The sequence below is a fragment of the Variovorax sp. efr-133-TYG-130 genome (assembly GCF_030208835.1).
In the GTDB taxonomy this organism is placed as follows: domain Bacteria; phylum Pseudomonadota; class Gammaproteobacteria; order Burkholderiales; family Burkholderiaceae_C; genus Variovorax.
On the sequence record NZ_JARVTD010000010.1, the window covers coordinates 170064 to 282453 of the forward strand.

Annotated in this window: 102 protein-coding genes and 4 tRNA genes (2 of these 106 only partly in view); 39 read left to right on the forward strand and 67 right to left on the reverse strand. The window is 67.8% G+C overall.

What is annotated here, in order from left to right; all coding sequences use genetic code 11:
• The 5 genes from QRN67_RS12195 to QRN67_RS12215 form a co-directional block, all read right to left on the reverse strand.
• Positions 1–793, reverse strand: the 5' portion of a protein-coding gene (locus QRN67_RS12195) for a vWA domain-containing protein (protein ID WP_285411980.1). The gene continues 422 nt to the left of window position 1, outside the view; the window shows 793 of its 1215 coding nt (coding positions 1–793); the start codon lies at positions 791–793; the stop codon falls past the left edge of the window.
• A 15-nt stretch (positions 794–808) separates the two neighbouring features.
• Positions 809–1711: an AAA family ATPase gene (locus QRN67_RS12200; protein ID WP_106935185.1), complete on the reverse strand. Its 903-nt coding sequence runs from the start codon at positions 1709–1711 to the stop codon at positions 809–811.
• A 150-nt stretch (positions 1712–1861) separates the two neighbouring features.
• Entirely contained in the window at positions 1862–2656 is a 795-nt protein-coding gene (locus tag QRN67_RS12205; RefSeq protein WP_081266827.1) for an FAD binding domain-containing protein, read from the reverse strand.
• Between the two features lie 22 nt (positions 2657–2678).
• Complete coding sequence (locus QRN67_RS12210) at positions 2679–5129, reverse strand: xanthine dehydrogenase family protein molybdopterin-binding subunit (RefSeq protein ID WP_081266828.1); 2451 nt, start codon at positions 5127–5129, stop codon at positions 2679–2681.
• Positions 5130–5139: 10 nt separating this feature from the next.
• Positions 5140–5637, reverse strand: coding sequence for a (2Fe-2S)-binding protein (locus QRN67_RS12215; protein ID WP_081266829.1), 498 nt, complete (start codon positions 5635–5637; stop codon positions 5140–5142).
• A gap of 178 nt (positions 5638–5815) precedes the next feature.
• On the opposite strand from QRN67_RS12215, the gene QRN67_RS12220 reads away from it, so the two are divergent.
• Positions 5816–6961, forward strand: a complete 1146-nt coding sequence (locus QRN67_RS12220; RefSeq protein WP_285411982.1) for a helix-turn-helix domain-containing protein — start codon at positions 5816–5818, stop codon at positions 6959–6961.
• Between the two features lie 33 nt (positions 6962–6994).
• Here the strand turns inward: QRN67_RS12220 and QRN67_RS12225 are convergent, their stop codons facing one another.
• The 8 genes from QRN67_RS12225 to QRN67_RS12260 all read right to left on the reverse strand — a co-directional run bounded on the left by QRN67_RS12225 (position 6995) and on the right by QRN67_RS12260 (position 14893).
• Positions 6995–7372: a nuclear transport factor 2 family protein gene (locus QRN67_RS12225; protein ID WP_081266939.1), complete on the reverse strand. Its 378-nt coding sequence runs from the start codon at positions 7370–7372 to the stop codon at positions 6995–6997.
• Positions 7373–7464: 92 nt separating this feature from the next.
• Positions 7465–8958: a M81 family metallopeptidase gene (locus QRN67_RS12230; RefSeq protein WP_285411983.1), complete on the reverse strand. Its 1494-nt coding sequence runs from the start codon at positions 8956–8958 to the stop codon at positions 7465–7467.
• Positions 8955–10208 (reverse strand): Zn-dependent hydrolase, encoded by a 1254-nt coding sequence (locus QRN67_RS12235; protein ID WP_285411985.1) that lies wholly within the window; start codon positions 10206–10208, stop codon positions 8955–8957. Before QRN67_RS12235 ends, QRN67_RS12230 begins: the two co-directional genes overlap by 4 nt.
• A 34-nt stretch (positions 10209–10242) precedes the next feature.
• Positions 10243–10959 carry an ABC transporter ATP-binding protein gene (locus QRN67_RS12240; RefSeq protein ID WP_285411987.1) on the reverse strand — a complete coding sequence of 239 codons (717 nt, stop codon included), beginning with the start codon at positions 10957–10959 and terminating at the stop codon, positions 10243–10245.
• Entirely contained in the window at positions 10956–11723 is a 768-nt protein-coding gene (locus QRN67_RS12245; RefSeq protein WP_285411988.1) for an ABC transporter ATP-binding protein, read from the reverse strand. Before QRN67_RS12245 ends, QRN67_RS12240 begins: the two co-directional genes overlap by 4 nt.
• On the reverse strand, positions 11720–12682 hold the full coding sequence (locus QRN67_RS12250; protein ID WP_285411989.1) for a branched-chain amino acid ABC transporter permease: 963 nt from the start codon (positions 12680–12682) through the stop codon (positions 11720–11722). Before QRN67_RS12250 ends, QRN67_RS12245 begins: the two co-directional genes overlap by 4 nt.
• Before the next feature lie 11 nt (positions 12683–12693).
• Positions 12694–13554 (reverse strand): branched-chain amino acid ABC transporter permease, encoded by an 861-nt coding sequence (locus QRN67_RS12255; RefSeq protein WP_285411990.1) that lies wholly within the window; start codon positions 13552–13554, stop codon positions 12694–12696.
• A gap of 133 nt (positions 13555–13687) precedes the next feature.
• Positions 13688–14893 (reverse strand): ABC transporter substrate-binding protein, encoded by a 1206-nt coding sequence (locus tag QRN67_RS12260; RefSeq protein WP_081266836.1) that lies wholly within the window; start codon positions 14891–14893, stop codon positions 13688–13690.
• 209 nt (positions 14894–15102) lie between these two features.
• On the opposite strand from QRN67_RS12260, the gene QRN67_RS12265 reads away from it, so the two are divergent.
• Positions 15103–15867 carry a FadR/GntR family transcriptional regulator gene (locus tag QRN67_RS12265; protein WP_081266837.1) on the forward strand — a complete coding sequence of 255 codons (765 nt, stop codon included), beginning with the start codon at positions 15103–15105 and terminating at the stop codon, positions 15865–15867.
• 42 nt (positions 15868–15909) lie between these two features.
• Here QRN67_RS12265 and QRN67_RS12270 read toward each other — a convergent pair whose 3' ends face one another.
• Positions 15910–16869 (reverse strand): LysR family transcriptional regulator, encoded by a 960-nt coding sequence (locus QRN67_RS12270; RefSeq protein WP_285411991.1) that lies wholly within the window; start codon positions 16867–16869, stop codon positions 15910–15912.
• Between the two features lie 105 nt (positions 16870–16974).
• Between QRN67_RS12270 and aptA the strand changes: the two genes are divergently transcribed.
• Both aptA and QRN67_RS12280 read left to right on the forward strand, forming a co-directional pair.
• Positions 16975–18330 (forward strand): omega-aminotransferase AptA, encoded by a 1356-nt coding sequence (gene aptA, locus QRN67_RS12275; RefSeq protein WP_285411992.1) that lies wholly within the window; start codon positions 16975–16977, stop codon positions 18328–18330.
• Positions 18331–18407: 77 nt separating this feature from the next.
• Entirely contained in the window at positions 18408–19856 is a 1449-nt protein-coding gene (locus tag QRN67_RS12280; protein ID WP_285411993.1) for an MFS transporter, read from the forward strand.
• An 82-nt stretch (positions 19857–19938) separates the two neighbouring features.
• On the opposite strand, the gene QRN67_RS12285 is transcribed toward QRN67_RS12280, so the two are convergent.
• Positions 19939–21225: an SUMF1/EgtB/PvdO family nonheme iron enzyme gene (locus QRN67_RS12285; protein WP_285411994.1), complete on the reverse strand. Its 1287-nt coding sequence runs from the start codon at positions 21223–21225 to the stop codon at positions 19939–19941.
• 162 nt (positions 21226–21387) lie between these two features.
• Here QRN67_RS12285 and QRN67_RS12290 point away from each other — a divergent pair, with 162 nt between their 5' ends.
• Positions 21388–22014, forward strand: a complete 627-nt coding sequence (locus QRN67_RS12290; RefSeq protein ID WP_081266842.1) for a TRAP transporter small permease subunit — start codon at positions 21388–21390, stop codon at positions 22012–22014.
• 19 nt (positions 22015–22033) lie between these two features.
• A complete protein-coding gene (locus QRN67_RS12295; RefSeq protein ID WP_106935195.1) occupies positions 22034–23869 on the forward strand; it encodes a TRAP transporter large permease in 1836 nt (611 codons plus the stop codon).
• Between the two features lie 69 nt (positions 23870–23938).
• On the opposite strand, the gene QRN67_RS12300 is transcribed toward QRN67_RS12295, so the two are convergent.
• Positions 23939–25021, reverse strand: a complete 1083-nt coding sequence (locus QRN67_RS12300) for a TRAP transporter substrate-binding protein (protein ID WP_081266844.1) — start codon at positions 25019–25021, stop codon at positions 23939–23941.
• Between the two features lie 221 nt (positions 25022–25242).
• Between QRN67_RS12300 and QRN67_RS12305 the strand changes: the two genes are divergently transcribed.
• From QRN67_RS12305 to QRN67_RS12325, 5 genes are all read left to right on the forward strand, one after another.
• On the forward strand, positions 25243–26397 hold the full coding sequence (locus QRN67_RS12305; protein ID WP_106935196.1) for an ABC transporter substrate-binding protein: 1155 nt from the start codon (positions 25243–25245) through the stop codon (positions 26395–26397).
• Between the two features lie 129 nt (positions 26398–26526).
• Entirely contained in the window at positions 26527–27408 is an 882-nt protein-coding gene (locus tag QRN67_RS12310; protein ID WP_081266845.1) for a branched-chain amino acid ABC transporter permease, read from the forward strand.
• Positions 27408–28271: a branched-chain amino acid ABC transporter permease gene (locus tag QRN67_RS12315; protein ID WP_081266846.1), complete on the forward strand. Its 864-nt coding sequence runs from the start codon at positions 27408–27410 to the stop codon at positions 28269–28271. The genes QRN67_RS12310 and QRN67_RS12315 overlap by 1 nt, the downstream gene beginning before the upstream one ends.
• Positions 28268–29071 carry an ABC transporter ATP-binding protein gene (locus QRN67_RS12320; protein ID WP_081266847.1) on the forward strand — a complete coding sequence of 268 codons (804 nt, stop codon included), beginning with the start codon at positions 28268–28270 and terminating at the stop codon, positions 29069–29071. The genes QRN67_RS12315 and QRN67_RS12320 overlap by 4 nt, the downstream gene beginning before the upstream one ends.
• Positions 29068–29799 (forward strand): ABC transporter ATP-binding protein, encoded by a 732-nt coding sequence (locus QRN67_RS12325; RefSeq protein WP_285411995.1) that lies wholly within the window; start codon positions 29068–29070, stop codon positions 29797–29799. Before QRN67_RS12320 ends, QRN67_RS12325 begins: the two co-directional genes overlap by 4 nt.
• Before the next feature lie 142 nt (positions 29800–29941).
• Here QRN67_RS12325 and dxs read toward each other — a convergent pair whose 3' ends face one another.
• From dxs to xseB, 3 genes are read right to left on the reverse strand one after another with little or no spacing between them, the layout of a single operon-like run.
• A complete protein-coding gene (dxs, locus tag QRN67_RS12330) occupies positions 29942–31795 on the reverse strand; it encodes a 1-deoxy-D-xylulose-5-phosphate synthase (RefSeq protein WP_285411996.1) in 1854 nt (617 codons plus the stop codon).
• 22 nt (positions 31796–31817) lie between these two features.
• A complete protein-coding gene (locus QRN67_RS12335) occupies positions 31818–32741 on the reverse strand; it encodes a polyprenyl synthetase family protein (protein WP_285411997.1) in 924 nt (307 codons plus the stop codon).
• Positions 32738–33004, reverse strand: coding sequence for an exodeoxyribonuclease VII small subunit (gene xseB / locus QRN67_RS12340; RefSeq protein WP_081266851.1), 267 nt, complete (start codon positions 33002–33004; stop codon positions 32738–32740). The genes QRN67_RS12335 and xseB overlap by 4 nt, the downstream gene beginning before the upstream one ends.
• Before the next feature lie 230 nt (positions 33005–33234).
• Here xseB and QRN67_RS12345 point away from each other — a divergent pair, with 230 nt between their 5' ends.
• The 8 genes from QRN67_RS12345 to QRN67_RS12380 all read left to right on the forward strand — a co-directional run bounded on the left by QRN67_RS12345 (position 33235) and on the right by QRN67_RS12380 (position 41779).
• A complete protein-coding gene (locus tag QRN67_RS12345) occupies positions 33235–34374 on the forward strand; it encodes an aromatic ring-hydroxylating oxygenase subunit alpha (RefSeq protein ID WP_285411998.1) in 1140 nt (379 codons plus the stop codon).
• Positions 34375–34448: 74 nt separating this feature from the next.
• Positions 34449–35381, forward strand: a complete 933-nt coding sequence (locus tag QRN67_RS12350; RefSeq protein WP_234382721.1) for a DMT family transporter — start codon at positions 34449–34451, stop codon at positions 35379–35381.
• A gap of 54 nt (positions 35382–35435) precedes the next feature.
• Positions 35436–36344 (forward strand): sulfurtransferase, encoded by a 909-nt coding sequence (locus QRN67_RS12355; RefSeq protein ID WP_285411999.1) that lies wholly within the window; start codon positions 35436–35438, stop codon positions 36342–36344.
• Complete coding sequence (locus QRN67_RS12360) at positions 36341–36919, forward strand: DUF2796 domain-containing protein (RefSeq protein ID WP_285412000.1); 579 nt, start codon at positions 36341–36343, stop codon at positions 36917–36919. The genes QRN67_RS12355 and QRN67_RS12360 overlap by 4 nt, the downstream gene beginning before the upstream one ends.
• Positions 36920–36923: 4 nt before the next feature.
• Positions 36924–37670, forward strand: coding sequence for an ABC transporter ATP-binding protein (locus QRN67_RS12365; RefSeq protein WP_285412001.1), 747 nt, complete (start codon positions 36924–36926; stop codon positions 37668–37670).
• Complete coding sequence (locus QRN67_RS12370; protein WP_081266856.1) at positions 37667–38929, forward strand: ABC transporter permease; 1263 nt, start codon at positions 37667–37669, stop codon at positions 38927–38929. Before QRN67_RS12365 ends, QRN67_RS12370 begins: the two co-directional genes overlap by 4 nt.
• Positions 38930–38931: 2 nt before the next feature.
• Positions 38932–39573, forward strand: a complete 642-nt coding sequence (locus QRN67_RS12375; protein WP_081266943.1) for a DUF3299 domain-containing protein — start codon at positions 38932–38934, stop codon at positions 39571–39573.
• Positions 39574–39790: 217 nt separating this feature from the next.
• A complete protein-coding gene (locus tag QRN67_RS12380) occupies positions 39791–41779 on the forward strand; it encodes a DUF3300 domain-containing protein (RefSeq protein WP_285412003.1) in 1989 nt (662 codons plus the stop codon).
• A 66-nt stretch (positions 41780–41845) separates the two neighbouring features.
• On the opposite strand, the gene QRN67_RS12385 is transcribed toward QRN67_RS12380, so the two are convergent.
• Positions 41846–43114: a M20/M25/M40 family metallo-hydrolase gene (locus QRN67_RS12385; protein ID WP_081266858.1), complete on the reverse strand. Its 1269-nt coding sequence runs from the start codon at positions 43112–43114 to the stop codon at positions 41846–41848.
• A gap of 97 nt (positions 43115–43211) precedes the next feature.
• Entirely contained in the window at positions 43212–43940 is a 729-nt protein-coding gene (locus QRN67_RS12390; protein ID WP_106935205.1) for a helix-turn-helix domain-containing protein, read from the reverse strand.
• A gap of 203 nt (positions 43941–44143) precedes the next feature.
• Between QRN67_RS12390 and QRN67_RS12395 the strand changes: the two genes are divergently transcribed.
• The 8 genes from QRN67_RS12395 (at position 44144) to QRN67_RS12430 (ending at position 54177) form a co-directional block, all read left to right on the forward strand.
• On the forward strand, positions 44144–45307 hold the full coding sequence (locus QRN67_RS12395; RefSeq protein WP_285412004.1) for an NAD(P)/FAD-dependent oxidoreductase: 1164 nt from the start codon (positions 44144–44146) through the stop codon (positions 45305–45307).
• A 34-nt stretch (positions 45308–45341) separates the two neighbouring features.
• Positions 45342–46793, forward strand: a complete 1452-nt coding sequence (locus tag QRN67_RS12400; protein ID WP_285412005.1) for a M81 family metallopeptidase — start codon at positions 45342–45344, stop codon at positions 46791–46793.
• A 46-nt stretch (positions 46794–46839) separates the two neighbouring features.
• On the forward strand, positions 46840–48423 hold the full coding sequence (locus QRN67_RS12405) for an ABC transporter substrate-binding protein (protein ID WP_081266862.1): 1584 nt from the start codon (positions 46840–46842) through the stop codon (positions 48421–48423).
• 30 nt (positions 48424–48453) lie between these two features.
• Entirely contained in the window at positions 48454–49389 is a 936-nt protein-coding gene (locus QRN67_RS12410) for an ABC transporter permease (protein WP_081266863.1), read from the forward strand.
• A 19-nt stretch (positions 49390–49408) separates the two neighbouring features.
• Positions 49409–50329, forward strand: a complete 921-nt coding sequence (locus QRN67_RS12415) for an ABC transporter permease (RefSeq protein WP_285412006.1) — start codon at positions 49409–49411, stop codon at positions 50327–50329.
• Positions 50330–50339: 10 nt separating this feature from the next.
• On the forward strand, positions 50340–51371 hold the full coding sequence (locus QRN67_RS12420; RefSeq protein ID WP_285412007.1) for an ABC transporter ATP-binding protein: 1032 nt from the start codon (positions 50340–50342) through the stop codon (positions 51369–51371).
• A complete protein-coding gene (locus QRN67_RS12425) occupies positions 51368–52381 on the forward strand; it encodes an ABC transporter ATP-binding protein (protein WP_285412008.1) in 1014 nt (337 codons plus the stop codon). Before QRN67_RS12420 ends, QRN67_RS12425 begins: the two co-directional genes overlap by 4 nt.
• Positions 52382–52713: 332 nt before the next feature.
• Complete coding sequence (locus QRN67_RS12430) at positions 52714–54177, forward strand: N-acyl-D-amino-acid deacylase family protein (protein WP_285412009.1); 1464 nt, start codon at positions 52714–52716, stop codon at positions 54175–54177.
• Between the two features lie 18 nt (positions 54178–54195).
• On the opposite strand, the gene QRN67_RS12435 is transcribed toward QRN67_RS12430, so the two are convergent.
• The 5 genes from QRN67_RS12435 to QRN67_RS12455 form a co-directional block, all read right to left on the reverse strand.
• The gene (locus tag QRN67_RS12435; RefSeq protein WP_081266868.1) at positions 54196–54408 is read right to left on the reverse strand and encodes a hypothetical protein; all 213 of its coding nucleotides are present in this window, start codon (positions 54406–54408) and stop codon (positions 54196–54198) included.
• Positions 54409–54518: 110 nt separating this feature from the next.
• Entirely contained in the window at positions 54519–55421 is a 903-nt protein-coding gene (locus QRN67_RS12440; RefSeq protein WP_285412010.1) for a ZIP family metal transporter, read from the reverse strand.
• Between the two features lie 120 nt (positions 55422–55541).
• A complete protein-coding gene (locus QRN67_RS12445; RefSeq protein WP_081266870.1) occupies positions 55542–56438 on the reverse strand; it encodes a dienelactone hydrolase family protein in 897 nt (298 codons plus the stop codon).
• Between the two features lie 99 nt (positions 56439–56537).
• On the reverse strand, positions 56538–57287 hold the full coding sequence (locus QRN67_RS12450; protein WP_285412011.1) for an aspartate/glutamate racemase family protein: 750 nt from the start codon (positions 57285–57287) through the stop codon (positions 56538–56540).
• Between the two features lie 66 nt (positions 57288–57353).
• Positions 57354–58244: a transporter substrate-binding domain-containing protein gene (locus QRN67_RS12455; RefSeq protein ID WP_106935213.1), complete on the reverse strand. Its 891-nt coding sequence runs from the start codon at positions 58242–58244 to the stop codon at positions 57354–57356.
• A gap of 240 nt (positions 58245–58484) precedes the next feature.
• On the opposite strand from QRN67_RS12455, the gene QRN67_RS12460 reads away from it, so the two are divergent.
• Positions 58485–59696: a D-amino acid dehydrogenase gene (locus tag QRN67_RS12460; protein ID WP_285412012.1), complete on the forward strand. Its 1212-nt coding sequence runs from the start codon at positions 58485–58487 to the stop codon at positions 59694–59696.
• A gap of 22 nt (positions 59697–59718) precedes the next feature.
• On the opposite strand, the gene QRN67_RS12465 is transcribed toward QRN67_RS12460, so the two are convergent.
• The 3 genes from QRN67_RS12465 to polA are packed head-to-tail and all read right to left on the reverse strand — an operon-like array spanning position 59719 to position 64801.
• Positions 59719–60621, reverse strand: a complete 903-nt coding sequence (locus QRN67_RS12465) for a LysR family transcriptional regulator (RefSeq protein WP_081266874.1) — start codon at positions 60619–60621, stop codon at positions 59719–59721.
• Positions 60622–60641: 20 nt separating this feature from the next.
• Positions 60642–61940, reverse strand: a complete 1299-nt coding sequence (locus tag QRN67_RS12470; protein ID WP_285412013.1) for a M20/M25/M40 family metallo-hydrolase — start codon at positions 61938–61940, stop codon at positions 60642–60644.
• A 41-nt stretch (positions 61941–61981) separates the two neighbouring features.
• Complete coding sequence (gene polA / locus QRN67_RS12475) at positions 61982–64801, reverse strand: DNA polymerase I (RefSeq protein ID WP_285412014.1); 2820 nt, start codon at positions 64799–64801, stop codon at positions 61982–61984.
• Between the two features lie 96 nt (positions 64802–64897).
• Between polA and QRN67_RS12480 the strand changes: the two genes are divergently transcribed.
• The 3 genes from QRN67_RS12480 to QRN67_RS12490 are packed head-to-tail and all read left to right on the forward strand — an operon-like array spanning position 64898 to position 67235.
• Positions 64898–65272 carry a hypothetical protein gene (locus tag QRN67_RS12480; protein ID WP_106937515.1) on the forward strand — a complete coding sequence of 125 codons (375 nt, stop codon included), beginning with the start codon at positions 64898–64900 and terminating at the stop codon, positions 65270–65272.
• A 58-nt stretch (positions 65273–65330) separates the two neighbouring features.
• Complete coding sequence (locus tag QRN67_RS12485; RefSeq protein WP_285412015.1) at positions 65331–66395, forward strand: homoserine kinase; 1065 nt, start codon at positions 65331–65333, stop codon at positions 66393–66395.
• A 9-nt stretch (positions 66396–66404) separates the two neighbouring features.
• Positions 66405–67235, forward strand: a complete 831-nt coding sequence (locus QRN67_RS12490) for a BPSS1780 family membrane protein (protein ID WP_081266878.1) — start codon at positions 66405–66407, stop codon at positions 67233–67235.
• A 50-nt stretch (positions 67236–67285) separates the two neighbouring features.
• Here QRN67_RS12490 and QRN67_RS12495 read toward each other — a convergent pair whose 3' ends face one another.
• The 3 genes from QRN67_RS12495 to QRN67_RS12505 all read right to left on the reverse strand — a co-directional run bounded on the left by QRN67_RS12495 (position 67286) and on the right by QRN67_RS12505 (position 74963).
• Positions 67286–68737: a DUF3999 domain-containing protein gene (locus QRN67_RS12495; RefSeq protein ID WP_285412016.1), complete on the reverse strand. Its 1452-nt coding sequence runs from the start codon at positions 68735–68737 to the stop codon at positions 67286–67288.
• 17 nt (positions 68738–68754) lie between these two features.
• Positions 68755–72429, reverse strand: coding sequence for a DUF2339 domain-containing protein (locus QRN67_RS12500; protein ID WP_285412017.1), 3675 nt, complete (start codon positions 72427–72429; stop codon positions 68755–68757).
• A 107-nt stretch (positions 72430–72536) separates the two neighbouring features.
• The gene (locus QRN67_RS12505) at positions 72537–74963 is read right to left on the reverse strand and encodes a UvrD-helicase domain-containing protein (protein WP_285412019.1); all 2427 of its coding nucleotides are present in this window, start codon (positions 74961–74963) and stop codon (positions 72537–72539) included.
• A 206-nt stretch (positions 74964–75169) separates the two neighbouring features.
• On the opposite strand from QRN67_RS12505, the gene QRN67_RS12510 reads away from it, so the two are divergent.
• Complete coding sequence (locus QRN67_RS12510) at positions 75170–76147, forward strand: GMP reductase (RefSeq protein WP_081266881.1); 978 nt, start codon at positions 75170–75172, stop codon at positions 76145–76147.
• Between the two features lie 30 nt (positions 76148–76177).
• Here QRN67_RS12510 and QRN67_RS12515 read toward each other — a convergent pair whose 3' ends face one another.
• Positions 76178–77044, reverse strand: a complete 867-nt coding sequence (locus QRN67_RS12515) for an alpha/beta hydrolase (RefSeq protein WP_285412021.1) — start codon at positions 77042–77044, stop codon at positions 76178–76180.
• 91 nt (positions 77045–77135) lie between these two features.
• Between QRN67_RS12515 and QRN67_RS12520 the strand changes: the two genes are divergently transcribed.
• Positions 77136–77211: transfer RNA gene (locus QRN67_RS12520), tRNA-Ala, on the forward strand.
• 52 nt (positions 77212–77263) lie between these two features.
• Here QRN67_RS12520 and QRN67_RS12525 read toward each other — a convergent pair.
• Entirely contained in the window at positions 77264–77971 is a 708-nt protein-coding gene (locus tag QRN67_RS12525) for an SDR family NAD(P)-dependent oxidoreductase (protein WP_285412022.1), read from the reverse strand.
• 139 nt (positions 77972–78110) lie between these two features.
• Here QRN67_RS12525 and QRN67_RS12530 point away from each other — a divergent pair.
• From QRN67_RS12530 to QRN67_RS12540, 3 genes are all read left to right on the forward strand, one after another.
• Positions 78111–78186, forward strand: a tRNA-Lys gene (locus tag QRN67_RS12530).
• Between the two features lie 598 nt (positions 78187–78784).
• Positions 78785–79057 carry a hypothetical protein gene (locus QRN67_RS12535; RefSeq protein ID WP_155742437.1) on the forward strand — a complete coding sequence of 91 codons (273 nt, stop codon included), beginning with the start codon at positions 78785–78787 and terminating at the stop codon, positions 79055–79057.
• A gap of 314 nt (positions 79058–79371) precedes the next feature.
• Positions 79372–80181 carry a response regulator transcription factor gene (locus QRN67_RS12540; protein ID WP_285412024.1) on the forward strand — a complete coding sequence of 270 codons (810 nt, stop codon included), beginning with the start codon at positions 79372–79374 and terminating at the stop codon, positions 80179–80181.
• A gap of 44 nt (positions 80182–80225) precedes the next feature.
• Here the strand turns inward: QRN67_RS12540 and QRN67_RS12545 are convergent, their stop codons facing one another.
• Entirely contained in the window at positions 80226–80642 is a 417-nt protein-coding gene (locus QRN67_RS12545; RefSeq protein WP_285412025.1) for a hypothetical protein, read from the reverse strand.
• A 272-nt stretch (positions 80643–80914) separates the two neighbouring features.
• Here QRN67_RS12545 and QRN67_RS12550 point away from each other — a divergent pair, with 272 nt between their 5' ends.
• A complete protein-coding gene (locus QRN67_RS12550; protein ID WP_155742438.1) occupies positions 80915–81091 on the forward strand; it encodes a hypothetical protein in 177 nt (58 codons plus the stop codon).
• Between the two features lie 121 nt (positions 81092–81212).
• On the opposite strand, the gene QRN67_RS12555 is transcribed toward QRN67_RS12550, so the two are convergent.
• The 5 genes from QRN67_RS12555 to QRN67_RS12575 form a co-directional block, all read right to left on the reverse strand.
• Complete coding sequence (locus tag QRN67_RS12555) at positions 81213–81746, reverse strand: HNH endonuclease (RefSeq protein WP_285412026.1); 534 nt, start codon at positions 81744–81746, stop codon at positions 81213–81215.
• A 61-nt stretch (positions 81747–81807) separates the two neighbouring features.
• A tRNA-His gene (locus tag QRN67_RS12560) sits at positions 81808–81881 on the reverse strand.
• 34 nt (positions 81882–81915) lie between these two features.
• A complete protein-coding gene (locus QRN67_RS12565) occupies positions 81916–82122 on the reverse strand; it encodes a short-chain dehydrogenase (protein ID WP_285412027.1) in 207 nt (68 codons plus the stop codon).
• Positions 82123–82161: 39 nt separating this feature from the next.
• A tRNA-Arg gene (locus tag QRN67_RS12570) sits at positions 82162–82238 on the reverse strand.
• 271 nt (positions 82239–82509) lie between these two features.
• Positions 82510–82713: a hypothetical protein gene (locus QRN67_RS12575; RefSeq protein ID WP_155742439.1), complete on the reverse strand. Its 204-nt coding sequence runs from the start codon at positions 82711–82713 to the stop codon at positions 82510–82512.
• A 152-nt stretch (positions 82714–82865) separates the two neighbouring features.
• Here QRN67_RS12575 and QRN67_RS12580 point away from each other — a divergent pair, with 152 nt between their 5' ends.
• Complete coding sequence (locus QRN67_RS12580) at positions 82866–83261, forward strand: hypothetical protein (protein ID WP_285412028.1); 396 nt, start codon at positions 82866–82868, stop codon at positions 83259–83261.
• Positions 83262–83272: 11 nt separating this feature from the next.
• Here QRN67_RS12580 and QRN67_RS12585 read toward each other — a convergent pair whose 3' ends face one another.
• The 23 genes from QRN67_RS12585 to QRN67_RS12695 all read right to left on the reverse strand — a co-directional run bounded on the left by QRN67_RS12585 (position 83273) and on the right by QRN67_RS12695 (position 108621).
• Positions 83273–83707: an acyl-CoA thioesterase gene (locus QRN67_RS12585; RefSeq protein WP_081266890.1), complete on the reverse strand. Its 435-nt coding sequence runs from the start codon at positions 83705–83707 to the stop codon at positions 83273–83275.
• A gap of 2 nt (positions 83708–83709) precedes the next feature.
• Complete coding sequence (locus tag QRN67_RS12590; RefSeq protein ID WP_081266891.1) at positions 83710–84240, reverse strand: MarR family winged helix-turn-helix transcriptional regulator; 531 nt, start codon at positions 84238–84240, stop codon at positions 83710–83712.
• Positions 84237–85013, reverse strand: coding sequence for an SDR family NAD(P)-dependent oxidoreductase (locus QRN67_RS12595; protein ID WP_285412029.1), 777 nt, complete (start codon positions 85011–85013; stop codon positions 84237–84239). The genes QRN67_RS12590 and QRN67_RS12595 overlap by 4 nt, the downstream gene beginning before the upstream one ends.
• 53 nt (positions 85014–85066) lie before the next feature.
• Positions 85067–85813 (reverse strand): SDR family NAD(P)-dependent oxidoreductase, encoded by a 747-nt coding sequence (locus QRN67_RS12600; protein ID WP_285412030.1) that lies wholly within the window; start codon positions 85811–85813, stop codon positions 85067–85069.
• A gap of 4 nt (positions 85814–85817) precedes the next feature.
• Entirely contained in the window at positions 85818–87407 is a 1590-nt protein-coding gene (locus tag QRN67_RS12605) for an ATP-dependent acyl-CoA ligase (protein WP_285412031.1), read from the reverse strand.
• Complete coding sequence (locus QRN67_RS12610; protein WP_081266895.1) at positions 87397–88128, reverse strand: ABC transporter ATP-binding protein; 732 nt, start codon at positions 88126–88128, stop codon at positions 87397–87399. The genes QRN67_RS12605 and QRN67_RS12610 overlap by 11 nt, the downstream gene beginning before the upstream one ends.
• An 82-nt stretch (positions 88129–88210) precedes the next feature.
• Positions 88211–89998: a branched-chain amino acid ABC transporter ATP-binding protein/permease gene (locus tag QRN67_RS12615; protein ID WP_106935228.1), complete on the reverse strand. Its 1788-nt coding sequence runs from the start codon at positions 89996–89998 to the stop codon at positions 88211–88213.
• A complete protein-coding gene (locus QRN67_RS12620; protein WP_081266897.1) occupies positions 89995–91050 on the reverse strand; it encodes a branched-chain amino acid ABC transporter permease in 1056 nt (351 codons plus the stop codon). The genes QRN67_RS12615 and QRN67_RS12620 overlap by 4 nt, the downstream gene beginning before the upstream one ends.
• A gap of 34 nt (positions 91051–91084) precedes the next feature.
• Entirely contained in the window at positions 91085–92248 is a 1164-nt protein-coding gene (locus tag QRN67_RS12625) for an ABC transporter substrate-binding protein (protein ID WP_285412032.1), read from the reverse strand.
• A 42-nt stretch (positions 92249–92290) separates the two neighbouring features.
• A complete protein-coding gene (locus QRN67_RS12630) occupies positions 92291–92755 on the reverse strand; it encodes an aromatic-ring-hydroxylating dioxygenase subunit beta (RefSeq protein ID WP_081266899.1) in 465 nt (154 codons plus the stop codon).
• Positions 92752–94077: an aromatic ring-hydroxylating dioxygenase subunit alpha gene (locus QRN67_RS12635; RefSeq protein WP_285412033.1), complete on the reverse strand. Its 1326-nt coding sequence runs from the start codon at positions 94075–94077 to the stop codon at positions 92752–92754. The genes QRN67_RS12630 and QRN67_RS12635 overlap by 4 nt, the downstream gene beginning before the upstream one ends.
• Positions 94078–94102: 25 nt before the next feature.
• Entirely contained in the window at positions 94103–95248 is a 1146-nt protein-coding gene (locus QRN67_RS12640; protein WP_285412034.1) for an ABC transporter substrate-binding protein, read from the reverse strand.
• A 1-nt stretch (position 95249) separates the two neighbouring features.
• On the reverse strand, positions 95250–96416 hold the full coding sequence (locus tag QRN67_RS12645) for an ABC transporter substrate-binding protein (protein WP_285412036.1): 1167 nt from the start codon (positions 96414–96416) through the stop codon (positions 95250–95252).
• A gap of 49 nt (positions 96417–96465) precedes the next feature.
• Entirely contained in the window at positions 96466–97200 is a 735-nt protein-coding gene (locus QRN67_RS12650) for an SDR family oxidoreductase (protein ID WP_285412037.1), read from the reverse strand.
• Positions 97197–98009 carry a cyclase family protein gene (locus tag QRN67_RS12655; protein ID WP_106935234.1) on the reverse strand — a complete coding sequence of 271 codons (813 nt, stop codon included), beginning with the start codon at positions 98007–98009 and terminating at the stop codon, positions 97197–97199. The genes QRN67_RS12650 and QRN67_RS12655 overlap by 4 nt, the downstream gene beginning before the upstream one ends.
• Before the next feature lie 16 nt (positions 98010–98025).
• Entirely contained in the window at positions 98026–99279 is a 1254-nt protein-coding gene (locus tag QRN67_RS12660) for an SDR family NAD(P)-dependent oxidoreductase (RefSeq protein ID WP_285412038.1), read from the reverse strand.
• The gene (locus QRN67_RS12665) at positions 99276–100451 is read right to left on the reverse strand and encodes a thiolase family protein (protein WP_285412040.1); all 1176 of its coding nucleotides are present in this window, start codon (positions 100449–100451) and stop codon (positions 99276–99278) included. The genes QRN67_RS12660 and QRN67_RS12665 overlap by 4 nt, the downstream gene beginning before the upstream one ends.
• Positions 100448–102073 carry an AMP-binding protein gene (locus QRN67_RS12670; RefSeq protein ID WP_285412041.1) on the reverse strand — a complete coding sequence of 542 codons (1626 nt, stop codon included), beginning with the start codon at positions 102071–102073 and terminating at the stop codon, positions 100448–100450. Before QRN67_RS12670 ends, QRN67_RS12665 begins: the two co-directional genes overlap by 4 nt.
• 14 nt (positions 102074–102087) lie before the next feature.
• Complete coding sequence (locus tag QRN67_RS12675; RefSeq protein WP_285412043.1) at positions 102088–102576, reverse strand: aromatic-ring-hydroxylating dioxygenase subunit beta; 489 nt, start codon at positions 102574–102576, stop codon at positions 102088–102090.
• Entirely contained in the window at positions 102576–103889 is a 1314-nt protein-coding gene (locus QRN67_RS12680; protein WP_285412044.1) for an aromatic ring-hydroxylating dioxygenase subunit alpha, read from the reverse strand. Before QRN67_RS12680 ends, QRN67_RS12675 begins: the two co-directional genes overlap by 1 nt.
• A 20-nt stretch (positions 103890–103909) precedes the next feature.
• Positions 103910–104902: a PDR/VanB family oxidoreductase gene (locus QRN67_RS12685; protein WP_285412045.1), complete on the reverse strand. Its 993-nt coding sequence runs from the start codon at positions 104900–104902 to the stop codon at positions 103910–103912.
• A 13-nt stretch (positions 104903–104915) separates the two neighbouring features.
• Positions 104916–106424, reverse strand: coding sequence for an indolepyruvate oxidoreductase subunit beta family protein (locus QRN67_RS12690; RefSeq protein ID WP_285412047.1), 1509 nt, complete (start codon positions 106422–106424; stop codon positions 104916–104918).
• A 4-nt stretch (positions 106425–106428) separates the two neighbouring features.
• On the reverse strand, positions 106429–108621 hold the full coding sequence (locus QRN67_RS12695) for a thiamine pyrophosphate-dependent enzyme (RefSeq protein ID WP_285412048.1): 2193 nt from the start codon (positions 108619–108621) through the stop codon (positions 106429–106431).
• A 144-nt stretch (positions 108622–108765) separates the two neighbouring features.
• Here QRN67_RS12695 and QRN67_RS12700 point away from each other — a divergent pair, with 144 nt between their 5' ends.
• Positions 108766–109245: a MarR family winged helix-turn-helix transcriptional regulator gene (locus tag QRN67_RS12700; RefSeq protein ID WP_081266913.1), complete on the forward strand. Its 480-nt coding sequence runs from the start codon at positions 108766–108768 to the stop codon at positions 109243–109245.
• Positions 109246–109272: 27 nt separating this feature from the next.
• On the opposite strand, the gene QRN67_RS12705 is transcribed toward QRN67_RS12700, so the two are convergent.
• The 4 genes in view from QRN67_RS12705 to QRN67_RS12720 are tightly spaced (each overlapping or abutting the next) and all read right to left on the reverse strand, a layout consistent with a single transcriptional unit that may run on beyond the window.
• A complete protein-coding gene (locus tag QRN67_RS12705; RefSeq protein WP_285412049.1) occupies positions 109273–110157 on the reverse strand; it encodes a quinone oxidoreductase family protein in 885 nt (294 codons plus the stop codon).
• Positions 110154–110957 carry an alpha/beta fold hydrolase gene (locus tag QRN67_RS12710; RefSeq protein WP_285412050.1) on the reverse strand — a complete coding sequence of 268 codons (804 nt, stop codon included), beginning with the start codon at positions 110955–110957 and terminating at the stop codon, positions 110154–110156. The genes QRN67_RS12705 and QRN67_RS12710 overlap by 4 nt, the downstream gene beginning before the upstream one ends.
• Positions 110954–111958: a 3-hydroxybutyryl-CoA dehydrogenase gene (locus QRN67_RS12715; protein ID WP_285412053.1), complete on the reverse strand. Its 1005-nt coding sequence runs from the start codon at positions 111956–111958 to the stop codon at positions 110954–110956. The genes QRN67_RS12710 and QRN67_RS12715 overlap by 4 nt, the downstream gene beginning before the upstream one ends.
• On the reverse strand, positions 111948–112390 hold the end of the coding sequence (locus tag QRN67_RS12720; RefSeq protein WP_285412054.1) for an NAD/NADP-dependent octopine/nopaline dehydrogenase family protein. It continues 631 nt past the right edge of the window; only the last 443 of its 1074 coding nucleotides appear in the window; its start codon lies beyond the right edge, outside the window — the gene reads right to left on this strand; its stop codon occupies positions 111948–111950. Before QRN67_RS12720 ends, QRN67_RS12715 begins: the two co-directional genes overlap by 11 nt.

Below are 112390 nucleotides of genomic sequence, written 5' to 3' on the forward strand. Positions count from 1 at the left end.
CGAAGGCGAACACGTCGCGCCGGCCGGCACGGCGGGTTGCCGCATGGAGAAAGGCCAGCAGCAGTCGCGCATAGCGCTCCATCGAGCCCGAGACGTCGACCAGCACCAGCAGCGGCAAGGGCTGTTCGCGGCGCGCCAACCGGGGCAGCCGCAGGATCTCGCCGCCGGTGCGCGCAGCCTCGTGCAGCACGCCGGGCCAGTGCATGCGCGCATGCTGCCGGCCGGCATCGCCCGCCGCGCGCAGGCGGCGCGACGGCAGCGACGGAACCGGCAGCGAGATGTCGCGCGCGAGCCGCTCCACCAGCCGGTATTCGGAAGCGCCGAGCGCGTTGAAGTCGGCATGCTGCAGCCGCTGGCGGTCGCTCGACGTCATGGCGGCGTCGAACTCGATCTCGCGGTCGGGCTTGGCGGGCTCGGCAGGCCTGGCGGCCTTGCGCGGCGCGGTGAGCGCCTCTCGCACGCGCGGGCGGCGCTTCGACGGCTCCGCCTTGCCCTCGGCGGTGGGCAGCATCTGCGCGAGCAGCTTGTTGGCCAGTTCCGGGTCGCGAAACCAGGCGTCGAACAGCTCGCGGAACACCATGCGGTCCTGCTCGCGGCTGACCATCACGGCTTCCATCGCCGCGCCCAGGTCGAGCTTGTCTTCCACGCCCACCAGCGTGGCGGCCTCGGCGGCCAGCGCGATGCGCGCCGCGTCGGTGCGTACGCCGGCACGGCGCAGCGCCCGGCCGAAGGCGGTGATGTTGCCGGCGAGCTTGCCGCTGCGGACGTCGCCGAGTTGCTGGATGCCGGCCATGCGTGCCCAGCGCGCTCAGCGCGCGGCCGGCTCCTCGGGACGCAGCAGGTCGGACGCCAGCTCCTGCGTGAGCGCGGCCACGTCGTCGCGCTGCTTGAACAGGATGCCGGCGGTGTCGACCACCACTTCGGGATCGAGCTCGACGGTGTCTAGCGCGATCAGCGCGCGCGCCCACTCCACGCTCTCGGCAATGCCGGGCGCGCGCTGGAAAGCGTTGACGAACGGCGCCTCGCGCAGCCGCGCGACAAAGGCCGACACCTGCGCCGACAGCTTCTCGCTGGCCTGCGGCACCTGGGCCCGCACGATGGCCAGCTCGCGTTCGCGCTCGGGATAGTCGAGCCAGTGGTAGAGGCAGCGGCGCTTGACCGCGTCGTTGAGCTCGCGCGTGCGGTTGCTCGTGAGGATGGTGACGGGCGGCACCACGGCGCGCACCGTGCCCAGCTCCGGAATGCTCACCTGGTACTCGCCCAGGTACTCGAGCAGGAAGGCCTCGAAGGGCTCGTCGGCGCGGTCCACTTCGTCGATCAGCAGCACGGCCCCCGGCGCGGGGGTCTGCAGTGCCTGCAGAAGGGGGCGGCGGATCAGGTAGTGCGGCTGGTAGACCTCGGCTTCCACGTCGCGCGCGGCGCCCGTCGCTTCGGCCGCGCGCATGTGCAGCAGTTGCGCCGCGTAGTTCCATTCATAGAGCGCCTCGCGCTGCTCCAGCCCGTCGTAGCACTGCAGGCGCAGCAGCTCGCGGTTCAGAGCGGTCGACAACGCCTTGGCCAGCTCGGTCTTGCCCACGCCGGGTTCGCCCTCGAGCAGCAGCGGCCGCTGCAGCTTGAGCGCCAGGAACACGGCCGTCGCCAGGCGCCGGTCGGCGAAGTAGCCGGCCTGCATCAAACCGTCGGAGAGGGAGTCGATGGTCGGAAAGATCATGGCGAAGCGTAGCGGAGAGCCAGGGCAGGCCAGCGTGCGCCGCGCCTCCTCTTCGAGAACACCGCGGAACCGGGTCCGCCGGGCCGATGGTGTTGCCCCCTGCAAGGGGGCTGGAGAAGCGACACGAAGTGCGCGAAGCCTGGGGGGAGCCTAAGCCAGCGCCTTGGTCACGGCGCGCTGGGTGAGCACGCTGATCAGGTTCGCGCGGTAGGCGGCCGAGGCATGGAGGTCGCTGTTGAGGTCGCTCGCGTCGATCTTCACGGCGGAAGCGGCCGCGGCGGTGAAGTTCTGGCTCAGCGCGTCTTCCAGCCCGGCATGCCGGAACACGCCGTTGCCCGCGCCGGTGACGGCCACGCGCACCGCGCCGCTGGCGGCCTGGCTGAGGAAGATGCCGACGAGCGGAAAGTGCGAAGCCTTCTGGCGCAGCTTCTCGTAGGCGGCGCGCTTCGGAACGGGAAAGCGGATCGCGGTGATCAGCTCATCTTCTTCCAGCGCGGTGGTGAACAGGCCCAGGAAGAAGTCGTCGGCCGCGATCTCGCGCTTCGACGTGACGACGGTGGCGCCCGAGCCCAGCACCGCGCTCGGATAGCACGCCGCCGGGTCGTTGTTGGCCACCGAGCCGCCGATGGTGCCCATCGCGCGCACCTGCCGGTCACCGATGCGCGAGGCCAGGTCGGCCAGCGCCGGGAAGGCGGCCTTGACGTCGGCGTTGTTGGCCACGTCGAGGTGGCGCGACATGGCGCCGATGGTGAGGGCGTCGCCGTCTTTCCTGATGCCCGAGAGCTCGGCGATGCCGCTCAGGTCCACCAGCTGTTCGGGCGCCGACAGCCGCAGCTTCATCGACGCCAGCAGGGTCTGGCCGCCGGCCAGCGGCTTGGCGCCGGCGGCAACCAGCTTGGTGGCATCGGTCACGGAAGCGGGCCGTTCGAGGGTGAAGGCGTACATGGTGTGGTTCCTTCTTTGTTGTTCAGGGGGCCGGACGGCCTTGGGTGCTGGCGGCCAGCGCGGGCTCTTGCGGCAGGGTGTCGGCCGCGGCGCTGCCGCTGCCCTTTTGCATCGCTTCCCAGACGCGGCTGGACGATGCGGGCATGTCGAAATCCTTGACGCCCAATGGCGCCAGCGCGTCGAGCACGGCGTTGATCACTGCCGGCGGAGAACCGATGGCGCCCGCTTCGCCGCAGCCCTTGGTGCCCAGCGGATTGTGCGTGCACGGCGTGCACACGGTGTCCAGCTTGAACTGCGGGAACTCGGCGGCGCGCGGCATGGCGTAGTCCATGAAGCTGCCGGTGAGCAGCTGGCCGGTTTCCTTGTCGTACACGCAGTTCTCGAGCAGCGCCTGGCCGATGCCCTGCACCAGTCCGCCATGCACCTGGCCCTCGACGATCATCGGATTGATGATGGTGCCGAAGTCGTCCACCGCGGTGAAGCGGTCCACGCGCACCTCGGCGGTCTGCCGGTCGATCTCTACCTCGCAGATGTAGGTGCCGCCCGGGAAGGTGAAGTTGGTCGGGTCGTAGAAGGCGGTTTCGTTCAGGCCGGGCTCCAGCTTGTCGAGCGGGTAGTTGTGCGGCACGTAGGCCGTGAGCGCCACCTGGCCGAACGGGATCTTCTTGTCGGTGCCCTTGACCGTGAACTCGCCGTTGGCGAACTCGATGTCGGCGTCGCTGGCCTCCATCAGGTGCGCGGCGATCTTCTTGGCCTTGGTCTCGATCTTGTCGAGCGCCTTCATGATGGCCGCGCCGCCCACCGAGATGGAGCGCGAGCCGTAGGTGCCCATGCCGAAAGGCACGCGGCCGGTGTCCCCGTGCACCACGTCGACGTTCTCGACCGGAATGCCCAGCCGCGCCGCCACCACCTGCGCGAAGGTGGTCTCGTGGCCCTGGCCGTGGCTGTGCGAGCCGGTGAACACCGTCACGCTGCCGGTCGGATGCACGCGAATCTCGCCGCACTCGAAAAGGCCGGCCCGCGCACCGAGCGCGCCGGCAATGTTCGACGGCGCGATGCCGCAGGCCTCGATGTAGCTCGAGTAGCCGATGCCGCGCAGCTTGCCGCCGGCCTCGCTGGCCGCCTTGCGCGCCGCGTAGCCGTCGACCTCGGCCAGCACCCGGGCCTTGTCCATGCATGCATGGAAGTCGCCGGTGTCGTACTGCAGCGCCACCGGCGTCTGGTACGGGAAGGCGGTGATGAAGTTGCGCTTGCGGATCTCGTCCTGCCCCAGGTTCATTTCCCAGGCGCAGCGCGACACCAGTCGCTCCAGCAGGTAGGTGGCCTCGGGCCGGCCGGCGCCGCGGTAGGCATCGACCGGCGCGGTGTTGGTGAACCACGCATCGACCTCGACGTAGATCTGCGGCGTGGTGTACTGGCCCGCCAGCAGCGTGGCGTAGAGGATGGTGGGCACCGCCGTGGAGAAGGTCGACAGGTAGGCGCCCAGGTTGGCGTCGGTGTGCACGCGCATGGCCAGGAACTTGCCGTCCTTGTCCATCGCCATCTCGGCATGGCTCACGTGGTCGCGGCCGTGGGCGTCCGACAGGAAGCACTCGGAGCGCTCGGCGGTCCACTTGATGTTGCGGTTGAGCTGCTTGGCCGCCCAGGTCAGGCACACGTCTTCGGCATAAAGAAAGATCTTGGAACCGAAGCCGCCGCCCACGTCGGGCGCGATCACGCGCACCTTGTGCTCGGGCAGGCCCAGCACGAAGGCCGTCATCAGCAGGCGCTCGACGTGCGGGTTCTGGTTGGACACGTAGAGCGTGTAGTCGTCGGTGCCCCGGCTGTAGCTGCCGATGGCCACGCGCGGCTCGATCGGGTTGGGAATGAGGCGGTTGTTGACCAGGTCGAGCTTCGTCACGTGCGCGGCGTTCGCGAATGCCGCGTCGACCGCCGCCTTGTCGCCCAGCGCCCACTTGTAGCACTGGTTGTCGGGCGCCTCGTCGTGCAGGGTGACGCCGCCGGCCTTCCTGGCGGCGTCGGCCACGCTCACGAGCGCCGGCAGCACGTCGTAGTCGACCACCACCGCCTCGGCGGCGTTCTTGGCCTGCTCGACCGTCTCGGCCACCACCATGGCCACGTGGTCGCCCACGTAGCGCACCTTGTTGATCGCCAGGATCGGGTGCATCGGCTCCTTCATGGGGGTGCCGTCGGGGTTGTTGATGAGCCAGCCGCATGGCAGCCCGCCCATCTTTCCCTCGATGTCCTTGCCGCTGAAGATGCCGATCACGCCGGGCATCTTCATGGCCTCGGAAATGTCGACCGACTTGACGGTGGCGTGCGCGTGCGGAGAGCGCACGAAAACCGCATGGCTCTGGTTGGCCAGCGTGATGTCGTCGGTGTAGTTGCCCGCGCCGGTCAGGAACCGGTAGTCTTCCTTGCGCCGCAGCGCCTCGCCGATATGCGGCAGATTGGAAAAGTCGGATGCGCCCATGTCGCTCTCCTCAGGCGGTTGCCGTTGTCTTGACGGGCGTGCCCGAGGCCATGGCCTCGCCGCCCATCTTCACGGCCTTCACGATGTTCTGGTAGCCCGTGCAGCGGCACAGGTTGCCGTCGAGCAGTTCGCGGATCTCCGATTCGCTCGACTTGGGGTGGTGGGTGCACAGGTCGATGGCGCTCATCACCATGCCCGGGGTGCAGAAGCCGCACTGAAGGCCGTGGCACTCCTTGAAGGCCGCCTGCATGGGGTGCATGGCGCCGTCGGCATCGGCGATGCCCTCGATGGTGGTGATGTCGGCGCCGGCCGCCTGCGCGACCAGGATGTTGCAGGACTTGACGGCACGGCCGTTCACAAGGACGGTGCAGGCGCCGCACTGTGCCGTGTCGCAGCCGACGTGGGTACCGGTGAGATGGAGGTGCTCCCGGATTGCATGCACGAGAAAGGTGTTGGGAGGAGCGTCGACCGTGGCCTCACGGCCGTTGATCTTGAAAGCGACCTGCATTTGGCTGTCTCCGTGAAAGGTGATGGCTAATTCAGCGAAAGCATCTTGGATGCCGACCTCCCGCACTATCCTAGGCAAAACCCTTGACACTTGCACAGACGGCGCGAAATTCTCAAAATGAAACAGCTTGCCATCCTGCGAGCCGGCAAAAGCCCCCACACCGCGCGAACACCCCACGATGCCTGTCGCTTCAATCGTTTCGCCAGCCCCTGAGCGTTCGCTGGCCATCGCCCAGGCCCGCCGCGAGCTGATCCACGGCGAATCCCCCCGGGCGCGCGCAACGGCCCGCGTCGACTCCTGGATCAGCCGCTCCTGGCAGCGCTGCATCGAGGCCGGCCGGCGTCCCCAGCAGCGCATCAGTTTCGACCCGGTGAGCCAGTCCGCGCAGCGCGATGCCGCCGAGCGCAACCGCGTGCTGGTCGCCGCCGCGCGGCCGGTGATAGAGCGGCTCTCGCGCGCCATTGCCGACACCCGTTATTTCGCCATCCTGACCGACGCCGACGGCATCGTGGTCGATGTCGGCAACCTGCCCGACGGCACCGACGCCGCCAGCCGCTATGCGCGCGACATCGGCCGCATCGGCGTCGACCTGTCGGAGCGGGCGATCGGCACCAGCGCCATCGGCACCGCGCTGGCCGAGCAGGAATCGGTGTGGCTGCACCGCGGCGAGCACTTCTTCGACGACACCAGCGTCTACAGCTGCGCCGGCGCGCCGCTGTTCGGTCCCCGAGGCGACTGCATCGGCATGCTCGACCTCACCGGCGTGCAGGTGGTGGAACGCCCGGAGCTGCGGCATCTGGCCACCCTGTCCGCGCGCAGCATAGAGAACATGCTGGTGCTGCGCGAACCCTGCGAGCTGCTGCTGCGCCTGGCCTGGCCCGGCAGCGCGGCCAGCGAAGCCACCGAGGGGCTGTTGTGCATCGACGGCGAAGGCCGCGTCACCGGCGCCAACGCGGCCGCCCGCCAGATGCTGCACCAGCCGCTGGCGCGCGAGCAGCAGGCGCTGCATTTCAACGACCTGTTCGCCCTGCCCCTGCACATGATGTTCGACGCCGCCCGGCGCGGCGACGCCATGCTCGAAGTGCCGCTGTGGTCGGGCCTGCGGGTGCAGGTGCAACCCCAGCACGGCGGGCGCGGCGCACCGGGTGGGCTGCCGGCGGCGGACAGCCGGCCCCGGCTGCGCGACGTGGAGACCGCCCTGATACGCAAGGCGGTGGCCGACGCCCGTGGCAACGTGGCGGAGGCCGCCCGGGCGCTGGGCATCAGCCGTGCGACCGTGTACCGCAAGCTGTGGCGCGGCCGGCCGGCCGGCGCGCCGGACTGACCCTTCCCAAGCCCGCGGCTGTTCAGCTTTGGTTCAGGCGCCGACCGGGACCTTGTCGAGGAAGCCGGTCACCGAGCGCAGCTTGCCCGCCTCCACCTGCGCGAAGTCGGTGCCCTGGATCAGGTCCTCGGCGCCGCTCGGGCCCAGCGTCCAGGAAAAGCGCAGGTGGTCGCCGTGGGAGTCGGCCTTGCCCAGCAGGTTGAAGCGGAAGCCGGGAAAGCGCTGGTGCACCGCGCCGACCAGCGCGCTGATCTGCTCGCGGCCGCTGGCCTGCGCCATCGGGTCGACGTAGCGGGCATCGGCGGTCCAGCCGGCTTCGATCAGCGCGGCGCGGCGCGCGGCGTCGGTCTCGTTCCAGACGGCGATGTAGCGTTGGGCGATCGTGGCGGCGTCGTGTGCGGCGGTGTTCATGATGACCATTCCTTTCGGGAGTTTCGACCCGCAACATCGCGGGGTGAATGAATGGTCGCGCCGCACGCGCACAGCGTCGATGACCCGGGAGGTCATGCCGCCCGTGCCATCTCCGCATCCGCGTCGAGCGGAAACACCGGCCTGCGCACCTTGCTGAAAGGAAACAGGCTGTAGTCGGAACTCGTCACGCCGGGGCTGTCGCACTCCACCAGCGCGGCCGACAGCGGCTCGAACACCGGCCGGCAGTACATGCGCGACTTGAGCAGCAGGAAGCGCTCCTTGCGCGGATCGAGCCCCGCGCACTCGAAAACGCCGATGTCCCACGGCTCCTGCGTGCGCTCCGTCACCACGATGCGCGCCGCGCCGATGTCGAACAGCACCGTGCGGCCCATGCTGCTGCGCTGGCCGGTGTAGGTGGGGCCGGTGATCACGTATTCGCCGTCGCTCACGGCACGCACGGTGCCCGTCAGCCGCACCGGCGTCTTCTTCAGACCGATGCCTTCGAGCGACACTTTGTTGCCCAGCGCCACGGTCACCTCGGCGCCCTCGCCCGCCGCGACGAGCTGCGCCACCGCTTCGGGGTCGCACAGCGGCCCCACGCCGATGCCGTGCAGCCCTTGCGCCAGCGCTTCCTGCAGCACGTCCATGGTGTCGCAGCTGCCGCCCGACATGCAGTTGTCGCCGTGGTCCAGCAGCAGCACCGGGCGCGTGGCGCCTTCCGCGATGAGCTTCGCGCGCGCAATCGATTCGGCCATCGGCTCGCTGCGGTAGACGAAGGCCTCGCGCTCGTTCCACATCTGCGCGGCGATGCGGTCGGCCGTGGCCTGCGCGCGCTCCGGCGAATGTGCATCGACCACGATCACGCTCATGCACGGCGCCTCGATGTCCGACAGCGAGAAGCCCGCCAGGATCGACACCGCGAGCGACTCCGATTTCTCCGCCTCGCGCGCCGCCTCGATGGCCCGCTGCATCGCGCCGGTGAACGACGCACTGCGCAGCGTGTGCGCCATCAGCGGCAGACGGTGCCAGCGCATCGCGGGCTTGCCGCGTCCGGCGAGCATGTCGAACAGCAGGCGGCCGGCATGCGCGCCGGTTTCGTACATGTCGATGTGCGGATAGGTCTTGAAGCCGACGATCACGTCGGCGTTCCCAACCATCGCGGGCGTGACGTTGGCATGCAGGTCGAGCGCCACGCCGATGGGCACGCCCGGTGCCGCCGCGCGCAGCCGCACGAGCAGGTCGCCTTCGCCGTCCACGCTGTTCTGCGCGACCATCGCGCCGTGCAGGTCGAGCAGGATGGCGTCGCAGCCCGGCGCGGCATCGACGATGCATTGCGTCAGCAAGGTGTAGGCAGAGGCATCGACCGGCCCGCTCGGGTTGGCAGAGGCCGACACCGGCGTGACGAGCTCGGCACCCGCCGCCTCGGCCAGGTCGATGAAGGCCGACATCGCGGTGCGCATGCCCTTGTTGTCGCGGTAGGCCTGCTCGCCGAAAGTCGGCCCGTCGGGCCCGAAGGCCGAGAGCGGCGTGGGCACGGGCGAGAAGGTGTTGGTCTCGTGGTTGAGGCGCGCGATCAGCACTTTCATTGCGCGACTCCGGCGCTTTGCAGCATGGCCTGCAGCAGCACGTTGCAGCCGGCTTCCAGGTGGTCGGGCTGCGCATCCTCGATCTCGTTGTGGCTGATGCCGTCGAGGCAGGGCACGAAGATCATGGCCGCGGGGCACACGCGCGCGAGGTACACCGCATCGTGGCCCGCGCCGCTGATCACGTTCATCCAGGTCATGCCCTGCGCCTGCGCGGCTTCGCGCACCGCCGACACCAGCTTCGGCGTGAAGGGCTGCGGCTGGAAATACACGACCTGCTCCACCGACATCTCGACCTTGCCCTTCGTCGCGATGCGCTGCACTGCTTCTTTCAGTTCGGCGTCCATGGCCGACAGCACCACGTCGTCGGCCGCGCGCAGGTCGACACTGAGCTTGACGCGCCCCGGAATCACGTTGCGCGAATTGGGGTAGTTGTCGATCCAGCCGACGGTGCCGCGCCCATGCGGCGCATGGGCGAGCGCAATGCGGTTGACCTCGATCACGAGTTCGGCAGCGGCCAGCAGCGCGTCCTTGCGCAGCGCCATCGGCGTGGGGCCGGCATGGGCTTCCATGCCCTGCACCACCACGTCGTACCAGCGCTGGCCCAGCGCGCCTTCCACCACGCCGATCACGCGCTCGTTGGCTTCGAGCACCGGGCCCTGCTCGATGTGCGCCTCGAAGTACGCGCCCATCGGCGATGCCGTCGCCGACGCGGGCGTGCTGCCCGCGTAGCCGATGGCGGCGAGCGCGTCGGACACGCTGACGCCGTCGTTGTCGCACTGCGCCAGTGCGTGTTCGAGCGTGAACGCGCCGGCGAACACGCCGGAGCCCATCATCACGGGCACGAAGCGCGAGCCCTCTTCGTTGGTCCACACCGCGATCTCGAGCGGTGCCTCGGTCTCCACTTCGGCGTCGTTGAGGCAGCGGATCACCTCCAGACCCGCGAGCACGCCGTAGTTGCCGTCGAACTTGCCGCCGGTGGGCTGCGTGTCGATGTGGCTGCCGGTGGTGACGGGCGGCAGCGCGTTGTTGCGGCCCGCGCGGCGCGCGAAGATGTTGCCGATGGCGTCCACGCGGACTTCGCAGCCCGCCTCGCGCACCCAGCGCACGAACAGGTCGCGGCCCTGGCGGTCGAGGTCGGTCAGCGCGATGCGGCAGACACCGCCTTTCTCGGTGGCGCCGAACTGCGCCAGTTCCATCAGCGAATTCCAGAGCCGCTGGCCGTCGATGCGGAGTTCAGTGTGTGAGTTCATGGCTTTGCGGTAAGGATGAGTGTTGCGGCAGGCCTCAAGCAAGGCCCACGCCCAGGTAGCGGTCTTTCACTTCGTGGTCGGCCATGAAGGCGGCATTGCCGGCCTCGTGCACGATCACGCCCTGCTCCACGATGTAGTGGCGGTCGGCCAGCTGCACGCAGACTTCGAGGTTCTGCTCGACCAGCAGGATGGCCACGCCGGCCGCCTTGATGGTCCTCAGCTGCGCGACGATTTCCTCGACGATCACCGGCGCGAGTCCTTCGACCGGCTCGTCGAGGATCAGCAGGCGCGGGTGGTTCATGAGCGCGCGGCCGATGGCCAGCATCTGCTGCTCGCCGCCCGACAGCTGTCCGCCGCCGTTGCGCCGCCGCTCCTTGAGGCGCGGGAAGATGCGGTAGATGTCGGCCAGCTGCCAGGGCGACTCGCGCCGCAGGCCGAGCAGCAGGTTTTCTTCCACCGTCAGCAGCTTGAAGACGCCGCGGTGCTCGGGCACCAGGCACACGCCGCGCGTGGCGATGCGGTGCGGCGGCATGCCCGCGATGTCCGCTCCCTGGAAGCGCACGCTCCCGCTCGTGGGCGTGACCGCGCCGGCAATGCTCTTGAGCGTGGTCGACTTGCCCGCGCCGTTGCGCCCCAGCAGCGTGACGAGTTCGGCCTCGCCCACGCGCATCGAGATGCCCTGCAGCACGTGGCTCTTGCCGTAGTGCGCGTGCAGCGCCTCGACTTCGAGGATGTTCTTCCCGCCGCTCATGCCTTGCCTCCGGTGATCATGTTGCCAAGGTAGGCCGTGCGCACGCGCGCATCGGCGCGGATGTCGCCCGGCAGCCCTTCGGCGAGCACGCGGCCCAGCTGCATCACGGTCACGGTGTCGGAGATGTCCATCACGATGTTCATGTTGTGCTCGATCAGCACCACGGTGTGCCGGTCGCGCAGGCTGCGGATGAGCTGCTTCATGTCGTCGAGGTCGTCGATGCCCATGCCCGAGGTCGGCTCGTCGAGGAAGATGGCCTTCGGCCTGGCGGCCAGCGCCATGCCCACCTCGAGGCGGCGCTGCTGCCCGTGCGAAAGCTCGCTGGCCGGCGTGTTCGCAAACCGCTCGAGGCCGACGCGCTGCAGCACTTCGTCCACCGTCTGCTTGCAGGCCAGTTCACCGACCGGCGCGCGCCAGCAGTTCATGGCCTGGCGCGGCGAGACGCCCTGTGCCGCCACGCGCAGGTTCTCGCGCACCGACAGGCTCAGGAACAGCGCCGTGACCTGGAACGAACGCGCCATGCCGCGCTGCACGCGCCGGTGGTCGGGCTCGCGCGTCACGTCGTGGCCGTCGAACAGGATGCGCCCGCCCGTGGTGGTGCCGGTACCCGTGAGCATGTGGAAAAGCGTGGTCTTGCCCGCGCCGTTGGGGCCGATCACCGAGTGCACGGTGTTGCGCCTGATCTTCAGGTCGACCCCGCCGAGCGCGGCAAACTTGCCGTAGTGCTTGGTAACGCCGATGGCTTCGATGAGAACGTCGCTCATGCCTTTTCTCCTTGCGCGGCGGCAGCGTCCGGCGCCGCCGGTGGCGAGCGCCGGAAGACGCGCTTCCAGACGCCCTCGCCCAGCCCCCAGAGCCCGCGCTGCATGCCGATGCTCACGCCGATCAGCAGCAGGCCCAGCAGCAGCAGCCAGCGCGGCCACAGCGTGGAGAGCCAGTCGGCCAGCAGCACATAGAAGGCCGAGCCCAGCACCGACGCGAACAGGTTGCCGGTGCCGCCGATCACGGTGATGACCAGGATCATCTCGCTCGTGTGGTATTCGGCGTTCGACAGCGGCGCGATGCCGGTCATCATGGCGTGCAGCCCGCCCGCCAGGCCGGTGACGGCGCCGGAGATCATGAAGGCCAGCAGCTTGAAGCGCTTGAGGTCGTAGCCCACGGCGGCGGCCCGGTCCTCGTTGTCGCGGATGGCGAGCAGCGTGCGCCCGAAGATCGAATCGGTCACGCGCAGCAGCAGGCCGAAGGCGATGAGGAAAATCACCGCCACGAAAGCGTAGTACTTCCACGGCGTGTCCATGAAGCCGGGGCGCGGCACGTCGAGCAGGCCGTTGTCGCCACCCGTGAGATCGGTGGCGGTGTAGGCGGTGAAATAGAACATCTGCGCGAAGGCCAGCGTGAGCATCACGAAGTAGGTGCCGCGCTGGCGGATGGCGACCCAGCCGACCACCGCCGCGCCGATCGCGCCCATGGCCATGGCCGCGAGCAATGCAAGCGGCATGGGCAGGTGCAGGCGCGTGAGCAGGATCGCGATGGTGTAGCTGCCCAGTCCGAAGAAGATGCCTTGCCCGAAGGACAGCAGCCCCGTGTAGCCCAGCAGCAGGTTGCAGCCCAGTGCCGCCAGCGCGTAGATGAGTACCTCGCTCGCGAGCGAGCCAGAGCTCAGCACCAGCGGCAGGCCCAGCGCGGCGACGAGCGCCAGGAGGAATGTGATTTTTCTCGGCATGGCGTGTCCGTTCATGCTTTCCGGCCGAGCAGGCCATGCGGGCGCAGCAGCAGCACGGCCGCCATCGCGATGTAGATCATCAGGCTGGCTCCCGGCGGCCAGATGGTGCTCATGAGGCTCTGCAGGATGCCGATGACCAGCCCGCCCACGAGCGCGCCGCCGAAGCTGCCGAGCCCGCCGATCACCACCACCACGAAGGCCACGCTCAGCGCCTCGACGCCCATGAAGGGTTCGGCCCCGCGAATGGGCGCAGCCAGCACGCCGGCCAGCGCCGCCGTGGCCGCGCCCAGCGCGAACACCAGGCTGAACACGCGGAACACGTTGATGCCGAGCAGCGACACCATCTCGGTCGATTCGCTGCCCGCGCGCACCGCGCTGCCCAGCCGCGTGCCTTCGAGCACCCACCACAGCAGCACCGCGAGCACGGCGGTGAAGCCGATCACGAACAGCCGGTACTTCGGATAGACGAAGCTGCCCCACATCACCACGCCCTGGAGCAGGTCGGGCGTGGGCACGCTGTTGCCCAGCGGGCCCCAGAACACGATGACGATCTCCTGCACCGCGAGCGCGAGCCCCACCGTCACGAGGATGTGGAACTCGTGCGCCTTGGCATACACGCGGCGCAGCAGCAGCTTCTCGGCCAGCCAGCCGAGCGCGCCGACGAACAGCGGCACCAGCACCAGCGCGGCCCAGAAGTTCAGGCCCCACTGCATGGCCTGGTAGCACAGGTAGGCACCCAGCAGATAGAAAGCGCCGTGCGCGAAGTTCACGAAACGCAGCAGGCCGAACACGATGGACAAGCCAACGGCCAGCAGGAAATACAGCATGCCGATGCCGATTCCGTTGATGGTCTGGAGCAGGTAGACGGTCATATGTGTGAGTGATGACGGGCTCGGATGCGGCACCCCGACCTTTCGGGAACACCGCGGAACCGGCTTTGCCGGGCCGCAGGTGTTGCCCCCTGCAAGGGGGTTGGAGGCCACACGCAGTGGGCAAGCCTGGGGGTTAGCCCAATCTGCAGCCGGTCTTGTCGGCCGGCAGGAAGGACTTGCCGGAACTCACCACGTCGACGTAGTCGGCCGCGTTCTTCATCTTCGACTTGGCCTTGCCCTTGAGCAGGTAGTAGTCCTTGATGACCTGGTGGTCGGCCTTGCGGATTTCCTCGGTGCCGGTGAGGCCGTCGAACTTCATGCCCTCGAGCGCGGCGATCACCGCCTTCTGGTCGACCGTGCCCGCCTTGACGATGCCGTCGATCAGGATCTTGGTGCAGACGTACGAGCCCGCGAGGCTGTAGTTGGGCACGATCTTGAGCTTGTCGGCGGTGCGCTTCACCAGGTCCTTGTTGAGGGTGGTGTCGGCCGTGTGCCAGTACTGCGCGCCGAAGTACACGTCTTCGCAGAGGTCGGCGCCCAGTTCGTCGAACTGCTCCAGGCCCGAAGCCCAGGCCATGAGGATCGTCATGTTCTTGTGCATGCCGAAGCTCACGGCCTGGCGCAGCGCCGCGGAAGACTGCGCGCCGAAGTTCAGCAGCAGCAGCACGTCGGGCTTGGCCGCCATCGCGTTGGTGAGGTAGCCGCTGAACTCCTTCTCGTTGAGCGAGTGGTAGCTGTTGCCCACATGCTCGATGCCCTTCTCCTGGAAGATGTTCTTGGCCGCGCTCAGCAGGCCGTCGCCGAACACGTACTGCGGCGTGATGGTGTACCAGCGCTTGGCCTTCGGCATGGTGGCGATCAGGGGGCGCACCGTCTGCTCGATGGCACCGAAGGTGGGCACCGACCAGCGGAAGGTGGCGGGGTTGCAGTCCTTGCCGGTGATCTCGTCCGCGCCCGCGGTGGTGATGAACAGGCCGCCGGCCTTCTCCGCCTCCTTGCCCATGGCCAGCGCTTCCGACGACAGGATGCCGCCCGCGAAGAACTTCGCGCCCTGCTGCTGCGAGGCTTCCTGCACCTTGCGCACGGCGGTGGCCGGCTTGCCCTCGGTGTCGAGCACGGTGTAGGCCAGCGGGCGCTTGAGCACGCTGCCGTACTGCTCGATGGCCAGCTTCATGCCCAGGTCGGCGTACTTGCCGTTGGCCGCGAAGGCGCCCGACATCGGGACCGGGCAGCCGAAGCGGATCGCCTCGGCCGACTGGGCAAAGGCGGCGCGGCCAGCCAGCAGGGAAGCGGGGGCGGCCGACAGGGCGGCAAGCTGAAGGAGGTGTCTGCGATGCATGGGGATCTCCGGTCGTGGTGGGTGAAACAAGGAAAAGGTGGGGCCTGCGATTGCCGGCGAATTTAAGCGGATAAATAGGATTAATATGCTGGTAAAAACCCGCTAGCAATCCTTGTGCCCAACACCGACCGGAGCTCGCCGATGACGCCGTTTAAGATCGCGCGCTGTTGCGCATCCCGCGCATCTCCCGATGGGCATGGAGCGTTTCAATGAGAGTGGGGCAGAACCGTCCTAAGCGGCAAAAGCTCTCGGACGTCATCGTCGAAGACGTCAAGCGCTGGATCGTGGCGGAGCGCAAGCAGCCCGGCGACCGGCTACCGAACGAGAAAGAACTGATCGAGCTTTTCGGGTACTCGAAGAGCACGGTGCGCGAGGCGCTGAAGGCGCTGGAGGTGCGCGGGCTCGTCTCCATCCGCACTGGGCCCGGCGGCGGGGCCTACCTGCAGCAGGTGTCGGTCGACCATGCGTCGGAGCCGCTGCGCAACTTCCTGCATTTCCATCACCTGGACGGGCACCATATCTATCAGTTGCGCAAGGCACTGGAGCCTGAACTGGCCGTGAGCGTGGTCGGCAGGCTGACGCCGGAGCAGTTCGACAAGCTCGAGGAAAACATCCGCCTGTGCACCATCGAGCCGACCAACGAGGACGAACTGCGCACCCAGCGCGAGGCGGAACTCGCCTTCCACACCATGCTGGCGGAGAGCTGCCCCAATCCGGTGCTTTCGTTCATGTGCCGCTTTCTCAACGACCTGCTGCGCGACCTGGTGGTCTACAAGAAGGCGCTGGACCACCACCACTTCGGCGAGACGAATGTCGACTACCACACGCAGCTGCTCGCGGCCTACCGCAAGGAAGACGCTGAGGAAGTGCGCCGGCTGATGGCCGAGCACATGGTGGATGCAGAAGCGCACATGCACGAGATGGAGGCGCACATCGGGGCCAAGCATCTGTTGCTGCCCAGCGGGCAGCGATAGGCCGGTCCGTTCAGGGGGCGTGCCCCGGAGAAACGGCGAAGGTCAGGCGTGCGCCCGCTCCAGGCAATCCTGAAACGCCAGCACGGCCCGCGACGGCTTCGGCGAACGCCGCAGCAGGCTCACGAATTTGCATGCGTAGTTGAACCGCGCCGGCAGCACCGCCTTCATCAGCCCGCGCTCCTCGAACACCTGCGCATAGTGGTCGGGCAGAAAGCCCAGGAAGCGGCCCGACAGGATCAGCGTGGCGATGGCTTCCTGGTCGAAGCCCGTCGCCTTGCGCGACAACCGCGCCCTGTGGCTCAGCTCCATGTTGGGCGAGTGGTAGCCCAGCCCCGCGAAATGGTGTTCGCCCAGCTTCCCCCAGGTGAGCCTGGCATGGGGGCTGTCGAACAGCGGATGGCCCTTGCCGCAGTACAGCAGCATCATCTCGTCGAACAGGTCCGCGTACACCAGGCTCTGCGAGGCCCGGTGCGCCGGGATGATGCCGATCTGGAACTTGCCTTCCAGCACCCCCTGCTCTATGGCGTTGATGGAGCCCACGTGCACCGCCAGGCTCACCTCCGGCGCTATCTCGGTGAAACGCGCAATGGCCTCGCCGATGCGCGCCTTCGGGTTCGTCGCGGTCTTGTCGAACAGCGCCACCTCCAGCTGCCCGCCCATGCGGTTGTGGATGTCGTCGATGCTGCCGCGAAAGGCGTCGACCGAAGCCAGCAGGCGCAGGGTCTCGTCGTACACGCGCTGGCCCTCGGCGGTGAGCGCGAAACCCGCCCTGCCCCGGCGGCACAGCACCAGGCCCAGCCGCGTTTCCAGGTCTTTCACATGCCGGCTCACGGTGGAGGTGCCGATGTTCAGCTCCAGCTCGGCGGCCGCCATGCCGCCGCAGTCGACCACGCTCTTGAAAACCTTGAGCAACCGCAGGTCCATGTCGCTGAGCTGCCCCAGTACGGCGCGGTTACGAGCACTGTTCTGGGCACCGTTTTGGGCCTTGGCCTTTACTTGCATGAAGTGTCAAGTGAACATTGATATTGCGCCATTCTCCACACTGAAGGGTCTGCCAACAATCGGCGCATTCACAACCCCCTCCGGAGCCCGCCCGCGCGGAACGCCATGACCCTTGCAGCCCCCGCCCTCGAACCCACGCCCGCCATGCGGACCGACGCCGCCTGGCTCGACGCGCACTGGATGCCCTACACCGGTAACCGCAACTTCAAGGCCGATCCGCGGATCATCGTGGAAGCCAAGGGCGCCTACTTCACCGACATCGACGGCCGCAAGATCTTCGACGGCCTCTCGGGCCTGTGGTGTTCGGGCCTGGGCCACGGCCGCCCCGAGATCACCGAGGCAGTGAGCCGCCAGATCGCCAAGCTCGACTACTCGCCCGCGTTCCAGTTCGGCCACCCGCTGTCGTTCGAGCTGGCCAACAGGATCAAGGAGCTGACGCCCGCCGGGCTGGACTACGTGTTCTTCACCGGCTCGGGCTCCGAAGCCGCCGACACCTCGCTGAAGATGGCGCGCGCCTACTGGCGCACCAAGGGACAGGCCAGCAAGACTCGCCTGATCGGCCGCGAGAAGGGCTACCACGGCGTCAACTACGGCGGCATCTCGGTGGGCGGCATCGCGGCCAACCGCAAGCTGTTCGGCCAGGGCGTCGAGGCCGACCACCTGCCGCACACGCAACTCGCTTCCAACGCCTTCACGCGCGGCATGGCCGAGAACGGCGCCGAGCTGGCCGACCGCCTGCTCGACCTGATCGCGCTGCACGACGCATCGAACATCGCGGCCGTCATCGTGGAGCCTTTCGCGGGTTCGGCCGGCGTGGTGATTCCGCCCAAGGGCTACCTCAAGCGCCTGCGCGACATCTGCACCGCCAACAACATCCTGCTGATCTTCGACGAAGTGATCACCGGTTTCGGCCGCTGCGGCGCGCTCACGGGCTCGGAAGCCTTCGGCGTCACGCCCGACATCATGAACATCGCCAAGCAGGTGACCAACGGCGCGCAGCCGCTGGGCGCCGTGGTCGCCAGCAAGGAGATCTACGACACCTTCATGGCGGCCGGCGGCCCCGACTACATGCTCGAGTTCCCGCACGGCTACACCTACGGCGCGCATCCGGTGGCCTGCGCCGCCGGCATCGCCGCGCTCGACGTGCTGCAGAAGGAAGACATGATCGGCCGCGTGCAGGCGCTTGCGCCACACTTCGAGAACGCGGTGCACAGCCTGAAGGGCAGCAAGCACGTCAACGACATCCGCAACTTCGGCCTGGCCGCCGGCCTGACCATTGCCGCGGTGCCGGGCGAGCCCGCGCGCCGTCCGTACGAGATCGCCATGAACTGCTGGAAGAAGGGCTTCTACGTGCGCTACGGCGGCGACACCATCCAGTTGGCACCGCCCTTCGTCGCCGAGAAGGCCGAGATCGACCGCATGGTCAACGCGCTGGCCGACGCTTTGGCGGAGACGGCCTGAGTCCGTCGCGGCCTCCGGCCTGATCGGAGGCCAGGTCCTACAGGCGGCGCGCCGGCCGCCTTTCAATAATCGGCGGCATGACGGCTCTGCGCAGCGACATCCCCGCCCGCCTGGACCGCCTACCGTGGTCGCGCTGGCATTGGCGCGTGGTGATCGCGCTGGGCGTGGCCTGGGTGCTCGACGGCCTGGAGGTCACGCTGGTGGGCTCCATCGGGGCGGTGCTGGAGCGGCCCGACACGCTGGGCCTCACCGCCGGCGAGATCGGCCTGTCGGGCTCGGTGTACGTGGCGGGCGCGGTGCTGGGCGCCCTGCTCTTCGGGCGGCTCACCGACCGGCTCGGGCGCAAGAAGCTCTTTCTCGTCACGCTGGTGGTCTACACGGTGGGCACGCTGGCCACGGCTTTTTCTCCGGATTTCGCTTTCTTCGCGCTCTGCCGCTTCGTTACCGGACTGGGCATCGGCGGCGAGTACGCGGCCATCAACTCGGCCATCGACGAGTTGATTCCGGCGCGCGTGCGCGGGCGCGTCAACCTCGCGATCAACGGCAGCTTCTGGATTGGCGCGGCGCTCGGCGCGGGGCTGAGCCTGGTGCTGCTGGACCCTCATGTGATCGGCCCGGTATGGGGCTGGCGCGCGGGCTTCGCGCTGGGCGCGGTGCTGGCGGTGGCCATCCTGCTGGTGCGGCGCGACGTGCCGGAGAGCCCGCGCTGGCTCATTGCGCACGGGCGCGCGGACGAAGCCCGGCGCATCGTCGAGCAGATCGAAGCGGAGGTCTCGGCGCAGCACGGCCCGCTTCCCGCGCCGCAGGGCCATGTGGACTACACCGACGCTCGCCAGACCAGCCCCTCGATGCGCGAGGTGGCGCGCGTGCTGTTCAAGCACTATCGCCAGCGCAGCGTGGTCGCGCTTGCGCTGATGGTGTCGCAGGCTTTCTTCTACAACGCGATCTTCTTCACCTACGCGCTGGTCCTCACGCGCTTCTACGGCGTGCCTGAAGCCAGCGTGGCGCTGTACATCTTTCCGTTCGCGCTCGGCAACGTGCTCGGCCCGCTGCTGCTGGGCCCGCTGTTCGACAGCCTGGGCCGGCGCAAGATGATCGCGCTGACCTATGTGCTCGCGGGCGTGGGCCTGGCGCTCACCGGCTGGGCGTTCATGATGGGCTGGCTCGACGCGCGCAGCCAGGCGCTGTGCTGGTCGGCCGTGTTCTTCCTGGCCTCGGCGGCCGCCAGCTCGGCCTACCTCACCGTGAGCGAGGTGTTCCCGCTGGAAATGCGCGCGATGGCCATCGCCATCTTCTATGCCGTCGGCATGGGCGCGGGCGGCTTCGTGGCGCCGGTGCTGTTCGGCCTGCTGATAGAGACAGGCAGCCGTGGCGCGGTGATGGTGGGCTACGGCATCGGCGCGGCGCTGGTCATCGTGGCCGGGCTGCTGGCCCTGCGCTATGCGGCCGACGCGGAGCGCAAGCCGCTGGAAGAAGTGGCGCCGCCGCTGGCGGCCGACCCGGGCGTGGTTACTCGAAACGATTGAGACCACACCGCCGCGTCCCGCCGTGAGCGCCCCGGAAGGGGGTTGGCGAAGCGACACGAAGTGCGCGCAGCCTGGGGGCGAATCAAAGACTGCAGGTGCGGAAGCCGAAGAACCCGTCGTCGCGCTCCGGCAAGGCGAAGCCGCGGCGCTTGGGTGAACGAAGACGCGCGCGTGTCGCGAACGAGGCGCCGCGCAGCACGCGTGCACGCCCGAATGCAGCAGCGGGATCGAACTCCCCGCCCGCGCTCCACGGGTCGGCACGGTAGCCGGGCCAGGGGCTCAGCGTGCCGGCGGTCCACTCGTGCACGTCGGCCCAGCGGAAGCCGCGCCGCGCGGCGGTGTGCGCGGCGATCTCCCATTCGACCTCGGTCGCCACGCGGCGTCCCGCCCAGCGCGCCCAGGCATCGGCCTCCCACCAGCTCAGGTGCACCGCGCTGTGGTGGCCGGCGGCGCGCACCGTCGCGCCAAAGCGGTGCTGCAGCACCGAGCCCCCGGAGCCGTGCCGCGCGGCGCCGATCTGCTCCACATGGCGCGGCCCGCGCCGCCCTTCGATCTGGGCCGAGAGCCAGCGCCAGCCTTCGCCGCGCCACAGTTCCTCGCGGTCGTAGCCGCCGTCGTCGACGAACTCGACGTACTGGTTCCAGGTGACGGGCTGGGCGTCGATCTCGAACTCCGGCACGTCGACGCGATGCGTGGCACGTTCCTGCGCAAAGGCGAAGCCGCTCTCGGGCATGCCCAGTTCCCAGCGGGTGGCCGGCAGCAGCAGCGGCTCGCGCGTGACGGCGATGGGCGCCTGCTCGACGCCCAGAGGCAGCCCCAGCGTCTGCGCCATCACGACGAACTGTTCGCCGCGCAGGTCTTCATGCGCCAGCGCCAGCCTGTAGAAGTAGAGGCCGGCGTCGGTCTCGGCCGCATGCTCCAGCAGTTCGAGCGTGCTCTCCAGCGTCTCGAGCAGGTAGGCCTTGGTCTGGGCGAGGTCGGGCAGCCCCGGCGACCAGCGCTGGTCGGGCGTGGCCTGCGCCGGGTTCCACCAACTGTCGGCGCCGGGCTCGATGGCCGCCAGCCGCGTGGGCCGCACCGGGCAATCGGCACCGAAGGCGCGCTGGGTGTTGCGGCCGATCCACCATTCGGCGAACCAGCCGATGTGGCCGGCCAGCCAGACCGGCGGCACGACATCGGGCCCGCGCGGCGTCGGCATGCCTTCGCCCAGCGCCTGCTCGAAGAGCGACAGCAGGTGCAACGTGTGGTTGCGCGCGTCGATCAGCGCCAGGGAAAGCAGATCTCGGCCGGCCCGGCTCATGTCGGGGGAGTCGATCGATTGGGACGTCGCCACGGCCGGGGCCGGAGGGGGGCGCGGTGTCTGGGCCATGGAACATTATGGCCAAGCCACGCCTCCGGGTAGCCCCCAGAAGACACTTTCGATTACATCGATAGAATCCGCACCGCCTCACGCACCCGACCCGCTGGCACACAAGGCCAGTGCGTCGGGTGCGGTCGTATGTGGGGCATCCAATACAAAAATGGAGATGAAATGCAAGGCTTGCTCAAGCTTTCCCGGGCCATCGACTGGCTCAACGCCCAGGTGGGCAAATACGCGATCTGGCTGATCCTGGCCGCCACGGTGATCAGCGCCCTCAACGCGGTGGTGCGCAAGATATTCAACACCAGCTCCAACGCGTTTCTCGAAGTGCAGTGGTATCTGTTCGCCTGGTCGTTCCTGATCGCCGCCGGCTTCACGCTGCTGCACCGCGAGCACGTGCGCATCGACGTCATCAACAGCCGCCTGTCCAAGCGCAAGCAGGTGTGGATCGACATCATCGGCTTCGCATTCTTCCTGACGCCGCTGTGCCTGACGGTGCTCTACCTGTCGATGCCCGTGGTGATCCAGATGTACAAGTCGGGCGAGATGTCCGGCAACTCGGGCGGGCTGATCCGCTGGCCCGTGTGGGCGGCGCTGCCGGCCGGCTTCGTGCTGCTGATGCTGCAGGGCTGGTCCGAGCTGATCAAGCGCATCGCGTTCCTGCGCGGCCAAGGCCCCGACCCCATGGGCCGGCTGACCGACAAGACGGCCGAGGCCGAGCTGATCGAAGCCCTGCGCCTGCAGGCCGAGAAAGACGCAGCCAAGGCCGGCACGGCCGCTCCCGGCACGCAACACTGAACGGCCGAGCACAGACACCATGGAATTCATTGTTGCCAACTTCGCCCCGATCATGTTCGCGGGGCTGATCTGCTTCCTGCTGCTGGGCTATCCCGTCGCATTCAGCCTCGGGGCCTGCGGCCTGTTCTTCGGTCTCGTCGGCATCGAGCTCGGCGTGTTCCAGTCGTCGGTGATGGCCTGGCTGCCCCAGCGGCTGATCGGCATCATGGCCAACGACACACTGCTGGCGGTGCCCTTCTTCACGCTCATGGGGCTCATATTGGAGCGCAGCGGCATGGCCGAGGACCTGCTCGACACGGTCGGCCAGGTCTTCGGGCCGATGCGCGGCGGCCTGGCGCTGGCGGTGATCTTCGTCGGCGCGCTGCTGGCGGCCACCACCGGCGTGGTGGCGGCATCGGTCATCTCGATGGGCCTGATCTCGCTGCCGATCATGCTGCGCTACGGCTACGACCGGCGGCTGTCCAGCGGCGTGATTGCCGCATCGGGCACGCTGGCGCAGATCATCCCGCCCTCGCTGGTGCTGATCATCATGGCCGACCAGCTCGGCAAGAGCGTCGGCGACATGTACAAGGGCGCCTTCCTGCCCGGCTTCATGCTGATGGGCCTGTACGTGGTCTATGTCGTGTTCCTCGCGATCTTCCGGCCCGCGCAGGTGCCGGCGCTGCCGCCCGAGGCCCGCACCTTCCGCGAACCCAACGGCAGCGGCGGCTACACGTCGCTGGTGGCGCTCGCCGCGCTGTCGGCCGTGGTGGCGGTCTGGCTGGCGCGCAACATGGCGGCGGTGCACACCTGGTTCCAGGGCCAGGAAGTGACCTCGGTGGCCACCGACGAGAAGGTCGTGGTCGCCATGTGCGGCGGCGTGTTCGTGGCCCTGGTGATCGCGCTGATCAACAAGGGCCTGAAGCTCAACCTGCTGTCGCGGCTGGCCGAGCGCGTGACCTTCGTGCTCATTCCGCCGCTGCTGCTGATCTTCCTGGTGCTGGGCACCATCTTCCTGGGCGTGGCCACGCCCACCGAAGGCGGCGCAATGGGCGCCCTGGGCGCGCTGATCATGGCCTGGGTGCGCCGGCGCATGAGCCTCACGCTGCTGAAGCAGGCGCTGGCCTCCACCACCAAGCTGTCGAGCTTCGTGATGTTCATCCTGATCGGCGCCACGGTGTTCAGCCTGGTGTTCCAGGCCGCCGACGGCCCGATCTGGGTCGAGCACCTGCTGTCGTCGCTGCCCGGCGGCCCGGTGGGCTTCCTGATCGCGGTGAACGTGCTGGTGTTCTTCCTGGCGTTCTTCCTGGACTACTTCGAGCTGTCGTTCATCGTGGTGCCGCTGCTGGCGCCCGTGGCCCACAAGCTGGGCATCGACCTGATCTGGTTCGGCGTGCTGCTGGCTGTGAACATGCAGACCTCGTTCATGCACCCGCCCTTCGGCTTCGCGCTGTTCTTCCTGCGCTCCGTCGCACCCGACAAGCAATACGTTGACCGCGTGACCCAGAAGGTCATGGAGCCGGTGACGACGATGCAGATCTACAAGGGTGCGATCCCGTTCGTGCTGATTCAGCTCACCATGGTGGGCGTGCTGATCGCGTTCCCGCAGATCGTGACGGGCGCGCTCGACAAGGAGGTGAAGGTCAACCTCGACGACATCGGGGCGCAGATGCGCGACAGCCTGAAGCCCGAGGACGGCGGACCGGCCGCCGACCCCTACGGCGGCCCCGAGGAAGCCGCGCCGGGCGCCGAACCGCAGCCGGGCGCGGAAGGCGCCGCACCGGCACCGGCCCCCGAGGCCGCGCCGGCCGACAGCGGCGAGACCGATCCCATGAAGGCCATGCAGGACGCGCTCAAGCAGCAGCAGAAGCCCTGAACGGCCCCGCAAGCCAAAAGGCCGCCCCGTTTGCACGGGGCGGCCTTTTTCATGCGGGTCGCGTCGGTATCAGATCTTGACCGAGTTCATGTACTGGTTGAACGGGTACTCCGAGAAGCGGTTCCACAGGATCTGGTCGCGCTGGAAGGCGCGCATGTCCTGGTGGATCTTCTTGAACTCGGGCGACTTGGCTTCGTGCTCGGCGAAGACTTCCATCGAGGCCTTGAAGCCCGCGTCCATCACGGCCTTGGGGAACGGCTTGAGTTCGGTCTTGGCGGCAACCAGGCGCTTGAGCGCCACCGGGTTGTAGGCGTCGTACTTGGCGATCATGTCGCGCGCGGCGACCTTGGTGGCCGCGTCGAGGATGGCCTTGTTCTCGTCCGACAGCTTGGCGAAGGCCTTGTTGTTGATGAAGAACTCGAGGTCGGCGCCGCCTTCCCACCAGCCGGGGTAGTAGTAGTACGGGGCCACCTTGTTGAAGCCCAGCTTCTCGTCGTCGTAGGGACCGACGAACTCGGCGGCGTCCAGCGTGCCCTTTTCGAGCGCCTGGTACACGTCGCCGGCGGGCATGTTCTGCGACACCACGCCCAGCTTGGCCATGGCCTCGCCGAACACGCCGCCGCCCATGCGCATCTTCAGGCCCTTGAGGTCGGCGACCGTCTTGATCTCCTTGCGGTACCAGCCGCCCATCTGCGTGCCGGTGTTGCCGGCGCTGGCTGTGCGGAAGTTGTATTGCGCGAAGAAGGCGTCGAGCAGCTTGCGGCCGTTGCCGTACTCTTTCCACGAGTCGGTCTGGCGTGCGGTCAGGCCGAAGGGCACTGCGCAGCTGAACGCGAAGATCGGATCCTTGCCGGTGAAGTAATAGGCGGCGGTCTGCGCCATTTCGAGCGTGTCGCCCTGCAGTGCGTCGACCACGCCGAATGCGGGCATCAGCTCGCCGGCGGGGTGGACCGAGATTTCGAACTTGCCGCCGGACAGTGCCTTGACGGTCTTCGACAGCATTTCGGCGCTGCCGAAAATCGTGTCGAGCGAGCGCGGGAAGCTCGAGGCCAGGCGCCAGCGGACTGCGGTCTGCGCATGAACGGCAGGCGCAATGCCGGCAGCCAAAACGCCGGCGATGCCGGCGTTTTTGATTAGGGAACGACGATCCATTGATAGCTCTCCGAGTTCTTTGAAAAAACAAAACGCGGCTTGTGACCGCGTTGGGGACTTTTGTATAAGCCCGGGCGATTGTAAAAACGCGCTTACAGCCTCCGGCGGGGGTTTACCCTGCGCCCGGCGCCTCCCCCTGTCGCGCGCGAACTCGGTCTCGTGTAGACGAGGCATAAAATGTTATATCGCCTTACATACACCGCTGGAAACAGCATCAAGACATGAGACTCCCTAACTCCTTCAAGCCCGCACTGCTCGCGTTCGCCGCGGCCACCGCTTTCGGCGCGCAAGCCGCCGACATCAAGATCGGCGTCGCAGCCGCCCTGTCCGGCGGTGCCGCGCAGTACGGCGCCGCCATCCGCAACGGCTTCCAGCTGGCCGCGGACGAAATCAACGCCGCCGGCGGCATCAACGGCGACAAGATCGTGCTGGCCGTCGAGGACGAGCAAGGCAAGAAGGAGGACGCGATCAACGTCTTCAAGAAGCTGATCTTCCAGGACAAGGTCCTGATGACCTTCGGCCCCACGCTGTCGAACTCGGCCCAGGCGGCCGACCCGATCGCCCAGGCCGCCAAGACCGTGGCCTTCGGCACCTCGAACACGGCCGACGGCATCACCTCGATCGGCGACTACGTGTTCCGCAACTCCGTGACCGAAGCCGACGTGCTGCCCGAGACCCTGCGCGTGGCCATCAAGCACGGCAACGTGAAGAAGGTCGCCGTGCTGTACGGCAACGACGACGTGTTCACCAAGAGCGGCTACGACAACTTCAAGAAGGCCCTGGAAGACCTGAAGCTGCCCGTGACCACGACCGAGACCTTCGCCAAGGGCGACGTCGACTTCAAGGCCCAGCTCACCAAGATCAAGGCCACCAACCCCGACGCCATCGTGCTGTCGGCACTGCTGGCCGAAGGCGCGCCGATCATGGTGCAGGCCCGCCAGCTCGGCCTGAACGTGCCGGTCATCGGCGGCAACGGCATGAACTCGACCAAGATCTTCGACCTGGCCAAGGGCAGCTCGGACAACCTGTACGTCGGCAGCCCCTGGTCGGCCAGCAACGCCACACCCGAGAACACCAAGTTCCAGAAGGCCTACAACGACAAGTTCAAGATGGCGCCCGACCAGTTCGCCGCGCAGGCCTACGACGGCCTGTACGTGGTGGCCCAGGCGCTCAAGGGCGTGAAGCTGTCGGGCAACCTGGCGGCCGACCGCACCGCCCTGCGCGACGCGCTGCCCAACGTGAAGTGGACCGGCGCCACCGGCGCCTTCGCCTTCACACGCGCCAAGGACAAGGCCGGCAAGCCCGCCGGCTACGACGCGCAGCAGACGGCCATCGTGAGTGTCACGAAGGGCACCGCGTTCGTGATCGAGAAGTAAGCAAGCAGTCCCGGTGGCGGGCCGCGCGGCCCGCCATGCCCCCGCATATGGCGCAGGACAGTCACTGCGCCGTTTTCTTTTTTGATTTGCCGCAACACGCCTCGTGCCGCGGCCTGACGAAAGCCCATCGTGCTCGATCAGCAGCTTGTCAATGCCTTGTCGCTGGGGTGCGTCTACGCACTCTTCGCGCTCGGCTTCACACTCATCTTCGGCGTGCTCGGCGTCATCAACCTCTCGCACGGCGCGGTGTTCATGGTCGGCGCGTATGCCGCGGCCGAATTCATGCGCGTGTCGGGCATGCCGCTGTGGGTCGGCCTGCCATTCGCCTTTGCCTTCTGCGGCGTGCTGGGGTTCCTGGTCGACGTGCTGGTGCTCAAACCGCTGCGCAAGCGCAACGCACCCCACCTGATCCCGATGATCGCCACCATCGGCGTGGCCATCATCCTGAACAACGGCATCCAGGGCATCTTCGGCGCGGAGAACCTGCGCTTCCCGCCCGGCACCATTCCCGACGACGCGCTGGTGTTCGCCGGCATCCACGTCACCGTGCTCGAACTGGGCATCGTGCTCGCATCGTTCGTGCTGATGGGCGTGCTGATGCTGTCGCTGCAGCGCACCCAACTGGGCCGCGCGCTGCGCGCCATTGCCGAGTCGCCCAAGGCGGCGTACCTGGTGGGCGTGAACGTCGAGGGCCTGTTCTTCCTGACCTCGTTCGTGGCCGCCGGCCTGGGCGGCGTGGCGGGCGTGCTGATCGGGCTGTACTCGAACGCGCTCTTCCCGCTGATGGGCCAGCCGATGCTCGAGAAGGGCATCGCGGTGATCATCCTGGGCGGCATGGGCGACATCCGCGGCGCGCTGCTCGGCGGCCTGTTCCTCGGTTTCGCCGAGGTGCTGTCGGTGGCCTACGTGGGCTCCAACATGCGCGACGCGGTGGCCTTCGGCCTGCTGTTCCTCGTGCTGCTGGTGCGCCCGAAGGGCCTGTTCGGTTCGCTGAAGGAGCGCAAGGTCTGATGGAAGCCTTCGACAACTTCTGGTCGGTCTACAGCAACCTGGTGCTCTCGCTGGGCATCAACGGGCTGCTGGCGCTCTCGATCTGGCTCACCCTCGCCTGCGGCATGCTGGCGCTGGCCAACGCCGCATTCATGGGCATCGGCGCGTACACCGCGTCGATCCTCACGCTGAACTACGGCGCGCCGTTCCCGGTGGCCATTGCCGCGGGCATGGCCGCGCCGGCGCTGGTCGCCTTCATCATCGGCAAGCCGACGCTGCGGCTGTCGGGCGTGTACCTGGCCATGGCCACGCTGGCCTTCGGCGAGGTGGTGCGCATCGCCATCCTGAACGCCGAGTCGCTCACGGGCGGCGCGCTGGGCCTGAACGGCATTCCGCAATCCACCGAGTGGTGGCACGTGGCGCTGGCGCTGGTGCTCGTGCTGCTGGTGCTGTGGCGCATCCGCCGCTCCAAGGTCGGGCGCGCCTTCGAGGCCATCAAGGAAGACGAGACCGCCGCCGGCCTGATGGGCATCGACGTGGCGGGCCACAAGATGCTGGCCTTCGTACTGGGCGGCGCCATTGCCGGCCTGGCGGGCACGCTGAACGCGCACCTGACCTTCTTCATCGGCCCGGCCGAATACGGCTTCAACCGCGCGGTCGACATCCTGACGATGGCCATCCTCGGCGGCATCGGCAGCCTCACCGGCCCGGTGCTGGGCGGCACCATCCTCACGCTGCTGCCGGAAACGCTGCGCGGCCTGGGTGCCTTCCGCCTGGTGGTCAATGGCTTCATCCTGGTGCTGATCGTGCTGTTCCTGCCCAAGGGCATCTGGGACCCGGCGCGCATCCGCCAGTGGTTCGGACGCAAGGGGAGCGCGGCATGAGCGACAACACCCTTCTCACGTTGAAGAACGTGTCGCGCCACTTCGGCGGGCTCAAGGTCCTGCAGGACGTGAACCTGGACATTCCGAAGGGCGGGATCTTCGGGCTGATCGGCCCGAACGGCGCCGGCAAGACGACGGTGTTCAACCTGATCACCGGCCTGCTGCCCACCACCAGCGGCACCATCCACTTCCAGGGCCAGGACCTGGCGGGCCGCAAGCCCTTCCAGATCACCCGTGGCGGCATCGCGCGCACCTTCCAGAACATCCGCATCTTCAAGGAGATGTCGCTGCTGGAAAACGTGACCGTGGGCATGGACGCCAAGCTGCGCTACGGCCCGCTGGGCCTGCTCGCGAGCACGGGCCTGTTCCGCAGCGAGGAAAAGCGCGCCCGCGACCGCGCGCGCGAACTGCTGAGCTGGGTCAAGCTGGACCACAAGGCCAACGACGTGGCCGACAACCTCTCCTACGGCGACCAGCGCAAGCTGGAGCTGGCACGCGCGCTGGCCACCGAGCCCACCCTGCTGCTGCTCGACGAGCCGGTGGCCGGCATGAACAGCACCGAGAAGAGCGAGCTGATGGTCGAGATAGAGAACATCGCGGCGCGCGGCTTCACGGTCTTCATGATCGAGCACGACATGCGCTTCGTGATGGGGCTGTGCCAGCAGATCGCGGTGCTGAACTTCGGCCGCATCATCGCGCGCGGCGGCCCCGAGCAGATCCGCAACGACCCGCAGGTGATCGAGGCCTACCTCGGCCGCGAAGACGACGAAGCCACGAACGACCAGGAGACCGCGGCATGAGCGCCGGCACCACGACCCCATTGCTGCAGGTGCAGGACCTGAAGGTGAACTTCGGCCATGTGCAGGCGGTGAAGGGCATCGATTTCGAATTGCACGAAGGGCAGATCACCACGCTGGTGGGCGCCAACGGCGCGGGCAAGTCGACCACGCTGCTGGCGCTGTCGGGCCTCGTCAAGAAGACGAGCGGGCGCGTGCTGTTCGCGGGCCAGGACATCACCGCGCTGTCGCCCCACAAGATCGTGGCCGGCGGCGTGGTGCAGGTGGCCGAGGGCCGCGCCACGCTGACCACGCTCACGGTGCGCGACAACCTGGAGCTGGGCGGCTACACGCGCCGCGATGGCGCCGCGGCCCGCGCGGCCGACCTGGAACGCATCTACGCCCTCTTCCCGGTGCTGAAGGACCGGGCCGACGGCCTGGCCGGCAACCTCTCGGGCGGCGAGCAGCAGATGCTGGCCATCGGCCGCGCCCTGATGGCCAAGCCGCGCGTGCTGCTGCTGGACGAGCCCTCGATGGGCCTGGCGCCGATCATCGTGCAGGACATCTTCCGCACGCTGCGCGAGATCAACAAGCAGGGGCTGACGATCTTCCTGGTGGAGCAGAACGTGCGCCAGGCACTGAAGATCGCGGACCGGGCCTATGTGATCGAGACGGGCAGCATCGTGCTGTCGGGCACCGGGCGGGATCTGCTGGGCAACCCGAAGGTGCAGGACGCGTACCTGGGGAGCTGACGGGTCTTTGGTATTCCTCCCTCCCCCGCTGGGGGAGGGTCGGGGTGGGGGCTAGCGGCAGTTGCACCACGGCGGCATGTTTTAAAGCCGCTTGCCCCCATCCCAGCCTTCCCCCAGAGGGGGAAGGAGCAAGACCGAAACCTCAGTTGCGGCCGAAGCGGTCCGCGATGGATTTCTCGATACCCGCCGCATCGAGCCCGATGCCGGCCAGCAGCTTCGCCGGATCGCCATGCTCGATGAACTGGTCGGGCAAGCCCAGCTGCAGCACCGGCTTCTGCACGTTGGCAGCCTGCAGCGCCTCGAGCACCGCGCTGCCGGCGCCGCCCATGATGGCGCCCTCTTCCAGCGTCACGATGGCATCGTGCGTGCGCGCGACCTGCAGCAGCAGTTCGACGTCCAGCGGCTTGGCCCAGCGCATGTTGACCACCGTGGCGTCGAGCGACTCGGCCGCCGCGAGCGCCGGATACAGCAGCGTGCCGAAGGCGAGGATCGCAATGCGCTTGCCTTCGCGGCGGATCTCGCCCTTGCCCAGGGGCAGTGCGTCGAGCGTGAGGTGCGGCGCCACGCCGGCGCCCGAGCCGCGCGGATAGCGCACCGCCACCGGGTGGCTCTGCTCGTAGGCGCTGGACAGCAGCTGGCGGCACTCGCGCTCGTCGGCCGGGCACGCGATGCTCATGTTCGGAATGCAGCGCAGGAACGGAATGTCGTAGGCACCCGCGTGCGTGGCGCCGTCGGCACCCACGAGGCCCGCGCGGTCGAGCGCGAACACCACCGGCAGGTTCTGGATCGCCACGTCGTGGATCAGCTGGTCGTAGGCGCGCTGCAGGAAGGTCGAGTAGATGGCGACCACCGGCTTCAGCCCTTCGCAGGCCAGGCCGGCGGCGAAGGTGACGGCGTGCTGCTCGGCGATGCCGACGTCGTAGTAGCGGCCGAGGAAGCGCTTCTCGAACTCCACGAGCCCCGAGCCCTCGCGCATCGCGGGCGTGATGCCCACGAGGCGGCCGTCGGCGGCGGCCGTGTCGCACAGCCACTGGCCGAACACCTGCGTGAAGGTCTGCTTGGCCGGGGCGGTGGACTTGACCAGCCCCACCTGCGGATCGAACTTGCCGGGGCCGTGGTAGGCCACCGGGTCGGCCTCGGCCAGCTTGTAGCCCTGCCCCTTCTTGGTGACCACGTGCAGGAACTGCGGGCCTTCCAGGTGCTTGAGGTTCTCGAGCGTGGGCACCAGCGAATCGAGGTCGTGGCCGTCGATGGGGCCGACATAGTTGAAGCCGAACTGCTCGAACAGCGTGGCCGGCACCACCATGCCCTTGGCATGCTGCTCCAGCCGCTTGGCCAGCTCGAACAGCGGCGGCGCGTTGCGCAGCACGCTCTTGCCCACGCTCTTGGCGGCGGCGTAGAAATTGCCGCTCATCAGCTGCGCGAGGTAGCGGTTGAGCGCGCCCACCGGCGGGCTGATCGACATGTCGTTGTCGTTCAGGATCACGAGCAGCTTGCAGTCGCACACGCCCGCGTTGTTCAGCGCCTCGAAGGCCATGCCGGCGGTGAGCGCGCCGTCGCCGATGATGGCCACGGTGTGGCGGTCCTCGCCCTTCTGCTTGGCGGCCATGGCCATGCCCAGCGCGGCCGAGATGCTGGTCGACGAATGGGCGGTGCCGAAGGTGTCGTACTCGCTCTCGCTGCGCTGCGGAAAGCCCGAGATGCCGCCGATCTGCCGCAGCGTGGGCATGCGCTCGCGCCGGCCGGTGAGGATCTTGTGCGGGTACGTCTGGTGGCCCACGTCCCACACCAGCCGGTCGTGCGGCGTGTTGAACACGTGATGCAGCGCGACCGTCAGCTCGACCGTGCCGAGGTTCGAGCTCAGGTGGCCGCCGGTGCGCGAGACGTTGTCGAGCACGCAGGCGCGCACCTCGTCGGACAGCTGGCGCAGTTGCGCCCGGTCGTATTTGCGGATCGGCGCGGGGTCGTGGAGTGTGGGAAGCAGCGGAGCAGCCATGGGGGAGGTTTGTTCTTTTCTCTCAGCGATCGCGGTCGACCACCATGTGGGCCAGTGCGCGCAGGGCGGCGGTGTCGGCCAGGCCGCTGTTTTCCAGCGCGGCGAGCGCGTCGGCCAGCAGCTGGCGGGCCTGGGCGCGCGCCCCGTCGAGGCCGAGCAGCGATACGTAGGTGGGCTTGTCGGCCGCGGCATCCTTGCCGGCGGTCTTGCCCAGGGTTTGCGAGTCGGCCGTGACGTCGAGGATGTCGTCGACCACCTGGAACGCGAGGCCGATGGCCGCGCCGTAGTCGCGCAGCGCGGCCAGCGCGGCCGGCGACACGGCGCCGCAGGCGGCGCCCATCTCGACGCTGCCCTGCAGCAGCGCGCCGGTCTTCAGGCGGTGCATTTCGCGCAGCCGCGCTTCGTCGAGCGCGATGCCCACGCTGGCCAGGTCGATGGCCTGGCCGCCGGCCATGCCCTGGCTGCCCGCGGCGCGCGCGAGCAGGCGGCACAGCAGGGCCTGGGTGGCCGCGGGGATCTCATCGCCTTCAGGCGTGAGCAGCTCGAAGGCCAGCGCCTGCAGCGCGTCGCCGGCCAGCAGGGCGTCGGCCTCGCCGAACTTGACGTGCACCGTGGGTTTGCCGCGCCGCAGCACGTCGTTGTCCATGCAGGGCAGGTCGTCGTGCACCAGCGAATAGGCGTGGATCAGCTCGGTGGCGCAGGCGGCGCGCAGCGCGGCGGCCTTGTTGCCGCCGACGGCCTCGCTGGCGGCCAGCACCAGCAGGGGCCTCAGGCGCTTGCCGCCGTCGAGCACGGCATAGCGCATGGCGTCGCCCAGCAGCACGGGGGCGTCGACGCCGACCCAGCGCGAGAGCGCCGCCTCGACGTTCGCCAGATGGGGATCACACCAGCCGGCCAGGGTCTTTGCGTCCCACCGGGGGGGAGCCGTGGTCGCGGCCGCGCTCATTCGGAAGTCCAGACCTTCAGGCTGCCCGCATCGAGCACCTTGATCTGGTCTTCGACCGCCTGCAGCTTGTCGCGGCAGAAGGCGAGCAGCGCGGCGCCGCGCTGGTAGCTGACGAGCAACTGGTCGAGGGGCAGCTGGCCTGATTCGAGTTCCGCAACCAGTTTCTCCAGCTCCTGGAGCCCGGCTTCGTAACTGGCGGGCAGCGGGCCCGTATCAGGCGTTGCCGCCGGGCTGGACGAGGAAGGGGTTGGCACCTTGGGCATGCAAGCGAAACGTGGGTGAAACCGGGCATTTTAGGACTGGGACGGGAACAAGCGGCCACCGCCTGCGGGCCACCCCGGCACGGACCGAGCCAAAAGATGCCCCCCGGGTACAATGCGAACTTCTCTCGTTGGCAACGCCAGCACATTCTCCGGGCCGCCGAGCCATCCAGGCGGCGCCTTTCCGTTCTTTTTTCCTTTTTCTCCCTGTGGGGAGCTTGGTCAGGTCCTCCATGTCTGATTTAAGTCTTCAACTGCAGCAGGCCGCGAGCCAACTTCCAGTTTCCGCGTATTTCGACGAGGCGCTCTATGCCCGCGAAATGCAAAACCTTTTCGCGCGAGGGCCCCGCTATGTCGGCCATCGCCTGGCCGTGCCCGAACAGGGTGATTTCCACACCCTGCCGCAGGAGCACCAGGGCCGCGCGCTGGTCCACACGCCCAAGGGCGTGGAGCTGATCTCCAACGTCTGCCGCCACCGCCAGGCCCTGATCCTGCAGGGCCGGGGCCGGCTCGAGAGCCAGACCGGCGGCAACATCGTCTGCCCGCTGCACCGCTGGACCTACGCCGCGAGCGACCCGCGCACCACGGGCACCCTGATCGGCGCGCCGCACTTCGAGCAGGACCCCTGCCTGAACCTGCACAACTACCCGCTGACCGAATGGAACGGCCTTCTGTTCGAGAAGAACGCCGACGGCTCCGGCCCCGACGTGGCTGCCGACATGGCCGGCCTCGGCCCGCAGGCCGACCTCGATTTCTCGGGCTACGCGCTCGACCGCGTCGAGCTGCACGAGTGCAACTACAACTGGAAGACCTTCATCGAGGTCTACCTAGAGGACTACCACGTCGGCCCGTTCCACCCGGGGCTGGGCAGCTTCGTCACCTGCGACGACCTGCGCTGGGAGTTCAAGCCGCGCTATTCGGTGCAGACGGTGGGCGTGGCCAACCGCCTGGGCCGCGCGGGCAGCCCGATCTACCAGAAATGGCAGGAGCAGCTGCTCAAGTACCGCGACGGCAAGCCGCCGAAATACGGCGCCATCTGGCTCACCTACTACCCGCACGTGATGGTCGAGTGGTATCCGCACGTGCTCACCGTGTCCACGCTACACCCGGTGAGCCCGACCAGGACGCTCAACATGGTCGAGTTCTTCTACCCCGAGGAAATCGTCGCCTTCGAGCGCGAATTCGTCGAAGCCCAGCAGGCCGCCTACATGGAAACCTGCGCGGAAGACGACGAGATCGCCGAGCGCATGGACGCTGGCCGCCGCGCGCTGATGCTGCGCGGCGACAACGAGACCGGCCCTTACCAGAGCCCCATGGAAGACGGCATGCAGCAGTTCCACGAGTGGTACAAGGCTGCGATGCAGCAGCCCTGAGCCCCTGCCGCCCACGGCCCGATGAAACCATCGGGCTTTTTTTATTTCCTTCTAGTTTTCGAGACTGACTGACGATGCAAGCGCTCTGGATGGTGCTCGGCGCCTTTTTGTTCGCCACGATGAGCGTGGTCGTGAAAATCGCCTCGGAATGGTTCAACAGCGGCGAGATGGTGCTGGGCCGGGGCCTCATCGGCATCGTGTTCCTGTGGCTTTTGGCGCGCAACCGCGGCGTCTCGCTCGCCACCCGCTACCCCGGCATGCACGCCTGGCGCAGCACCATCGGCGTGATCTCGCTCGGCGCATGGTTCTATGCCATCGCCCACCTGCCGCTGGCCACCGCCGTCACGCTCAACTACATGAGCAGCGTGTGGGTCGCGGCTTTCCTGGTCGGCGGCGCGCTGCTGGCCTGGGTGCCGGTGCCCGGGCGCGACGGCCGGGTGGAGCGCCCGCCGCTGCAGGGCACGCTGGCCATGACGGTGCTCGCGGGCTTCGCGGGCGTCGTGCTCATGCTCAAGCCCACGGTCAGCGGCAACGAAGGCTTCGCCGGCATGCTGGGCCTGCTGTCGGGCCTGACGGCCGCCTTCGCCTACATGCAGGTGGTGGCGCTGTCGCGCATCGGGGAGCCCGAACTGCGCACGGTGTTCTATTTCGCGGTGGGCTCGGCCGTGGCCGGGGCCTTCGCCACGGCCGCCACGGGGTTTTCGGGCGGTGCTTCATGGACATGGCAGCATGCGCTGTGGCTGCTGCCGATCGGCCTGCTCGCCGCCCTCGGACAGCTCTGCATGACCCGCGCCTACGCCACCGCCAAGACCCAGGCAGGTACGCTGGTGGTGGCCAACCTGCAGTATTCGGGCATCGTGTTCGCGGCCTTCTACGGCGTGGTGCTGTTCAACGACCGCATCGACGCCGCAGGCTGGGGCGGCATGGCTCTTATCATCGCAAGCGGCATTGCCGCCACTGTGTTGCGGCAGCGGGCGGTGCCCAAGGCACCGGCCGAAGAACATTGAACTGAAACGCATCAAGCGGGCCTGTGCAGGCCCCGGCAACGAAGGACACACGCCATGTACACCACCCTCGTCACCTTCGACCAGCTGCGCCAACTGCAGGCCGGCGACAAGCCCTTCATGCTGTTCGACTGCAGCTTCGACCTCATGAAGCCCGAAGCCGGCGCGCAGCAGTACGCCGCCGCGCACATTCCGGGCGCGCTGTACGCCAACCTCGACACCGACCTCAGCGCGAAGCACGGCGTACCCGGCGCCCACGGCGAAGTCGTGACCGCGCAGGAAGACGGCGTGCCCGCATCCGGCGGGCGCCACCCGCTGCCGAGCCGCGAGAAGTTCGCGGCCTGGCTCTCGGGCATCGGCTTTGCGAACGACATGCAGGCCGTGGTGTACGACCGCAACGGCGCCAACTACTGCGGCCGTCTGTGGTGGATGCTCAAGTGGATGGGCCACGACGCAGTGGCCGTGCTCGACGGCGGGCTGCAGGCATGGCAGGCCGCGGGCGGCGAGGTGACCGACCGCGAGGAGCCCGCGCGCTTCCAGTCGAACTTCGTGACGGGCGAGCCCATTGCAAAGCTCGTGACCACCGACACCGTGCTGCGCCGGCTCGGCCAGCCTGACCAGAACCTGATCGACGCACGTGCCGGCGCACGTTACCGCGGAGAGGTGGAACCTCTGGACCCGATTGCCGGTCACATCCCCGGGGCCCTGAACCGGCCCTTCGCCGAGAACATCGGACCGGACGGCAAGTTCAAGCCGGCATCGCAATTGCGTGCCGAGTTCGAAACGCTGCTCGCGGGACGCGACCCGGCGACCGTCGTCCACCAATGCGGCAGTGGCGTGAGCGCCGTGCCCAACCTGCTCGCGATGCAGATCGCGGGGTTCGGGACGACCGCGCTCTATGCCGGCAGCTGGAGCGAATGGAGCAACACGCCGGGGCTGCCGACCCGGCAAGGCGCTGAACCATGAAGCACACCCGACTCCGACGCACCACCGGTCTCGCAATGGCAGCCGCGCTGTTCGCGGCCGCCCCGTTCCTTTCCGCGCAGGCACAGCAGCAGCATGCGCATGTGCACGGCCAGCTCAAGCTCGACGTGGCCGTCGACGGGCCCACGGTGGTGATCGACATGGAGTCCCCGCTGGACAACATCGTCGGCTTCGAACGCGCGCCCAAGACCGACGCCGAGAAAAAAGCCGTCGAAGACGCCGTGGCCGTGCTGCGCGCTGCCGACAAGCTCTTCGTGGTCGACCCGGCCGCCAACTGCAAGCTGGGCCCGGTCGACCTGCGCTCGGGCGCGCTGGGCCTGGGCAACCCCGACCCGGCAGAGCCCGTCGGCCATGCCGACCTCGACGCCACCTTCTCCTTCAACTGCACCAATGCGTCCGCCGCGAAGTTCATCGACGTGAATCTGTTCGGCGCGTTCAAGGGACTGCGCCAGATCGATTCGCAGATCGCCTCCGCGCAAGGCCAGTTCAAGCGCCAGCTCAAGCGCCCCGCCGGCGCTCAGGCGTCGCAGCCGGTCCGTCTGAGCTGGGGCAAGTGACGCTGTGAGCAACTTCCCGCAGGGCGAGACGACGCCATTGCGCGTCGTACTTGCCGCAGAAGCGCTGCGCTTCTCATGGCCCGGCGTGAAGACGCCGTGCATCGACATCGAGGCCTTTCGCATCACCGCCGGCGAATCGGTGTTCCTGCACGGCCCCAGCGGCTGCGGCAAGAGCACGCTGCTGTCGCTGCTGGCCGGCGTGCTGGTGGCCGACGAAGGCCGCGTCACGCTGCTGGGCCACGACTGGTCGAAGCTCTCGGGCACCCAGCGCGACCGCAGCCGCGTGGCGCACGTGGGCTACATCTTCCAGCAGTTCAACCTGCTGCCGTACCTGAGCGTGATCGACAACGTGCTGCTGCCCTGCCGCTTCTCCGCGCGGCGCGAGGCGCAGGCCTCGCGCAACGGCAGCGCGCGCGAAGAAGCCGAGCACCTGCTCGCGCAGATGGGCCTGGACCGCAACCTGTGGAAGCGGCAGGCGCTGCAGCTGTCGGTCGGGCAACAGCAGCGCGTAGCCGCGGCGCGCGCGCTCATCGGCCAGCCTGAAGTGGTGATCGCGGACGAGCCCACCTCGGCGCTGGACGAAGACCGCCGCGAAGCCTTCCTCGACGTGCTGCTGACGGCCTGCGCGCAGAACCACAGCGCGCTAGTGTTCGTGAGCCACGACCAGCGCATCGCACAGCGTTTCGTGCGGCACGTGCTGCTGCCCGAGATCAACCGCGCAGCGAGCAGCGCGATGGCGGTGGACGCATGAAGGCGCTGTTCTCGATTGCCTGGCGCAGTGCATGGAACCGCCGCTTCACGCTCGCGCTCACGGTGTTCTCGATCGCGCTGTCGACCTTCCTGCTGCTGGGCGTGGAGCGCATCCGCACCGAGCTGCGCGAGAACTTCGCGTCTTCCGTTTCCGGCACCGACCTGATCGTGGGCGCGCGCACCGGCTCCACGCAGCTTCTGCTGTATTCGGTGTTCCGCATCGGCGCGGCCACCAACAACATCTCGTGGAAGAGCGTGCAGGCGCTGCAGGCGCACCCCGGCGTCGACTGGGTGGTGCCGCTGTCGCTGGGCGATTCGCACCGCGGCTTCGCGGTGCTGGCCACCTCGCCCGAGTACTTCACGCGCTTTCGCTACGGCGACCGGCAACTGCTGAAGATGCGCGAAGGCAAGCCCTTCAGCGAGCTGTTCGACGCGGTGGTCGGCGCCGAGGTGGCCGACAAGCTCGGCTACCACGTGGGCCAGAAGATCACGCTCGCGCACGGCAGCGGCGAACTTAACGTGGCCGAACATGCAGACAAGCCCTTCACCGTGGTGGGCGTGCTCGCGCGCACCGGCACGCCGGTCGACCGCACGGTGCACATCGGCCTGCCGGCCATGGAAGCCATCCACCTCGAATGGGTGGGCGGCGCGCCGATGCCCGGCGTGCACATTCCGGCAGAGCAGGTGCGCAAGTTCGACCTCACGCCCAAGAACGTGACGGCCGCACTGGTGGGCCTGAAGAACCGCGCTGCCGTGTTCGGCGTGCAGCGCTGGATTTCCACCTACACCGGCGAACCGCTGATGGCCATCCTGCCCGGCGTGGCGCTCGACGAACTCTGGAGCGTGATCGGCATCGGCGAGAACGCGCTGCTGCTGATGTCGGCGCTGGTCGCGCTGGTGAGTCTCGCGGGGCTAGTGTCGGTGGTGATGGCGGGGCTCAACGAGCGCCGCCGCGAACTCGCCGTGCTGCGCGCCGTGGGCGCCGGGCTGCGCCATGTGCTGGCACTGCTCGCGCTCGAGGGCGCAATGGTCACCGTGCTGGGCGTGGCCTTCGGCGTGGTGATGGCGGTGCTGGGCATCGCCCTGCTCTCCCCATGGCTGCAGGCGCAGTTCGGGCTGACACTGAGCCTTTCCGAACCTACACTGAACGAATGGCTGCTGATGGCGAGCCTGCTGGTCGCGGGCTGGCTGGCAAGCCTCTTGCCTGGCATCCGCGCCTACCGCCTCTCGCTGGCGGACGGCCTTTCCCCGAGGATATGAACATGCGCATTGCAAAGAAGACACCCACGGTCCAGCCTTTCATGCGGCTTTCGATGCTGCTTGCCGGCGCCGGCCTTGCCGCCGCGGCCTGGGCCGCGGACCCCGCACCCAAGGACACCACCGCCGCCAACCCGCTGGGCGGCAAGGCGGCAGCGGCCCCTGCGGCCGCCAAGGCCACGCCGGGCCAGCCGCGGCAGATCACCTGGGAAGAACTGGTGCCCAAGGACTGGGACCCGGCCAAGGAGTTCAAGGGTATGGACCTGAGCGCCCTCGATGACGGCGACCCGCGCGCCAACGAGCTGCTCATGAAGATGCAGGAGGTGTCGAACAACGCACCGACCAATGCCGCGATGAACGGCGTGGAAGTCAAGATCCCGGGCTTCATCGTGCCACTCGAGGAAGCCAAGGGCGAGGTCACCGAATTCCTGCTGGTGCCCTACTTCGGCGCCTGCATCCACACGCCGCCGCCGCCGGCCAACCAGATCCTGCACGTGGTGCCGCAGAAGGGTGCCAAGTTCCGCGCCATGGACACCGTGTGGGTCACCGGCAAGCTGCAGACGCTGCGCAACGACTCCATGATGGGCGTGAGCGGCTACCACGTCAGCGCGGCCAACGTGACCAAGTACACGGGCGGCGCCAAGTAGGTCTTCAGGCCGGCAGCAGCGGCCTGTGGTCCCGCGCCGACAGTGTTGACGGCGCGCCGCCGACACACGCCGTTGCATCCGAGGCGCAGGCTCTGTCATCGCCTGTTGCCGCGCGCCGTTGAAAGAGTTCCGGGCACGACACCGGCGCAAAAAGGAACTCCAGATGACAAAAAACCATCGTCCAACAGTCCCGCGGCTCCTTACGATTTCGCTGTGCATGGGGGCCATTGCCCTGGCCGGCTGCGACAACAAGACACCCGGCACGCCGGCTGCCGCCGTCGACCCCGCCGCCTCGTCGATCCCGGCGCCCTCGGTCCCGCAGAACAATGCACCCGCCGCGGTGCCGGTGGCCTACACGCCGCCTTCGGCCGACAAGCTCTATGAAATGGTCGCGCCCATTGCGCTCTATCCGGACAAGCTGATCGCGCAGATTCTTGCCGGCGCCACCTACCCCGAACAGATCACCGCCGCGCACGACTGGCTTGCGCAGAACCCGAACCTCAAGGCCGGTCCGCTGGCCGACGCGGCCAACCAGCAACCCTGGGACCCGAGCGTGAAGTCGCTCACCGCTTTCCGCAGCGTGGTCAACCAGATGGCGGCCAACATTCCGTGGACCGAATCGCTGGGCAAGGCCTACTACAACGACCCGACCGACGTGATGAACGCCATCCAGGTCATGCGGCAGCGCGCGGCCAAGGCCGGCCGCCTCAAGAACAACGACAAGCTGCGCGTGGTCACCGCGGCGACCACGCCGCCGCGCAACTACGCACCCGCTGCGGATTCGCAGGCGGTGTACTACAGCGGCCCGCCCGTGATCGAGGCGCCGCCGCAGTACATCACCATCGAGCCCGTGCAGCCCGACGTTGTGTACGTGCCCGCCTATGACCCGCAAGTGATCTACGGCACGCCGCAGCCCGTGTACCCGGGCTATGCCTATGCACCGGCGGTCGAGGTGGCGCCTGGCTACAGCCAGGGGCAGGTGCTCGCGGCCGGCGCGCTGGCGTTCGGTGCGGGCGTGGTGGTCGGTGCCGCGCTGGAGCGCCACGACTGGGGCTGGCATTCGTGGAACATGAACTGGGGCGCACCGGGCTGGCGCGGCCGCGACACCGGCGCACCGCCGCCACCGGCCTACCGCCCCGCGGTGGTCTACAACAACAACACCTACGTCTCGCGCTCGACCACGGTGGTCAACAGCGTGACCAACGTGCGCAACGTCTACAACAACAATAACGGTGCGCCGCGCGGACTGCCGGCAGGCGCCACCGCACCCAACTTCGCTGCCGCTCCCGGCTTTGCGCCGCAGCAGCAACAGCAGATGCAGCAGCAAGCCGCGCTGGCCCAACAGCAGCAACAGCAGCAGGCACGCCAGCAGGAAGCCCTGCTGCGCCAGCAGCAGATGCAGCAACAGGGACAGCAGCGTGCACAGCAGCAGGCCCAGCAACAACAGGCCCAGCAGCTTCACGCGCAGCAACTGCAGCAACAGCAAGCGCGGCAGGCACAGGTCCAGCAACAGCAGCAACAAGACCAGCAGCGCCGCCAGCAACAAGCACAGCAGGCACAGCAACTGGCGCAACAGCAGGCGCAGCAACAGCACCAGCCGGCCCGCTTCGCGGGCCAGCCACCGGGCTCGCAGCAGCATGAGCAGCAACAGCGCGAACAGCAACGCCAGGAACGCCAGCAACAACAGGCGCAGCAGGCACAAGCACAGGCGCAGCAGGAACAGTCAAGGCGCCAGCAGATGCAGCAACAGCAGGCCCAGCAGCAGGCGCGTGCGCAGCAGCAGGCCCAGGCCCAGGCGCAGCAGCAACAACAGCAGCTCCAGCACCAGCGGGAACAGCAGCAGCAACAACAAGCGCAGAACCAGGCACGCCAGCAGCAGCAGGCACAGATGGAGCAGATGCGCCGCCAGCAGCAGCAAGCTCAGCAACAGGCAGCCCATCAACAACAGCAACAGCAGCAACAGGCGATGCAGATGCAGCAGCAACGCCAGCAGCAGCAAATGCAACAACAGCAGCAGCACATGCAGCAGGAGCAGGCGCGTCAGGCCCAGATGCGGCAGCAGCAACAACAACAGGCGCAGCAACAGCAGCAGCACGCCCAGCAACAGGCGCAACAGCAACAACAGCGCGTGGCCGCCGCTGCGGCCGCGGCCGCCCATCGCCCACCCCGCCCCGGCGAGCCGGGACAGCCGCCGCAGCATCCTTGATGATTCGCTGATGAACGAAGAGCCGGCTGCTTGCGCAGGCCGGCTCTTTTTTTCATCAAGGCTCGATCAGTTCTTGCCGATCTCGGTCAGCAGCCGCGTGACGAGGTAGATGCGCGGCACGATCGAATCGACTTCGATGTATTCGTCGCGTGCGTGGTAGCCGAAGCCCGCGAGGCCGAAGCTCTCCACCACCGTGGCCTTGCCCGAGCGGCCCGCGTAGCCCGCGTCTGTGCCGCCGCCGGTCATGGGCGTGAGCGCGAGGTCGCGGTCGATTTCCCTGTAGATGGCCTGCGCCTTCTCGGCCAGCGCGCGGCCCTTCTCGCCCGCAATGAAGGCCGGGCGGCCCACTTCCACCTTCACGGTGGTCTCGGTGTCGGGAATCAGCTTGCCGGCCGCAACCTTGGCCTGCAGCGCTTCGTTGAGCTTCTTCTCCGCGCCGGGCTGCGTGATGCGCACGTCGCCCTGTGCCTGCGCCTTCTCGGTGATCTGGTTGAGCGGGCCGGTGGCGCGCGCCACGGTCCAGTTGAGCGTCACGCCGGGGATGTCCTTGGCGAGGTCCTTGGTCTGCAGCATCTGGTACGACAGCTCGTACAGCGCATTGCGGCCCAGCTCCGGCGCGGCGCCGGCATGCGCAGCGCGGCCCTTCACCTCGAGCGTGGCGGTGGCGATGCCGGCCGCGCCCAGCAGCAGCGATTCGCCCTTGGCCACCGACTTGGCCGCCGTCGGCTCGAACGACAGCACGGTGTCGTGCTGGTCGGCCAGGGTCGCGATCAGTTCGCCGGAGCCGACCGAGCCCACTTCCTCGTCGGGGTTCATCACCACGGTGAGCGTGTCGTAGTCGCGCCAGCCGGCGTCGGCCAGGATCTTCAGCGAGGCCATGATGACCGCGAGGCCGCCCTTGTCATCCGCGATGCCGGGGCCGTAGATGCGGTTGCCGTCGACCTTGTAGGGCTGGCCGTTCAGGATGCCGGCCGGGTACACCGTGTCCATGTGGCCCTGCAACATGATCTTGCGCTTGCCCGTGCCCTTGAGCGTGGCGATCACGATGTCGGCGCCCGCGCCGGCCGTCGCCTTGCGTCGCTCGGTCTTGAAGCCGGCAGCCTTCAGGCGCCCTTCCACCACGTCGGCCATCTTGAGCAGGCCGTCGACGTTGAGGCTGCCCGACTCGATCAGCACCATTTCCTTGAGGTTGTCGATCACTGCCGGCTGCGCCTTCTCGGCGGCGGCCAGCAGCCTGGCGTCGGGTGCGGCGTGGGCGGCAACCATGGCGCCGAATGCAAGGCCGCAGGCAGCGGCAATGGAGCGGAGGACGAAGAAGGAAGAGTGCTGGGTCATGTGTGTTGTCGACTCTGGTTGATGAGCGGCGCACAGCATATCGGCCGCTTCGCCGGCGGCCAGCAAATCGGCGACACCCGCTGCCGCCTGCCGGTTCTCAGCCCTTGCCGCGGGCCGCCTGTTTCTTCGCGGGTTGCCCGGCCTTCGCCTTGGCGATGCGCGGCGGCTTCAGCGCGGGCGCCTCGCGTGCCGACTGCATGTGCCCGCTCTCGCCGATCGTCATGCCGACGATACGCGCGAGCTGCCGGCTCACGCTCACGTAGGCGTGGCCCAGGCGGCTGTCGAAGTACAGCGAGTCGCCGCGCGACAGGCGCACCACCTCGCCGTTGTCGAAGTGCACGTCGATCTCGCCCGACAGCACATAGGCGAATTCCTCGCCCGCATGGCGCACGAAATCTTCGGGCCCGTTGATGCGGCGCGCGTGCACCGTGCCGACGATGGGACTCATCTGCTTGCCTGCCGCCGTGGTGCCCAGGAACTCGTAGGCAATCGCAAGCCCCCGGTAAACCACGCCCTTGCCCGCGCGCGTGACCACCGGGCCGTCGAGCTGCGCGGGCTTGACGCCGGCGCCCGCGAACATCGCGTTCATGTCCATCTCGAGCGCGCGGCCCAGCGCGGTGAAGTTCTCGTAGCCCAGCGCGAGCTGGCCGCGCTCCGCGCGCGAAATGGTGGTGATCGACACGCCCGAGCGCTCGGCAAGCTGCGCCAGCGTCCAGCCGAAACGCTTGCGCGCGCTGCGCAGGCGATGACCGAAAGTGGTGCGGTCCAGCGTGGGCGGCTCGTCCTTCGGCCTGGTCGCAGGCTTGGTCCCTGTGTGTGGATTCACGCTTGGCTTTCTCTTGTGATGCAGGGAGATTCTGCCAGCCCGGTGCCGCCCCATCCATGCGGGGCGGCGCTCGCCGGGCCCGGAAGTTGCGTATCCGCAAATTGCGTGAACGCAAATTTCACCAGGACGGTGCACCATGGTTTCCCCTTGTTCGGCCTTTTTTAATTTGCGTATCCGCAAATTTGTTCCTACACTTTTCGCCGATGACTTCCAATACACCAGCGCCCCTCGTGGCCGACTACCTCGTGATTGGCGGCGGCATTGCCGGGGCTTCGGTGGCCCACTGGCTCGCGCCGCACGCCCGCGTGATCCTCCTGGAGCGGGAGTCCCAGCCGGGCTACCACTCCACCGGCCGCTCGGCCGCGCTCTTCATGGAGAGCTACGGCACGGCGCAGGTGCGCGCCCTCACCATGGCCAGCCGCGCCTTCCTCGAGCATCCGCCCGAAGGTTTCTCGGAGCACCCGCTGCTCACGCCGCGCGGCGCCATGATGGTCGCGGGCGCCGAGCACATGGCCGAGCTCGAGGCCCACTGGGAAGTGCTGCGCGCCATGGACACCGGCGCCTCGCGCCTGACCGGCGAGCAGGCCCGCGAACTGGTGCCCGCGCTGCGGCCCGAACAGGTGCAGGGCGCGGTGTACGAGCCCGACGCGGCCGACATGGACGTGCACGCCATCCACCAGGGCTACCTGCGCGGCATGCGGCAGGCCGGCGGCAAGCTGGTGTGCGATGCGGGCGTGACGGCCATCGAGCGCACCGGCGACGTCTGGCGCGTCACGGCCGGCGGCAACGTGTACGAAGCCCCCGTGGTGCTCAACGCGGCCGGCGCATGGGTCGACACCATCGCGCGCCTGGCCGGCGTGCCGCCGCTGGGCATCGAGCCGCGCCGGCGCTCGGCCTTCATCTTCGCGCCGCCCGAGGGCGAGAACGTGGCCCACTGGCCGATGGTGTTCGGCGCCGACGAGAGCTGGTACATCAAGCCCGACGCCGGCATGCTGCTCGGCTCGCCGGCCAACGCCGACCCCGTGGAGCCGCAGGACGTGCAGCCCGAAGAGCTGGACATCGCCTACGCCATCCACCACATCGAGGAAGCCACCACGCTCAGCATCCGCCGGCCCACGCGCACCTGGGCGGGCCTGCGCTCCTTCGTGGCCGACGGCGACCTGGTTGGCGGCTTCGAGCCCGCCGCGCCCGGCTTCTTCTGGGTGGCCGCGCAGGGCGGCTACGGCATCCAGACCTCCGCCGCCATGGGCGAGGCCTGCGCCGCGCTGGCGCGCGGCCTACCGCTGCCGCAGCGCATCGCGGACTTCGGGCTCACGGCCGAGATGCTGGGCCCGCAGCGGCTGCGCACCGCCGCCGTGGCCGCCTGAACAGAAAAACCCACAACCACAGAAGAGACCATCCATGCGTGTGTTCAGTGCCTCCCTCGCCACCGAGACCAACACCTTCGGCCCGATGCCGACCGGCCTCGCCTCCTTCAAGGACCGCGGCTACTTCCCCGCCGGCCAGCATCCCGATGCGCTGACGATCTACTCGGGCCCGCTGTGGGCGGCGCGCATCCGCGGCAAGGAAAAGGGCTGGACGCTGCTCGAAGGCATGGTGGCCGGCGCACAGCCCAGCGGCATCACCACCCGCCACGCCTACGAGACGCTGCGCGAGGAAATGCTCGCCGACCTGCGCGCCGCGCTGCCGGTGGACATGGTGCTGCTCGGCCTGCACGGCGCGATGGTGGCCGACGGCTACGACGACTGCGAAGGCGACATGCTGCAGCGCGTGCGGCAGATCGTCGGGCCCGGCGTGATCGTCGGTGCGGAGCTCGATCCGCACAACCACCTCACGCCCGCGATGGTCGACAACGCCGACGTGATGGTCTCCTTCAAGGAATATCCGCACACCGACGTGCTCGAGCGCGGGCTGGAGCTGGTGGACATCTGCGCCGCGGCGGTCGAGGGCAAGGTGAAGCCGGTGCATGCGATGGTCGACTGCGACATCATCGTCACCGTGCACACCTCGCGCGAGCCGGCGCGAAGCTTCGTCGAGCGCATGCAGGCGCTCGAAGGAAAGGACGGCGTGCTCTCTGTCTCGCTCACGCACGGCTTCTCGTGGGGCGACGTACCCGAGATGGGCACCAAGGTGCTGGTGTACACCGACGGCGACCAGGCCAAGGCCGATGCGCTGGCGCGCCAGCTGGCAGACGAAGTCATCGCCATGCGCGACGGCCTCACGGTCAACTACCCCAGCATCGACGCCTCGCTCGACGAAGCACTGGCCTTCGACGGCGGCCCGGTGGTGCTGGCCGACGGTGCCGACAACCCCGGCGGCGGCGCGGCGAGCGACTCCACCTTCATCCTGCGCCGCATGCTGGAGCGCGGCATCACCAACGCGGCTCTGGGCCCGATGTGGGATCCGATCGCGGTGCGCATCGCGTTCGACGCGGGCGTGGGCGCCAGGCTGCAGATGCGCATCGGCGGCAAGATCAGCCCGCTGTCGGGCGACCCGCTCGACCTTGACTGCACCGTGAAGGCGCTGATGCACGACCTGGTGATGACGGGCCTGTCGAACACGCCCACGGCCATGGGTGACTGCGCGCTGGTCGAGGCAGGCGGCATCGAGATCGTGCTGATCACGCGGCGCAACCAGGCCATGGGCACCGACCTGTTCACGCAACTGGGCTGCGACCTGGCCGCGAAGAAGATCGTGGTCGTGAAGTCTTCGCAGCATTTCTATGCGTCGTACGCCAAGGTGGCGAAGCACGTCATCTACGCGGGCGCGCCGGGCGCCGTGACGCTCGACCTCACGACGCTGCCTTACCGCAAGGCACGCCTGCCCAAGTGGCCGATCGGCGTCGCGGCCTGATTTTCTTCCTGCCTTTCTTTCGCCCCCACCGACCGGAGAACCGACGATGAAACGACGAACGCTTGCCGCCTTTGCAGCCCTGGGTCTTGCCGCTTGCGCGGCGAGCTTCCCGGCACTCGCCCAGACGCAGCCCAAGACCCTGAAGGTGGTGGCGCACGCCGACCTGAAGATCCTCGACCCGACCTTCACCACGGCCTACATCTCGCGCAACTTCGGCTACATGGTGTACGACACCCTGTTCGCGCAGGACTCCACCGGCAAGCCGCAGCCGCAGATGGTCGAGAAATACACCACCTCGAAGGACGGCAAGCAGTGGAGCTTCACCCTGCGCCCGGGCCTGAAGTTCTCCGACGGCAGCGCCGTGACCGCGGCCGACGCCGTGGCCTCGCTGCAGCGCTGGGCCGCGCGCGACAGCCTGGGCCGCGCCATGACGGCCGTCGGCGCCGAATGGAAGGCGACCGACGCGCGCACCCTCACGCTCACGCTGAACGAGCCCTTCGGCATGGTGCTCGACGCGCTGGCCAAGCCCTCGGGCTTTCCGCCGGTGATCCTGCCCGAGCGGCTGGCCAAGATGCCCGCCTCCGCGCCGCTGCCCGAAGTGCTGGGCTCCGGCCCCTTCATCTTCAAGCGCGACGAATGGGTGCCGGGCAACAAGACGGTGTTCGTGCGCAACCCCAACTACGTGCCGCGCAGCGAGCCATCCAACGGCCTGGCGGGCAGCAAGAAGAGCAACTTCGATCGCATCGAATGGCTCTACCTGCCCGACGCCAACAGCGCGGTGTCGGCGCTAAAGCGCGGCGAGGTCGATTTCATCGAGCAGCTGCCGCCCGACTACATCGCACCGCTGCGCACCGACTCCAACGTCAAGATCGGCTCCGGCGGCGCCTACCAGGCCTTCCTGGTGATGAACCAGCTGCACCCGCCCTTCGACAACCCGAAGGTGCGCCAGGCGCTGCTGCAGGGGGTGAGCCAGGAGCGCTTCATGGCGGGCATGGGCTTTCCGCTGGACATGCGCATGGCCTACTGCGCCACCTACTTCATCTGCGGCAGCCCCAACGAGACCTCCGCCGGCGCCGAGCCCTACCGCAAGGCCGACGTGGCCAAGGCCAAGAAGATGCTCGCCGACGCCGGCTACAAGGGCGAGAAGGTGGTGCTGATGGTGCCCAGCGACGTGCCCTACCTCAACGCAGAAGCGCTGATGGCCGCGCAGACCATGAAGAGCATCGGCCTGAACGTTGATGCCCAGACCATGGACTGGGCCTCCATCGGCGCGCGCCGCGCCAAGCGCGACGCGGGCGATGCCGGCGGCTGGAACATGTACGTCACGGTGGCCGGCGAGTTCGACGCCAACTCGCCCATCGCCAACGCCTACCTGGGCGCGGCCTGCGGCAACACCCTGCCCGGCTGGCCGTGCGACAAGCCGCTCGACGAGCTGCGCACCGCCTGGCTGAAAGAGACCGTGCCCGCCAAGCGCAAGGAACTGCTCGACGCCTTCCAGGCCCGCGCCTACCAGGCCGTGCCGTACATCAACGCGGGCCAGTACTCGGCCGCGTATGCCGCGCGCTCCAGCCTCAAGGGGCTGGACAAGCTCTGGGCCGGCATGCCGGTGTTCTGGGCGCTCGACAAGTAACGCGCCCGAACAGCGCACGCAGGTCATTCCATGGGCTACATCGTTCGACGTTTTCTCTCGACGCTTCCGGTCATGGCGGTGGTGGCCGTGGTGGTGTTCCTGCTGATCCACCTGTCGCCCGGCGACCCGGCCGCGCTCATCGCGGGCGACCTCGCCACCACCGAAGACATCGAGAAGCTGCGCGCCACGCTCGGGCTGAACCTGCCGCTGTGGCAGCAGTTCACGCTGTGGCTGGGCAAGCTGTTCACCGGCGACCTCGGCACATCGATCTTCACGCAGGTTCCGGTGGCGCAGCTGCTGGGCCAGCGGCTGGAGCCCACGGTGTCGATCGCCGCGCTGACCATGCTCATCACGCTGGTGGTGGCGGTGCCGCTGGGCACGCTCGCGGCCTACCGCGCGGGCAGCTGGATCGACCGGCTGGTGATGCTGTTCGCGGTGCTGGCTTTTTCGGTGCCGGTGTTCCTGGTGGGCTACCTGCTGGTGTACAGCTTCGCCATCCAGCTGCCGTGGTTTCCGGTGCAGGGCTATGTGCGCTTCGCGGACGGCGCGGGCGAATGGCTGCGCTCGCTGGTGCTGCCCTGCGTGAACCTGGCGCTGGTGTACATCGCGCTGGTGACGCGCATGACGCGCGCCACCGTGCTCGAGGTGCTGCATGAAGACTACATCCGCACCGCCCGCGCCAAGGGCCTGGGCGTGCTGCCGGTGCTGGGGCATGCGCTGCGCAACGCGGCCATTCCCATCGCCACCACCATCGGCGCGGGCATCGCGCTGCTGATCGGCGGCGTGGTGGTCACGGAGACGGTGTTCGCCATTCCCGGCGTCGGCCGGCTGGTGATCGACTCTGTGCAGCGGCACGACTACCCGGTGATCCAGAGCGTGCTGCTGCTGTCGGCGGGCGTGTACGTGCTGATCAACCTGCTGATCGACCTGAGCTACCGCCTGTTCGACCCGCGCATCCAGTACTGACGAAGAAGAACCCCACGCAATGTCCACGGTCCTTCCCTTGAACACCGCACAAGCCCCTGCCGACTCGGCTGCCTCGGCCGCCCCGGCCGATGACGAAGCGCCCTTCGTGCCGCCGCGCTTTCGCTGGGTGCGCAAGCACCCGACGCTGATCATCGGCGCGCTGCTGCTGATCGCGATTGCCGCCCTTTCCATTGCCGCGCCGTGGATCGCCACGCACGATCCGCAGGACATCGACCCGCTCGCGCGCATGCAGCCGCCCTCGGCCGAGCACTGGTTCGGCACCGACGCGCTGGGCCGCGACGTGTTCAGCCGCGCCGTATGGGGCGGCCAGGTGTCGATGATCGTGGGCGCCACGGTCGCTGTGCTGGCCACCTTCTTAGGCATCGCGCTGGGGCTGGTGGCGGGCTTCGTGCGCTGGGCCGACGGCCCCGTGATGCGGGTCATGGACGGGCTCATGGCCATCCCCGGCATCCTGCTGGCCATCGCGCTGATGGCGGTGACGCGCGCCAGCCTGACGACGGTGATCATCGCCATCACCGTGCCGGAGATCCCGCGCGTGGTGCGGCTGGTGCGCTCGCTGGCGCTCACGCTGCGCGAGCAGCTGTTCGTGGAGGCCGCGCACGCGGTGGGCACGCGGCTGCCGACCATCCTGGTGCGCCACGTGCTGCCGAACATCGTGGCGCCGCTGGTGGTGCAGGCCACCTTCGTGGCGGCGGCCGCGGTGCTGACGGAAGCGGCGCTGTCCTTCCTCGGCGTGGGCGTGCCTTCGCAGACGCCGAGCTGGGGAAACATGATGGCCGAGGGCCGCAACTTCGTGACCGTGGCCTTCCACATCATCCTGTACCCGGGGCTGCTGCTGGCGGCCACGGTGCTGGCCATCAACCTGCTCGGCGACGGCCTGCGCGACGCGCTCGACCCCCGCCTGGCGCGGCAACTGTGAAGGACATGCCATGACGATCAACATGTCCCACACCGCGCTCGCCCCGGGCGAGCCGCTGCTCGAGGTCGACAACCTGCGCACCCACTTCCACACGCTGGCGGGCGTGGTGCGCTCGGTCGACGGCGTCTCGTACACCGTTCGCGCCGGCCGCACGCTCGGCGTGGTCGGCGAATCGGGCTGCGGCAAGAGCGTGACGGCACTGTCCATCCTGCGGCTGGTGCCGACGCCGCCGGGCCGCCACATGGGCGTCGTGCGGCTGCGCGGCACCGACCTGATGCAGCTGAGCGAACGCGAGATGCGGCAGATCCGCGGCAACCGCATCTCGATGATCTTCCAGGAGCCGATGACGTCGCTGAACCCGGTGCTCACCGTGGGCCGGCAGATCGCCGAGACGGTGCAGCTGCACCAGAAGGCCAGCCGCGCCGATGCCCTGAAGCGCGCGGTAGAAATGCTGCGCGTGGTGCAGATCCCCGAGCCCGAGCGCCGAGTGAACGAGTACCCGCACCAGCTCTCCGGCGGCATGCGCCAGCGCGTGATGATCGCGCTGGCCCTGGCCTGCAACCCCGAGGTGCTGATCGCCGACGAGCCGACCACCGCGCTCGACGTGACTATCCAGGCGCAGATCCTCGACCTCATCAAGCGGCTGCAGAAGGAGCTGGGCATGGGCGTGGTGATGATCACGCACGACCTGGGCGTGGTGGCCGAGAGCTGCGACCGCGTCGTGGTGATGTATGCCGGCAAGAAGGTGGAGGAAGCCGACGTGGTCGACCTGTTCGACCGCCCGCTGCACCCCTACACCCGCGCGCTGATGGCCTCGATGCCCGCGATGAACACCGCGAGCACGCGTCTTACCGAGATACCGGGCCTGGTGCCCGCCGCGCACGAGCTGGGACGCGGCTGCGCCTTCGCGGCGCGCTGCAGCCATGCGCGCGCACGCTGCCGCGCCGAGGCGCCGCAACTCACCCTGCAAGGCGGCGACCACGTGGTGGCCTGCTTCGCGGTCGAAGAACAATGGGCCGGCGTGGAAGAGGTGACGGCATGACGACAACGACCACGGCCACGGCGAGCGCACCGCTGCTGCGGGTGCGCGACCTGCGCAAGCACTACACCGCGCCCAAGCGCTGGCTCAGCCCGCGCAAGCCGCCGATCCAGGCGGTCGACGGCGTGTCTTTTTCGGTGGCGCGCGGCGAGACGCTGTCGCTGGTCGGCGAGTCGGGCTGCGGCAAGACGACCACGGCCAAGTCGGTGCTGCGGCTGGTGGAGCCCAGCGGTGGCTCGGTGCAGCTCGAGGGCGAGGAGCTGCTGACGCTCTCGGCTGAAGACATGCGCATGCGCCGGCGCGACCTGCAGATCATTTTCCAGGACCCGTACGCCTCGCTGAACCCGCGCCTGACCGCCGGCGACATCGTGGCCGAGCCGATGCGCAATTTCAGCAACCTCGGCACGGGCGGCAGCGCGGCCGAGCGGCGCGAGCGCGTGCAGTGGCTGTTCTCGCGCGTGGGGCTGCGGCCGGAGGCGGCGAAGAAGTATCCGCACGAGTTCTCGGGCGGCCAGCGGCAGCGCCTGGGCATTGCACGCGCGCTGGCGTTGAACCCGAAGCTGATCGTGTGCGATGAGCCGGTGTCCGCGCTCGACGTGTCGGTGCAGGCGCAGGTAGTCAACCTGCTGATGGACCTGCAGGCCGAATTCGGCATCGCCTATCTGTTCGTGGCGCACGATCTTGCGGTGGTGCGGCACATCAGCCATCGCGTGGCGGTGATGTACCTCGGGCACATCGTCGAGATCGCGGACCGCGACACGCTGTTCTCGGCGCCGCTGCATCCATACACGGAGATCCTGCTGTCGGCCGTGCCCGTACCCAACCCGCGCACGCCCGCGCGGCGCATGTTGCTGCAGGGCGATCCGCCGAGCCCCGCCAACCCGCCTTCGGGATGCCGCTTTCACACGCGCTGCCCGATGGCGCAGGCGGTGTGCAAGGAGAAGGTGCCCGAGCTTGGTGAGCGCCCTTCTTCTTCCAATGGCGGGCATTGGGTTGCCTGCCATTTCCGCTGAGATGACTTTGCTTGTTCCTCAGGTCGGTTGTTCGGGGTGCGATCGTGCCGACGGGGTACCTTGCTCCGCGAATGTCCCCCGGCCTTCGGCCTCCTCCTTTATTTCGCTGCGCAAGGCACCCCGCCGGCACGATCGTTCAGAGCCCTGGTTGATTGGCTCGCACAAGCGCTGCGTCCATGTGCACAGGGCGCCGGGTATTCCCCGCAGCGAAATAAAGGAGGAGGCCGCAGGCCGGGGGACATTCGCTGCGGGGAATACCCGGCGGCCTGTGCACGCGCCCTGAACCACAGCACCAAGAAAAAAACGCCCAAAAAAACACGAAAGGACCCGCCATGACCGAACCCACACCCCACTACGACCTGCTGATCCGCGGCGGCACAGTCATCGACGGCACCAAGGCGCCGCGCTTCGACGCCGACGTAGGCATCACCGCCGGCCGCATCGCCGCCATCGGCAACCTCGCAGGCCACACCGCGGAACAGACCATCGACGCCACCGGCCGCATCGTCGCACCCGGCTTCATCGACTCGCACACCCACGACGACCAGGCCGTGCTGTCCCAGGCGCAGATGCCGTTCAAGGTTTCACAGGGCGTGACCACGGTGGTCGCCGGCAACTGCGGCATCAGCGCCGCGCCGCTGCGCATCGACATGGATTTGCCGATGCCGCTGAGCCTGCTCGAGTCGCCCGCCGAAGGCCGCTTCACCAGCTTTGCCGCCTACCTCGACGCACTGCGCGCCACGCCCTCCTCGGTCAACGTCGCCGCGATGGTCGGCCACTCGACCCTGCGCGCCGTCGTCATGGCGGACCTCGACCGCCCCGCCAACGACAGCGAGATCGCCGCCATGCAGGCCCTCGTCGAAGAAGCCATGCAGGCCGGCGCCATCGGCATGTCTACCGGCACCTTCTACCCGCCTGCGGTGAAGGCCACGACCGAGGAAATCATCGAGGTCGGCCGCCCGCTCAGCGCGCGCAAGGCGCTGTACGTGACCCACATGCGCGATGAGAGCGACCGCGTGATGGAATCGCTCGAAGAAACCTTCCAGATCGGCCGTGCGCTGAACATCCCCGTGGTGGTGTCGCACCACAAGGTGCAGAACACGCAGAACTTCGGCAAGACCAAGGTCACGCTGCCCTTCATCAAGGAGGCCATGCGGCACCAGTGCATCGGGCTCGACTGCTACCCCTACACCGCCGGCTCCACCATGATCCGCACCGACCGCGGAATGATGGAAGGCCGCGTGCTCATCGCGTCGAGCGTGCCGCACCCCGAGTGCGCCGGCCGCGACCTGAAGGACATCGCCGCCGAATGGGGCGTGTCGGGCGAAGAGGCCGCGCAGCGGCTGCAACCCGGCAGCGCGATCTATTTCATGATGGACGAGGACGACGTGCAGCGCATCCTCGCGTTCGACGACACCATGATCGGCTCCGACGGCATTCCGCTGGGCGACAAGCCGCACCCGCGCCTGTGGGGCACTTTCCCGCGCGTGCTGGGCCACTACAGCCGCGACATCGGCCTCTTCCCGCTCGAAACCGCGGTGTGGAAGATGACCGGCCTCACCGCCCGCAACTTCGGCCTGCACGAACGCGGCACCCTCAAGCCGGGCCACCACGCCGACGTGGTGATCTTCAACGCCGCGACGGTGCGCGACACCGCCAACTACGAAACGCCGATGCAGCCAGCCGAAGGCATCGACGCGGTGATCGTGAACGGGGCCGTGACCTGGCGCGACGGCGTGCACAGCGGTGCGCGCAATGGGCAGGTGATCACGCGGCGCGAGACGCAGGCGGCCTGACCCCCTTGAAGGACTCGTTCAGTCCGGGGCGTTCATCACGCGATCGAATTCCTCGTCCGCCGGCACGTTGTCGGCATCGAGCTCGCTCGCATCGGTGAGATCGATGCCGGTTTCATCTGACAGGTCGTCGGAGGCATCGCTCTCTATTTCCTCGAAGTCGTCGGCTGGCGTGTTGTCCTCATCGTCGTCTGAGGGCGAAGCGGAGCGCGCGGTGGCGTCGACGTTGTTCATGATCGGTTCCTAGGCTGATTGCTGACAGGCCCCCTATGGTGCGCCTGTTTCAGCCGTTCCGGTTCATCCGGCACGCAGCGTCGGTGTCGGAAAGTTTCCCGCCGGGCGCGTCAGTCCTTGTGCACGTGGCCGTGTTCGCCGTGCCCGGGGTCGCTGTGGCCGTGATCGTGGCCATGCTCGCCGTGGGCCAGCCGGCTCACGCCGGTGACCAGCACGATGCCCGCGGCCAGCCACAGGATCTGCGCCGCCGTCTGGCGGGCGGGCAGGCGCTTCTGCAACTGCGGAATCAGGTCGGCCAGCGCCACATAGACGAAGCTGCTGCCGGCCAGCACCAGGAAGTACGGCAGCCAGCCGTGCAACTGGTCGACCAGCCACCAGCCCACGATGCCGCCGAGCGTGGTCATGGTGCCGGCGAGCGACACCTTCACCAGCGCCGCGCGCTGGTTGGCCGAACTCTGGCGCAGCACCACGAGGTCGCCGATGTGGTGGGGAATCTCGTGCGCCAGCACGGCGATGGCTGCCACCAGGCCCAGGCGGATGTCGGCGGTGAAGGCCGAGGCGATCAGGATGCCGTCGCCGAAGCAGTGCACGCTGTCGCCGGTCAGCACGGCCCAGCCGCCGGTGCGCGGCGTGTTGTCGTGGCCGTGGGCATGGCCGTGAGAGTGCCCGTGATCGTGGCCATGGTCGTGCCCCGCATGCGCGTCGGCCCCGCCGCCGTGGTGGTGTTCATGGCCGTGGTGCCAAAGCTCGGCCTTGTCGAGCAGGAAGAAGAAGACCAGCCCGAACAGCAGCACTGCGAACAGCAGCGCGGGCTCGATGCCGCTCTCGAAGGCTTCGGGCAGGAGATGCATGAAGGCGGTGGCAAGCAGCGCGCCCGCCGCGAGGCTCAGCAGGTGCTGCGGGTTGACGCCGCCCGAACCAGTGCGCACGCCCACTTTCAGCAACAGGGCCGCGAGCCAGACGCTCCCGATACCGGCAACCAGGGTTGCCACGATGATGACTATCAAATTCATAGCTGCTTGCGCAAGAGGGGCGGCCACCGAGACGGTCTCGGGGCCGTTGCCCGATCATAAAAAAGAAAAAGGCCGTCACATCGGACGGCCTTCGGCGGGGGTGGCTACAGGGCGCCGTGTTCAGGCGACGCCATTGGCTTTGAACCAGGCCGTGGCGCGTTGCCAGCCGTCGTCCGCCGCGCTCTTGAGGTAGCTGGGGCGGTAGTCGGCATGGAACGCGTGGCCTGCTTCGGGGTACACGACGAAGCTCGAAGCCTTGGCCGCCGGAGTCCCATTGGCCAGAGCAGCTTTCATCTTATCAACCGTGTCAAGGGGGATCCCCTGATCTTTTCCGCCGTACAGGCCGAGCACCGGCGCCTGCAGGCTGGCGGCGATGTCGACGGGGTGTTTCGGGGTCAGTTCGCTGGCCTGGCCGACCAGCCGGCCGTACCACGCCACGCCCGCCTTGACCTTGCCGGTGGCGGCATAGAGCCAGGTGATGCGCCCGCCCCAGCAGAAGCCGGTGATGCCGGCCTTGCTGGTGTCGCCGCCGTGGGCCTTGGCATAGGCCAGCGCGCCGTCGAGGTCGGCCATGACCTGGGCGTCGGGCACCTTGGTGACGATGTCGGCCTGCAGCTTGGGAATGTCGGTGTAGCCGCGCGGATCGCCCTGGCGCGCGTAGAGCTCCGGCGCAATGGCCAGGTAGCCCAGCCTGGCGAAGCGGCGGCAGGTGTCGGCGATGTATTCGTGCACCCCGAAGATTTCCTGGATGACGAGGATCACCGGCAGACCGGTCTTGCCCTCGGGCGCCGCCGCATAGGCGGGCACCTCGAAGCCGTTGACGGTGTACTTGATCGGGCCGGCCTTCAGGCCCTCGGACGATGTGGCTACGGCTGTCTGCGCGGCAACCGGCAGCACGGCCGCCGCATAGCCCACGCCGATGGCGGCCTTGAGCGCGGTGCGGCGCGTGGCGCCCTGCCCTGTGCTCTCGCCGGGGCGAAGCGAGTCGAAGTCGGAACGGCTGTCGTCAAGGGACATGGGAAGGCTCCAGTGGAATCGTCGGACAAGGGGGATGCGCGAAAAACGCACCGCCGCAATGTAGGCGGTATTCGGCCGGCGGCCTCCATGCCCGGAATTTCAGTGGGGTTGGTCGATGCCGTAGGCGCGGCGCGCCAGCGCGGCCGCAAGCACCTGCGCCGGATCGATCAGGTCGAGCCCGGCCACGGCGGCCGAGCCCTGCAGGCCCAGCGGCACTTCGGTGCAGCCCATGACGATGGTCACCGGTCCGTGGCGCTCCGCCAGGCGCAGCGCAACTTCGGAGAAGCACTGCTCGGCCAGCGCCATGTTGCCGGCCTTCACGCCGTCGAAGATGCCGCGCGTGATGGTCCTGCGCTCTTCCGCCAGCGGGATGTGGCAGTGCAGCCCCACGTCGGCCAGCGCCTGCTCATAAAGGCGCACGCGGTACGTGCCCTCGGTGGCCATCAGCGCCACGCCGCTCGCGCCCTGCGCCGACAGCTGCCGCGCGGTCTCGCGCGCCATGTGCAGCAGCTCGACCTGCGGAAAGCGCTCCTGCAGGCTGGCATGCCAGGCGTGCGCGGTGTTGCAGGCGATGGCCACGGCCCGGCTGCCCAGCGCGGCCAGCCGGCCCAGCGCCTGCAGCATCGGCTCCAGCGGCTGGTGCGCGCCCTGCTCGGTGGAGGCCAGCGCGTCGGTGCGGTCGGGCACCGGCACCTGCGCGAGCCAGTGCTCGGGAAAGGACTGGTCGCGCACCGGCTCGCCACGCGCGCGCATCTGCTGCGCGCAGGCCTGCACGAAGAGCCGGACGAAATCGGCGCCCGCCGCGGGGCCCATGCCCCCAAGAATGCCGACAACGTTCGTCGAAACCATGATCTCTTTCTATTTCAGGAATGCCGCGGCGAAGCGACACGAAGTGCGCGCAGCCTGGGGGCGAGCTCAAATGGCCGGCTTGTCGCTCAAGGCTTTCAGGTTTTCCTTCAGCTGCGGGCTCATCGGCAGGTTCAGCGGCAGGTTCTTCGGCGGAATCGGCTGCATGAACCATTTGTCGTAGAGCTTCTCGAATTCGCCGCTCTTCATCATGGCGGCGAAGGTGTCGTCGACCACTTTCTTGAACGCCGGGTCGTCCTTGGGCAGCATGCAGGCATAGGGCTCGACCTGCAGCGACTCGCCCACCACCTCGAAGTCCGAAGGCGTCTTCGCGTTGGAGATCAGGCCGAAGAGCAGGACGTCGTCCATCGCGAAGGCCACGGCGCGGTCGCTCTCCAGCAGCAGGAACGAATCGGCGTGGTCCTTGCCCAGCACGATGTTCATGCCGAGGTTCTTCTCGATGTTGTACTTGCGCATGACCAGCACGTTGGTCGTGCCGGTGGTGCTGGCCACGGTCTTCTTTGCAAGGTCGGCGTAGTCCTTGATCTTCGAGGACTTCTTCACCAGCAGCCGCGTGCCCGTATAGAAATGATTGATGGCGAAGGCCACGTCCTTGCTGCGCGCGGTGTTGTTGGTGGTGGAGCCGCACTCCAGGTCGATGGTGCCATTGGTGATCAGCGGAATGCGGTTCTGCGAGGTGACGGGCATCAGCGCCACTTGCAGGTTGGGCTTGTTCAGTTTCTTCTTCACCGCCTCGACCACGGCATTCGAAAGCTCGACGGAAAACCCGATCGGCTTGCCGGGGCCGTCGAGGTAGCTGAAAGGCACCGAAGACTCGCGGTAGGCGAGCGTGATCTTGCCGGACTCGGCGATCTTGGCGAGCGTGTCGGCGGCTTGCGCGCCGGTGCCGGCAAAGAGCACCGCCGCGGCCATGGAAGCCATCAGTGAAGAGGATTTCATTCGAGCTCCGTTCGGTTGGATTGAACAGAAGGGCAGTGTAGGAAGGACGGGCCCAGGCGAATAATTCCAATTGAAACCCGGGCCATGCCCAAAGGTTATGGGCGCAAGACGGGGTCTGCCGGGCATGCACTTCGGCTATGGGGCGGGGTGCTATTTGCATGGGCGGCGGGCGGCGCGCGGCTCTAAAGTCTGCGTTGCGCCTCTTTCTTTTTTCTTCATCACTCCCGGAAAGTTGTCCCAATGCATGTGTGTGTGCTCGGTGCCGGCATCGTGGGCCTGGCCACGGCCTGGCAGCTGGAACGCCAGGGCCACCAGGTCACGGTGATCGATAGCGCGACGCCGGGAGCCGGCGCCAGCGGCGGCAACGGCGCGCAGCTCAGCTATTCCTACGTGCAGCCGCTGGCCGACCCGTCGATCTGGAAGCAGCTGCCCAAGCTGCTGCTCTCGCCCACTTCACCGCTCAAGCTGCGGCCGCAGCTCGATCCGCTGCAGTGGCGCTGGGGCATGGCGTTCCTGGCCGCCTGCAACGCGCAAACCTCGCAGCGCACCACGGCGCAGCTGCTGGCGCTGGCGGCCGAAAGCCGCGCGGGCTTCGAGGCGATGCGGGCCGACATCACGCCCGACTGCGATTTCTCCGCCACCGGCAAGCTGGTGCTGTATGCGAGTGAGGCATCGCTGGCAGGCGCGCGTGCGCAGCTGGAGCTGCAGCGCGCCATGGGCAGCGAACAGCGGCTGGTGACGCCCGACGAGTGCGTCGCCATCGAACCCGCCCTTGCAGGCTATCGGGCGCGGATGGCTGGCGCTGTCTACACGCCGAGCGAGTGCGCCGCCGACTGCCTCAAGGTATGCGCCGAGCTGATGCGCGCCTTGAGCGCACGCGGCGTTCGATTCATGCTCGGCACCGACGTGCACGGCTTCGCGCGCAACGGCGAGCGCGTCGCCGCAGTGCGCACCAGCGACGGCGACGTGGAGGCCGAAGCCTTCGTGATGGCGCTGGGCACCGCCTCGCACAGGCTGGGCCGCTTGCTCGATGCCTACCTGCCGGTGTATCCGCTCAAGGGCTACAGCATCACGGTCGATGTCGACCCCGCACCCGGCGCGGCGCCGCGGGTGAACGTGACGGACAGCGCGCGCAAGGTGGTGTTCGCGCGCATCGGCTCGCGCCTGCGCGTGGCGGGCATGGCCGAGCTGGTGGGGCATGACGCGCGCATTCCGGCCACGCGCATCGAGGCGCTGGAGGCCGCGACGCGCGCCCTCTTCCCGCAAGCGAGCCGATTCGAAGCATTGCACCCCTGGACCGGCATGCGACCCGCCACGCCGACGGGCCTGCCGATCATCGGCCGGCTGGACAGCGCGCCGTCGAACATGCTGTTCAATACCGGCCACGGCGCGCTGGGGTTCACGCTGGCCTTCGGCTCCGCGCAGCGGATCGCGCGGGCGCTGGCGGATTGACCGGCACGAACGGAACAGCGCGCTAGACGGCGTCCTGCAGCGCCTGCTGCATGCAGCGCGTGATGCCGCGCACCACCACCGAATCGGGCCGCCCCGCGAAGCGAAGCGCCCGTATCGGCACCGGGATGTGCGGCTCCAGCGTAAGCACGTCGACCTTCTCGCGGTCGGCCGAGCGCGCGGTGCAGCCGTCGATCAGCGCAATGCCGATGCCGTGGTGCGCCATCGCCAGCGCCGCGTGGTAGGTCTGCACCGTCACCACCGCCTGCTGGAAACCCACGCCGGCCTGCCGGCAGGCCTGGCTCAGGCTGGTGCCGACGGGGTCGCGGCTGTCGAGCCCGATGACCGGCCGGTCGACCAGGTCGTGCAGCGCCACCGAGCCGTTGCGCAGCAGCGCGCGTGGCAGCATGCCCTTGGGCGCGATGCACACCATGCGGCTGTCGGCCAGCGACTCCTGCGTGAGCGAAGGATGCACCGCCGGGCTGAACGCAAAGCCCACGTCGGCCTCCTGCAGCAGCAGCGCCGACATGATCTGCGGCGAGTGCAGCGACTCGACCGTGATCGCATAGCCCGGGTACTGCTCGCGAAAGGCCTTGAGCGCGCGCGGCAGGATCTCGTAGCTCAGCGCCAGCACGCTCAGGATGCGCAGCTCGCCCGAGTCGCCGGCCGTGCGCAGGTTGGCGGCAAGCCGCTGCACCTCGTCGAGCTGCGCGAACAGCCGCTCGATGTGCGGATACAGCGTGAGCGCCTCGGTGGTCGGCGTCAGCCGCCCCTTGGCGCGCTGGAACAGCGGAAAGCCCAGCTGCAGTTCCGCATGCTGCAAGGTGCGGCTGACCGCCGGCTGCGTGATGTTGATGAGCCGCGCCGCCGCGCTCACGCTGCCGGTGAGCATGATCGCGTTGAAGACTTCGATGTGGCGCAGGCGCATCGCGGGCGGCGGTTGGGTCGTCAGTTGCCGTTGGCTGTTTTCCCGCGGGCGATGTCCATCACCATGCGAGTGCCGAGATAAAGGCGCGGTTCGATGGAGTCGACCAGCACGTACTCGGCATCGGCCGAGTGCGCGCCGAAGCCCTGCAGGCCGAAGCGCTCGATGACGGGCGCCTTGGTCTTGAGCGCCGCGAAGGCCGCGTCGGTGCCGCCGCCGGCGGCCTTGTCGTCCGCGCCCAGCGGCAGGCCGAGCTCGTCCTTGTAGATCTGCTGCGCATGGCGGGCCATGGCGCGCGAGGCGTCCGTGGCTTCCAGCGGCGGACGGCGGCGTTCGAAATTCAGCTGGACCTTGGCTTCGGGAATCAGCTGCTTCTTCACGCGTTCGTTCACCTGCTGCTCGATGCGGTCGTAGTCGCTGACCTTGAGCACGCGCACGTCGGCGCCTGCGGTGGCGCTGGCCGGAATCACGTTGCGGTTGCTGCCCGACTTCGAGATGGTCCAGTTCATCTTGAGGCCCGTGGCCGGATCGGACAGGTCGCGCATCTGCAGTATCTGGTGCGACAGCTCGTACAGCGCGTTCACGCCCAGCTCGGGCGCGGAGCCCGCGTGCGAGGCCTTGCCCGTGACATGCAGCGTGACCGAGGCAATGCCGGCCGTCGCAAGCGAGAGCTTGTCTTCCTTGACGTAGGCGCCCTCGAAGGACATGACCGCGTCGTGCTCCGCGCCCATGCGCGTGATGAGCGCGCGGGCGCCCGGCGAGCTGATTTCCTCGTCGCCGTTGATCAGCACGGTGAGCGTGCCGTACTCCTTGAACTTCATCGCCTGCAGCATCGACACGATGTGCGTGATGACGGCAATGCCCTGCTTGTCGTCGGCGATGCCCAGGCCGTAGGCCTTGTCGCCTTCGACGCGGAACGGCTGCTTGTTGAGCATGCCGATGGTGTAGACCGTGTCCATGTGCGCGATCAGCAGGATCTTCTTCTTGCCGGTGCCCTTGAAGGTGGCGCGCACCACGCGGCCCACCTTCTCGGGCGTGTCTTCCATGCGGTAGGCCTCGGCGCTGGGGTCGATCAGCTCGACCTCGCCGCCCAGCGCCTTGAACCTGTCGGCGATGAGGTTCGAGATTTTCTCGAGCCCTTCGAGGTCGCGGCTGCCCGACTCGATGGAGACCAAGTCTTTCAGCGTCTCGAGCAGGGCCGGCTTTTGCTTGGCGGCGAGCGCGGCGATGCGGGCGTCTGGCGCGGCGAAGGCGGTGCCGAGCGTGGCGGCGCAGACGGCAAAGACGGCGGTGTGCAGGAACTTGCGATGCGGGAATTTCATTGGGGAGGTTTTTTCTTTCGTCTCGTGTTCGAGCGTGGTTTTCAATGCGCCTTGTCCCAGTTGGGGCCGACGCCGATCTCGGCGAGCAGCGGCACCTTCAGCGCGGCAACGCCGGCCATGATGCGCGGGATTTCCGTGCGCACCCATTCGACCTCTGCCTCGGGCACTTCGAACACCAGTTCGTCGTGCACCTGCATGATCATCTTCGTGCCGCGCTTCTCTTCGTCAAGCACGTTCTGTACCTTCACCATGCTGAGCTTGATGAGGTCGGCCGCCGTGCCCTGCATCGGCGCGTTGATGGCCGCGCGCTCGGCGCCGCCGCGGCGCGGGCCGTTGGGCGAGTTGATCTCGGGCAGGTACAGGCGCCGGCCGAACACGGTCTCCACGTAGCCCTGCTCCTTGGCCAGCGCCTTGGTCTCGTCCATGTAGGCCTTCACGCCCGGGTAGCGCGCGAAGTAGCGTTCGATGTAGGACGCCGCGGCCTTGGTCTCGATGCCGAGGTTCCTGGCCAGCCCGAAGCTGCTCATGCCGTAGATCAGCCCGAAGTTGATGACCTTGGCATAGCGGCGCTGCTCGCTCGACACCTCGCCCGGCGTGGAGCCGAACACCTCGGCCGCCGTGGCGCGGTGCACGTCGATGCCTTCGGTGAACGCGCGCAGCAGCGACTCGTCGCCGCTGATGTGGGCCATGATGCGCAGCTCGATCTGCGAGTAGTCGGCGCTGGCGATCACGCTGCCGGCGGGCGCCACGAAGGCCTCGCGCACGCGGCGGCCTTCGGGCGTGCGGATCGGGATGTTCTGCAGGTTGGGGTCGTTGCTGCTCAGGCGCCCGGTGACGGCCACGGCCTGCGCATAGTGCGTGTGCACGCGGCCGGTGCGCGGATTGGCGAGCTGGCCGAGCTTGTCGGTGTAGGTGCCCTTGAGCTTCGACAGGCCGCGGTGCTCGAGGATCTTGGCCGGCAGCGGGTAGTCCTCGGCCAGTTTCTCGAGCACTTCCTCGTCGGTGCTGGGCGCGCCGCTCGGCGTCTTCTTGATCACGGGCAGGCCCAGCTTGGTGAAGAAGATCTCGCCGATCTGCTTGGGCGAGCCGAGGTTGAAAGGCTGCCCGGCGATGTCGTAGGCCTCCTGCTCGAGCGCCATGATGCGCGTGCCGAGTTCGTGGCTCTGCGAGGCCAGCGTCGGCGCGTCGATCAGCACGCCGTTGCGCTCGATGCGGTAGAGCGCCTCGCTCGAATCCATTTCGAGCTGGTAGATGAAGCGCAGCTTTTCGTCGCGCTCCAGCTGGGGCCAGAGGGTGTTGTGCACGTCGAGCGTCTGGTCGCTGTCCTCGCACGAGTATTCGGCCGCCTTGGCGATGTCGACCTGGCTGAACGGGATCTGGTGCGCACCCTTGCCGCACAGGTCTTCGTACGAGATGCCGCTGCGGCCCAGGTGGCGCTCGGCCAGGCTCGACAGGCCGTGCGGCTTGTGCACTTCGAGCACGTAGCTCTGCAGCATGGTGTCGTGCGCATAGCCCTGCACCTCGATGCCATGGTTGGCGAACACGTGGCGGTCGTACTTGATGTGCTGGCCGAGCTTCTTCTTGTCGCCGTTCTCCAGCCAGGGCTTGAGCTTGGCGAGCACTTCGTCGATGGGCAGCTGCTGGGGCGCGTCGGGATAGTTGTGCGCAAGCGGGATGTAGGCCGCCTCGCCGGGCGTGACGCTGAAGCTCACACCGACGATCTGCGCGACCATCTCGTCCAGCGAGGTGGTCTCGGTGTCGATGGCGGCCAGCTCCGATGCCTCCAGCCTGGCGAGCCACGCATCGAACTGCTCCCAGGTCATGACGGTGTCGTACTTGAGATTGCTCGCGGGAGCCGCCGCCTCCAGCGCCGACATGTCGGCGGGCTCGTCGAACAGGCCGCCCTGGTCCTTGCCGGCCTTGGCGCCGGCTTTCTTCTTCTTGATGCTTTCCTCGATCAGCTCGGGCGGCACTTCCTGCGCCTCGAGCGTCTTCACCAGGCTCTTGAAGCCGAACTTCTCGTAGAAGGGCTTGAGCTCGGCCGTCTGGGGCGCGCCGACCGGCAGGCTTTCGAGCGACGGCAGCCCGGCGACGTGGCCGTCGAGGTCGCAGTCGGTGCGGATCGTGACCAGGCGCTTGCTCAGCGGCAGCTTGTCGAGCGCGCCGCGGAGGTTTTCGCCGGCGGCGCCCTTCACTTCAGCGGCGCGTTCGACCAGCGCATCGAGCGAGCCGTATTCCAGCAGCCACTTGGCCGCCGTCTTGGGACCGACCTTGGGCACGCCGGGCACGTTGTCGACGGAGTCGCCCACCAGCGTCTGGTAGTCGACCATCAGGTGCGGCGGCACGCCGAACTCGGCCGTCACGCCGGCCACGTCGCGCTTCTTGCCGTTCATGGTGTCGATGATGGTGATGTGCTCGTCGACCAGCTGGCTCAGGTCCTTGTCGCCGCTGGAAACGATCACCTCGATGCCCTGCGCGGCGGCGATCTTGGCGAGCGTGCCGATCACGTCGTCGGCCTCCACGTCGGGCACGCTGAGCACGGGCCAGCCGAGCAGCCTGACCACCTCGTGGATGGGGTCGATCTGGCTGCGCAAGTCGTCGGGCATGGGCGAGCGGTTGGCCTTGTATTCGGGGTACCAGTCGTCGCGGAAAGTCTTGCCGGGCGCGTCGAAGATGCAGGCCGCGTAGTCGGCGCGGACCTCGCGGCGCAGCGCGGTCATCATGTTGATCATTCCCCGGATGGCGCCGGTGGCCGGGCTCTTCGGGTCGCCGGGCACGGCCCGCAGGTCGGGCATGGCATGGAAGGCACGGTAGAGGTAGCTCGAGCCATCCACGAGCAGCAGCGTTTTCTTGTCGGTCATCGGGTCATTTTGCCGTGCCCGGACTGGCCTGCGGAACCACACCGGAACGAGGTGCAAACCGACACCCCCGTGCAGGCGCACGCCTACAATCAGTGCATGCCTAGCTCCACACTCCTGGTCGCCCGCCGCATCCTGCTGGCGCTGGCTTTCGCAACCCCGTTTGCCGCCACCGTGCACGCGCAGCAGCCTGCGCCCGCCCCGGCTGCCGCACCGCCGGGCGATCCGCTACAAAATCAGGAGCAAGCCGCCGAAGGCCGACGCAACCAGAAGGTGGAGAACCTGCACACCGAGGACAGCGCCGCCACCGTCGACGAAGTCCGCTACGGCGGCCGCACGCAGAGCATCAACGTCAAGCCCAAGTCGAACATGCCCGGCTACGAAGTGCTCCCGGCCGACGCGGCCACCGGTCGCCAGGGCTCCACGGAAACGGGCGCCAACGGCCCCCGCGTCTGGAACGTGATGAAGTTCTGATGACCGTGCGCCTCTCCGTTTCCGCAGCAGCAAGCGCAACGCGGCGCTGAGCCCCGTCATGGCAGTTTTTACCGAAGTCGATTTCGGCGAGGCAGACGCGCTCGTCCAACGCCTGGGCCTGGGCCCGCTGCGCGAGCTGCGCGGCATCGAGGGCGGCATCGAGAACACCAACTACTTCGCGACCACCGAGTCCGGCGAGTTCGTGCTCACGCTGTTCGAGCGCCTGAGCGCCGAGCAGCTCCCCTACTACCTCTGCCTGATGAAGCACCTGGCGAGCGCCGGCCTGCCGGTGCCCGCGCCCGTGGCCGAGCCGCCAGCGCCCGAGAAGGCCGCCAGGAAGGGGCCGTCCCCCGCCGCAGGCACCGCCGAAGCCGCATGCGAGCTGCTGCACACCGTCGCAGGAAAGCCGGCCGCGGTAGTCCAGAAGCTTTCAGGCCGCAGCGAGCTGGCGCCCGGCCCCGCCCACTGCGCCGAACTGGGCGCGATGCTCGCGCGCATGCACCTCGCGGGCCGCGACTACCCCCGCATCCAGCCCAACCTGCGCGGCCTTCCCTGGTGGAACGAGACCGTGCCGGTGGTGCTGCCGTATATCGAGGAATCGCAGGCGACGCTGCTGCGCGCCGAGCTGGCCTACCAGAACCACGTCGCCGAATCGTCGACCTATGCGGCACTGCCGCGCGGGCCGGTGCATGCCGACATGTTCCGGGACAACGTCATGTTCGCAACCGGCGACAACGACGATGGCGCCCCGCCTCGCCTGACCGGCGTGTTCGACTTCTATTTCGCCGGCACCGACACCTGGCTGTTCGACCTGGCCGTGTGCCTGAACGACTGGGCCATCGACCTGCCGAGCGGCCGGCACGACGCCGAGCGTTCCGAGGCACTGCTGTCCGCCTACGAAACCGTGCGCCCGCTGAACGCCGCCGAGCGCGCGCTGCTGCCCGCGATGCTGCGCGCCGCCGCGCTGCGCTTCTGGATCTCCCGCCTCTGGGACTTCCACCTGCCGCGCGAGGCGAGCATGCTCAAGCCCCACGACCCCGCGCATTTCGAGCGCGTGCTGCGCGACCGCGCCACCCACCCGCATGCCATGGCCCAGGCGCTCGCGCCGCTCATGGCAGCCTGACCCTCACCCATGAAACTCAACCTCGTGCCGGCGCGAACCGGCGCCGAATGGGTCCGCCTCGGACTCAAGACCTTCTGGCGGCAGCCGCTGGCCTTCATCTCGCTGTTCTTCCTGCTGATGGCGATGATGTCGACGGTGTCGATCCTGCCGGTGATCGGCAGCATCGTCGCGCCGGCGCTGGTGCCGTTCATGACGCTGGGCCTGATGGTGGCCACGTCGGTGGCATACACCGACAACGCCGAAGGCGCCGGCCGCGCGGGCGATGCACGGCGCCCCACGGGTTCGGCGATGCTCGTGGCGGTGTTTTCCGCCATGCGCGCCGAGTGGCGCGCGCTGCTGGTGCTGGGCGTCATTTCAGCCATCTACTTCGTGCTGGCCGTGCTGTTGACCGCGCTGGTCGACGGCGGGCAGCTCGCAAAGGCCTATCTGCTCGACGATCCGCTGACGCCCGAGATCATTGCAAGCAGCGACTTCCAGCTCTCGCGCATGCTGCTGATGTGCCTCAACCTGCCGCTGTCGCTGGCCATGTGGCACGCGCCGGCGCTGATTCACTGGCACCGCGTGGAGCCGGTGAAGAGCATTTTCTTCAGCATCGTCGCGCTGTTCCGCAACTTCGGCGCCTATGCGCTGTTCGGCATCGCGTGGTTCGGCGTGTTCCTGATTGCCGGCATCGGCATGGGGCTGGTGGCAACGGTGCTGGTCGGCGTGGGCGCGCTGGGCGCCGGCGGCGCCGCGCTGGCGGTGGGCAACATCCTGATCATCGGCACGGCGCTGGTGCTTGCGGCGATGTCGCTGAGCTCGACTTGGTTCACCTTCCGCGACACCTTCGATCCCAACTGAAATCAGTCGCCCGCGGCCTGCTCCCTTGCCTTGCGCAGGCTCGCGAACAGCTACCACGCCATGCCGGCCAGCAGCAGCAGGCCGGCACCCAGAGCCCCCCACAGCCACCATTTGCGCGACGACGCCTGCATGGGAGCGGATTGCGCCTGGACAGCCGGCGCCACGGCGGCGGCAACGCTCATCAGGGGTAGCACGACCGATGCACCGTCGGCGGCAACGGGCTTGTCAGCCGCATAGCCGGGAATGAGCGTGGACAGCGCCAGCGGCGCACCGGGCTCCGCGCCTTCCACGCTGCCCGCGGCTTCCGGCGCCGAGCGCCATGCCAGCGAGAACGGCGCCGCTCCCTGCGCCAGGAACACCAGCGTGCGCGGCACCGCGCCCACGGAAATGGTCGGCGGCGTGGCGCCAAGCACGCTCATGGGGCCGGAAGTGCGCAGCCGCAACCGCGCATGCACCGCTCCGTCGAGCGCCAGCACCGGGGAACGCGCTTCGCCGCCGGCCTGCGCGAGCCGGTACACCACGGTATCGACCAGCGGAGTTTCGTCCGCCAGGGCCGAGCGTTGCACCGGCTGGCGCTGCCGATGCCGCAGCGCGTAAAGCGGATTGAGCGGCACCGGTCGCGGCTGTACGGCCGGTGACGTGGGCGCGGGATCGGACAGCCCAGAAATCGCGACCTGCGCCAAGGTGTTGATGTCGGCGAGGTCGATGCGCAGGCTCTGCAGCGGCAGGCCGCGCGGCAGCAGGTAGTCGCAGTAGTCGGCGGCGCAGCGTTCGGGCTTCAGCGAAGCAGACCATTCGAGCGGCGCGGCCGGTTCGATCTCCTGCACGCTGTCGATGCCCACGCCGGTCAGCGCCACGCCGTGCTGCGGATCGCTCCAGCGCAAGCGCAGGAAGCGCGCGCGCAAATTGCCCAGGTCGACCGCGAGGCGCTCGATGGTCTGGCCGCCATGGGACAGCCGCACGAGTTGCTCCTCACCGCCCACCGGGCGCCAGCGGCGCAGGTCGTCGCTGGCCTCCAGATGGAAAGCGAAGAGCCCGCGCGCGTCGGGCGCGATCTCGAAGCGCGCCTGCAGCAGGCTGCCCTTGACCCGGCTCAGGTCGATGAGCCATTGGGCCGCGTCGGTCACCTTCCGGCTGGCGGCCTTGCCTTCAAGCGCCAGGGAGCCGTCGGGGCGCACCGTGAAGGCGAGCGCCGCATCGCCGGATGCCGCGCTGGCATCGACACCGGGCAACGCGAAGATCGGCACGTTCCGCGAGGCGATTCGTGGTGTCGCGGCTTCGCTGCGCAGCCATGCGTAGGGCACCGCATGGCCGGCGCCGTTGCGCACCCGCAGGTCGCGCAAGTCGGCATGGGCGGCGCGGCCATGGATGGACAGCGGCAGCGTGAGGCGGTGGTAAGGCCCGGGGCCTTGCAGTGTGATGGGCGCGGTGGTCGCCGGTTGCGCGACGGCGCTCCCAGCCATCACGGCCAGGAGCGCGGTCACCGCGCGTAGCGCCCGCATGGAAGAAAGATCTCGGCTCATGCAACCCCGCCTTCCGACGGCGACTTCTCCGACGCATCCTGTGCCTCTTCCCGCTTCGGCGGCACGGGCGCGAAATACCCCACCAGCAGGAGCAAGGCTCCCACCGCGATGAACGACACGATGCGGAACAAACCGCCTCGGTCCGCCAGTTCGACGAAGAACAGCTTCAGCACCACCACGCCGAGCAGCGCCGCGCCAGCCACCCACAGGGTGCGCACCCGGCGCGAATGGCCGAGCACCATCGCGACCACGCCGCAGACGGCCCAGGTGATGGACAGCGCCGCCTGCGTGAGCCATGAGGCATAGAGCGCATCGAAGCGCCATTCGACGCCCGCGTAGTGGTGACAGGTGCGCAGCACCATGCCGGTGAGCAGCGCAAGCCCGGTGAAGCCGGCCGCGCCCTTCGCGACCATCGGCTGCACGCGTGCGAACGACGCCGTCGGCAGCGCACGCCACCACAGCACCAGCGCGAACAGCACGAGCCATTGTGCGAGTTCGAGCGGATTCAGCAGCGGCACATAGGGCAGCGGCGCCGCGTCGCCGGGGCTGACGGCGTTCGTCACCCACACCCAGGCGAGCAGGTATGCGGCCACCGGCGTCGCGGCCAGCTCCAGGTAGGCGCCGCGGTATTCGGCCAGCGGCCAGCGTTGCAGCAGCGCGCGCGAGCGCATCGCCCACAGCACCAGCGCCGGCACGATCGCCCAGCCCAGCAGCTGCCAGCTCGACCACTCGGCGCCGACGCGGCCGAGCTGCCATTGGCATTCGCGCGCGGCCAGCAGCAGGAAGAGCCAGAAGCCGGCGACATGGAAAGGCGTCAACGTCGCGGTCTCGAACCACTGCTTCTGCGCGCGCAGCAGGCGCAGATGCCAGGCGAGCGCAAGGGGCCAGGCTATCCAGCCCAGCGCGCTCGACGGCACGTAGAACAGCGTCGGCCCGCCCACGATGCAGTAAGCCGCGATCAGGCCGAAGCCCGGCAAGGTGGCGATGGTCGCCCTTCCCAGCTGCTGCCAATCGCGGCGATACGCGACCAGCGCCGCCAGCGCGGAGGTGACGAGCGCCACGGCCATCGCAGCCGCCGGCACGTAGACCGACAACCCGTGGCGATCCAGCACGCGAACGCTTTCGTCCAGCATGCCGAACAGCCACCAGCCGAGGCCCCAGACCACCGGCGTCCACAGCACCACAGGGATGGCGCACCACGCATTGGCCCAGCGCTGCCGCGCCGAGCCGGCAGGCTCGCTCATGCGAGGCCTCGCTTCGTCGCGCAGCCAGTCGCCTGCCAGCAGTGCGGCCAGGCCGAGCACCACGGGCGTCCAGAAACGCAGGCTGGCGAAGGCCGGTGCGCCGGCTGCATCGAGCCCGGCCGACTGGGTCGCGCCGAATGCGAGAGCGCTGATCACCTGCAGCACACCGGCCAGCGCGGCGAGCGGGAAATGCGCCATGCGCAGCGCGACCCACAGCACCACCGTGGCGGTGAGCGGCCACAGCAGCGCGGCCTGCGCGAGGCTCAGCTGGAACAGCATCGCCAGATGCAGCAGGCTCACGCCGGCCAGCACGCCGACCACATTGCCCGTCGACCACACCGGCTGCACGCCGCGCGCCAACGCGGCGCGATGCGCCTGCAGCATCGACCACGCGGCGCTGCCGAGCACGCTGAGCGCGATGACAGTGGCCGCCACGGCACCTTGCCATCCGCTTTGGAGCACGCGCCCGTCGACGACTTCGCCGGTGCGGTGCAGCGTCGCGATGAATCCCGCAACCGCCAGCGCCTGCATGCCGAAGCTCACCCGCGCGAGCGGCGACAACGCGAAGCGGATCGCCACCGCAAAGGTGACCGAGGCGAGCACCGCCGTTGCAGCGGCGGCCCACGGCGGCGTCCACCACTGCCACAGCAGCAGCGTGAGCGCGGCCATGCCGAGCCACGGCAGGACGCCGCCGGCCACGGCCTCCACGCCCTTGTCCTCGTCGAGCCGGGCGCGGCGGTGGATGGCCCACATCGCGAACGCGCTCACGGCCACGAGCACCGGGCCGATCAGCGAACCGTCGAGCAAGGGATGGCCCGGTGCTGCGTCGAGCCGCGTGGCTTCAAGCAGCTTCAGCACGGCGCCGGCGAACACCACGAACGAGAAGGCCCGCGCATACACCCGCTGCTGCCGCGCGCCCAGCCAGTACATGCCCGCGGCTTCGACCGCCCAGGCGGCGCCGGTCCACCGCCCTTCGAGGCCCAGCGGAATCGCGAGGGTGCCGAAGATCACGCCGACGATGGCGTAGGCCTCCGCGAGCAGAGCCAGCCCCTTGGGCTGCGTGGCGAACACCAGCCGGCCCAGCACGAGATAGAAGGCCGCGAGCGCCATCGCCGAGAACGCGGCGCCGTATTCCCACGGACGCATCAGCAGGACCTGCATGCCGAACGCGACCATCGGCGTACCGAACACCAGCGAGCTGTCGACACGGCCTGCGCGGCGCAGGGTGTCGAGCGCGCGGGTGGCCAGCGGCTGGGCGGGCTGCACCGGGGCGTCGAACAGCGTGCGGCGCGCGAACAGCAGGCCGATGGCGGTGAACAGCAGGAAAAAGACGATCAGGAAGGGCTGCACCGTCGCGTACTGGTCGTCGGTGTAGTACTTGTGCGCCCAGCCGGCCGCCAGCGTGAAAGTGCCGACGAAGCCGATCAGGTTGAGCACGCGCCAGGCCCGGAACCACGCGATCAGCACGATGCCGACATCGAGCACCAGCAGGTAGGTGAAGAGCCCCACCGGCTGGTTGGAGCCGGTGGACGCCAGCACCGGCGCGGCGAAGCCCTCGAGCGCCGCGACGATCGCCAGCACCGGCGCGTTCTGCAGCACCGCCAGCGCCGCGCTCAGCACCGCCACGCCGAACAGGAATGCGAAGCCGACGCTGGCCGGCAGCAGCCCGCTGAGCTTCATGGCCGCGAGCGTCGTGAGATAGAAGACGCCGATGCCCGCGCCCTGCAGGATCAGCGCATAGCCCGCGCGCTTGTTGCACAGCAGCCAGCCCAGCACCAGCAGGCCGGCGCCGACCAGCGCCACCGCCGCGTAGCGCAATTCGATCGGCACGGTCACGCGTTCGGCCGTGTAGCGCAGCAGGAAAGCCAGGCCAAGGAACAGGATCAGCACGCCGAGCTTGACGAGCATGTTGCCGCCGAAGATCAGGTTGGCGATGGGCGCGGGGAGACGATCGCGCAGCGGAACCGGGGGCGGCTTGGGGATCGGAGCTTCAGGAACGGCGGGCTGGGGTGCGGCCTCCGGCCCAGGCACCTGCACGACGGCGACTTGCGGCCGTTGCACCTCCAGCGGCTGGGCGGGCGGCAACGGCACTTCGACCAGCGCGACTTCGGGCACCGCAGGCAGCTCGGAGGCTTGCACCGCACTATCGCCCGCGCCCTGCGCCAGCCGCCGCTCGAGCATGGCGACCCGCTGTTCGAGTTCCATCACGCGCCGCTGCAGCTTCACCATGCCGCCGTCGGCGGCCACAGGGTCCGCGGGAGCCTGGCCCGGGATGCGTTCAGCTTCGGTGCGATGCGGCGGTGCCTTCTTCTTGCCGAGCAACCGCGGCAACAGGAACGCACCAGCCACCGCGAGCACCAACGCCACGGGCACCGATTCGAACAGCGCCCCGATGAACAGGCCGGCAATGATGCCTATGAACCACATCCTGACTCCCCTTGTTTGGCGAGTGCGGAGTTTACGGCGGTTCAGCAGGCGGGGCCGCACGGCGCCGCGAGCAGCCTGGGTTGTTAGCTATAGCTTTAGTAGCAAGCTCAGATTGGCGTGAGCTTGGCCACCGACAGGGCCAGCCATTTGACGCCGTGCCGCGCGAACTTGACCTGCGCCCGCGCGTCGTCGCCGGTGCCTTCGAGGGCCGTCACCGTGCCTTCGCCGAACTTGTTGTGGAACACCTGCATGCCCGAGCGCAGTCCGTGCGAAGGCGCCGTCTTCTGCGGCGGCACCGGCGGGCTGGCGAAGGTGTCCTTGTCGCGGCTGCCGCCGTAGCTGTTGGCGCCGTAGCCGCCACCGCCGCCACGCGTGCTGCCGTAGCCGCCGCCGTAGCCGAAGGCCGAAGTGCCGCCGCCGAAACCCTGGTTCTTGGGCGTGAGCCACTTGAGCGCGCCCTCGGGCAGCTCCTCGAAGAAGCGGCTCTTGACGTTGTAGCGTGTCTGGCCGTGCAGCATGCGGGTCTGCGAATGGCTCAGGTACAGGCGCTTGCGGGCGCGGGTGATCGCCACGTACATCAGGCGGCGCTCTTCCTCGAGGCTCTCGAAGTCGCTCATCGAGTTCTCGTGCGGGAACAGGCCCTCTTCCATGCCGGTGATGAACACGCAGTCGAACTCCAGGCCCTTGGCGGCGTGCACGGTCATCAGCTGCACCGCGTCCTGCCCGGCCTGCGCCTGGTTGTCGCCCGACTCCAGCGCCGCATGCGTGAGGAACGCGGCCAGCGGGCTCAGCGTTTCGCCGGTCTCGGCGTCGGGCGCGAGCGGCTCGTCGATCACCGGGCGCGTCAGGTCGATGCCCTGGCTCGCGGGCGACTGGCGCAGTTCGTCGACCGGCAGCGCCACCGCGTCGCGGCCGAAGCCCTCCTGCGTGACGAAGCTCTCGGCCGCGTTCACCAGTTCCTCCAGGTTCTCGATGCGGTCGGCGCCTTCGCGGTCGGCCTTGTAGTGCTCGACGAGGCCGCTGTGGTCGAGCACCAGCTCGATGATCTCGCGCAGGCTCACGCCCTGCGTCTGCTCGCGCAGCACATCGATCTTGGCGACGAAGCCGGTGAGGTTGGCCCCCGCCTTGCCGCCGACCACGCTCACTGCGTCGTGCAGCGAACGGCCGGCCGCGCGCGCCGCGTCCTGCAGGGTTTCGAGCGTGCGCGCACCGATGCCGCGCGGCGGGAAGTTCACGACGCGCAGGAAGCTGGTGTCGTCGTCCTTGTTCTCGAGCAGGCGCAGGTAGGCCAGCGCATGCTTGATTTCCGCGCGCTCGAAGAATCGCAGGCCGCCATACACGCGGTAAGGCACGGAGGCGTTGAAGAGCGCGGTTTCGATCACCCGGCTCTGCGCATTGCTGCGGTAGAGCACGGCCATTTCCTTGCGATCGAAGCCGTCGCGCGCGAGCTGGCGCATTTCTTCCACCATCCACTGCGCTTCGGCCAGGTCGGTGGTCGACTCGTAGACGCGCACCGGTTCGCCGGGGCCCTGGTCGGTGCGCAGGTTCTTGCCCAGGCGCTTCTTGTTGTGGCTGATGAGCTCGTTGGCCGAATCGAGGATGTTGCTGTAGCTGCGGTAGTTCTGCTCCAGCTTGATCTGGTGGCGCACGTCGAACTCGCGCACGAAGTCGGTCATGTTGCCCACGCGCGCGCCGCGGAACGCATAGATGCTCTGGTCGTCGTCGCCCACGGCAATCACGCTGTTGTCGCGCCCGGGCTCGAACTGGCCGCCGACGGTATTGCCGGAGAGCATCTTGATCCACGCGTACTGCAGGCGGTTGGTGTCCTGGAACTCGTCGATCAGGATGTGGCGGAAGCGCCGCTGGTAGTGCTCCCGCACCGGGTCGTTGTCGCGCAGCAGTTCGTAGCTGCGCAGCATGAGCTCGCCGAAGTCGACCACGCCTTCGCGCTGGCACTGCTCTTCGTACAGCTGGTAGAGCTCGACCTTCTTGCGGTCGTCGTCGCTGCGCACCTCGACGTCGCCGGGGCGCAGGCCGTCTTCCTTGGCGCCGGCAATGAACCACTGGGTCTGCTTGGCGGGGAAGCGCTCGTCGTCGACGTTGAACTGCTTCATCAGCCGCTTGATGGCCGAAAGCTGGTCTTGCGTGTCGAGGATCTGGAAGGTGGACGGCAGGTTGGCCAGCTTCCAGTGCGCGCGCAGCAGGCGGTTGCACAGTCCGTGGAAGGTGCCGATCCACATGCCGCGCACGTTGACGGGCAGGATGGCCGTCAGCCGCGTCATCATTTCCTTGGCGGCCTTGTTGGTGAAGGTCACGGCGAGGATGCCGCCGGCCGACACCTGCCCGGTCTGGAGCAGCCATGCGATGCGGGTGGTCAGCACGCGGGTCTTGCCGGAACCGGCGCCCGCGAGGATCAGCGCGTTGCCTGCGGGCAACGTGACCGCGGCCAGTTGCTCCGCGTTCAGGTTCTTGAGCAGCGGCAGGTCCGAAGGATTCGGGGAGTGGGCGTCAGCCGCAGGATCGTTAAACAACATCCTCCGATTGTAGAAACCACTGCGTATGCCGGTTATACGAAGAAGCGGAAGACCCGGCTTCGCAAGACCGCGTAAAATCAATCACCGGGCCCAAGTTTCTTGCGCCCGGTTTTTTGTGGGCGTTTTCTTTGCTGAACGCACCGCGAAAACCGGCCGGACCAAGCGCTCTTTCGTTCCCTTCAACGATTCCTTTCTGGAGCCTGGCCATGCAAATCTTCGACTACGACAACATTCTCCTGCTCCCGCGCAAGTGCCGCGTGGAGAGCCGCTCCGAGTGCGACGCCAGCGTGAAGCTGGGCGAGCGCAGCTTCCGCCTGCCGGTGGTGCCCGCCAACATGAAGACTGTGGTCGACGAGTCGATCTGCCTGTGGCTGGCGCAGAACGGCTACTTCTACGTGATGCACCGCTTCGACCTCGACAACCTCAAGTTCGTCAAGGACATGCAGGGCAAGGGCGTGTTCGCCTCGATCTCGCTCGGCGTGAAGAAGCCCGACTACGACACCGTCGACCAGCTCGTGGCCGAGGGCCTGACGCCCGAATACATCACCATCGACATCGCGCACGGCCACGCCGACAGCGTGAAGAACATGATCGGCTACCTGAAGCAGAAGCTGCCGAAGGCCTTCGTGATTGCCGGCAACGTCGGCACGCCCGAAGCGGTGATCGACCTCGAGAACTGGGGCGCGGACGCAACCAAGGTCGGCATCGGCCCGGGCAAGGTCTGCATCACCAAGCTCAAGACCGGCTTCGGCACCGGCGGCTGGCAGCTGTCGGCGCTCAAGTGGTGCGCGCGCGTGGCGACCAAGCCGATCATTGCCGACGGCGGCATCCGCGACCACGGCGACATTGCCAAGAGCGTGCGCTTCGGCGCCTCGATGGTGATGATCGGCTCGCTGTTCGCGGGCCACGAAGAATCGCCGGGCAAGACGGTCGAGGTCGACGGCGCGCTGTTCAAGGAGTACTACGGCTCCGCCAGCGACTTCAACAAGGGCGAATACAAGCACGTGGAAGGCAAGCGCATCCTCGAGCCGATCAAGGGCAAGCTGGCCGACACGCTGGTCGAGATGGAGCAGGACGTGCAGAGCTCGATCAGCTACGCGGGCGGCCGCACGCTGATGGACATCCGCAAGGTCAACTACGTCACGCTGGGCGGCGACAACGCGGGCGAACACCTGCTGATGTAAGCGCCCCGCCCTGCGCTGCCGCTGCGCCGGTCAGGCTTCGAGCAAGTGCACCGCGTGTCGGTGCAATGCGTGGGCCGGGTCGGCGAGCGCATCGACCACGCCGAAGTGGTTGAGACCCGGCAGCACCTCGCACACCGGCACGGTGTTGCGGCCCCACGCCTCGCGGATCATCGCGTTGTGGCGGATGAACTCCTCGCTCTCATCGCCGCCGGCCACTGCGTAGAGCTGGCCGCGCTTCGGCGCGGGCCACAGCGCCGGGCTGGCGCGCAGGGCGTCGGCATCGGTCAGCTTCAGCGTGTTCATCAGGAAAGGCGTGTGCTGCAGCGGACGCAGGTCGTAGAGGCCGGAAATCGACAGCGCGTTGCGCACCAGTTGGGCGGGCAGATCGGGCGCGACCGCTTTCCAGTCGCATGACAGCAAAGCCGCCGCCATGTGGCCGCCGGCCGAATGGCCCGCAACGGTTATGCGCGAGGGGTCGCCGCCATGGGCCGCGACATGGCGCCACGTCCATTCGAGCGCGCGCACCATCTGCATCAGGATGCCGGGCACGGTCACCGGCTGCTCGGGCGTGCCGGGGCACAGCGCGTAGTTGGGCTGGACCACGCATATGCCGCGGTCGTTGAACGCCGGGGCGATGAAAGAGTGGTCCTTCTTGTCCATGGCGCGCCAGTAGCCACCATGGATGAAGACCAGCACGGGCGCGTCGGGCACGGGTGCCGGGAAGACGTCGAGCGTTTCGTTCGTACCGCTGCCGTAGGGAATGTCGATCCGGGCGGGCAAGGTGTCGCGCGCGGCAGCGGAGTCGCGGGCCCAGCGCTGGAAATACGCGGGGTGGTCTTTCACCCGCGCAAGGTTGTTGTACATGCCTTCCAGCCAGGCGGGTTCGTACGGGGCCATGCGGTTCTTTTCTCAGTGCTTCGAAAGGCGCGAATCTTGGCACGGCGCAATGGCCCAAAACCGTGGTTCTGGTTAAAATTTGCCCTGCGTTGGGGGGGTAGCTCAGCTGGGAGAGCGCCGCGTTCGCAATGCGGAGGTCGGGAGTTCGATCCTCCTCCTCTCCACCAACCGACACCGAAAAAGGCCTTGGCATCCGCCAGGGCCTTTTTCTTTTGCGGCTCAGGTGTCGAGCGTCAGGTGCTGGCCGTGCAGCGCGGCGGCCGCCGGCGAAGCGAGAAAGCCGATGGTCTGCGCGGCGACCGAGGTCGACACCCACTCGGCCGGATTGGCGTCGGGCATCGCCTGGCGGTTCGCGGGCGTGTCGAGCACGCTCGGCGCCACACTGTTCACGCTCACGCCGTGCAGCGCCGCTTCCGCCGCCATGGCTTCCACCAGACGCTGCAGCGCGCTCTTTGAAGCGATGTACGCGGCCATCGCCGGCAGTCCGCGTGCGGCGACCTTCGCCGTCACGGCCACGACGCTGCCCGCGCGGCGCTCGATCATCGAAGGCAGCACAGCCTGAGTCACCGCGACGAACGACCATGCATTGAGATTCATCATCCGGTCCCAGCTCTCGCGCGAGAGCGCATGCGTGGCCTCACCCATCTCGAAACCACCCGCGATGTGCACGAGCGCGTCGATCTGCCCGAAGGACTTGAGCGCCTGCGCGGCAAGGCCGGCCATGCCGGATGCCGAGGTCACGTCGCCCGCGAGCAGCAGGTGCCGCGAGTTGTCGAGGCCCGGAAAGACTTCGGCGAGCCGGTCTGCGTGATGGTCGACCAACGCAAGGCGCGCGCCTTGGTCAAGGAAATGCTGGGCCACTGCGCGGCCCAGTGCGCCAGCCGCGCCGGTGATCAAGACATGGGACGTGGTGCTCGCATCGGTCATCGAAATTCTCCTGGTTGAGGGACGTGGTCCGTCGGGTGTGGCGCATCCTAACGCTGCAACTCACAAATTTTTTGGACAAGATCAAAATCTGGGATATACTCGTGGTCTTGCCAGAAAACACTAAACGTTTTCAAAGCAAGGGCTCTTAGCTCAGTTGGTAGAGCAGCGGACTCTTAATCCGTAGGTCGAGTGTTCGAGTCACTCAGGGCCCACCACCAACACTAGGAACTGCGCGGTTCTCGCGCTATTTCTTAAGAAGCACTGTTTTGCAATTGCGAAACGTGCTCCGCAAACAGAGAAACCTCCCGTCGAAAGACTGGGAGGTTTTTTCTTTTCCGGCTTGTCTGAAAAACCCGCGCGTCACAACACAGCAGCGGCCTCAAATCGAGATCGCGCAATCAGCCAAGGCAGCACTACCCCTTGCTCGGATGACGCGATGATTGCTGCAAGATTCAGCGCCATGGCCCAAGTACCGGCCACCCCGATCAAAGGCTGGGGGTCGAGTACAATCCCGCAACGCTCAATGGTTCTGAGCGCTGTCCTCCGGGGCAAGCTGAACCCCATACCAGCGCGTCGAAGTCACTACGACGAAGAAAACAAAAATGACTTCATGCAAAAGAATTTGCCGTAGCGTGGACCGCGTAAGAGTTCACGACCACATTCCCAAAGCCCGCCTTGTGCGGGCTTTTTCGTTGGCGCGCATGCGCTGCCAGCCAGCACTGCATAGCCGTCGCGAAGCGGCTGCACTACTTGGGCGTGCTCTTGGAGTACAGTCATAAGTCCTCAACACGGAGCCCGCAAGGGCAGGACAAAATGGCCACACCGGAAGAGGCAACGACCACCGCTTCAGCTGCAAACCTTCTCGGAACAGAGATGGCGCTGACGGCAGCTCTCAGAGCGCTCATCAAGACCCACCCCCAGCCCAGCCTGCTCGCACAAGAACTTGTGCAACAGCGCCAGTTTTCTCAGGCCCATCTTGAAGCAAGTCCCGTATCGGACAAGGCGTTGATGGGCTTCGAATTGACCTGGGCAATGATCCTTCACCAGGATCCTGCGCAAGACGTCCAACTCGTGCCCGCGTCCTAGCGGCAACGCCCGTCGGCCATCTGGGCTCACTGCGTCGACGCGGGTGCGTCAGGTGTGTTCTTGTGTGCCTCGCCGCATGCGCACCTGCTGCCACAAGCAGGACTTTCTTCACAAACGCACAGACCTTGCTGAACAAGTCTGTGCATTTGGCCGAACCGAACCCATTCCTGTCTCGCCCCAACCTTTTCCGAACGCGCTGAAAAGTGGAGATTCAAGCCGTCGACCGCTCTTCTGGAGCGGTCGATACAAACCCGGCGCTGCGAACAGCGCGCCGGCATGGCTCGATCGAAAACTATTGACAGGGGGAACTGGCAATGAACCAGTTGGCGGAAATGAAGCCCATCGCACTCGTGGGCTGCGACAAGGTACGGGCGGTGATGCTGAGCGAAAAGCTCCGGTCCATGGGACATGTATCCGCGACATTCGACCGCGGTGCCGACTTCCTGGTGGCGCTGGGAAGCGGCAGGAAGTTCAGCCTGCTCCTGTTGACGCTGCAGGACGAGGGCGGATGGACCGGAATCGTTGCCATGTGCAAGGTGCTTCATGTGCCCGTACTCCTGGTCGTCGACGAAGCGCAGCGCCATATGCCGGTCGACGAACTGGTCGCGATACGAGAAGAAGCTTCGAAGAATCACGCCATCGACTTCATCGTCTGGCCAATCAGCGATCTCGATCTCGACTGGCGCATACGCACCCTCGTCCGCCGCATGGAGGTGTCGCCCGCTCCGCCTGTGCGCAACATCGATCTCGCATTCGACCGCTATCGTTTTCTCGGACCCAACCGCGTGGTCATGAATGACGATCAGGAGGTGCGACTGAAGCCCCGCGAGTTCGAACTCGCGCTATTGCTCTTCCGCAACAGCGGCCAGTTGCTGGAGCGGGACTGGATTCTTTCGTTGCTCTGGGGTACCGGCGTGACGCGCAAGGACAGCCGCGTGCTTGATGTCTGCATGTCGGGCATCCGCCGCAAACTCGCCCTCTCGAGGGAGAACGGCTTCATCCTGCACACGGTCTACGGACGCGGCTATGAACTGGGACGAGTTCTGCAGCCGACGCATCAGCCACAAAGAACAGCGGCCTTCACGAGCCTGCGCGCCGAGGAAGTCCGCATCCCGGCGATGTGATTCGCGCCCCAGAGAAGAGGTAGTGACACCTCGTACCGGCAAGCTCAGGGTGCGGCGCCTCGCCCGGCAGTCCAGTCATCGACAAAGCGCATGAGCGCCTCCTGGTGCTCACCGATATCAGCGGCGAGGTACTGGCGTGCGTGCTCCTGGGCGAGTTCGCTCGACAGGAACCACTGTTCACGCGCGAGACTGCCCTGCAGTGGCGGCGTGCCCCAAGCCGCGTTGCTGCTGCCAAGAAAGGCCTCTGTCACAGGCAAGCGCCCGTCGGTCTTGCCAAGCTCCGACAGCGCATTGCGCGGGCCGCCCAGCGTGACGCGAACCCGGAGGATGTCTTCGTCCACCTCGATGGACGCACCCAAACCACCGGATTGATGCACCTGCCAGAACTGCGCCGCCGAAGCGTTGCGAACCCAGCTATCGAGTGCCTTGGCCAAACTTTCGAGAACGATTTTCTTGTTCATGAGGAAATATTCCACACATTTGTCGACTTATTACGCCCCACAGGGGCACAACCTGCAAAAGCTCCCTGTGCGACATGGCATCTTGCAATGGCTGTCACGCATCACAAGAACATCAAGACAGGGAAACAAACTCGAAGCTCAAAAGCTCGTTCAGACCCGCTCATGCGGGTATTTTTTTGTCTGCTCGCAGCCTGAATCGGCAACGACGCCAGGGAACCACCAAATGAACCGGCAACGGCGCGCGGCTTCGGGCGTCGGCTATATTTCTTGCCATGGAAAAGGCTTCCGACATAGGCAAACCCACGGTACCCATCGACTTGATCGGGCCGGACCACTGGCCTCGTTCGCGGCGCGGCAACGGCCGTACCGCCAAGGTGATTGCTGTCATCGTGGGGGGAATCGCGGCTGCAGGACTGGTCGCCTACCGCTTCTTCGGTGTCGGGCGCTGACCCGGCCACTGAATGAGCCAAAGCCCGCTGCCTCGAAGACAGCGGGCTTTTTTCATGGGCGCGGACAGGAACAGGCATCACGGTCGAGCCCCTAATGCAGCCGCGAACCCTTGGGCAACCGCTACGCCAGCCACTCGTGCACATCCGCACGAATGCTGCGGCCTTCGAGCAGAAAGTTCTCGAAGCGGCTCGGCACGTAAGGCAGGTACACCAGCGGCATGCCGGCTTCTTCCGGTGTGCGCGCGGCCTTGCGGTTGTTGCAGACCGCGCACGCGCTCACGAGGTTGGTCCATGTCCAAGGGCCGCCGCGTGATTCGGGCATTACATGCTCGCATTGCAGGTCGCGCTCCTGGAACACGCCCGCGCAGTAAGCGCAGGTGTGGCGATCGCGGCGAAAGAGCTTGCTCTTTGTAACGCTCGGAACCACGTCGAAGAGGTTGATCTTCGAGGCTCCGCGCAGCGCGATGATCGGTGCCACCTCGACGCGAGATTGCATGCCGCGCGCCACGTTGAAGCCACCGCGCAGGGTGGCAAGCGGCAGGTCACCGTCTTCCCAGGCCACGGAGCCGGTGGCGTAGTGCAACACCGCCTGCTCCAGCGAGATCCAGGCTTGCGGCGTGCCCTGAATGTCGAGTTGCAGGACGTGAGGATGCATATATCGCCTCCTTTCGCGGCGATGGTCGTCTTGGCGACGTTGGATGAAATCCAGATAACGATGGGGTGCACGAACGGAATCGAACCGTCGTCAGCGGGACCACAACCCGCGGCTCTGCCATTGAGCTACGTGCACCACGAAACATGAGCTGCTTGCTGTCAGGCAGCCGCTACCACTCGCCGACTGCGCGCACGCGCTGATCGAGATCGAGGCCCTCGAGCTGAGGCTCGCGACCAGGCAATGCATCAGCACCTTCCAAATCACGCCGAGCATCGGTCACGATGCCGAATCTGCGGGCCAGGGCCAGCACCATGCGCTTGCGCGGCTGTGCGGGACGCACGGTGATTATCCGGATCGGGGTGTTGCGCTTGCGCATGACGGCTCCTTGGTTGATGTGACAGCAAACAGAAAAAACTGGCCCCACGTGCACGACTCGAACGTGCAACCCCTTGCTTCGTAAGCAAGTGCTCTGATCCATTGAGCTAACGCGGGTCGAAAAACGGGAATCGAAACTTGCCCGCCTGCTTTCCATTCCGGTTGTGTCCTCACGCGACGGACAGCGCTGGGCGCTGCCCCGTACGACGTCGCTGCACAGGAGTGATCAATTCCTGCACATCCCGCCAGACCGTCTACGCAGTGGGCTCTGGCGGTGTGGTGAAGGCACACCCGGAATGGCCAGGCACGGCCAACAACAAACAAAACAAAAAGGCCCGGAACCTTTCGGTGTCCGGGCCTCTGCTGAGAGAGCTTGGAAGGTATGCGCCTATGCGCAACCTCCACCCGGTAGCACCTGATCCTCGACTTTTCCAACGCGCAGGCTGCCTGCGGCTTTTGTGGAATACGCGTGGCTCTGGTGCTGATTCAGTCGGATCGACGGCATGCCGCCGAAACCACCGCACGCCCCGACGCGCACGAGCGATCGGCCCGAGGCGGGTCGATTGCTGGTGAAGGTCAATGCGATGTTCACGATGGTTCCTGGGTCAAAGATTGCCGCTGCCGGCCGTCAGGGGTTGGGGGAAAAAGTGCGGTTTGGGCCGCGAATGAAGCCGACTGTAAATAGTGTTTACGGCACCGTCAACAACCGGGACAATCTTTTTTTCTCGTTGTTGTTTTTGAACAGTGCCCAATACCACCGTCGCGCGTCGCCGCAATGCCCTCGCGCTTCATCGCCGTTTTCTCGAAGAGGCCGTTGCAGCCGGCCTGCCCGCCAAGGGGCTGGACCAGGCGTTCGCCAAGAAGATCGAAATCTCTCCCAGCATGTGGAGCCAGATCAAGAGTGCCCGGCCCATCGGCGACAACCTGGCGCGGCAGATCGAGCGGCATTGCAACGTGGAAGCCGGCTGGCTCGACAAGGAAGACCGTCCCAGCGAAGTGCCCGATGCAGCGGAAGAGCGCTTCATCGCGGCGGCGCGCGAGGCATGGCGCAGCGCCAATGCCAAGGGCAAGAAGGAACTCACCGGCTGGCTGAAGAAGCGCGCGCAGGACGCCGTGCCTGGCAGCGACTCTGCGCACTAAGCAGCGAGTGCTCAGCCCAATTCGGGCGCGTTGCGCACGATGGCCGCGCGCATGTCGTCCGGTATGGCAACCGCGCGATGGGTTTCCAGCGACGTAGTCACCAATACCTGCTGCATCTGCATGCGCACTTCACCGTCGGCCGGATCGAAGCAGCGCACGCGCAAAGTCATCGAACGCGAACCCAGCCGCTCCACGGCCAGCCCGAGCATCACCTGGTCGCCCATGCGGCTCACGGCGCGGAAGTCGACTTCGAGCTTCACGGTGGGCAAGCCGATTCGCCGCTGTGCCACCAGCCCGTGATAGCTGAGGCCGAGGCCTTCGTTCACCCAGTCTTCGACGAGGCCGTTGAGCATCACAAAGTACTGCGGATAGAAGACGATGCCCGCTGGATCGCAATCCGAGAAGCGGATCAGCCGCGGCCGGCAGAACTCGTTGCCGTTGCCCATGCTCAGCCCTCCTCACCCGCCGGCTCGCCGCGCATCACATGCACCCGCAGCAGGCCGAGCTGCGTGTGCAGCTGCTTGACCGTCTTCATGTCGAGCCCCGAGAACATCTCGAGGATCCACTGCTCGTGTTCGCTCGCCATCGTCTCGAAGGTGCGGCGGCCCGTGGGCGTGAGGCTCACGATCCATGCGCGACGATCGTCGGGACTGGGAGCGCGCGCCACCATGCCTTCACGCTCGAGCTCGTCGGTAAGACCGGTGACGTTGCCGCCCGTCACCATCAGGTAGCGCGACAGCACGCGCATCTTCAGGCCGTCCTTGTAGCGATAGAGCTGCGCCATGTAGTCGAAGCGTGCCAGCGAAATGCCGAAGCGCTCGCGCAGCCGGCGCCGGATCTCGGCTTCGATCTGCGTGGTGCTGGCCAGCATGCGCAGCCACAGCTTGAGCATCGCGTGGTCCTCGTGGCCCGCGCGCGCCTCGTGCCCCAGTTCTTCGGCATCGCTCAGCGCGGCGTGGGAAGCGTCGTTGCGTGTCATGTCACCTCTCCTCCGGAAACCGAGATCGACTGCCCCGTGACCGACGCCGCGCCCGCACCGCACAGCCAGCGCACCGCGTCGGCCACCTCGGCCGGCTGCACGATGCGGCGCTGCGGGTTGACGCTCGAGAACTCCGCCAGCGCATCGGCCTCGCTGCGCCCCGTCTTGCCGACCACGTTGGCCACGCTGTTGCGCAGGATGTCGGTGTCGGTATAGCCCGGGCACACTGCGTTCACCGTGATGCCCTTGCGCGCCACCTCCAGCGCCAGCGAGCGCGTGAGCCCGACCACGCCATGCTTGGCCGCGGTGTAGGCCGCCACGTACGCGTAGCCCTTCTGCCCGGCCGTGCTCGCGATGTTGACGATGCGGCCCCAGCCGGCATCGAGCATGTCCGGCAATGCGGCCTGCGCGCAAAGAAAGCTGCCTGTGAGATTGACCGACAGCATGCGCTGCCAGAGATCGAACGAGGTCTTGAGGAACGGCGCACTCTCTGCCGCGCCCGCGTTGTTGACGAGGATGGCGACCGGCCCGCGCACGGCCCGCGCTTCGGCGAAAGCGGCCTGCACCGCCTCCGGGTTCGCCACATCGGCAGCAGCTACGCCGTGCCCGGTGCCCTCCAGCGAATCTGCCACTCGCTGCAGTGCCTCGCGGTCGCGCCCCAGCAGGGTCAGGACGGCGCCCTCCGCGGCCAGGGTGCGGGCGATCTCGGCGCCAATGCCGCGTGCGGCACCCGTCACGAGTGCATGGCGGCCAGTCAGTGAATTTGAGTGCATACCTGAATGTTTTAGTTCTGAATCATTTTAGCGGAGCAGGCGGACGCGGGGTGTCACCGCATGAAACGGCCGCCGTTCAGGTCCAGGGTGGCGCCGGTCATGAAGGCTGCCGCCGGGGACGCGAGATAGACCACGGCAGCCGCTACTTCCTCCGGCAAGCCGAAACGCCCCATTGGAATGCCTGCCTGCAGCGCCTGCCGTCGCGCGGGGTCCAGCGCCTCGAGCAACGGACTCTGGATGGCCGCCGGGGCCAGCGCATTCACGGTCACGCCATGCGGCGCCAGTTCCTGCGCGAACGAGCGCGTCAGCGCCAGCAACGCGGCCTTGCTGGCCGCATAGTGCGCGCCGGTCGCAGCGCTGGCCTGCTGCCCAGCCATCGAAGCAAGGTTGACGATGCGGCCCGCGCCGCGTTCACGCATGTGCCGCCCGGCGATGCGGCAACCGAAGAAGCTGCCGCGCAGGTTGATGGCGAGCACGTCGTCCCATTCCTCGGGCGTGATGTCCCAAAGCGAGGTCGTGGGCGTTCGGGCCGCGTTGTTGACCATGATGTCGACGGCGCCGAAGCGGGCCACGGCCTTGTCGAAGCAAGCAGAGAAAGCGCCCTCGTCACGCACGTCGAGTTGCATCGCGAGCCCGCCGGTCTCTTTCGCCGCCGCATCCACGCCTGCAAGGTCGACGTCGGCGAACGCCACGCGCGCGCCCGCCTCATGGAGTCCGCGCGCAATCGCCATGCCCAGCCCGCGCCCCGCACCCGTCACGAACGCCACGCGGCCGGCAAGGGGGAGCGCTGCGTTCGTCATGCGCCTAGCTCCTCGCGGGGCGGCCGTCCCAGGTCAGCGGGCCCACGCCGCGCTCGCGCAGCTTGAACTTCTGCACCTTTCCGTTCTCGGTGCGCGGCAGGTCGGCCAGCACGTCGATATAGCGCGGCACCGCGAAGTAAGGCAGGCGCCCCTCGCAGAAACGCGCAAGCTCGGCAGGGTCGACCGGCACGCCTTCGCGCGCTACCAGCGCGGCCATCACTTCGTCTTCGGCCAGCTCGGAGCGCACCGGATACACCGCGCACGCGGCCACCCCCGGATGGCTCAGCAGCACCTGCTCCACCTCGAATGAAGAGATGTTCTCGCCCCGCCGGCGGATCGCGTCCTTGATGCGGTCGACGAAGCGAAAGGCTCCATCGGCATCGCGCACCACACGGTCACCCGTATGGAACCAGAGATTGCGCCACGCCTCGACTGTCTTCTCCGGCATGTTGAAGTACCCGCTCGCAAAGGCGTAGGGCTCGTCCGCGCGCAGCAGCAGTTCGCCTGCTTCGCCAGGCGGCAGCGACACGTCGTCTTCATCGGCCACGCGTGCCTGGAAACCCGGCCGCAGCCAGCCCATGACGCCGCCGCGCGGCGAATCGGGCGCCGTGGCAATGGCGAAGTTGGTCTCGGTCGAGCCGTAGCCCTCCAGCAGCGACACACCCGTGCGCGCCCTGAACGCCGCCCCCGCCGCGGAAGGCACGCCCGGCCCGAGCCCGATGCGCACGCGATGATCCCTCTCCCCCGCCCCTTCCGGTTGCGCGAGCAGGATCGGCACCATCGCGCCCAGCAGGTAGACCACCGTCGCGCGACTCGCGCGCATCGCCGGCCAGAAGCCCGACGCCGAGAAGCGCTGCTCGAACACCACCTCGGCACCTGTCAGGGCGGCCTGCGCGAAGGTGTTGAGTGCGTTGATGTGGAACAGCGGCAGCGTGGAGCACAGCACGTCATCGGCCCCCACGCCGAGCACTTCCGCGCTGTTCACGCCCCACCAGAAATACTGCGCATGCGGACAGATCACGCCCTTGGCAGGCCCGGTGGTGCCGGAGGTGTACAGGATGGCGAGCGGATCGCCCGGCTGCACCGGTGCGGCCTCCAGCGCGTCTCCCGCCTCGGGATACGGCACGAGGCGCACGCCGGCGGGCGCCGACCACCCGACAGCGTCCGCGTCCCCGACCACCCAGATCTCGCGCAGCGCCGTGCGCCCCAGGTCCGCCGTTGCAAGCCGCTCGACGAATGCGGCCTCGATGACCAGCAGCCTCGCCTCGCTGTTCGCCAGGAAGTATTCGATCTGCGGCCCCATCGATGCCGTGTTGACCGGCACCGTCGATGCGCCCAGCCATCCCGCGCCGAGAAAGCTCTCCAGGAACTCGACGCGGTTGCCGCACATCACCGCGATGCGGTCGCCGCGCGCCACGCCTGCGGCCGCCAGCGCACCGGCGCGGACGGCGGCAACCCGCGCCGCATCGCGGTGGGTCCAGGCATGCGCGCCGATGCGCAACAGCGCCCGCGCGCCGAACACCTCGGCTTGCCTCAGCAGCATCGCGGGCAGCGTGCGCCGGGCAGGCGGCACGGCGCGGGCGTCAGTCGTCATCGTGCGTGCCTCCGCCGAGATAGGTCGCCTGCACGCGCGGATCGCTGGCCAGTTCGGCCGAGGCACCCGACAGCGCGATCTCGCCGGTCTCGAGCACGTAGCCCTGGTCCGAGCTTTCCAGCGCCGCGCGTGCGTTCTGCTCCACCAGCAGGATCGACACGCCGTCTTCCCGCAGCTTGCGCACGATGGTCAGGATGTCGCGCACGATCAGCGGCGCGAGGCCGAGGCTGGGTTCGTCGAGCATCAGCAGCCGGGGCGCCGACATCAGCGCGCGCCCCACCGCCAGCATCTGCCGCTCGCCGCCAGACAGGGTGTCCGCGCGCTGCGACCTGCGCTCGGCCAGGCGGGGGAAACGGTCGTACACCGACTGCAGCCGCTTCTTCATGGCATCGCCGCGCAGCCGCTTGGCGTAGGCGCCGAGCTGCAGGTTGTCGAGCACGGTGAGCTCGCCGAACAGTTCGCGCTTCTCGGGCACGAGGCACAGGCCACGCTCCACGCGCGCCTCCACGTCCAGCCCCTGCAGGTCCTCGCCCTCGAAGCGCAGCGTGCCCTTGCAGGGCAGCAGGCCCATCGCCGCGGCCAGCAAAGTCGTCTTGCCAGCGCCGTTCGGCCCGATCACCGAAATGATCTGCCCCGGCTGCAGGTCGAGCGAAACGCCGCGCACCGCCTCGACCTGTCCGTAAGAAACATGCAGATCGCCAATCTCGAGCATCGCGGTCATTTCGACACCCCCAGGCTTGTCACTTCGTGTACTTCGCGCACCCCCTGAAGGGGGCCCGCGCCTTCGGGCGGCCGTGCGGCGCTCATACGACGCTCCCCAGATAGGCAGCCTGCACGCGTTCGTCGGCGCGCACCGCGGAAGGCACGCCCTCCACGAGCTTGGAGCCGAAGTTCATCACCACCAGCCGGTCCACCAGTTTCATCACGAAGTCCATGTCGTGTTCGACGATGAGAATGGTCACGCCCTCCTCGCGCAGCTTGCGCAGCAGATCGCCGAGTGCCATCTTTTCCTTGCGGCGAAGGCCCGCTGCCGGCTCGTCGAGCACCAGCAGCACCGGGTCGGCGGCCAGCGCGCGCGCGATTTCCAGGATGCGCTGCGTGCCCAGCGGCAGGCTGCCTGCGAGTTCGTGCGCACGGTCGCCCAGTCCGATGCGGTCGAGCTGGCGTTGCGCCTCCTGCAGGATCTGCCGCTCTTCCGTGCGGTCCAGCCGCAGCCCGGCCTTCAGGATGCCCGAGCGTGTGCGCGAGTGCGCGCCCAGCGCCACGTTGTCCAGCAGGCTCATATGCGGCCGCAGCTTCACATGCTGGAAGGTGCGCGCCAGGCCCAGCCGCGCCACTTCGCGCTGCGGCATGCCGGCGATGTCGTGGGCCAGGAAGCGCACCTGGCCCGAGCTCATCGGCAGCGTGCAGGTCAGCAGGTTGAACATGGTCGACTTGCCCGCGCCGTTGGGCCCGATCAGCCCGACGATCTCGCCGGCCTTCACATCGAAGCTCACGTCGTTCACCGCCACCAGCCCGCCGAAGCGCTTGACCGCGCCGTTCACCGACAGCACCTGCGAGCCGCGCTCTGGCAGCGTGCGGTGCGGCAACGGCTCCACGGGCGGCGCATCGTGGCGCGACGGCCCCTGCGCGCCGCCGCGCCGGCGCGTCCAGCGGCGCAGCAGCCCCATCACGCCGCCGCGCGCAAAGTGCAGCAGCAGGATGAACAGCGCCGCGAAGGCCACCGCCTCCAGCTGCCCTGCACGCTGCGTGAGCATGGGCAGCACGTCCTGCAGGCCGTTCTTCAGCACCAGAACCAGCGCGGCGCCCACCAGCGCGCCGGCAAGCTGACCCAGGCCGCCGGCCACCGCCATCAGCAGGTACTCGATGCTTGCGCGCACGTCGAAGGGCGACGGGCTCACGAAGCGGTTCATGTGGGCATAGAGCCAGCCCGCCAGCCCCGCGAACAGCGCGGCCGTCACGAACAGCGAGAGCCGCACGCGGTACGCGTCCGCCCCCACGCTCGCCAGCAGCGTCGCACCGCCGCGCAGCCCGCGAATCGCCCGCCCCGGCCGCGACTGCAGCAGGTTGTAGCTGAACAGGCAGGCCAGCCCCACCACCACCCAGATCAGGTAGTACATGGCACGCGGATCGGCCAGCGACCAGCCCGCGATCTGCAGCGCCGGAATGTTCGACAGCCCCGTGTGCCGCCCGAGCGCGTCGACATTGCCGAACAGCATCGCGATCGACAGCCCCCAGGCGATGGTGCTCAGCGGCAGGAAGTGCCCGCCCAGGCGCAGCGTCAGCATGCCGATGGCCAGCGCCGACAGCCCCGTGAGCAGTAATGCGAACAACAGCCCGATCCAGGGCGACATGCCCTGCGTCGTCGTGAGCCACGCGGTCGCATACGCCGCGATGCCCACGAAGGCCGCCTGCCCGAAAGAGGTCGCGCCGCCCACGCCGGTCAGCAGCACCAGACCCAGCGCCACCAGCGCGCCGATGCCGATGTCGTTCAGCAGCGAGACGGTGAAGCTGCCCGCCACGGCCGGCACCAGCGCCAGCACCACGACCAGCCCGGCGATCCACGCCATGCGTTTGCGATTGCCGTTCATTGGTCCACCTCGTCTTCTTCCTCTTCGGCGTGCGCCGCCATGAAGGAGCGCAGCATGAGCACGGGAATCAGCAGGCTAAACACGATCACGTCTTTCAGCGCACCGCTCCAGAACGAGGCAAAGCTCTCCACCACGCCGACCGCGAGCGCCCCCACGGCCGTCATCGGGTAGCTCACGAGCCCACCAATGATCGCGGCCACGAAGGCCTTCAGGCCGATGATGAAACCCGAGTCGTAATACATCGTCGTCACCGGCGCGATGAGCACGCCGATCAGCCCCGCCAGCAGCGAAGCGCAGCCATACGCCAGCAGCGCCGTGCGCACCGGCCGTATGCCGACCAGCCGAGCACCCACCCGGTTCACAGCCGTGGCGCGCAGCGCCTTGCCGGCCACCGTGCGCTCGAACACCAGGAAGAACAGCCCGCTCAGCACGATGGCCGCCCCCACCATCAGCACCACCTGCCCGCTGACGGTGAAGCCGTCGCCCAGCGTGAACACGGCGCTGGTGAGCGGCGTGGTGCGCGAGCCTTCAGGTCCGAAGAACAGCAGGCCAAGGCCCGACAGCAGGAAGTGCAGCGCCAGCGAGACGATCAGCAACACCAGCACCGATGCATCCGCGATCGGCTGGAACACCACCCGCGCGAGCAGCGGCGCAATGGGCACCACCAGCAGCACCGCCACCGCGATGTGCACCGCCACCGGCACGCCGGGCCGCGCTGCCAGCCATGCGAGCACGCACGGAATGGCCGGCAGCACGCCCCACATCAGCACCGCCTTGGGAATGCGCGCGGCCTCGCCGCGCCGCAGCAGGCTGCCGATCTCGGTGGCCAGCGCCAGCGCGGCCAGCACGGCGACCATGCCGATGGTCGGCGGCACGCGGTCGGTTTCGAATGCCGCGAGCGACAGCGCCGCAAAGGCCGCGATGTCGCCGAACGGCACGAACACCACCCGCGTGACCGAGAAGATCAGCACCAGCCCGAGCCCGGCCAGCAGGTAGACGGCGCCGTTGGCCAGGCCGTCGGTGAGAAGGATGAGCGCCACGTCCCACGTCATCGCGCAGCCCTCCGGAAAGTCGAATGCATGAGGTTCAAGGTGCGAGCTTCCATTGGCCGTTGTCGAGCTTGACGATCACGCGGGCGCGTTCGTCCACGCCGTAAAGACTGCCGGGCTTGAAGGTGTAGACGCCGTGCGTGCCCACCACTTCCTTCGTGCTGAAGATGGCATCGCGCAGCGCCACGCGGAACTCGGGCGTGCCCGGTTCGGCCTTCTTCATGGCGCGCGAGGCCGCGTCGGCGAACACCAGCCAGCCGTCGAACGAATAGGCCGAGAAGGCATCGCTGGTCGGCGCGTTGTTGACCTTCTGGAAGACGGCGCGGAAATCGGTCGCGATCTTCTTGGTCGGATAGCTGTCGGGCAGTTGCTCGGCCACGATCACCGGGCCGGTGGGCATCAGCGCGTTCTGGCCGGCCGCGCCGACCACGCGCACGAAGTCGGGGTTGATCAGGCCGTGCTGGCCGTACACGCCGCCCTTGAAGCCGCGCTCCTGCAGGGCCAGGAACGGCAGCGCGCCGGGCGTACCGGCACCGCCGGTCATCACCGCGTCGGGCCGCAGCGCCACGATCTTCAGCACCTGGCCGGTCACCGATGCGTCGCCGCGCGCATAGCGCTCGTTGCTCACCACCTTGATGCCGGCACCGGGCGCGGCCTTCATGAGCGCGTCGTAGACCAGGTCGCCCCAGGCGTCGGAGAAGCCGATGTAGCCCACGGTCTTCACGTTGTTGCGCTTCATGCGCTCGACCACCGCGTCGATCATCAGCTGCGTGGGCTGCGCCACGGTCATGACCCAGGGGTTCTCGTTGGGGTCGAGCAGGATCGGCGTGAGGCCGATCATCGGCGTCTTCGCTTCCTTGCCCACCTGCGCCATCGCTATTGCCGCGGGAACGCCCGATGTGCCCATGAGCACGTCGACCTTCTCGTCCTCGATCAGCTTGCGCGCATTGCGCCCGGCGGTGGTGGGGTCGGAGCCGTCGTCCAGCACGATGAGCTGCACCTTGCGGCCGTTCACCTCGCCCTTGTAGGCCAGCGCGGCCTGCATGCCCTTGGCGTAAGGCACGCCCAGCGAGGAGTTCGGCCCCGACAGCGACACGCTCAGGCCGACCTTGAGGTCGGCCGCCAGCGCGCTCGCAACGCCACAGGCGGTCAGCACCGCGGCGAGTGTGCCGCGCGTCAAGGTCTGCATCAGGCTCTTCATGTCGTAGCTCCGGTAAGGATGGTGTTGGAGGGAACAGGTAACTCAGATGAACAACTGGATGGCCGGCAGCGCGCGCGCCGCGTTGAGCAGGTCGACGCGCTTCTGGCGGATAGCCCAGCCGGCGGGTGTGCGGACAAGGTGATGGCGGGCAGTGCCGCTCAGCAGGATCTGGTCTTCGCCGCGCGCCTCGACGTAGAGGAACGGCGTGCGCAGCCATGCCTGGCCGCCCTCCTCGCGCTCGATGCGCGAGGGCTGCAGCACATGCTGGCTGTGGCTGGCCGGGTGCTGCGAATGGGCGCGCGGGTTCTTCAGGCGGTCCACGCGCAGCTGCAGCAGCAGCCGGTCTTCGTAGGCCAGCGAGTTGTGCGAGAACGGGTCGGCCTGCGCCGCGCCCAGCAGCGGCACCCAGTAGTGGCCGTCTTCCGCGAAAAGGGCCAGCCACTCGTCGAGCCGGCGCTCATCGAGCAGGGCCGCTTCATGGGCGACGAAATCGCGCGGGTCCGTCATTGCACGGCCTCCATGCCCGCCGCCATGGACTTCGCCCATGCACGGAACTGGTTGCGCATCAGCAGTTCGTTGGTGCCGTTGGTGGTGACCGTGGCCTGCTGCGTCTCGGCCGGATCGTGGTTGCGATGCAGGCTCACCCATTCGTTGCCGCCAGCGCGCAGGCCTTGCTGGATGCTCTCGAACAGATGCACGTCGTCATGCGCGACCACCGACATCGGCGAGAACACGAGCCGGTTGTAGCTCATGGCGCGCTCGAACAGCAGTGCCGGCGCACCTGCAGCGCGGAAGCTCCAGGCCTCTATCAGCGTGCGGTTGGCGGCCAGCGGGCGAATCACGCGAATGGCCTGCGGCGAGCCCTTGACCGACAGGCTCGGATAGAAGACCGAGTTCTGCGGCGAGCGCTGCAGTATCTCTGCGGCACGCTCCTCGCCGTGCGCGGCACGCATCGCGGCTTCGTACTCGGGCAGTTGCGCGTAGTTGGAGTGGATGCTGAAGTTCACCCCCAGCACGCTGTGGCCGTTGGCGAACACGCGTCCACCCATCTTGTCGAAGAACTCGTAGCCCGAGCCGAAGGGCAGTATCTGTTCCATCGCCATCGGCTTGGGGTCGGTGGGCGCATGGCCTTCCCACAGGGCCTCGGCCGCCTTGGTGGCCGACTCGTGCGTCGACATCGGGTGCACCGTGTCGTTGATATTCTCCAGGTACATCTTCCAGTTGCAGTGGACGATGTTGCGCAGCACGCCGCCGCCCACCGTCAGCTTGCCTTCGGGCGAGCGGTCCACCATGTTGTCGATGGCGCCCAGCACCTCGCCGAAATAGTCCTCGAACGAAGGCCCAATCTCGGACAACCGCACGAACACGAAGTCGCGGTACACCTTCACGTTCTTCACCACCGACAACCCCTGCCCCGACTCGCATGCCTTGAGCTGCGTGCCCTCGTAGCCGTTCTTCAGCGGCAGCCCGAGCGGCGCGCCGTCGAGCTTGTAGGTCCAAGCGTGGTAGGGGCAGCGAAAGAACCGGCCGGTGTTGCCGCACTCGTCCGTCACCAGCTGCGTGCCCTTGTGGGCGCAGCGGTTGTAGAGCACGTGCACGCCGCCATCGGGCTGCCGCACCATGAGCAGCGGCCGGTCCGCGATGTCCTGCGACACGAAGTCGCCGGACTCCGGCACCTGGCTCGCATGGCCGAGAAAGACCCAGGTGTTGGCGAACAGGTGCTCCTGTTCCAGCGAGAAAAGCTCCTCGCTGAGGTACAGGTCGCGGTGCACCCGGTCGTCCCGGACCAGCGCCGCGACAAGATCGGGGCGGTTGCGGTAGGTGGTCATGGCGATGTGCTCGGTGGCGTGGGGGCTACGGAACCAGCTTCCACTGCCCTTTGGTCATCTGCACGATGACCACGCCGCGCTGGTCGGAGCCATAGCGGTCGTCGGGCTTGAAGGTATAGACGCCATGCGTGCCCACCAGCTCCTTGGTGCTCACGATGGCATCTCGCAGCGCCGTGCGGTAGGCCGGCGTGCCCGGTTCGCCCTTGGTGCGCGAGGCGGCGTCGGCCAGCAGCAGGTAGGCGTCGTAGGTGTACGACGAGAACGCATCCGTCGGCACCGCGCCGTTGACCTTCTGGTAGGCGCTGCGAAAGGCCATCGACACCTTCTTGATCGGGTTGCTGTCGGGCAGCTGGTCGGCCACCAGCACCGGGCCGCTGGGCACCTGCAGCCCCTCGATGGAAGCGCCGCCCACGCGCACGAAGTCCGCGTTGATCAGGCCGTGCGTGCCGTAGATCTTGCCCTTGTAGCCGCGATCGGCCAGCGCGATGTACGGCAGCGCGCCGGGCGTGCCGGAGTTGCCCGCGAACACCGCATCAGGCCGCGCCGCGACGATCTTCAGCACCTGCCCGGCCACCGACGAATCGCTGCGCGCATAGCGCTCGTTGGCCACCACCTTGATGCCGGCCGCGTCGGCGCTCTTCACCAGCGAGTCGTAGGCCAGGTCACCCAGCGCGTCCGAGAAGCCGATGAAGGCCACCGTCTTCACGCCCGACTTCTTCATGCGGTCGACCACGCCCGCGACCATGAGCGGAAAAGGCTGCGACACCGTCACGGTCCACGCGCCCTCGGGGCCGGCGATGGAGACCGGCGTGGGCGAGATCAGCGGCGTGTTCAGTTCCCTGGCCACCGCGGCGATGGCCATGGCGCCGGGCACGCCGGATGTGCCGATGAGCACGTCGACCTTGTCCTCCGTCACCAGCTTGCGCGCATTGCGCCCGGCGGTGGTGGGGTCGGAGGCGTCGTCGAGCACGATCAGCTGCACCTTGCGGCCGGCGATCTCGGGATGCTCGGCAATCGCTGCGCGAATGCCCTTCTCGTACGGAATGCCGAGCGCCGCGACAGGCCCGGAGAGCGAGCTGATGAAGCCGATCTTCAGGTCCGCCGCCATGGTTTGCGCGGCGGCCAGCGCGAGCGCCGTGGCGCCGAGGATGTGTGTGAGCTTCAGTTTCATGTCAGGGCACCAGCTTCCATTGGCCTTTTTCGAGCTTCACGACGACGCGCGAGCGGTCGTCAGAGCCGTAGCGATCGGTGGGCTTGAAGTTGTAGACCGAGTGCGTGCCCACCAGCTCCTTGGTGCTGACGATGGCGTCACGCAATGCAAGGCGGAACTGCGGCGTGCCGGGCTCGGCCTTGCTGGCCAGCGCACGCTGCGCGGCATCGAGGTAGATCAGCCATGCATCGAAGCTGTAGGCCGAGAAGGTGTCGGTGGGCGGCGCGCCGTTGGCCTTCTGGTAGGCGGTGCGGAAGTCCATCGCGATCTTCTTCATCGGGTTGGCGTCGGGCAGTTGCTCGGCCACCACCACCGGGCCGGTGGGCGCCAGCAGGCCTTCGACCGACGGGCCGCCGACGCGGATGAAGTCGGGGTTGATCAGCGAGTGCATGCCGTAGATCTTTCCCTTGTAGCCGCGCTCTGCCAGCGCCAGGTAGGGCAGCGCGCCGGGCGTGCCCGATGCGCCGGTGATCACCGCGTCGGGCCGCAGCGCCACGATCTTCAGCACCTGCCCGGCCACCGACGAATCGCTGCGCGCATAGCGTTCGTTGCTCACCACCTTGATGCCGGCGGCGGGCGCCGACTTCATGAGCGCGTCGTACACCAGGTCGCCCCAGGCGTCGGAGTAGCCGATGTAGGCAACCGTCTTCACGCCGGCCTGCTTCATCTTCTCGACCATCGCGCCCATCATCAGCGGCGCGGGCTGCGGCAGCGTCACCATCCATGCGCCCTCCTCGCCGGCCAGGTCGGCATTGGCGATGGAGATGAGCGGCGTCTTGGTTTCACGCGCCACGCCGGCGATGGCCAGAGAGCCAGGCGCACCGGCCGTGCCGATGATGACGTCGACCTTGTCTTCCTCGATCAGCTTGCGTGCATTGCGCGCGGCGGTGGACGGGTCGGACGCGTCGTCGAGCTGGATCACCTGCACCTTGCGGCCACCCACCTCCGACTTGTAGGCGACTGCGGCCTTCATGCCCTTGTCGTACGGAATGCCCAGCGACGACACCGGCCCCGACAGCGAAGTGATGAAACCGACCTTGAGATCGGCGGCCCAGGCGCTCGCGGCGCCCAGCGCGCCGATACCCACGGCCACGGCCGCGAGTGTGCGAATTCGGTTCATGACTTTCATGGCGATGCTCCAGAGGTGGTTTTGGTTGGACGTGAGGAAAACTGGAAACTCAGAGGGCGAGGCTTCCGACGCTGGTGCCGCCGCACACGTACAGCACCTGCCCGGTGACGAAGCTGTTGTCGGCATCCGCAAAGAAACGCACGGCGCGTGCCACGTCGGCCGACTCGCCCAGGCGCTTGACGGGCACCGAGGCGGCGAGCGCGCGTTCCTTCTCGCTGCCGGCCTCGACCACGTCGTAGAACATGTCAGTGCGGATCGGCCCCGGGGCCACCACGTTCACCGTGATGCCGTCGGCAGCCAGTTCGAGCGCCCAGGTGCGCGCCATGCCCAGCATGCCGGCCTTGGTGGCCGAGTAGCTGGTGCGCGTGGCGAGGCCTAGCGCGGCGCGCGACGACAGCAGCACCACGCGGCCGAAGCGTTGCGCGCGCATCGCGGGCAGCGCACCTTGCACGAGCTGAATGGCACAGCCCAGGTGCAGGTCGACCAGCGCATCGAGGTCATCGAGCTTGACGTCGGGCAGCAGCGCGGCGCGGATGACGCCCGCGTTGTGCACGATGGTGGTCGGTGCGAAGCGATCCACCAGTTCGCGCACAGCCTCGCCCGTGGCGGCGCGGTCGCTCAGGTCGACCTCGATGCTGTGCAGCTTCGGGTGGTCGATCTCGGCCTTGCGGCGTGCGAGCGACACCACCTCATAGCCCTGCGCGAGCAGGTCTTCGCAGATCGCCTTGCCGATGCCGGCGCTGCCGCCGGTGACGGCCGCGACCCTGGGTGCGGCGTTGGTCATGCCGAAGCTCCCACCAACGCCAGCACACGCAGCGGGCTGCCGCTGCCCTTCTCGATCTTCAGCGGCGGGCAGATCAGCACCGCGCCGGCCGGCGGCAGCAGGTCGAGGTTGCTCAGGCACTGCAGGCCGTAGCGGCCCGCGCCGTGCATGTAGTAGTGGCACGGATAGGGCGGGCGAAGGTGGTAGCCCTGCCCCGCGTCGGTGCCGATGGCCTCGGAGCCGAAGCCCAGCACGTCGCGCTGCTCGACCAGGAAGCGCACGGCGGCGGTGCTCGGGCCCGGCGTGTGCTGGCCCGTCTCGTCGAAGTTCTGATACGCCTCGGGGTCGGTGCGCTTGGACCAGTCGGTGCGCATCAGCACCCACGCGCCCTTGGGGATGCGGCCATGCGCCGCCTCGTAGGCCTCGATGTCCTCGAGGGTCAGCAGGTAGTCGGGGTCGTCCTTCACCTGCGGCGAACAATCGATCACGCAGGCCGGCGCCACGAAGTGCTGCACCGGAATGGTGTCGACCGAGTTGTTCGGCAGGTCGCGCCCGGAGATCCAATGGATCGGTGCATCGAAGTGGGTGCCCGTGTGCTCGCCGCAGGAAAAGTTGTTCCAGTACCAGCCCGGGCCGCGCTCGTCGTACTTCGACACTTCCTCGATACGGAAGGGCCAGCACTGGCCCATCTCGGGCGGCAGCGCAATCTGCGGGAACTCGGGCGTCAGCGTCTGCGTGAGGTCGATCACGCGGATGCGGCCGCTGGCCATGGCAGTCACCAGGCCGCCGAGGATCTCGGCGGTGGACATCAGTTCGGTTGTCGTGGTCATTCGTGTGGCTCCTGTCTCAGCCGCCTGCGGCCAGCTCGCGCTCGAGCACCTTCGGGTTGTCGCGCCAGCGCTCCAGCCACTCCTGCGCCACGTCGCCGGGGTAGACGTCTTCCACGCCGTCACGCAGCGCCTTCACGATGGCGTTGGCCAGCGCGGCGGGTGCGAGCTTGGGCGGCGGCGTGTGCTGGTTCCATTCGTCGTCGATGGGGCCGGGGAAGACGTTGATCACGCGGATGCCGGCCGGTCGCATCTCCGCGCGCAGGCACTGCGCCAGCGAATGCGCCGCCGCTTTCGAGGCGCTGAAGGTGCCGTGCGGCGGGAAGTTGCTCAGTGCGTAGATCGACAAGAGGTTGACCCATGCCGTAGCGCCGGTCACGCCATCGGCCGAGCGGCCCTTCAGCGCCGGACCGAACTCCTGAGCCAGCCGCAGCAGGCCGAAGTAGTTGATGTCCATCTCGGCCTTGGCCACGTCGGTGCCGCGCCGTGCGCCGATGCCGAAGGTGCGGTGCACCTCGGCGTTGTTGATGACGATGTCGACCTTGCCGCCGATGGAGCCCGCAAGCTCGGTCACCTGGCGGCCGTTGGTCAGATCGAGCGGCACCAGCGTGACCTGCGGCAGCGCCGAGATGTCGTCCAGCCCCTCGCCCATCTTCTTCCAGGGCTCGGCATGGCCGACCCAGACGATGTCTGCGCCGGCCTTCACCAGCGCGCGCACTATCGCCTGGCCGGTCTCGGTCTTGCCGTCGGTCACCAGCACCTTGCGGAACTTGGGGTCGCTGGTCATTTCGCGCAGCATCTTGTCGTCGGCCATGTGGGGACTCCCTTCATTCGGAAAACCAATGAGAACGGCCTGGCCCGCGCGGTCGAGCCGGGCGCCTACGCGCACCCTTTGCGGCGCGTCGCCGACCTCGCCATGCAGATGGACCATGAGCGTGGGGCCGGCATCCAGGTGCACCAGGCCCAGCCGCCAGGGCAGCCGCTCGCGGAAGAACAGGTCGTTGCTGTGATGCAGCGTGGTGCTGCCGAGCAGTTCGCCCTCGCCGCTCTGCGCGCGCCAGCGCAGCGCGGCCGAGAGGCATTTGTGGCAGACCTCGCGCGGTGGGTACTGCACCGTGCCGCAGTCATCGCAGGTCTGCAGCTCGAAGCGGCCTTCTGCGGCGGCGGCCGTCAGGCCCAGGGCCACGCGGCCGCGCGCGCCGGGCGGCAGGTTCATCTGCCGGGTGCGCAGAACCGGGTTCTTGCGCGGAGGGCGCATCAGGGGCATGGTCATGCGGGTCTCCCCAGGATCACCGCGCCTGTGCACAGGCAGCGGTCGTAAGTCACCATGCCGAAACCGGCGACAAGGCCCAGTTGTGCATCGGGCACGGTGCGTTGCCCGGCTTGATCGGAAAGTTGCCGGATCGCCTCGACCATGCCGAGGAAGCCGCCCGCAGCGCCTGCCTGACCTGCCGAAAGCTGCCCGCCACTCGTGTTGTTCGGAAAGCTGCCGTCGAAGGTCATGGTGTGGGCCTGCACGAACGCCGGGCCCTCGCCCTTCTCGCAAAAACCCAGGTCTTCGAACTGCATCATCACGATGACGGGGTAGTCGTCGTAGGTCTGCACGAAGTCGAGCTCGGCGGGCTGGATGCCGGCCTGCGCGTACAGGTCGTCGCGGTCCTTGCGCCAGCCGCCCTGCACCATCACCGGGTCTTCGGCATACGCGTTGTGGCGCTCGATGGCACCGCGGATGACGACGTGCGCCAGGCCCAGGTCGCGCGCGCGCTCCTCGCTCATCACGAGGAAGGCGTCGGCGCCCGCGCAGGGCATCACGCAGTCGAACAGGTGGATAGGGTCGGAGATGGGCCGGGCCGCCATGTACTCGTCGAGCGTCAGGCCCTTCTTGAACATGGCGTTCGGGTTGCCCAGCGCGTTGGTTCGCTGGTCGACGCAGATGCGGCCGAAGTCTTCACGCTTCGCGCCGTAGGTGCGCATGTAGTTGGCCGTGATGAACGCAAAGATCGAGTTCGGGCCGCCCGAGCCATACGGGTAGCTCGCGTCGCGCGCGAAGTTGCTGAAGCTGCCGAGCGTCTGGCGGAAGGAGTCGACATGGTTGGTGTCGGCGCCCACGCAGGCCACGATGTCGGCATCGCCCGCCTGTACCGCCCGCGCGGCGCGGCGCAGGCACATCACGCCCGAGGCACCACCCGTGGGCACATGGTCGAGCCAGCGCGGCGACATGCCCAGGTGCTGCGTGACGCCCACGGCCGTATCGGGCGCGAGCGAGAAGCTGCTGAGGCACAGGCCGTCGATCTGCTCCTTTGGCACGCCGCTGGCCTTTACCAGCGCCTCGATGGCCTGCCCGATGAACCAGTGCGCTGTGCGCGTGGAATAGCGCACGTAAGGCACGGTGATGGGCACCGCGACCGCGACGCCATCGTAGGAGAGCCGTCGTTTCGTGGTCATGGCTGCCTTTTCTTCATCGCACGCGTGTCGATGCAATGGCCCTGGCCCGGCAACGAATGCGCCATCTCGCGTAGCTGCCCGCGCTGGATCTTCTGCGACGGCGTGAGCGGCAACGCATCGACGAAGGCGACGTAGCCGGGCGCCTTGTAGTAGGCGAGCTGCGCCAGCGCATGCTCGACGATGCTGGCCGCGATCTGAGTGCGCTGCGAGGCATCCATGTCTTCTCGCACCACGATGCAGGCCAGAACTTCGTCGCCTCGCACCGCGTCGGGCGTGGCGGCCACGGCCGACGCCTTCACTGCCGGATGCTGGTTGAGCACGCTCTCGACCTCGACGGCGGAGATGTTCTCGCCGCTGCGGCGGATCACGTTCTTCTTGCGGTCGACGAAGAAGAAGTTACCTTCGGCGTCGCGGCGCACCAGGTCGCCGGTGTGGAACCAGCCGTCGGCCCAGGCTTCGCGCGTGGCCTCCTCGTCCTTCAGGTAGCCGGAGAAGAAATACCGCTTCGGGTCGGTGCCGGCCGAACGCACCAGCAGTTCGCCCGGTGCATCGACGCCGGCTTCATTGCCATCCTCGCCCACGAGGCGAATCTCGACGAAGTCTTCCTGCCGCCCGAAGCAGCTCGTGCCCACGAGGCGCGGCTCCCGGTTGGCCATGATGCAGGCGGCCGCACCGGTCTCGGTCATTGCCCAGGCCTCGACCAGCGGGAAGCCGAAGCGCTCCTCGAAGGGCGCGTGGTTCTTGCGGTCCACGCCGGCGCCGAAGCCCCAGCGGATCGCATGGTCGCGGTCCGCCGGCGATGCGGCTGCGGACAGCAGCATGGCCGGCATCACGCCCAGGTAATGCACGATGGTCGCGCCGCTTTCCTTCGCACTGGCCAGCCAGGTCTTCGGATGGAAGCGGTCGAGCTGCACCAGGCAACCGCCGGCGACCAGCACCACCATGGTGGAGAAGGCCATCGCGTTCATGTGGTTCAGCGGCAGCGGCGTGATGACGCGCTCCGTGTCGGGCCGGATGCTGCACACGCCGTCGAGCGCCGCGTACCACTCGCCAGCGCGCAGGAAGTAGGCATTGCTCAGGATGCAGCCCTTGGGGCGGCCCGTGGTGCCTGATGTGTAGAGCAGGCCGCATTCGGTGTCTGTGCCGATGGGCTCATGGGCGCGCGGTGCGGCGGTCTTCGCCGGCGGCACCGCGTCTTCGGGGCCCATGGTCTCGAATTCAACACCCGCCTGCGCCGCCGCTGCACGCAGGTCGGCGGCGCGGCCCGGCAGCGTCACGGCCAGGCCGATCTCGCTGTGGCCGATCAGGTAGACCAGCTCGGCCGAGCGCATCTCGGCGTTGATGGGCACCACGCTCACGCCCAGTGCGTTCAGCGCGAGCCAGTGGAAGATGAAGGCCGGCCGGTTTTCCAGCAGCAGGCCGACACGGTGGCCGTGCCCATAGCCGGCTTGCGCATAGGCCGCGCGCAGGCGCTCGATCTGCGCGGCGGCCTCACCCCATCGGATGGCGCCCGCTTCGATGCCGTAGGCGGCGGCGGTCACCGATTCGGTGAACAGGAACTCGGCCTGCGGCGTGCGCGCCGCGGTAGCCGCGAAGACTTGATGGACGGTGGCGTGTGGCATCGCTTTCGTCCCTGTCAGATGAAGAGCTGCACGGCCGGCAGCGCCGCGTCGCAGTTGAGCAGGTTCACGCGCTTGAGCGTCATGCGCAATGCACCGTCCTGCACCGTGAGGTGATGGAAAAAGGTGCCGACGTAGAACTGCAGCTCGTCGCCCTGCGATTCGGTGTAGTGGAATTCGGTGCGCACCACGAACCGATTGGCTTCAGCATCGAACTCCTCGACCACCGGCACCTGCAGCAAATGGTGGCAGCGGCTCGGCGGCTGCTGCGAGAAGGCGCGCGGGCTCTTCAGGCGCTCGATGCGCAGGTCGCGAAGCAGCTTGTCTTCGTACAGATGCGATGTGTGGTTGAGGCCGTCTTCCTGGTCGGGCACGAGCGGCACCCAGTAGAAGGCGTCGTCGGTGAAGAGCGCATTCCACGCTTCGTAGCGGCGCGTGTCGAGCAGGTGCGCTTCGTTCACGACGAAGTCGATCAGGTCCTGGCGGGTGACTTCGATGCCGGCCATCACATGGTCTCCGTCATGCGCTGGACCCAGCTTCGATACTGGTTGCGCATCGGCAGCTCGTTGGTGCCGCCCGTGGTGATCTCTCCGCCCTTCAGCTCCGAAGGGTCGTAGTCGCGGTGCAGGCTCACCCACTCGTTGCCGCTCGCATGCAGCCCCGCCTGCATGCCGCGGTAGGCCTGCAGGTCGTCATGGCCCACAACCGAGAACGGCGAGTTGATGAGCCGGTTGTACATGGTGGTGCGCTGCAGCAGTTCGGGCGGCGCGCCCTTGAGGCGGAAGGTCCAGCTCTCGATCAGCGTCTTGTCGGCGGAGATCGGCTTCACCACGCGGATCGCCTGGATCGCGCCCTTGATCGTCAGGTTCGGGTAGTACACCGTGTTGTGCCGCGCCATGCCCAGGATCTGCGCCGTCTTCTCCTCGCCGTAGCGGGCCTTCATGGCGTCGTCGTACGCGGGGATCGCCTTGTACTTGCTGTGGATGCTGAAGTGCACACCCGTAAAGCTGTGGCCGTTGTCGTAGGTGCGGATGCCCATGTCCTCAAAGAACTTGTAGTCGGACATGAAGGGCGCGAACTGCTCCACCGCCATGGGCTTGGGCTCGTCTTCCGGCTTGTCGGCCCACATGCGCTTGGCGGTGCCGGCCGAAGACTCGTGCGCCACCATGGGGTGCATGGTGTCGTTGAGGTTCTCCACGAACATCTTCCAGTTGCACTGGTGCATGAAGCGCAGGCAACCGCCCGCGATCTCGAGCTCGCCTTCGGGCGAGCGGTCGGCCATGTTGTCGATGGAGCTCAGCGAGTCGCCGAAGTATTCGTCGAAGTCGGGGCCGGCGTCGTTGATCTTCACGAAGATGAAGCCGCGATGGCTGCGCACATGCTTCACCGTGGTGAGGCCCTTGCCAGATTCGCATTCGTGCAGCTGGGTGTTCTCGTAGCCGGTCTTCAGCGGGATCGCCAGCGGCGCGCCGTCCGTCTTGAAGGTCCAGGCGTGGTAAGGGCAGCGGAAGAACTTGCCGGTGTTGCCGCACGCGCCGTTCACGAGCCGCGAACCCTTGTGGGCGCAGCGGTTCATCATCACGCGCACGCTGCCGTCGGAGTGCCGCACGATGATCAGCGGGCGGCCCGCGATCTCGTTGCTGATCCAGTCGCCGGGCTTGGGCAGTTGGCTTTCATGGCCGACGTAGTTCCAGGTGTTGGCGAAGAAGTGCTCCTGCTCCAGCTCGAACAGCTCCTGGCTGGTGTACAGGTCGCGGTGCACCCGGTCGTGCTGCACCAGCGCGCGAACGGCATCGGGGTTGTCTCGGTACGAGGTCATGGTTCTTCAGGCTCCTGGCTTCAGATGTCCAGCACCAGCCGCGCACCCTTGGCGCGCGAGATGCAGATCTGCATGACGTTGCCTTCCGCCTTCTCGCGGGCGGTGAGCACGTAGTCGCGGTGTTCGATCTCGCCTTCGAGCACGGGCACGGCGCACACGCCGCATTCGCCGCGCTTGCAGTCGAACATCGGGTCGCAGCCGTGCTCGATCAGGCAGTCGAGGATGCTCTGGTCGGCCGGCACGGTGAAACGCTGGCCCGACTGGGCGAGCTCCACCTCGAAGGGCTGGTCGCCTTCTTCCGCGACCGGCTCGGTGAAAAGTTCGAAGTGCACGCGGTCGTGTTCCCAGCCGCGCGCCTGGGTGCGCTCGAGCACCGCGTCGAGCATGACCTTGGGGCCGCAGACGTAGAGGCGGTCGCCGGCGGGAACGCCGTCGAGCATTGCATCGATGCCGAGCGGCGTGCCGGCTTCCGCATCGGCGTGCACGTGCAGATCGTCGCCCAGCAGCGCCTGGAGTTCAGGCAGGAAGGCCATCAGGTCGCGGCTGCGGCCGGCGTAGTGCATGCGCACGGCCGCACCTTCGGCGCGGCGGCGGGCGGCCATGGTGGCGAGCGGCGTCACGCCGATGCCCCCGGCTACCAGCACGGTGCCGCCGGGGCCGGTGTGCAGCGGGAAGTCGTTCCTGGGCGCCTCGATGGCGAGGGTGTCGCCCTCTTTCAGCTGCTCGTGCATGAAGCGCGAGCCGCCCCGGCCTTCGGCTTCCTTGCGCACGGCGATCACGTACTCCGCCGGGGCATTGGTGGCGTTGCGCGCCGTATCGAAGTTGATGAGCGAGTAGTGACGCCAGTCGGCCTTTCCATCGGGCAGCGACACCTGCACGCGAATGTGGGCGCCTGCCGAGAAGCCGGGCAGCGCGCGGCCGTCTTCGGCACGCAGGCGCAGCATGCGGATCAGCGGATTCAACGCCCGCGCCTCGACGACGCGCAGTGAGAGGGTGGCTGAGGGTGCGGTCATCTTCGTTGTCTCTTCAGGCCAGTGCGTGCTGCGCCAGCGCGGCCTGCAGCTTGTGGCCATGTTCGTCGGCCAGCGCCGCGTCGCGCAGTTCGCGCAGCGTGGCCGGCGCCAGCGCGGTGCCGGCGCGCTCCACGGCGCGCATCACGGTGTCGTAGTTGCGGATGCCGCGCTCGTGCGTGTCGCTGTAGCCCTTGACCAGGCGCTGGCACTGGGCCAGCTCCACGGCCAGTTCGGGGTTGCGCTGCGCGGTCGCGGCGATGCGCTGCAGCCATTCCTCGATGCGGCGGTTTTCCTCGGCATAGCGCATGGTCGAGAGGCGCCAGCGCTTGCACGCCGCCACCATGCGCAGCATGAGATAGCCGCGCAGCGAGCTGGTCTGGATCACGCGGCCATGCTGCGTGAAGCGCTCCACCAGCTTCCTGGGCGTCGTCGAATTCATGAGCCAGCGGCCGATGCCACCGGGCAGCGTCTCGCAGATCTCCTGCAGGCGCGGGTGCATGTATTCGTTGATGGCGAGCACCTGGCCGGGCTGGACGCGGGCCTCGCCGCGCACGCGCTCGAAGCGGGTAGCACGGGTCTTCAGCGCTGCGACGCGGGCGGTGTCTTCGTAGGACATCCAGAGCGCGAGGTGACGCGCGGTTTCGCGCAGCAGGCGATGCTCATCGTTGCCTGGCAGCGCGGCAACGGCTGCCATGCGGTCCAGGTACAGGCCGGCGTAGGCGGGGTCCTGGTAGTCGATGAGGCGGCGCACGCCTTCGAGCAGGAAGTCTTGCGCCTGCACCGGAAAGTCGCGTTGCACTCGCTCGACCAATGCCCGAACGGCCGGGTGGCGCGGCTGCGGCGCCGGTGCGGTGACCGGCGCTTCCTTCGCAGGCTCGCCGTCGTCACCGCCCTGTGCGCGAGCGAACGCCGCGCCAAAGGCCTTGAGGCTGGGCTTCACACCCACGCCGCCACGTTCGATGGTCGCCTCGAACTGCGCGCGGCTGAACGGCAGCACGCCCGAACCCGCAAGCGCGCCGAACAGCACCGCGCTGATCACGCTGCCCGACGCCTCGGCCGCCTGCGCCATGTCGAAGCGGATGAAGCGCTTGGCGGCCTTGGCGGTGTGTGCCAGCAGCTGGTCGCTGTTGACACGGCCATCGCCAAGTGCGCTCTTCTCGGCGATGGAGAACACGCGGTGCGTCGAAGCGATCAGCGTGGTGCGGTCGCGCGTGACCAGGCCGCGCTGCACGGCGCGCCCGGCCTCCATGAGTTCGGACGCCAGCACCACGTCGACGTCGCCGGGCAGCGGCATCAGCGCAAGAATCGGCAAGCCGCCATCGGCCTCGGCCTGCGCCGTCGGGTACAGCTCGACGTAGTAGATGGTCGCGCCGGTGCGCTGGGCCACGCCCGGCACCGATGTGGTCTGGGCGACGTAGCCGTTGGCCTCGCCCATGTCGACGATCCAGTCGGCCAGCACGCCGCCGCCCTCACCGCCCATGGCGAGGATCGCGATCTTGATAGGTTGTGCAGTGCTCGTCATCGCGTCAGAAGGCATAGGCTTCACGGCGACGCGCTTCGCCGCGCTGCAGCCAGCCGATGACGGCGGCACGCACGCGCTCGCGCAGCATGTCCCAGCGGCTGGGGTTGCTCACGATCTGCGCCTTGTAGAACGACGGGCACAGCACCGCCGCATGCGAGACCTCGCCGCACACGCCGCAGCCCACGCAGCTGTCGAGCACGGTCGCGACCGGGTCGGTGCGCAGGGGATCGGGGTTGGGCTTGATCGACAGCGACGGGCAGCCCGACAGGCGGATGCACGAGTGGTCGCCGGTGCAGGTGTCGGAGTCGACGCCGAACTTCTCGCGCACCATGCGCTTGCCGTCGGCGATGGCCTTGCGCACCAGCGGCTTCTCGCGGCGCTGCTTGTTGAGCATGCATTCCGACTGGGCGATCAGGACCTTGGGGCCCTTCTTCGTCGTGGTGAGCGCTTCTTTCAGCGCATCGCGCATGCCCGCCACGTCGTAGGTGCGGCGCAGCGTCTTGACCCATTCGACGCCCACGCCGCGCACGGCACGCTCGATCTCGTGGCCGGTGCTGCGCGTCTTGTTGACGGCGTGCGACGACAGGATGTCCTGCCCGCCCGTGGCCGAGGTGTAGTTGTTGTCGACGACGATGGTGAGGTTGTCGCTCTTGTTGAAGACCGCGTTGGCCACGCCGCTGGTGAGGCCGTTGTGCCAGAAGCCGCCGTCGCCCATCATCGAGATCGCTCGCTTGCCGGCCGGCGCATTGAGCGCCGCCGCACCCGCACCCCCCAGGCCGTAGCCCATGGTGGTGTTGCCGATGTTGAAGGGCGGCAGGATGGAGAACAGGTGGCAGCCGATGTCGGCGCTCACGTGGTGCGCGCCGAGTTCGCGCTCCACCAGCTTCATCGCGCTGAAGATCGGACGTTCAGGGCAGCCGGTGCAGAAGCCCGGCGGGCGGGCATGCACCACCTCGCCGAGCGCGGTCGATGGCTGCACGGGCTCGGGTGCGGCATCGACACCGACCGCGGCCACTTCCTTCAGCGGAATCACCTTGCGCACCGGTGCGGGCACCGGCAGCGGCGCCAGGCGGCCGTAGCGTTCGCAGAAGCTGCGCGCGCCCTTGAGCAATTCGGCGGCGGTGTATTCGCCGGCCACCGGCAGCATGTCCTTGCCGTGCAGCGTGGTGTCGGAACCGGCCTGGCGCAGGATGGTCGCGAGGTTCTGCTCTACGAAGTTGGGCTGCCCCTCTTCCACGATCATCACCGCGCGCTTGCCCTTGCAGAAGCGGATCACCTCGCTCTCGATGACGGGGTAGGCCACGTTCATCACATAGAGCGGCACCTGCGTGTTGCCGTAGACATCGGCCAGGCCCAGCCGCTCCAGCGCGCGCAGCAGCGTGTTGTAGCTGCCGCCCTGCACGATGATGCCGATGTCGTCGGCTTCTTCCGAGAAGAACTCGTTGAGCTTTCGCTCCTCGATGAAGCGCACGGCGGCGGGCCAGCGGTCCTTCACCTTCTCCTGCTCGTGCACGAAGCTCGCAGGCGGCAGCACGATGCGGCCGACGTCGCGCTGCGGATTCTCGAGCGCGTCTTTCAGCGTGAACTTGGCGCGCTTGTTGTCGCCAGCCACGAAGTGCCCGTGCACATGGCAGGCACGGATGCGCAGTTGGAGCATCACGGGCGTGTTGCTGGCCTCCGAGAGATCGAAGCCCTGCTTCACCGCATCGACGATGCTCGGCAGGTTGGGGCGCGGATCGAGCAGCCAGATCTGCGACTTCATCGCGAAGGCATGGCTGCGCTCCTGCATGATCGACGAGCCTTCGCCGTAGTCCTCGCCCACGATGATGAGCGCGCCGCCGGTCACGCCGCCCGAAGCGAGGTTGGCCAGCGCATCGGAGGCGACGTTGGTGCCGACGGTCGCCTTGAAGGTGACGGCGCCACGCAGCGGGTAGTTGACGGAGGCGGCCAGCGTGGCGGCGGCAGTGGCTTCGCTCGCGCTGTTCTCGAAGCGGATGCCGTGGTCGGCCAGGATGTCCTGCGCGTCGGCCAGCACGTCCATGAGATGAGAGATCGGCGCGCCCTGGTAGCCCGCCACATAGGAAACCCCGGATTCGAGCAGGGCCTTGGTGACGGCCAGAATGCCCTCTCCACGGAACACCTCTCCGCCAGAAAGCCGCAGCTTCTTGACTTCTTCGACGAACGAACGCTCAGCCATGTGGGTCCTTGTTCTCTATCGTGGGAGGATGGGCATCAGTTGCCACATCACGCTTTCTATAATGTTGACAAATGAATGTATCCACAATCATGAATTACCCTAGACATGCAAGCCGCGTGCCCGCGGCGACCGTGAGGTGCCTTCATGGCTGAAGAACAACCCATCGAGTCCCACCGCTTCGTCGACGACTACCTGCCCGCGCTGCTGGCGCAGGCCAGCCAGCTGATTTCGTCGGAGTTCCACGAGGTGGCGCGGCAGCAGGGCTTCTCCGTGTCCGAGTGGCGCGTGATGGCGTCTCTTGCAGGCAGCGAGCCGGTCAGCATCGGCCAGCTCGCACAGGTGACCGTCACCAAGCAGCCCACGGTGACGCGGCTGCTGGACCGCATGGAATCGCGCGGACAGGTCGAGCGCCTGCCCCATGAAAGTGATCGCCGCATCACGCTGGTGCGCATCACGCGCAAGGGGCTGAAGGCGGTCGAGCACCTGATGGAACTGGCGCGCGAGCACGAGCGGCGCGTGCTGGAGCCCTTCGGCCTGCGCCGTGCCGAGGAACTCAAGCAGACGCTGCGGCAGATGATCGAGCTGCACGTGCACGTGCCGGTCGAAGGGCCAGAGGAAGACTGAAGGATCGAGGCGCGCGTTTTCAGCGGCTCAGAGGCAAGGCACGAGAACAGCCCGCCCGCGGTGGCCTCGCTGCACGATCCAGTCGAGCGCGAGGGCCGCGTCCGCCAGCACGAACGGCTGCACGTCGAGACGCAGGCGGCCATCGGCAAGCCTTGCCAACAGTTCGGGCGCGGCGGCGCGGCCCGCTGCTTCACGCCGGAACATGTTCAGGGGCAACAACGCAACATCGCGCTGCAGGAAGTGAGCGATGTCCAGTTGCAGCGTCGGGCCGGCGGTGTAGCCGACCAGCACGGCGCGCCCGCCCGGCCGCACGCACGGCAGGACTTGGGCGAGGACATCGCCGCCGACGGTGTCGACCAGCAGATCAGCGCTGGCTACAGGGGGCGGCTCGGCACCCGGCATCACGGCGGTGACCGTGCAGCCTGCCTCGCGCGCAAGCTGCACCACGAGCGACCCCACGGCGCCGCTTGCGCCTGTCACCAGCACCTGCTCTCCGGTTTGCAGCCTGGCGACGTCATTCAATGCCACCCAGGCCGAAGTCGTCGGCGAGAAGAACGCCGCGCCCAGCGTCATCGGCACTTCGTCCGGCAACGGCCCGAGCGCTTCGTCGGGCGCGTCGATGCATTCGCACCAGGTGCCGTCGAAGAGCGTGCCCAGGCCGCTGCCGCGCAGCCATACGCGCTGGCCGACCTGGTAGCACCCGCTCGCGACGACGATGCCCGCCGCCTCCACACCGGGCGTGTACGGCGAGGGCGGATGCCGCAGGAAGCTGCCACGCCATACGGTCCGGTCGATGTGGCCGACCGTGGCGGCCTCCATCTGCACGAGGGTGCGACCGGGCCTCGCGACAGGGTCGGCCACTTCTTCCAGCACCGGTGCTGCGTCGAAACCGTGGATGCGAACAGCCTTCATGGCAGGGTAGAAAGAAATTCGAGCACCGTGCGCGCGAAGGCCTCGGGCATCTGGTCGGGCAGCGGCACCATGCCGCCTTCGATATCGACGATGCGGGCCTGCGGCAGATGGTGCTGCAGTTCAGCCGCATGCGGCGCGGCAAAGGGATCGTGGGTGGCGCGCACGATCAGCGTGGGCTGCGCGATGCGGCCGATGCGGTCTTCCATGCGGTAAGAAGCCACGGCGCGGTGGCCCTCTTCGACACGATGGCCGACCTTCAATGCATCGAGCACGAAGGCCTCGAGCAGATCGGGCCGACCTGCCGGATAGAAACCCTGGCGCTTCTGCCACAGCGCAGCGAGATGGGTGCCGTCCTCGCTGGGAGCGACTTCGTCGATGGGCGGGCGTTGTGCGCGCGCACGCCGGAACGGCTCGTCGGTATAGGGCGTCGAAGACAACACGAGGCTGCGAACCCGGTCGGGGAACGCCGCGGCAAGCTCCACAGCCACGACCCCGCCCGTGTGATGGCCGACCACGTCGGCCTGCGCGATGCCCAGTTCATCGAGCAATTCGCAGGCGACGCGCGCCCATTGCTCGATGCTCGCGGGCACGCCGCCATCGGAGGAATCGCCGAAGCCTGCCGTGTCCATCGCAATGGCGAGCCGATGCGCGCCCACCAGCGGCAGCACCGCGCGGTACTCGGCCCAACTGCGTGGCGACTGGTGCAGCAACAGCACCGCGCGCGCATCGCGTTCTCCGCATGCCGCATAGTGCACCTGCCCCACCGACAGGTCGACGAAGGCGCGGCGGATGGCGGTCATGACAGCGTCTCGTCGGCAGGTGCGCGCCACAGGCCCGCATGCCGCAGTTCGCCCAGCGTGCGCGACAGCACGTCGCGACGGTAGGCGCCGATGTCGCGGCCTTCGTAGTCGTAGAAGCCGCTGCCGCTCTTCAGCCCCAGCCGCCCCTCTTCGACCATGCGGCCGACGATGGCCGGTGCGGTGTAGCGGCCCTTGTCGAGCGAGGCCGACATCTCGCGACTCGCGTGGTGCAGGATGTCGCAGCCACCGAAGTCGATGAACTCGACCACACCCAGCGCGGCGAAGCGCAGCCCCAGGCCGTAGCGGGTGGCCTTGTCGATCTCTTCGGCCGTGGCAGCGCCCTCTTCGATCATGCGTGCGGCCTCGTTCATCACCAGGGCCTGCAGGCGCGGCACGATGTAGCCCGGCGACGCACCGCAGACCACGGGCAGCTTGCCGATCTGCTCCATCAGCGACTTGGTGCGCGCGAGCACGCCGGCGTCGGTGCCGGGGTGGCAGCTCAGTTCCACCACCGGGATCAGATAGGCCGGGTTGAGCCAGTGCATGTTGAGGAAGCGCTCTGGCAGCCGCACGAACGCGGCCAGCTGCGTCACGAGGATGCTGCTGGTGGTCGAGGTGAGGATGGCATCGTCGCGGCAATGCCGGTTGATGTGCTCGAAGGCCTCGCGCTTGGCCTCCATGGTCTCGGGCACGCCCTCGAACACGAGTTCGGCAGCGGCAAGCGCGCGCGGGGCCGACGCGGCATCGACGAAATCCACGCGGGCGGCAATGCGCTCGATCTGCGAAGCGTCGATCACACCGAGCTGCGCCAGGCCCGAGAGGCTGGCTTCGATCTCGGCCTCCGCTTCGTCGCGCAGGCGCTGCCAGGCTTCGTCGCTGCGCTGGCGCAGGTCGATCAGCGAGATGCGGTGGCCGGCATAGGCGAACGCGATCGCGATGCCGCGCCCCATGCGGCCGGCGCCGACGGCGGCGAACCGGGGCGGCGCTGCGTCATTCGCCATCGTGCAGCCTCTGCCTGAGCTGCGTCGCGCTCAGGCCGGCAAGGCCCAGGCTCTCGAAGGTGCGCGGGCCTTTGCGCAAGTCACGGCCGAGGAAGCCGCCGACGATGGCCAGAAGCCCGTGCGCAATGGGCGCATCCACACCCGCATGGCGCGCCGCCGAGGCCAGGAAGGCCAGGCCGAGTTCGGTGTCTTCCGTGATGTAGCGGTGCGTGTGCAGGTCGATGTTCTCGCGCCAGTCGCCCGACTTGACCAGCTGCTTGTGCGCATCGCCGTACATCCAGCGGTCGTTGTCGTAGTGGTCGGCCAGCGGATAGTGCGGCGCGCACTGCCCGAAGGCTTCGCGCACCGCAATGCGCTCCTGGTCGAGCCGGTCGGTCACGTCGCGCACCGCGCGCTGGGTGCCTTCGTTGTGGATGTCCCAGCGCTCGAAGT

Excerpts from the sequence above, each read along its gene's own strand:
- QRN67_RS12200 (WP_106935185.1), bottom strand. The coding sequence starts at position 1,711 with ATGATCTTTCCGACCATCGACTCCCTCTCCGACGGTTTGATGCAGGCC.
- QRN67_RS12205 (WP_081266827.1), bottom strand. The coding sequence starts at position 2,656 with ATGTACGCCTTCACCCTCGAACGGCCCGCTTCCGTGACCGATGCCACC.
- QRN67_RS12210 (WP_081266828.1), bottom strand. The coding sequence starts at position 5,129 with ATGGGCGCATCCGACTTTTCCAATCTGCCGCATATCGGCGAGGCGCTG.
- QRN67_RS12215 (WP_081266829.1), bottom strand. The coding sequence starts at position 5,637 with ATGCAGGTCGCTTTCAAGATCAACGGCCGTGAGGCCACGGTCGACGCT.
- QRN67_RS12220 (WP_285411982.1), top strand. The coding sequence starts at position 5,816 with ATGCCTGTCGCTTCAATCGTTTCGCCAGCCCCTGAGCGTTCGCTGGCC.
- QRN67_RS12225 (WP_081266939.1), bottom strand. The coding sequence starts at position 7,372 with ATGAACACCGCCGCACACGACGCCGCCACGATCGCCCAACGCTACATC.
- QRN67_RS12230 (WP_285411983.1), bottom strand. The coding sequence starts at position 8,958 with ATGAAAGTGCTGATCGCGCGCCTCAACCACGAGACCAACACCTTCTCG.
- QRN67_RS12235 (WP_285411985.1), bottom strand. The coding sequence starts at position 10,208 with ATGAACTCACACACTGAACTCCGCATCGACGGCCAGCGGCTCTGGAAT.
- QRN67_RS12240 (WP_285411987.1), bottom strand. The coding sequence starts at position 10,959 with ATGAGCGGCGGGAAGAACATCCTCGAAGTCGAGGCGCTGCACGCGCAC.
- QRN67_RS12245 (WP_285411988.1), bottom strand. The coding sequence starts at position 11,723 with ATGAGCGACGTTCTCATCGAAGCCATCGGCGTTACCAAGCACTACGGC.
- QRN67_RS12250 (WP_285411989.1), bottom strand. The coding sequence starts at position 12,682 with ATGCCGAGAAAAATCACATTCCTCCTGGCGCTCGTCGCCGCGCTGGGC.
- QRN67_RS12255 (WP_285411990.1), bottom strand. The coding sequence starts at position 13,554 with ATGACCGTCTACCTGCTCCAGACCATCAACGGAATCGGCATCGGCATG.
- QRN67_RS12260 (WP_081266836.1), bottom strand. The coding sequence starts at position 14,893 with ATGCATCGCAGACACCTCCTTCAGCTTGCCGCCCTGTCGGCCGCCCCC.
- QRN67_RS12265 (WP_081266837.1), top strand. The coding sequence starts at position 15,103 with ATGAGAGTGGGGCAGAACCGTCCTAAGCGGCAAAAGCTCTCGGACGTC.
- QRN67_RS12270 (WP_285411991.1), bottom strand. The coding sequence starts at position 16,869 with ATGCAAGTAAAGGCCAAGGCCCAAAACGGTGCCCAGAACAGTGCTCGT.
- aptA (WP_285411992.1), top strand. The coding sequence starts at position 16,975 with ATGACCCTTGCAGCCCCCGCCCTCGAACCCACGCCCGCCATGCGGACC.
- QRN67_RS12280 (WP_285411993.1), top strand. The coding sequence starts at position 18,408 with ATGACGGCTCTGCGCAGCGACATCCCCGCCCGCCTGGACCGCCTACCG.
- QRN67_RS12285 (WP_285411994.1), bottom strand. The coding sequence starts at position 21,225 with ATGGCCCAGACACCGCGCCCCCCTCCGGCCCCGGCCGTGGCGACGTCC.
- QRN67_RS12290 (WP_081266842.1), top strand. The coding sequence starts at position 21,388 with ATGCAAGGCTTGCTCAAGCTTTCCCGGGCCATCGACTGGCTCAACGCC.
- QRN67_RS12295 (WP_106935195.1), top strand. The coding sequence starts at position 22,034 with ATGGAATTCATTGTTGCCAACTTCGCCCCGATCATGTTCGCGGGGCTG.
- QRN67_RS12300 (WP_081266844.1), bottom strand. The coding sequence starts at position 25,021 with ATGGATCGTCGTTCCCTAATCAAAAACGCCGGCATCGCCGGCGTTTTG.
- QRN67_RS12305 (WP_106935196.1), top strand. The coding sequence starts at position 25,243 with ATGAGACTCCCTAACTCCTTCAAGCCCGCACTGCTCGCGTTCGCCGCG.
- QRN67_RS12315 (WP_081266846.1), top strand. The coding sequence starts at position 27,408 with ATGGAAGCCTTCGACAACTTCTGGTCGGTCTACAGCAACCTGGTGCTC.
- QRN67_RS12320 (WP_081266847.1), top strand. The coding sequence starts at position 28,268 with ATGAGCGACAACACCCTTCTCACGTTGAAGAACGTGTCGCGCCACTTC.
- QRN67_RS12325 (WP_285411995.1), top strand. The coding sequence starts at position 29,068 with ATGAGCGCCGGCACCACGACCCCATTGCTGCAGGTGCAGGACCTGAAG.
- dxs (WP_285411996.1), bottom strand. The coding sequence starts at position 31,795 with ATGGCTGCTCCGCTGCTTCCCACACTCCACGACCCCGCGCCGATCCGC.
- QRN67_RS12335 (WP_285411997.1), bottom strand. The coding sequence starts at position 32,741 with ATGAGCGCGGCCGCGACCACGGCTCCCCCCCGGTGGGACGCAAAGACC.
- xseB (WP_081266851.1), bottom strand. The coding sequence starts at position 33,004 with ATGCCCAAGGTGCCAACCCCTTCCTCGTCCAGCCCGGCGGCAACGCCT.
- QRN67_RS12345 (WP_285411998.1), top strand. The coding sequence starts at position 33,235 with ATGTCTGATTTAAGTCTTCAACTGCAGCAGGCCGCGAGCCAACTTCCA.
- QRN67_RS12350 (WP_234382721.1), top strand. The coding sequence starts at position 34,449 with ATGCAAGCGCTCTGGATGGTGCTCGGCGCCTTTTTGTTCGCCACGATG.
- QRN67_RS12355 (WP_285411999.1), top strand. The coding sequence starts at position 35,436 with ATGTACACCACCCTCGTCACCTTCGACCAGCTGCGCCAACTGCAGGCC.
- QRN67_RS12360 (WP_285412000.1), top strand. The coding sequence starts at position 36,341 with ATGAAGCACACCCGACTCCGACGCACCACCGGTCTCGCAATGGCAGCC.
- QRN67_RS12370 (WP_081266856.1), top strand. The coding sequence starts at position 37,667 with ATGAAGGCGCTGTTCTCGATTGCCTGGCGCAGTGCATGGAACCGCCGC.
- QRN67_RS12375 (WP_081266943.1), top strand. The coding sequence starts at position 38,932 with ATGCGCATTGCAAAGAAGACACCCACGGTCCAGCCTTTCATGCGGCTT.
- QRN67_RS12380 (WP_285412003.1), top strand. The coding sequence starts at position 39,791 with ATGGGGGCCATTGCCCTGGCCGGCTGCGACAACAAGACACCCGGCACG.
- QRN67_RS12385 (WP_081266858.1), bottom strand. The coding sequence starts at position 43,114 with ATGACCCAGCACTCTTCCTTCTTCGTCCTCCGCTCCATTGCCGCTGCC.
- QRN67_RS12395 (WP_285412004.1), top strand. The coding sequence starts at position 44,144 with ATGACTTCCAATACACCAGCGCCCCTCGTGGCCGACTACCTCGTGATT.
- QRN67_RS12400 (WP_285412005.1), top strand. The coding sequence starts at position 45,342 with ATGCGTGTGTTCAGTGCCTCCCTCGCCACCGAGACCAACACCTTCGGC.
- QRN67_RS12405 (WP_081266862.1), top strand. The coding sequence starts at position 46,840 with ATGAAACGACGAACGCTTGCCGCCTTTGCAGCCCTGGGTCTTGCCGCT.
- QRN67_RS12410 (WP_081266863.1), top strand. The coding sequence starts at position 48,454 with ATGGGCTACATCGTTCGACGTTTTCTCTCGACGCTTCCGGTCATGGCG.
- QRN67_RS12415 (WP_285412006.1), top strand. The coding sequence starts at position 49,409 with ATGTCCACGGTCCTTCCCTTGAACACCGCACAAGCCCCTGCCGACTCG.
- QRN67_RS12420 (WP_285412007.1), top strand. The coding sequence starts at position 50,340 with ATGACGATCAACATGTCCCACACCGCGCTCGCCCCGGGCGAGCCGCTG.
- QRN67_RS12425 (WP_285412008.1), top strand. The coding sequence starts at position 51,368 with ATGACGACAACGACCACGGCCACGGCGAGCGCACCGCTGCTGCGGGTG.
- QRN67_RS12430 (WP_285412009.1), top strand. The coding sequence starts at position 52,714 with ATGACCGAACCCACACCCCACTACGACCTGCTGATCCGCGGCGGCACA.
- QRN67_RS12435 (WP_081266868.1), bottom strand. The coding sequence starts at position 54,408 with ATGAACAACGTCGACGCCACCGCGCGCTCCGCTTCGCCCTCAGACGAC.
- QRN67_RS12440 (WP_285412010.1), bottom strand. The coding sequence starts at position 55,421 with ATGAATTTGATAGTCATCATCGTGGCAACCCTGGTTGCCGGTATCGGG.
- QRN67_RS12445 (WP_081266870.1), bottom strand. The coding sequence starts at position 56,438 with ATGTCCCTTGACGACAGCCGTTCCGACTTCGACTCGCTTCGCCCCGGC.
- QRN67_RS12450 (WP_285412011.1), bottom strand. The coding sequence starts at position 57,287 with ATGGTTTCGACGAACGTTGTCGGCATTCTTGGGGGCATGGGCCCCGCG.
- QRN67_RS12455 (WP_106935213.1), bottom strand. The coding sequence starts at position 58,244 with ATGAAATCCTCTTCACTGATGGCTTCCATGGCCGCGGCGGTGCTCTTT.
- QRN67_RS12460 (WP_285412012.1), top strand. The coding sequence starts at position 58,485 with ATGCATGTGTGTGTGCTCGGTGCCGGCATCGTGGGCCTGGCCACGGCC.
- QRN67_RS12465 (WP_081266874.1), bottom strand. The coding sequence starts at position 60,621 with ATGCGCCTGCGCCACATCGAAGTCTTCAACGCGATCATGCTCACCGGC.
- QRN67_RS12470 (WP_285412013.1), bottom strand. The coding sequence starts at position 61,940 with ATGAAATTCCCGCATCGCAAGTTCCTGCACACCGCCGTCTTTGCCGTC.
- polA (WP_285412014.1), bottom strand. The coding sequence starts at position 64,801 with ATGACCGACAAGAAAACGCTGCTGCTCGTGGATGGCTCGAGCTACCTC.
- QRN67_RS12480 (WP_106937515.1), top strand. The coding sequence starts at position 64,898 with ATGCCTAGCTCCACACTCCTGGTCGCCCGCCGCATCCTGCTGGCGCTG.
- QRN67_RS12485 (WP_285412015.1), top strand. The coding sequence starts at position 65,331 with ATGGCAGTTTTTACCGAAGTCGATTTCGGCGAGGCAGACGCGCTCGTC.
- QRN67_RS12490 (WP_081266878.1), top strand. The coding sequence starts at position 66,405 with ATGAAACTCAACCTCGTGCCGGCGCGAACCGGCGCCGAATGGGTCCGC.
- QRN67_RS12495 (WP_285412016.1), bottom strand. The coding sequence starts at position 68,737 with ATGCGGGCGCTACGCGCGGTGACCGCGCTCCTGGCCGTGATGGCTGGG.
- QRN67_RS12500 (WP_285412017.1), bottom strand. The coding sequence starts at position 72,429 with ATGTGGTTCATAGGCATCATTGCCGGCCTGTTCATCGGGGCGCTGTTC.
- QRN67_RS12505 (WP_285412019.1), bottom strand. The coding sequence starts at position 74,963 with ATGTTGTTTAACGATCCTGCGGCTGACGCCCACTCCCCGAATCCTTCG.
- QRN67_RS12510 (WP_081266881.1), top strand. The coding sequence starts at position 75,170 with ATGCAAATCTTCGACTACGACAACATTCTCCTGCTCCCGCGCAAGTGC.
- QRN67_RS12515 (WP_285412021.1), bottom strand. The coding sequence starts at position 77,044 with ATGGCCCCGTACGAACCCGCCTGGCTGGAAGGCATGTACAACAACCTT.
- QRN67_RS12525 (WP_285412022.1), bottom strand. The coding sequence starts at position 77,971 with ATGACCGATGCGAGCACCACGTCCCATGTCTTGATCACCGGCGCGGCT.
- QRN67_RS12535 (WP_155742437.1), top strand. The coding sequence starts at position 78,785 with ATGGCCACACCGGAAGAGGCAACGACCACCGCTTCAGCTGCAAACCTT.
- QRN67_RS12540 (WP_285412024.1), top strand. The coding sequence starts at position 79,372 with ATGAACCAGTTGGCGGAAATGAAGCCCATCGCACTCGTGGGCTGCGAC.
- QRN67_RS12545 (WP_285412025.1), bottom strand. The coding sequence starts at position 80,642 with ATGAACAAGAAAATCGTTCTCGAAAGTTTGGCCAAGGCACTCGATAGC.
- QRN67_RS12550 (WP_155742438.1), top strand. The coding sequence starts at position 80,915 with ATGGAAAAGGCTTCCGACATAGGCAAACCCACGGTACCCATCGACTTG.
- QRN67_RS12555 (WP_285412026.1), bottom strand. The coding sequence starts at position 81,746 with ATGCATCCTCACGTCCTGCAACTCGACATTCAGGGCACGCCGCAAGCC.
- QRN67_RS12565 (WP_285412027.1), bottom strand. The coding sequence starts at position 82,122 with ATGCGCAAGCGCAACACCCCGATCCGGATAATCACCGTGCGTCCCGCA.
- QRN67_RS12585 (WP_081266890.1), bottom strand. The coding sequence starts at position 83,707 with ATGGGCAACGGCAACGAGTTCTGCCGGCCGCGGCTGATCCGCTTCTCG.
- QRN67_RS12590 (WP_081266891.1), bottom strand. The coding sequence starts at position 84,240 with ATGACACGCAACGACGCTTCCCACGCCGCGCTGAGCGATGCCGAAGAA.
- QRN67_RS12595 (WP_285412029.1), bottom strand. The coding sequence starts at position 85,013 with ATGCACTCAAATTCACTGACTGGCCGCCATGCACTCGTGACGGGTGCC.
- QRN67_RS12600 (WP_285412030.1), bottom strand. The coding sequence starts at position 85,813 with ATGACGAACGCAGCGCTCCCCCTTGCCGGCCGCGTGGCGTTCGTGACG.
- QRN67_RS12605 (WP_285412031.1), bottom strand. The coding sequence starts at position 87,407 with ATGACGACTGACGCCCGCGCCGTGCCGCCTGCCCGGCGCACGCTGCCC.
- QRN67_RS12610 (WP_081266895.1), bottom strand. The coding sequence starts at position 88,128 with ATGACCGCGATGCTCGAGATTGGCGATCTGCATGTTTCTTACGGACAG.
- QRN67_RS12615 (WP_106935228.1), bottom strand. The coding sequence starts at position 89,998 with ATGAACGGCAATCGCAAACGCATGGCGTGGATCGCCGGGCTGGTCGTG.
- QRN67_RS12620 (WP_081266897.1), bottom strand. The coding sequence starts at position 91,050 with ATGACGTGGGACGTGGCGCTCATCCTTCTCACCGACGGCCTGGCCAAC.
- QRN67_RS12625 (WP_285412032.1), bottom strand. The coding sequence starts at position 92,248 with ATGAAGAGCCTGATGCAGACCTTGACGCGCGGCACACTCGCCGCGGTG.
- QRN67_RS12630 (WP_081266899.1), bottom strand. The coding sequence starts at position 92,755 with ATGACGGACCCGCGCGATTTCGTCGCCCATGAAGCGGCCCTGCTCGAT.
- QRN67_RS12635 (WP_285412033.1), bottom strand. The coding sequence starts at position 94,077 with ATGACCACCTACCGCAACCGCCCCGATCTTGTCGCGGCGCTGGTCCGG.
- QRN67_RS12640 (WP_285412034.1), bottom strand. The coding sequence starts at position 95,248 with ATGAAACTGAAGCTCACACACATCCTCGGCGCCACGGCGCTCGCGCTG.
- QRN67_RS12645 (WP_285412036.1), bottom strand. The coding sequence starts at position 96,416 with ATGAAAGTCATGAACCGAATTCGCACACTCGCGGCCGTGGCCGTGGGT.
- QRN67_RS12650 (WP_285412037.1), bottom strand. The coding sequence starts at position 97,200 with ATGACCAACGCCGCACCCAGGGTCGCGGCCGTCACCGGCGGCAGCGCC.
- QRN67_RS12655 (WP_106935234.1), bottom strand. The coding sequence starts at position 98,009 with ATGACCACGACAACCGAACTGATGTCCACCGCCGAGATCCTCGGCGGC.
- QRN67_RS12660 (WP_285412038.1), bottom strand. The coding sequence starts at position 99,279 with ATGACCATGCCCCTGATGCGCCCTCCGCGCAAGAACCCGGTTCTGCGC.
- QRN67_RS12665 (WP_285412040.1), bottom strand. The coding sequence starts at position 100,451 with ATGACCACGAAACGACGGCTCTCCTACGATGGCGTCGCGGTCGCGGTG.
- QRN67_RS12670 (WP_285412041.1), bottom strand. The coding sequence starts at position 102,073 with ATGCCACACGCCACCGTCCATCAAGTCTTCGCGGCTACCGCGGCGCGC.
- QRN67_RS12675 (WP_285412043.1), bottom strand. The coding sequence starts at position 102,576 with ATGGCCGGCATCGAAGTCACCCGCCAGGACCTGATCGACTTCGTCGTG.
- QRN67_RS12680 (WP_285412044.1), bottom strand. The coding sequence starts at position 103,889 with ATGACCTCGTACCGAGACAACCCCGATGCCGTTCGCGCGCTGGTGCAG.
- QRN67_RS12685 (WP_285412045.1), bottom strand. The coding sequence starts at position 104,902 with ATGACCGCACCCTCAGCCACCCTCTCACTGCGCGTCGTCGAGGCGCGG.
- QRN67_RS12690 (WP_285412047.1), bottom strand. The coding sequence starts at position 106,424 with ATGACGAGCACTGCACAACCTATCAAGATCGCGATCCTCGCCATGGGC.
- QRN67_RS12695 (WP_285412048.1), bottom strand. The coding sequence starts at position 108,621 with ATGGCTGAGCGTTCGTTCGTCGAAGAAGTCAAGAAGCTGCGGCTTTCT.
- QRN67_RS12700 (WP_081266913.1), top strand. The coding sequence starts at position 108,766 with ATGGCTGAAGAACAACCCATCGAGTCCCACCGCTTCGTCGACGACTAC.
- QRN67_RS12705 (WP_285412049.1), bottom strand. The coding sequence starts at position 110,157 with ATGAAGGCTGTTCGCATCCACGGTTTCGACGCAGCACCGGTGCTGGAA.
- QRN67_RS12710 (WP_285412050.1), bottom strand. The coding sequence starts at position 110,957 with ATGACCGCCATCCGCCGCGCCTTCGTCGACCTGTCGGTGGGGCAGGTG.
- QRN67_RS12715 (WP_285412053.1), bottom strand. The coding sequence starts at position 111,958 with ATGGCGAATGACGCAGCGCCGCCCCGGTTCGCCGCCGTCGGCGCCGGC.